This is a genomic window from Paenibacillus cookii (assembly GCF_018333375.1).
Classification (GTDB): Bacteria; Bacillota; Bacilli; order Paenibacillales; family Paenibacillaceae; genus Paenibacillus_AQ; species Paenibacillus_AQ cookii.
Genome location: NZ_BORW01000024.1, coordinates 1 through 81,232 on the forward strand (window position 1 = coordinate 1; position 81,232 = coordinate 81,232).

General features: G+C 53.8%; 77 protein-coding genes and 4 pseudogenes. 16 read left to right on the forward strand and 65 right to left on the reverse strand.

The window, feature by feature from the left end; translation table 11 throughout:
• Positions 1–190: 190 nt before the first annotated feature.
• Complete coding sequence (locus KI367_RS18630) at positions 191–718, forward strand: YfiT family bacillithiol transferase (protein WP_036710278.1); 528 nt, start codon at positions 191–193, stop codon at positions 716–718.
• Between the two features lie 88 nt (positions 719–806).
• Positions 807–2,951, forward strand: a complete 2,145-nt coding sequence (locus tag KI367_RS18635) for a YhgE/Pip domain-containing protein (RefSeq protein WP_212951513.1) — start codon at positions 807–809, stop codon at positions 2,949–2,951.
• Between the two features lie 139 nt (positions 2,952–3,090).
• Here KI367_RS18635 and KI367_RS18640 read toward each other — a convergent pair whose 3' ends face one another.
• The 7 genes from KI367_RS18640 to KI367_RS18660 all read right to left on the reverse strand — a co-directional run bounded on the left by KI367_RS18640 (position 3,091) and on the right by KI367_RS18660 (position 11,270).
• Complete coding sequence (locus tag KI367_RS18640) at positions 3,091–5,370, reverse strand: glycoside hydrolase family 3 protein (protein ID WP_212951515.1); 2,280 nt, start codon at positions 5,368–5,370, stop codon at positions 3,091–3,093.
• A gap of 44 nt (positions 5,371–5,414) precedes the next feature.
• Complete coding sequence (locus KI367_RS27260) at positions 5,415–5,933, reverse strand: MFS transporter (protein ID WP_246537087.1); 519 nt, start codon at positions 5,931–5,933, stop codon at positions 5,415–5,417.
• Positions 5,921–6,133: a hypothetical protein gene (locus KI367_RS27265; RefSeq protein WP_246537089.1), complete on the reverse strand. Its 213-nt coding sequence runs from the start codon at positions 6,131–6,133 to the stop codon at positions 5,921–5,923. The genes KI367_RS27260 and KI367_RS27265 overlap by 13 nt, the downstream gene beginning before the upstream one ends.
• A gap of 3 nt (positions 6,134–6,136) precedes the next feature.
• Entirely contained in the window at positions 6,137–6,739 is a 603-nt protein-coding gene (locus KI367_RS27270) for an MFS transporter (RefSeq protein WP_246537091.1), read from the reverse strand.
• Between the two features lie 174 nt (positions 6,740–6,913).
• A complete protein-coding gene (locus tag KI367_RS18650) occupies positions 6,914–9,445 on the reverse strand; it encodes a GH39 family glycosyl hydrolase (RefSeq protein WP_212951517.1) in 2,532 nt (843 codons plus the stop codon).
• 381 nt (positions 9,446–9,826) lie between these two features.
• Positions 9,827–10,348: a PadR family transcriptional regulator gene (locus KI367_RS18655; protein WP_212951519.1), complete on the reverse strand. Its 522-nt coding sequence runs from the start codon at positions 10,346–10,348 to the stop codon at positions 9,827–9,829.
• Positions 10,349–10,505: 157 nt separating this feature from the next.
• Positions 10,506–11,270, reverse strand: coding sequence for a class I SAM-dependent methyltransferase (locus KI367_RS18660; RefSeq protein WP_212951520.1), 765 nt, complete (start codon positions 11,268–11,270; stop codon positions 10,506–10,508).
• 188 nt (positions 11,271–11,458) lie between these two features.
• Between KI367_RS18660 and KI367_RS18665 the strand changes: the two genes are divergently transcribed.
• A complete protein-coding gene (locus KI367_RS18665; protein WP_212951522.1) occupies positions 11,459–11,917 on the forward strand; it encodes an AraC family transcriptional regulator in 459 nt (152 codons plus the stop codon).
• A gap of 115 nt (positions 11,918–12,032) precedes the next feature.
• Here the strand turns inward: KI367_RS18665 and KI367_RS18670 are convergent, their stop codons facing one another.
• The 10 genes and pseudogenes from KI367_RS18670 to KI367_RS18715 form a co-directional block, all read right to left on the reverse strand.
• Positions 12,033–12,830, reverse strand: coding sequence for an ABC transporter ATP-binding protein (locus tag KI367_RS18670; RefSeq protein ID WP_036710386.1), 798 nt, complete (start codon positions 12,828–12,830; stop codon positions 12,033–12,035).
• Positions 12,823–13,743 (reverse strand): ABC transporter permease, encoded by a 921-nt coding sequence (locus KI367_RS18675; protein ID WP_212951524.1) that lies wholly within the window; start codon positions 13,741–13,743, stop codon positions 12,823–12,825. The genes KI367_RS18670 and KI367_RS18675 overlap by 8 nt, the downstream gene beginning before the upstream one ends.
• 134 nt (positions 13,744–13,877) lie before the next feature.
• Positions 13,878–14,918, reverse strand: a complete 1,041-nt coding sequence (locus tag KI367_RS18680) for an ABC transporter substrate-binding protein (RefSeq protein ID WP_036710384.1) — start codon at positions 14,916–14,918, stop codon at positions 13,878–13,880.
• A gap of 206 nt (positions 14,919–15,124) precedes the next feature.
• Positions 15,125–15,808 carry an HAD family hydrolase gene (locus KI367_RS18685; RefSeq protein WP_212951525.1) on the reverse strand — a complete coding sequence of 228 codons (684 nt, stop codon included), beginning with the start codon at positions 15,806–15,808 and terminating at the stop codon, positions 15,125–15,127.
• A gap of 248 nt (positions 15,809–16,056) precedes the next feature.
• A complete protein-coding gene (gene pfkB, locus KI367_RS18690) occupies positions 16,057–16,989 on the reverse strand; it encodes a 1-phosphofructokinase (protein ID WP_212951527.1) in 933 nt (310 codons plus the stop codon).
• 227 nt (positions 16,990–17,216) lie between these two features.
• Positions 17,217–18,140 (reverse strand): carbohydrate kinase family protein, encoded by a 924-nt coding sequence (locus tag KI367_RS18695; protein WP_212951528.1) that lies wholly within the window; start codon positions 18,138–18,140, stop codon positions 17,217–17,219.
• A 36-nt stretch (positions 18,141–18,176) separates the two neighbouring features.
• Positions 18,177–18,761 carry a histidine phosphatase family protein gene (locus KI367_RS18700; protein WP_036710258.1) on the reverse strand — a complete coding sequence of 195 codons (585 nt, stop codon included), beginning with the start codon at positions 18,759–18,761 and terminating at the stop codon, positions 18,177–18,179.
• A gap of 15 nt (positions 18,762–18,776) precedes the next feature.
• Complete coding sequence (fosB, locus tag KI367_RS18705) at positions 18,777–19,199, reverse strand: metallothiol transferase FosB (protein ID WP_036710254.1); 423 nt, start codon at positions 19,197–19,199, stop codon at positions 18,777–18,779.
• Between the two features lie 40 nt (positions 19,200–19,239).
• Positions 19,240–19,735 (reverse strand): annotated as a pseudogene (locus tag KI367_RS18710) (tetratricopeptide repeat protein).
• A gap of 27 nt (positions 19,736–19,762) precedes the next feature.
• Positions 19,763–20,794: a LacI family DNA-binding transcriptional regulator gene (locus KI367_RS18715; protein WP_212951530.1), complete on the reverse strand. Its 1,032-nt coding sequence runs from the start codon at positions 20,792–20,794 to the stop codon at positions 19,763–19,765.
• A gap of 294 nt (positions 20,795–21,088) precedes the next feature.
• On the opposite strand from KI367_RS18715, the gene KI367_RS18720 reads away from it, so the two are divergent.
• Together KI367_RS18720 and KI367_RS18725 are read left to right on the forward strand one after the other, a co-directional pair.
• Entirely contained in the window at positions 21,089–22,138 is a 1,050-nt protein-coding gene (locus KI367_RS18720) for a 2,3-butanediol dehydrogenase (protein ID WP_212951532.1), read from the forward strand.
• A 256-nt stretch (positions 22,139–22,394) separates the two neighbouring features.
• Positions 22,395–23,156 (forward strand): MBL fold metallo-hydrolase, encoded by a 762-nt coding sequence (locus KI367_RS18725; protein WP_246537092.1) that lies wholly within the window; start codon positions 22,395–22,397, stop codon positions 23,154–23,156.
• 213 nt (positions 23,157–23,369) lie between these two features.
• Here the strand turns inward: KI367_RS18725 and murI are convergent, their stop codons facing one another.
• The 6 genes from murI to KI367_RS18755 all read right to left on the reverse strand — a co-directional run bounded on the left by murI (position 23,370) and on the right by KI367_RS18755 (position 33,381).
• Positions 23,370–24,179: a glutamate racemase gene (murI, locus tag KI367_RS18730; RefSeq protein WP_212951533.1), complete on the reverse strand. Its 810-nt coding sequence runs from the start codon at positions 24,177–24,179 to the stop codon at positions 23,370–23,372.
• 51 nt (positions 24,180–24,230) lie between these two features.
• A complete protein-coding gene (locus KI367_RS18735; protein ID WP_212951535.1) occupies positions 24,231–24,833 on the reverse strand; it encodes a GNAT family N-acetyltransferase in 603 nt (200 codons plus the stop codon).
• 25 nt (positions 24,834–24,858) lie between these two features.
• Entirely contained in the window at positions 24,859–25,359 is a 501-nt protein-coding gene (locus KI367_RS18740; RefSeq protein WP_246537093.1) for a DinB family protein, read from the reverse strand.
• A gap of 257 nt (positions 25,360–25,616) precedes the next feature.
• Complete coding sequence (locus KI367_RS18745; RefSeq protein WP_212951538.1) at positions 25,617–31,727, reverse strand: S-layer homology domain-containing protein; 6,111 nt, start codon at positions 31,725–31,727, stop codon at positions 25,617–25,619.
• Positions 31,728–31,859: 132 nt separating this feature from the next.
• A complete protein-coding gene (locus tag KI367_RS18750; protein WP_036710245.1) occupies positions 31,860–32,489 on the reverse strand; it encodes a pyridoxamine 5'-phosphate oxidase family protein in 630 nt (209 codons plus the stop codon).
• Between the two features lie 154 nt (positions 32,490–32,643).
• Positions 32,644–33,381: a MerR family transcriptional regulator gene (locus tag KI367_RS18755; protein ID WP_212951540.1), complete on the reverse strand. Its 738-nt coding sequence runs from the start codon at positions 33,379–33,381 to the stop codon at positions 32,644–32,646.
• Positions 33,382–33,577: 196 nt separating this feature from the next.
• On the opposite strand from KI367_RS18755, the gene pepT reads away from it, so the two are divergent.
• Both pepT and KI367_RS18765 read left to right on the forward strand, forming a co-directional pair.
• Positions 33,578–34,813: a peptidase T gene (gene pepT / locus KI367_RS18760; protein WP_212951542.1), complete on the forward strand. Its 1,236-nt coding sequence runs from the start codon at positions 33,578–33,580 to the stop codon at positions 34,811–34,813.
• A complete protein-coding gene (locus tag KI367_RS18765; RefSeq protein WP_373316244.1) occupies positions 34,810–35,649 on the forward strand; it encodes a class I SAM-dependent methyltransferase in 840 nt (279 codons plus the stop codon). The genes pepT and KI367_RS18765 overlap by 4 nt, the downstream gene beginning before the upstream one ends.
• Before the next feature lie 186 nt (positions 35,650–35,835).
• Here the strand turns inward: KI367_RS18765 and KI367_RS18770 are convergent, their stop codons facing one another.
• From KI367_RS18770 to KI367_RS18815, 10 genes are all read right to left on the reverse strand, one after another.
• On the reverse strand, positions 35,836–36,987 hold the full coding sequence (locus KI367_RS18770; RefSeq protein ID WP_212951544.1) for a glycerate kinase: 1,152 nt from the start codon (positions 36,985–36,987) through the stop codon (positions 35,836–35,838).
• 84 nt (positions 36,988–37,071) lie between these two features.
• Positions 37,072–37,515 (reverse strand): threonine/serine exporter family protein, encoded by a 444-nt coding sequence (locus KI367_RS18775; protein WP_036710239.1) that lies wholly within the window; start codon positions 37,513–37,515, stop codon positions 37,072–37,074.
• 9 nt (positions 37,516–37,524) lie between these two features.
• Positions 37,525–38,283 carry a threonine/serine exporter family protein gene (locus KI367_RS18780; protein ID WP_246537094.1) on the reverse strand — a complete coding sequence of 253 codons (759 nt, stop codon included), beginning with the start codon at positions 38,281–38,283 and terminating at the stop codon, positions 37,525–37,527.
• A 345-nt stretch (positions 38,284–38,628) separates the two neighbouring features.
• Positions 38,629–40,791 (reverse strand): glycosyl hydrolase family 18 protein, encoded by a 2,163-nt coding sequence (locus tag KI367_RS18785; RefSeq protein ID WP_212951557.1) that lies wholly within the window; start codon positions 40,789–40,791, stop codon positions 38,629–38,631.
• 439 nt (positions 40,792–41,230) lie between these two features.
• Entirely contained in the window at positions 41,231–41,752 is a 522-nt protein-coding gene (locus KI367_RS18790) for a GNAT family N-acetyltransferase (protein ID WP_212951564.1), read from the reverse strand.
• Between the two features lie 784 nt (positions 41,753–42,536).
• A complete protein-coding gene (locus tag KI367_RS18795; RefSeq protein ID WP_036713677.1) occupies positions 42,537–43,028 on the reverse strand; it encodes an 8-oxo-dGTP diphosphatase in 492 nt (163 codons plus the stop codon).
• Positions 43,029–43,137: 109 nt separating this feature from the next.
• Entirely contained in the window at positions 43,138–43,647 is a 510-nt protein-coding gene (locus KI367_RS18800; protein ID WP_212951566.1) for a hypothetical protein, read from the reverse strand.
• A 375-nt stretch (positions 43,648–44,022) separates the two neighbouring features.
• Positions 44,023–44,232: a hypothetical protein gene (locus KI367_RS18805; RefSeq protein WP_212951568.1), complete on the reverse strand. Its 210-nt coding sequence runs from the start codon at positions 44,230–44,232 to the stop codon at positions 44,023–44,025.
• A 2-nt stretch (positions 44,233–44,234) separates the two neighbouring features.
• Complete coding sequence (locus KI367_RS18810; protein WP_212951569.1) at positions 44,235–44,756, reverse strand: DUF4241 domain-containing protein; 522 nt, start codon at positions 44,754–44,756, stop codon at positions 44,235–44,237.
• A 128-nt stretch (positions 44,757–44,884) separates the two neighbouring features.
• Positions 44,885–45,388 carry a GNAT family N-acetyltransferase gene (locus KI367_RS18815; protein WP_212951634.1) on the reverse strand — a complete coding sequence of 168 codons (504 nt, stop codon included), beginning with the start codon at positions 45,386–45,388 and terminating at the stop codon, positions 44,885–44,887.
• Between the two features lie 229 nt (positions 45,389–45,617).
• Between KI367_RS18815 and KI367_RS18820 the strand changes: the two genes are divergently transcribed.
• On the forward strand, positions 45,618–46,886 hold the full coding sequence (locus KI367_RS18820; RefSeq protein ID WP_212951571.1) for an MFS transporter: 1,269 nt from the start codon (positions 45,618–45,620) through the stop codon (positions 46,884–46,886).
• 139 nt (positions 46,887–47,025) lie between these two features.
• On the opposite strand, the pseudogene KI367_RS18825 reads toward KI367_RS18820, so the two are convergent.
• From KI367_RS18825 to KI367_RS18835, 3 genes and pseudogenes are all read right to left on the reverse strand, one after another.
• A pseudogene (locus tag KI367_RS18825) lies at positions 47,026–47,331 on the reverse strand (BsuPI-related putative proteinase inhibitor); the annotation flags it as partial.
• A gap of 63 nt (positions 47,332–47,394) precedes the next feature.
• Positions 47,395–48,057, reverse strand: coding sequence for an HAD family hydrolase (locus KI367_RS18830; RefSeq protein ID WP_212951573.1), 663 nt, complete (start codon positions 48,055–48,057; stop codon positions 47,395–47,397).
• A gap of 99 nt (positions 48,058–48,156) precedes the next feature.
• Positions 48,157–49,155: an oxidoreductase gene (locus KI367_RS18835; protein WP_212951580.1), complete on the reverse strand. Its 999-nt coding sequence runs from the start codon at positions 49,153–49,155 to the stop codon at positions 48,157–48,159.
• Positions 49,156–49,425: 270 nt separating this feature from the next.
• Here KI367_RS18835 and KI367_RS18840 point away from each other — a divergent pair, with 270 nt between their 5' ends.
• Entirely contained in the window at positions 49,426–49,857 is a 432-nt protein-coding gene (locus KI367_RS18840; protein WP_212951586.1) for an Lrp/AsnC family transcriptional regulator, read from the forward strand.
• Positions 49,858–49,951: 94 nt separating this feature from the next.
• Here the strand turns inward: KI367_RS18840 and KI367_RS18845 are convergent, their stop codons facing one another.
• Entirely contained in the window at positions 49,952–51,133 is a 1,182-nt protein-coding gene (locus KI367_RS18845; RefSeq protein ID WP_212951588.1) for a YhgE/Pip domain-containing protein, read from the reverse strand.
• A gap of 154 nt (positions 51,134–51,287) precedes the next feature.
• Positions 51,288–52,121, reverse strand: a complete 834-nt coding sequence (locus KI367_RS18850; protein ID WP_246537096.1) for a nuclear transport factor 2 family protein — start codon at positions 52,119–52,121, stop codon at positions 51,288–51,290.
• A gap of 142 nt (positions 52,122–52,263) precedes the next feature.
• Between KI367_RS18850 and KI367_RS18855 the strand changes: the two genes are divergently transcribed.
• The 3 genes and pseudogenes from KI367_RS18855 (at position 52,264) to KI367_RS18865 (ending at position 54,991) form a co-directional block, all read left to right on the forward strand.
• On the forward strand, positions 52,264–52,869 hold the full coding sequence (locus KI367_RS18855) for a TetR/AcrR family transcriptional regulator (RefSeq protein WP_036713651.1): 606 nt from the start codon (positions 52,264–52,266) through the stop codon (positions 52,867–52,869).
• 57 nt (positions 52,870–52,926) lie between these two features.
• A complete protein-coding gene (locus tag KI367_RS18860; RefSeq protein WP_212951590.1) occupies positions 52,927–53,394 on the forward strand; it encodes a MarR family transcriptional regulator in 468 nt (155 codons plus the stop codon).
• Positions 53,395–53,561: 167 nt separating this feature from the next.
• Positions 53,562–54,991, forward strand: a pseudogene (locus tag KI367_RS18865) (MDR family MFS transporter).
• Positions 54,992–55,076: 85 nt separating this feature from the next.
• On the opposite strand, the gene KI367_RS18870 reads toward KI367_RS18865, so the two are convergent.
• From KI367_RS18870 to KI367_RS18915, 10 genes are all read right to left on the reverse strand, one after another.
• Positions 55,077–55,949, reverse strand: coding sequence for a sugar phosphate isomerase/epimerase family protein (locus KI367_RS18870; protein WP_212951591.1), 873 nt, complete (start codon positions 55,947–55,949; stop codon positions 55,077–55,079).
• Positions 55,950–56,006: 57 nt separating this feature from the next.
• Positions 56,007–57,290, reverse strand: a complete 1,284-nt coding sequence (locus KI367_RS18875) for an alpha-L-fucosidase (protein WP_212951593.1) — start codon at positions 57,288–57,290, stop codon at positions 56,007–56,009.
• A 28-nt stretch (positions 57,291–57,318) separates the two neighbouring features.
• Positions 57,319–58,995 carry an ABC transporter substrate-binding protein gene (locus KI367_RS18880; RefSeq protein WP_212951595.1) on the reverse strand — a complete coding sequence of 559 codons (1,677 nt, stop codon included), beginning with the start codon at positions 58,993–58,995 and terminating at the stop codon, positions 57,319–57,321.
• Between the two features lie 36 nt (positions 58,996–59,031).
• A complete protein-coding gene (locus KI367_RS18885) occupies positions 59,032–59,928 on the reverse strand; it encodes a carbohydrate ABC transporter permease (RefSeq protein WP_212951596.1) in 897 nt (298 codons plus the stop codon).
• A 15-nt stretch (positions 59,929–59,943) separates the two neighbouring features.
• Entirely contained in the window at positions 59,944–60,816 is an 873-nt protein-coding gene (locus KI367_RS18890) for an ABC transporter permease (RefSeq protein WP_036713692.1), read from the reverse strand.
• 222 nt (positions 60,817–61,038) lie between these two features.
• Positions 61,039–63,360 carry an AraC family transcriptional regulator gene (locus KI367_RS18895; protein ID WP_212951598.1) on the reverse strand — a complete coding sequence of 774 codons (2,322 nt, stop codon included), beginning with the start codon at positions 63,358–63,360 and terminating at the stop codon, positions 61,039–61,041.
• A gap of 150 nt (positions 63,361–63,510) precedes the next feature.
• The gene (locus KI367_RS18900) at positions 63,511–64,062 is read right to left on the reverse strand and encodes a DUF4269 domain-containing protein (RefSeq protein ID WP_197070035.1); all 552 of its coding nucleotides are present in this window, start codon (positions 64,060–64,062) and stop codon (positions 63,511–63,513) included.
• A 151-nt stretch (positions 64,063–64,213) separates the two neighbouring features.
• Positions 64,214–64,795, reverse strand: a complete 582-nt coding sequence (locus KI367_RS18905; protein ID WP_246537099.1) for a histidine phosphatase family protein — start codon at positions 64,793–64,795, stop codon at positions 64,214–64,216.
• A 12-nt stretch (positions 64,796–64,807) separates the two neighbouring features.
• Positions 64,808–65,308 carry a GNAT family N-acetyltransferase gene (locus KI367_RS18910; protein WP_036713631.1) on the reverse strand — a complete coding sequence of 167 codons (501 nt, stop codon included), beginning with the start codon at positions 65,306–65,308 and terminating at the stop codon, positions 64,808–64,810.
• Positions 65,309–65,312: 4 nt separating this feature from the next.
• Positions 65,313–66,248 carry an aminoglycoside phosphotransferase family protein gene (locus KI367_RS18915; protein WP_246537100.1) on the reverse strand — a complete coding sequence of 312 codons (936 nt, stop codon included), beginning with the start codon at positions 66,246–66,248 and terminating at the stop codon, positions 65,313–65,315.
• Positions 66,249–66,508: 260 nt separating this feature from the next.
• Here KI367_RS18915 and KI367_RS18920 point away from each other — a divergent pair, with 260 nt between their 5' ends.
• Positions 66,509–67,966 (forward strand): ATP-binding protein, encoded by a 1,458-nt coding sequence (locus KI367_RS18920; RefSeq protein ID WP_246537102.1) that lies wholly within the window; start codon positions 66,509–66,511, stop codon positions 67,964–67,966.
• Between the two features lie 79 nt (positions 67,967–68,045).
• On the opposite strand, the gene lepB is transcribed toward KI367_RS18920, so the two are convergent.
• The 6 genes from lepB to KI367_RS18950 all read right to left on the reverse strand — a co-directional run bounded on the left by lepB (position 68,046) and on the right by KI367_RS18950 (position 72,265).
• Complete coding sequence (lepB, locus tag KI367_RS18925) at positions 68,046–68,717, reverse strand: signal peptidase I (protein WP_212951601.1); 672 nt, start codon at positions 68,715–68,717, stop codon at positions 68,046–68,048.
• Between the two features lie 53 nt (positions 68,718–68,770).
• Entirely contained in the window at positions 68,771–69,046 is a 276-nt protein-coding gene (locus KI367_RS18930) for a YjcN family protein (RefSeq protein WP_212951603.1), read from the reverse strand.
• A gap of 333 nt (positions 69,047–69,379) precedes the next feature.
• Positions 69,380–69,787 (reverse strand): GNAT family N-acetyltransferase, encoded by a 408-nt coding sequence (locus tag KI367_RS18935; RefSeq protein ID WP_246537104.1) that lies wholly within the window; start codon positions 69,785–69,787, stop codon positions 69,380–69,382.
• Between the two features lie 92 nt (positions 69,788–69,879).
• Entirely contained in the window at positions 69,880–70,389 is a 510-nt protein-coding gene (locus KI367_RS18940; protein WP_212951607.1) for a nucleotidyltransferase domain-containing protein, read from the reverse strand.
• 228 nt (positions 70,390–70,617) lie between these two features.
• Positions 70,618–71,622 (reverse strand): serine hydrolase domain-containing protein, encoded by a 1,005-nt coding sequence (locus KI367_RS18945; RefSeq protein WP_212951609.1) that lies wholly within the window; start codon positions 71,620–71,622, stop codon positions 70,618–70,620.
• 91 nt (positions 71,623–71,713) lie between these two features.
• Entirely contained in the window at positions 71,714–72,265 is a 552-nt protein-coding gene (locus KI367_RS18950) for a GNAT family N-acetyltransferase (protein WP_212951611.1), read from the reverse strand.
• 113 nt (positions 72,266–72,378) lie between these two features.
• Between KI367_RS18950 and KI367_RS18955 the strand changes: the two genes are divergently transcribed.
• Positions 72,379–73,017, forward strand: a complete 639-nt coding sequence (locus KI367_RS18955) for an FUSC family protein (protein WP_212951613.1) — start codon at positions 72,379–72,381, stop codon at positions 73,015–73,017.
• Positions 73,018–73,072: 55 nt separating this feature from the next.
• Here the strand turns inward: KI367_RS18955 and KI367_RS27475 are convergent.
• The 10 genes and pseudogenes from KI367_RS27475 to KI367_RS19005 all read right to left on the reverse strand — a co-directional run.
• Positions 73,073–73,432 (reverse strand): annotated as a pseudogene (locus KI367_RS27475) (xanthine dehydrogenase family protein molybdopterin-binding subunit); the annotation flags it as partial.
• Positions 73,433–73,562: 130 nt separating this feature from the next.
• The gene (locus KI367_RS18965; protein WP_036713617.1) at positions 73,563–73,997 is read right to left on the reverse strand and encodes a GNAT family N-acetyltransferase; all 435 of its coding nucleotides are present in this window, start codon (positions 73,995–73,997) and stop codon (positions 73,563–73,565) included.
• Entirely contained in the window at positions 73,994–74,413 is a 420-nt protein-coding gene (locus tag KI367_RS18970) for a 2'-5' RNA ligase family protein (RefSeq protein WP_212951615.1), read from the reverse strand. The genes KI367_RS18965 and KI367_RS18970 overlap by 4 nt, the downstream gene beginning before the upstream one ends.
• Before the next feature lie 24 nt (positions 74,414–74,437).
• Entirely contained in the window at positions 74,438–74,839 is a 402-nt protein-coding gene (locus KI367_RS18975; protein WP_212951617.1) for a DUF6508 domain-containing protein, read from the reverse strand.
• Positions 74,829–75,230, reverse strand: a complete 402-nt coding sequence (locus tag KI367_RS18980; protein ID WP_212951624.1) for a hypothetical protein — start codon at positions 75,228–75,230, stop codon at positions 74,829–74,831. Before KI367_RS18980 ends, KI367_RS18975 begins: the two co-directional genes overlap by 11 nt.
• A 46-nt stretch (positions 75,231–75,276) precedes the next feature.
• Positions 75,277–75,573, reverse strand: a complete 297-nt coding sequence (locus KI367_RS18985; protein WP_036713611.1) for a hypothetical protein — start codon at positions 75,571–75,573, stop codon at positions 75,277–75,279.
• Positions 75,570–76,166 (reverse strand): GNAT family N-acetyltransferase, encoded by a 597-nt coding sequence (locus tag KI367_RS18990; protein WP_212951626.1) that lies wholly within the window; start codon positions 76,164–76,166, stop codon positions 75,570–75,572. The genes KI367_RS18985 and KI367_RS18990 overlap by 4 nt, the downstream gene beginning before the upstream one ends.
• Before the next feature lie 13 nt (positions 76,167–76,179).
• A complete protein-coding gene (locus tag KI367_RS18995; RefSeq protein WP_246537106.1) occupies positions 76,180–76,863 on the reverse strand; it encodes an HAD family hydrolase in 684 nt (227 codons plus the stop codon).
• Between the two features lie 36 nt (positions 76,864–76,899).
• Positions 76,900–77,295, reverse strand: coding sequence for a glyoxalase superfamily protein (locus KI367_RS19000; RefSeq protein WP_212951627.1), 396 nt, complete (start codon positions 77,293–77,295; stop codon positions 76,900–76,902).
• Positions 77,296–77,487: 192 nt separating this feature from the next.
• Positions 77,488–78,627, reverse strand: a complete 1,140-nt coding sequence (locus tag KI367_RS19005; protein WP_246537108.1) for an MFS transporter — start codon at positions 78,625–78,627, stop codon at positions 77,488–77,490.
• A gap of 368 nt (positions 78,628–78,995) precedes the next feature.
• Here KI367_RS19005 and KI367_RS19010 point away from each other — a divergent pair, with 368 nt between their 5' ends.
• Together KI367_RS19010 and KI367_RS19015 are read left to right on the forward strand one after the other, a co-directional pair.
• Positions 78,996–79,577, forward strand: a complete 582-nt coding sequence (locus tag KI367_RS19010) for a TetR/AcrR family transcriptional regulator (RefSeq protein WP_036713607.1) — start codon at positions 78,996–78,998, stop codon at positions 79,575–79,577.
• A 156-nt stretch (positions 79,578–79,733) separates the two neighbouring features.
• Positions 79,734–80,651 carry an aldo/keto reductase gene (locus tag KI367_RS19015; protein ID WP_212951629.1) on the forward strand — a complete coding sequence of 306 codons (918 nt, stop codon included), beginning with the start codon at positions 79,734–79,736 and terminating at the stop codon, positions 80,649–80,651.
• A 187-nt stretch (positions 80,652–80,838) separates the two neighbouring features.
• Here the strand turns inward: KI367_RS19015 and KI367_RS27650 are convergent, their stop codons facing one another.
• The gene (locus KI367_RS27650) at positions 80,839–80,994 is read right to left on the reverse strand and encodes a DUF4180 domain-containing protein (protein WP_156124683.1); all 156 of its coding nucleotides are present in this window, start codon (positions 80,992–80,994) and stop codon (positions 80,839–80,841) included.
• Between the last annotated feature and the right edge of the window lie 238 nt (positions 80,995–81,232).

Consider the following 81,232-nt stretch of genomic DNA (forward strand, 5'->3'; position numbering starts at 1 on the left):
GACTTCCTCCATCCTTGAGGTTTTTGGGTTTGGTCACTTGAAAACTTCTCCAAGTTGGGGTGAAGTCCCTTTTTTATGTCCGAAAATCCTTACGGCTCAAGGCCTCAGATTACTGCAAAACGCTCATAATAAATATAGAGGGGCTTCAGGTGTAAAAAGATGAGACATTCCAATTGGGGAGGTACATGTTATGAATTCCGATTTACGTTATCCTATCGGGGAATTTGCCCCGTCCGAGACGATCAGTCCCGCCGAACGCAGCTATTGGATCGACCAGCTTCGGGCGCTTCCGGGCCAGGTCAGGGATGCCGTGGCCGGGCTTACGGATGAGCAGCTGGATACGCCTTATCGCCCGGGAGGCTGGACCGTTCGCCAGGTGGTGCATCATTTGGCCGACAGCCACATGAACGCGATGCTGCGGATCAAGCTGGCGCTTACCGAAGATGCGCCGACGGTTAAACCGTACGAGGAAAATCTTTGGGCCGAACTAGTGGATTCCACCGCTCCGGCGCCGGAGGTTTCGCTTAGAATATTGGAGGGCGTTCACGCCCGCATGGTCCTCATTCTCAAAAACATGAAGGAAGACGATTGGCAGCGCTCGTACATACACCCGGTGAACGGTAGCACGACGCTGGACCGCCATCTCGGCTTGTATGCCTGGCATGGACGCCATCATCTCGCCCACATCACCTCGCTGATCCGCAGAATGGATTGGTAATGTTTTCATTTTTGCCTTGAGCGGTTAACATAGGATAAAGCGACAAATACTAACAAAAAACCGTTCCATAGGCGAGGGATGCGAATTCATGAAAAACATTGCACTTATTTTTGGCAGGGATATCCGAAATATCGTCACCAACTGGGCGGCATTGGTCATCATTGTTGGATTGGCCATGCTGCCGTCTTTGTATGCATGGTTTAACATTAAAGCCTCGTGGGATCCTTACGGCAACACCGGCGATATCGCCATCGCCGTCGCGAACAACGACAAAGGCACCACCCTCAGGGGCAAACCCATCAACCTCGGCAACGAGGTCATCTCCTCCTTGAAAGACAACCACAAGCTGGGCTGGCGTTTCGTTAGCGAAGCCGATGCCATGAGGGGCGTCAAACACGGGGACTATTATGCGAGCATCATCATTCCCGACAACTTTTCGGCGACGATCGCCACCGTTCTCTCCGATCAACCCACCAAAGCCGAAATTTTATATTACGTCAACGAAAAAATAAACGCCGTATCCCCGAAAATTGCCACCTCGGGAGCCAGCGGCATCATTCAGGAAGTCAGCAAAAACTTCGTCCAAACGGCCAACGGCACCATTTTTAAAATATTTAACGAGCTCGGCATCGAGCTGCAGGAGCAGCTGCCGACCATCGAAAGGGTACGGACGTTGATTTTCAGGCTGGAAAAAGATTTTCCGGAGATCAACCGCGTCGTGAATACCGCCATGAATGACGTGCAAACCACCGACAAACTCGTCAAAAAGGCCCAAAGCAGTCTCCCTGTCGTGACCGAAATCGCGGAAAAAGGGCAGCGCTTTGCGTCCGGTTTGGACACTTTTTTGACCGAAGCATCGGGGGCCGCCAAAGAGATCGCTCCGAACGTCAAACAAGACCTGCTTTTGCTGCAGCAAACCGCCATTTCGACGCAGCAGCTGGCCTCCGCCCTGAAGGATCCGAACGTGGACCCGTCGGTCGTAACGGGCATGCTGGACCATGCCGCTTCCAGGCTCGAGATCGGGCTCAAGGTGCAGTCCCGGCTCATCGAGTGGTTTAATCAGCTGAACAAGGTGACCGGCAACAAACTCGGTTTCGTCAGCTCGCGGCTAAAACAGGTGCAGGATAAAATGAAGGAGCAGCAGACGCTCGTCAGCAGCATCAGCAGCGCCGTGAAAAAAGGCGAAAAACCCGCTTCCGATCTGGTCGACCGGCTGGGCAAGGTGTCCGGGGACGCCTCGGAGCTGCTCGGCAACATCCTGGACAGATACGACAGCGAAATCCAGCCGGCCATTCTCGGCGGGGTGAACCAGGCGCGGCAAACGGCGGAAAAAACCCGCGACACGCTCAGCGACGCGCTGAAAAGCGTGCCTGACGTGAAAAAGATTTTAAGCGACGCATCCAAAGGCCTGGCGATCGGCACCCAAGGTCTGGCCCAGATCAAAAAGGATTTGCCGACGGTCGAAAAAAAGATTACCGAGCTGGCCAACAAAATGAGGGAATTCGAAAGCAAAGGCAATCTGCAGGAGGTCATCGGCCTCCTCAAAAACAATTTCCAGCTGGAAAGCCAGGTTTTTGCCGAACCGGTCGTCCTGAAGGAAAACAAACTGTACCCGATTCCGAATTACGGATCGGCGATGTCCCCGTTTTTTAGCACCCTTGCGCTATGGGTCGGAGCTACGCTGCTTGTTTCCCTCGTGACGACGGAAGTGCACGGGGATCATCCCTACCGAAACTATGAAGTGTATTTTGGCCGGTTTTTGACCTTCCTGACGATCGCGCTGCTGCAATCCGTACTGGTCACGGCCGGCGATATGTACATCCTCGGAACCTACGTCGTGGACAAACCGTGGTTTATCGTGTTTGGCATGGTGAACAGCGCCGTGTTTATGCTCATGGTTTATACGCTGGTATCCGTATTCGGCAACGTGGGCAAAGCGCTGGCGATCGTCCTGCTCGTGCTACAGCTTGCCGGTTCCGGCGGCACCTTTCCGATTCAGACGACCCCGGCTTTTTTCCGGGCCATCCATCCCTTCCTGCCGTTTACGTACGGCATCAGCATGATGCGCGAAGCGGTCGGCGGAATCATTTGGCCCATTGTGCGGAACGACCTGCTGATCATGTGCATTTATGCCGCCGTCACGCTGGTGGTCGGCCTGGCGCTGAAAGGCATCATTAACCAGCTCTCGGCCGGACTCGTCAAAAAAGCCAAGGAGAGCAAGCTGATTCATTAACGCCCCGTACGCCGCTCCAACCCGCGTGGCAAACGTCATGGCAGCTTCCCGTGCCAGAAAAAGCCCTGTCCGAAAGCGACATGAATCGCTTGCGGAACAGGGCCTTTTTTCATGGGAATGAACGAAACAAAATGCCTAGTCAGCTTCTACGGTATTTCTTGGTTCGCTCATCCTCGATCACGCCGCCCCAGTTCATCCCGAAGGCAAAGTCATATACATGCTTTTCCGAATCGACATGGCATTCCATATCGTGCGCGACATCTTCCAGCTGCTCTTCGACGGTGCGCATATGGGCGGGCATTTGCATCGGCAGCAGCCCGGACGGCTCCGCCGCCCCCGTCAATACATCCATGATCGCCTGATCCTGAACGCCGAAGTTCGCCACGATGGCATCCACTTCCGCTTCAAACTCCGAAACGACCGTGGGATTGCTCAGCAACATGGAGACGATGACGGGTTTGCCTTTCATTTTTTCCTTCGTCTCCAGCACCATGTTTAAATCCGTCGTATTGTGCGGAATGACGGTTTTTCCTTTATAAGAACGGTTTCGCGGTTCGTTCCCGTGTTCATCGCCGGCCAGGCTGACTTCCCGGGCATATTCCGCCGTATACGGCTTGTATTGCAGGCTGATCGGCACATAACCGTTCCCGCCCCGCTCCTCGTCCTCTTGGCTGTAGCCTGTGCCGGACTTCGGGGATGCGATAAAGACAAGGCCGAATTCCGCTTCATCCGGTTGATCCGTAACTTCGAAATATTTCGAGACAACCTCCAGGTTGACCGGATAATCATAGCTCTCCGGCGTCGGATGGCCGAACCAGTCTTTTCCCGGCGGGAGAAAACGTTTGGGGATGTAAACTTTGCTTTTCGCGCGAAGCGGGAGCACCCCGTTTTTGTTTTTGAGCATGACGATCGATTTTAGCTGTGCTTCGTAACCTTCCCGCATAAATTCGGGGTTCCCGACCAGCTTGGCGCTTTCCTGTGGATCGAGGTACGGATTTTCAAACAAGCCGAGGCGGAACATATTTTTCAGCAGCCGGACGGCCGATTGCTCGAAGCGTTCCCGCATATAGGCTTCGCCGTGTTCTCGAACCCCGATCTTGTAAGCCTCCAACACCGGCTCGATCTCATTGTTGCCGCCGAATTGGTCAACGCCCGCCATCAGCAGCTTGTAATGGCGCTCGGCCACGGTCAAATCCTCCACGCCCCATGGTTTTCCGCTCAGAAAAGAATCCTTGGGACCGGAGACGTCGGCCGTGATCATCCAGTCCGTGCATACGACGCCGTCATACCCGTATTTCCCGCGCAGCAAATCCTTAATCAGGTACGAGTTATAGGAGTTGCCGACATTTTCGCCGTTTACGGTGTCCTGGCCGAAGGAGATCGTGTAATACGGCATGACGGCCGACGCCTTCCCTGTTTTGCCGTCCAGCTTGAATGCCCCGTCAACAAAAGGCACCAGATGTTCGTCAAAGTTGTTGCCCGGATACACCGCATACTTCCCGCAGCTGTAGTGGGCGTCCCTTCCGGCTTCGCCCGATCCGCCTCCCGGCCAATGCTTCACCATCGCATTGACGCTGTCATAACCCCAACCGTCCGCGATATCCCGTTCGCCTTCGGAAGTCTGGAAGCCGTCGACATAAGCCCGGGCCAGATCGGCGGCGAGCTTCGAATCTTCGCCGAACGTGCCGTTAAACCGGAACCAGCGCGGCTCTGTAGCAATGTCGATTTGCGGAGACAGGGCGGTTGCCAGCCCTAACGCGCGATATTCCCGGGAAGCGATCATCCCGAACTTCTTCGTGATCTCGGGATCAAAAGTAGCTGCTAGGCCGAGCGTCTCGGGCCACATGGAGATATGGCCGCCCGCACCCGCGTTGAATTCGGAGCTTGAATCCGAAGCGTGGCGGGGATCGGAGCTGTTGTTCACCGGAATGCCAAGCCCGGTGCCTTCGGCAAACGCCTGGATTTTATTGTTCCAGCGTGCCGCAACTTCCGGACTTTCCACCGTGGTTACGAGCACATGCCGCACATGGTCCTTGGTCAAAAATGCGATCTGCTCATCGGTCAGTTCCCAAGGCTTCGCTCCGCTCTCTTCATACGTTTTCCCGCTGTACGTGCCTGCAAACCAGCCGGTACTGAGGGCGGGGATCGACTGATGACGGCTGTACAGCATCAGACCGGCAATCTGCTCGACCGTCATTTTCGAGGCCAGATCTTTCGCCCGCTCCTCCGGCGACAGCCGCCAGTCCTCGTATTTGTCCAGCTTGCCGTCACGGCTTAAATCCTTGAAGAACAAGCCGTCCTGCTCGATGATGCCCACGCCCGATTCCTCGCTGTAGCCCAGCGTGGGGCCGCCGGGATTTTTTACGTATCGAACGGTTTCTACTGTCTTATTGATCGTGTCTGAAGTATGGTTTCTCATGTTCGCTCTCCCCGATTCTCTTTGTTTTTATCCGAGTGTTACGTTCAGTTTATGTTGCCTGCCGCAAGGTTGATGCCCGCCGTTTCTGCTCCGTTCTCCGTGGCTACGGGTTCGCCTACTTCCGGCAGCGGCTTGATGGAGATCATGCCGATTGCCGTGAATATGGCAAGAACGAGGTAGAAGAACGTCCAGCCGCCAATTCCAATCGACGTGCCTGCGCTTAACAGAAGCGGCGCAATCGCCGGAACGATCGATTGCGGCAAGGCGTTTGCCACGTTCATGATGCCGAAGTCCTTCGCCGAATCTTCTTTGCGCGGCAGAATGCGCGCCACCAAAGCCATATCGACGGCGGAGAAACAGCCGAAGCCGAGGCCAAGCACCGCCGATGCGACGACATAAGCCGTGTAATGCGGAACAAACGCGAATACCAGCACGGCAATCACCATAATGAATGCAGACAAATACAAGAACGGTTTTTGCTTGCGGAATTTATCCGACAACATCCCGCCGAAGATACTGGTCAGCGCCATGGCAATCGTGGAAATAATGTTCACGGTAGCCATGGTGTCGCCTGCGCTTCCGTGTAACCCATCCGGTTGACGAGCATCACCGTGAGGTAAAGGCTGCTGCAGTATCCCATCATCATCAGAAATATCGAAGCGACCGCCCAGGAAAACACCGGGAATCGCCGCGGGCTAGGGTAAATTTTGCTCAGCTTTTCGCCGAGCGGCACGGCCGTGTTATGCTCGCGGATAATTTCCACTTTTCATTCTTGAATCAGGAACAGGCTGATCACCGGGCCTACGATGCCGATTGCGGCGATCAGCGTCCATTTCGCGGCCGAGGAGACATCAGGCAACAAGGTCATCAAGACCATCCCGACTACGATGCCGAGCGGTAAGGACATGCCGAGCAGACCGGAAATCGTGCCTTGTTTTTCTTCTTTCACCTGATCGGGAATGAGCGCCGTGTACGCCGCCATCCCGAAGTTGAAGAACAGCTGCGCAATTGCCCACCCGACGATGATGAGCCATAACGAGGATGTCCAGCCAATCATCAGAAGCGCGGCGCTGCCGACCAAGGGGCCGAGCAAAATCCAGGTGCGCCGGCGTCCGAATCGATTGATCGTCCGATCGCTGATCGCACCGCCCAAAGGGTTTCCGATCAAGGCGAAGAAAGCGCCGATGCCGGCCACGAGTCCATAAGACGACGTATATCCATTCGGATCGATCTCGATCATCTTGAATGTCAACAACAGTGTCGCCGGCGTCATGAGTGCGACCATCATCAGGCCGTAGCCCAACATCACGCCGAAGGTCAATCGGCCAAAAGGGGTTTTGACCTGTCCTTTTACTTTAGCTCCAGCCATTTATATAACCTCCCATTGTCTTGAAAACGATTACATTCAAATTATAAAAGAAACCGCCTTCATGAAGACAGGCGGTTGTTTACAGACTTATGGGGCGATTTTTAATCTCATTATGAAAGCGTTTAAATCCCCCTTTCCGATCGGCTTAAAAATTGACACAGATTGCGCTGCCGCTCATACCATAGGCGTTAATTCAATCAGCTGCACCTCATGCGGTTTCAAGGTGGAGCCAACCACCGTCCCGTTCTCCACGTTCAAGACTTGAACCTCTCTTAATGGGGAGGAACTCTGCTTCAGATAAGCGATATCCTCAGCCGTCAATGATTCCGGTGCCCCCATTTCCACCCATTTGTCGTAGCTGCTGCCGTGTTTGCGGGTGATCGTTAGGGTAACCATGCGGTACGCGCCTTGAGGCAACCCGCTAAGCGCGATGTCGATTTTTAAGATTTTCTCTTCCTTGAATCCGTTATACCTGTGTGTTTCATCTATAAACGAAGTGTCGCCGAGAGCATATAGATCATCATAATGACAGTAATTATACGTCATGATTTGAAAGGTATCTCCGCGGGCAGCCACGATATATCCGTCCCCGCGGGCGATCAGCGTCTCCCCCAGCTTGCCGAGCAGCCTGTACGCATGCATGGCGGGCTTCGGGATCCCGTATTGGGCGATCAGCCCAAGTCCTCCATGAAACAAACGCGGTGACGGGAACGTTTCCTCGATGTTGTCGCTCAGCACCCAGTAACCGAAACCGTCGATGCTATCAAGATTATCGAGGATGTTTTTGGCGATATAGGCAGCCTTGTATAAGGTATCGTTCGTCAATTCACGGTGATAGGCTGTCGAATTCCATTCCGTCATATAAACCTCGCGGCCGGATAACCCCTGGTCGGCGAGCAGCTGCAGCTCGATCGCAAGTCTTTCCCTAAGAAAATCGGGATTCGGCGAAATCCCTCCGAATTTCTCCAGCAGCCTCCGGTACAGATCTTCATCCTGCTCGAGTTCCGCTTCCTCCTGTTGTATTCGTTTTTCGATTTCTTCATGCGGATAAAAATGCAGCGGAATGAAGTCGGGAAGACAATCGTGCTTGCGGCAAAACGCGAAAAAATTCGTCGCCGTTTCCGGCGAAGTCACAGTGATGATCCGTCCGGGCGCGCCGATCTTCAGTCCTGCGGATAACCGTTTGACGATTCTGTAGGTGGCCAGGTACAGCTCATGGTATTCCTGAACGGATCCGGGCCAAAATACGTTTAATTCCGGCTCGTTCCAGAACTCGAATCTCCAGCTCTCGACCTCCGCCGCGCCGTAACGGTTCATGCAGTGGCGAAGGAAGTTGTCGATAAGTCCGCACCATTTATCCAGCGACTTCGGCGGGCTCGTAAAGCTGGCTCTGTAGAACACCGTCTTCCCGGGATCGGATGCCAGCGCGGAGGGCATAAATCCCAGCTCCACGAACGGCTTCAAGCCAATCGACAGCATAAAATCGAACAGCTGGTCCACCAGCCTGAAATTGTAGCGCGGCCGCCCTTCCTCGTCTTCATCGTATACCATCATCCCGTCGTCAAAGATCCCGTGGAAGCGCAAATACCGGAACGGACAATTTTGCTGGACATAGATCAGCTGTTGTTGTACGTCGGCATGCAGCCCTTCCTGCGCTTTCCCGATCGTGATGAGGTTTTTCCATGTATGCTTCATCTTTCTTCCCGGAGCGGACGCGTTCACCTCGTAGGTCTTCGTTTCGATGGCCTGGATCGTTTCAACCTCCAACGATTCGGTACGCCGCAAATACTGACGGATGATCCCCAGTGCGCTGGATTGGTTAAACTGAAGATAATTCGAAGAGATGTCTTGCTTTTTGGCTTCCGTTTCCCGGTCAGGCCGATATTGTTTACGGTATTCGTGAGGGGTCATGCGGTATTTGTTTTTGAACGCCGTGTAAAACGATTTGGCATTGGGAAATCCGTGGCTTAACGCCAGATCGGCAATCGGGAGGTCTTCATGACGAAGCAGCTCCTCCACCGCGTTTTTTAACCGGATGCTGGTCAAATAGGCTTGGAAATTAAGTCCGATGTTTTCGCTGAAAAATTTGGACAGATACGGCACGGACAGAAATTCCTTCTTGGCGATCGATTGCAGGGTGATCGGTTCATTGTAGTGCTCATCGATGTAATTGATGATTCGGAGCATGCGCTCCATGTATTTCTCGTTGATCGCGCCGCCGTTTTCGGAGGATTTGAACTGCTTAATGAGCATGGAAAATACGGCCAGCATGCGGATGCCCATATCCAGCTCGTACGCCTCTCCTTTTTTCTGCTTCAGCTCGACCATCTCTGCCAGCATCTGGCGGATTCGGTCCAAACCGCTTTTCTGTTCCGGCCGGACCGCGGAAGAATTGCACTCGAACTGTATGTCCTCAATGCCTTTAATGTTTTCCTTCAAAAATACCATTGGGATCAGAAACGTGGCGATAATGTTCATATCGAGCCCAATGACCTCATGGACATGGCTGGAATTGATCACAAATACGTCGCCTTCGGTTATCGTGTGCCGCTCGGTTCCGACGGTGACTTCCAGATTGCCGGACAGCACGAATATGATCTCCACGCTGTTATGCCAATGGCTCGGCACGTAATTTACCCGGTGCAGCGATACGTCAAACGGCAGATCGTCCGCTGTCTCCACCAACTCAAAGATGGACGTTTTCAAAGATGTCCCCCCAGACAAAGATTGTGTCTCTATTTTGTACTATCGTCCATTATACAAAATAGTATGCTTTAATATCTAAGCGCATTGTAGAAATGCGGCATTATCCCAATCTCCAACCCTCCCAACAAAACAAAATGACCCTAATCGAAGTCTAAAGACCGCGATCAGGGCATTTTGTGGTATTGGATGTAGGCTTTAACTCCATTCGCATGCAAACGAAACGAAACTAAATAACCAGCCGCCGATGGATCACAGGCGACTGGCTGCTTTACTTGAAAGGTGTTTGGATTAGGTCCATTTTTTATAGCTTTGCATATGAGCCCTACTTCTTAGCGGAGCAAAAAAATAATGAACGACGTGGAATTTCGGCGTTCATGCTCATCATCCTTGCTTCGCTTCCAGCTCTTGCAGCGTTTGGATCAGAAAATGCTTGTTGCACTCAAGCAGAGCCATGCGGTGGCGGAAAGACAAATTCACGCCGATGCCCTCGCCGTGCGGCGGAATTTTCGAACATGCCCCGATCAGTTGCTGCACTCTCTCCAGCTTGATCTTAAGCAGTTCTATGGCATCCTCCCGCGACAAATGATCGATAAACATCAGTCCGATATTCCCGTCCGGCGTCGTATTTTCGGCATGGACCAGGGAAGCTCGGAGCAATTGAAAAAAACGTTTTTTGCCTTCTTCCGTGATCGAATAAATCTGGCGCGGCGGCCGGTTGCCTTCCTGCTCGACCGTCACGTTTACGCAGCCCTGCTTGTCGAGCCGCTTCAAAATGGCATACGCCGTCGCTTTTTTCATATCGGATACTTGACCCAAATTGCGCTCAATGAAATCGTTGATTCGATACCCGTGCTGGCTTTGGGTCATCAGCAATCCCAAAACGAGCAGTTCGCGTTCATCCATCGTTAAGACTCCTTCAATGCTGTTGCTACTTCTAGTATAGTCATTCTTGACTAGCAGGTCAAAAAATGGTTTGGCGCGAGGCTGTTATGAAATCATGGCAGAAGATCGCCTAACATCCCAGGTACCGCGTCCGGGGGAAAGCCGCGCAGGCAGATCGTTACCATTTCTTTCGGGCCGCGATGATAAAACGGTGACAGCTCGTATCCAAATATCCTTGCTGCTCCAACGTACGATGAAGTTCCCGAAGCTGCCGGTCATACCGCTCCACCGAAAAGTCGGGGATTTGCCAGGGAATGACGCTTAAATAATAGACGACGGCTCCCAGGTCATAAAATCTGGAACGCGTTACCTCTTCGTCTCGGCCTTCAATATCGAAATACGGCTCCAGCTTCCGCACGGCGTAATCCAAATTCCAATGCGCAAATTCGTCGTTCGGCGCAGCCAGCCATTCGTTCAGCTCCTGGTCGTTCGTCCCCCCAACCTGCTGGGTGATGAACAAGCCGCCCGGTTTCAAAATCCGGTGAACCTCCTTGGGGCAGTACGATTCATGGCGGTTGATCACCAGATCGAATTCCTCGTCCGCAAACGGAATCTGCTCATCCTTTTCAATGTAGGAAACCCGGACGCCCAGCGGTTCAAGCCTCCGGCGGGCTACCTCCACATTCGGCTTATACCCTTCCGTAGCGCAAGTATGCGCGGGAAGCCGGCTGAGCCTGGACAAGAACTCGCCGCCGCCAGTCCCCATATCCAGCATGCTTTCCGATTGGGATATGGCTTGTTCCACCAGATTGTAATAATTCCAGCGCAGCGGAAATTCCTGCAGCCTTCCCGTGTTCCCCAGATAAGAAAAATCCCAGCCGCTAAACGTCATGTCCGTCGATTGAACGACTTCCTCATAGGACAGGTCCGTCAAATGCTTCATGTTCCCACACCCTTTCGTTTCTCTCTGTCGTCCTGAACATATCATTTCTATGAAAACGGCCAAAAAACCTTTTTCCGGAGGAGGGATGTTCTTCTGCCCCTTTTTCGAAAAAAATGAATGAATATATTTTTATACCATGATAGCATCCAAAGTGAATTCACTCATATGACCAGAAAAGGAGCTTAACGATGAACATGAAGATCGAAAACATTCCGAATTACCGTTTGGCCTATGTGCGGCAGGTCGGCCCGTACGGCCCGGCCAATGCCCAAGCCATGGAAACACTGAAACGATGGGCCGCAGACAGACATTTGCTGACCGAATCGGCCATTCTGCTCGGAATCCCGCAGGATCGCCCCGAAACGACGCTTCCCGAAAACTGCAGGTATGACGCCTGCATCGTGATTTCGGAAAATGTTGCGTTGGATGATACCGTGGAGGAGGGCGAATTTACCGGCGGCGAGTATGCGGTTTGCACGGTGAAGCACACCACGGAAGAAGTACAACAGGCATGGGCCGCCGTTTTCCCGGCTTTGCGGCAAAGCGGATATCAACCGGACAACAAGCCTGCCTTGGAACGATATACCGGGAAAATGATCGCCGATGGATATTGCGAAATATGCATCCCTGTGATGAGAACGGTCTAGAAAATAAGCAAAAAGAAGAACAAGCGGCTGCCGATCGCGACAGCTCCTTGTTCTTCCTTATACGCATGATTTATGGCACGATGATGAGCTTATTGCACGATGTCATTTGAATCGCTTATCCGCCCAATACGACCCGATCGTCCGACAGCTTGTGGCCGCTGATCCGTTCGAATTCGCCGAGCAGCTTTTCGATCGTAAGATCCTTTTTCGTCCGTTCATCGATATCGAGAATGATTTTCCCCTTGTCCATCATGATCAGCCGATTTCCCAGCCGAATGGCCTGCTCCATGTTATGGGTGACCATCAGCGTCGTCAGCTGCATCTCGCGCACAATCGTATCCGTCAATCTCGTAATCAACTCCGCGCGGGCGGGATCAAGCGCTGCGGTATGTTCGTCAAGGAGCAAAATCTGCGGCTTGGTAAAGGTGGCCATCAGCAGGCTGAGCGCCTGCCGCTCCCCTCCGGACAACAGTCCGACTTTGGCGCGAAGCCTGTTTTCAAGGCCGATGCCCAAACGTTCGAGCGATTCGCGGAACATGCTGCGGCGGCTTGCGTTGATGCTGACTGAAAGTCCCCGCCGGGCCCCGCGCCGGTAAGCCATCGCCAAATTTTCCTCGATCGTCATTCGCGGCGCCGTTCCGGCCATCGGATCCTGGAATACGCGGCCGATCCATCGGCTGCGGCGGTATTCGGGAAGGCCGCTGATCTCCTGGCCGTCGATCCGCACCGCGCCGGCGTCCGGTTTCATCACGCCCGAAATGATGTTCATCAAGGTCGATTTGCCTGCGCCGTTGCTTCCGATGATCGTGACGAAGTCGCCGGGATTCAGCTTCAGGTTGATGTGCTGCAAAGCGATTTTTTCGTCCGGCGTTCCCGGATTAAACAGCTTGGAAACATGGGATAATTCAAGCACGGAGATCACCTCCCTTAAACTCCTTCGATAAGGCCCCCGTGATTTCTTCGGTACGCTTTTTGGCCATTTTTTTCTGCTTCATCGCCCGGCTGGCCGTCGGGAAGACGAGCGCTATGATGACGATGACCGCCGTGATGACCTTCATGTCCGAAGCATCGAGCCATTCCACCCGCAGCGCCAAGGCAACGACGATCCGGTAGACGATCGCGCCGAGCACGACCGATATCGTGGCATGAATGATGTTGCGGGCCCCGAATACGGCTTCGCCGATGATCACCGATGCAAGTCCAACGACAATCATGCCGACCCCCATCGTAATGTCCGCAAATCCGGATTGCTGCGCGATCAGGGCCCCGGACAGCGCCACAAGGCCGTTGGAGAGGCTGACGCCGATGATTTTGGTCGTGTCCGTGTTTGCCCCGAAACTGCGGATCATCCGGTCGTTGTCGCCGGTTGCGCGCAGCGCCAGGCCGACGTCCGTCCGGAAAAACCAATTCATGAGCAGCAGCACGATGATCAGCATGCTCCCCAGCACGATCCACGGGTTGACGGAGGTAAGCACGGTATCGGCATCGATGATCGCGATGTTCGGTTTGCCCATAATCCGCAAGTTGATGGAATGCAGCGCAATCATCATTAATATCCCGGACAACAGCCCGTTGATTTTTCCTTTGGTATGGAGCAACCCCGTGCATAACCCTGCCGCGATGCCGCCGGCAAAGGCCACGATGCAGCTCAGCCATGCGTTATATCCGTGGGAAATCATGACTGCGGCAATGCCGCCCCCTGTCGTAAAACTGCCGTCAACGGTCAAGTCCGGAAAATCGAGAATCCGGTACGTAATATAGACGCCAAGCGCCAACAAAGCATAAAGCAGTCCCAGTTCGACCGCGCCTATCAGCGAACTGATCATAATGACGTTCCTCCTTCGGGTAATTTCCGCACCGACCGGGCGGAAGAGTCCATAGATGCCGCAAATCCGGCCCGTATGCAATGAAGGGAGTGGACGAAGGACGTCGCCACTCCCTATCACACCAATCCGTGCCGTTACTTATTGATGATGTAGTTCTCCTTGTCCTGCACTTCGTTCTTCATTTCTTCCGTTACCGTAACCCCTTGCGCCTCGGCAGCCTTCAAATTGAGAACGACGTCCAGCTTCTCCTGCATTTTCACCGGAATCTCTCCCGGATTTTTACCGTTTTTCAAAATGTCCGCCGCAAGTTTGCCGACCTCGTATCCGTGATCGAAATATTTGAAGCCGACGGTCGCGAACGCGCCTTTTTCAACCGTGTCGTAGTCGCTCGAGAAAAACGGAATATGATTTTCGTTGGCCACTTGGATGATCGTATCCGCTCCGCTGACCACGGTATTGTCCAGCGTAATGAAAAGCGCGTCGGCGCGGCCGACCAATGACTGCGCGGCTTGCTTGACTTCGGACGTGTTGGTCACGGCCGCTTTGACCAGCTTGATGTTATGCTTGGCCAGCGCTTCTTCGGCATTTTTGGCCATGACGACCGCATTCTGCTCCCCTTCGTTGATGATCAGACCTACCGATTTGATGTTCGGAAAATGCTTGGCGATAAAATCCATCAGCCGTTGAACCGCCTCGGGATTCGTGTCGGAAACGCCGGTCACGTTGCCGCCCGGCTTCTCCAGGCTGGAAACGATCTTGGCATCGACCGGATCGGTCACGGAGGCGAACAGGACCGGTTTGTCCTTGACCTCCTTCACGACGGCCTGCGCCGAGCTGGTGGCGATGGCAAGCACGAGGTCTTCCTTGCCCGAAGCAAACTTTTGCGCGATGGACAGGTTGGTCGCCGGATCATTTTGGGCGTTTTTATAATCCACTTCCAGATTGTCGCCTTCGGACAACCCCGCATCCTTAAGCGCTGCCATGAAGCCTTCCCGCGTCGCGTCAAGCGACGGGTGCTCGACGATTTGGGAAATGGCGATTTTATACGTTTTTTTGTCCGCTTGGTTTCCGGAGCCGCCGGCTTCCGTTTTCTTGCCGTCAGAACTGCCGCAACCTGCAAGCGCTGCCGCCAAAAGCGCCGACATGACGACAGGCAGCCATTTTTTCTTCAACATCATTAGACCCCTCCAACATTTTCCTCTACACTGCTTTTGTGTTCGAAAGCATTAAAGCAATCGGGTAAAAAAAAGAGTGCCGATCGTATAAAATTTTCCATTCCATACAATCCGTTGATTATTCATAATCATAAAGGGGCACTCCGGCATCCGTCAATCGGTATCATGTAAAAAAATGAATTTTTTTATCGGATTTTAAAGGATGATTATTCCAATTCGCCTACCCGGTTTTGCTTCTCCAGCCGTTCGATCAGCTCGTTTAACGGCATCGCTTCCATGTCGGGGATTTTCAGGTCGTAACCTTCGAACGAAAAGGTCGTCGTCATCTCGTTCGGCACGATCACGGTACGGACTCCGGCTTGTTTCGCCGCGATAAACCCGTTCAAGGAATCTTCGAAAGAGACCGCTTCCTCCGGCCGGATCTCCAGCTTTTGCAGCGATAATTGATAAAGCTCGGGGTCCGGCTTCACCTTCTTGACCAAATCGGCCGTATTGAAGAATTCGAAATAATCGTGCAGGCTGAATTTGTCCAGGTACGGCTCGATCCAGTTGTAATAGGAGCTCGAGGCGATGCAAACCCGCAGCCCCAGCCTTTTGGCTTCCTGCAGATAGCTGACGACGCCGGGCCTCGGCTGCACGTCCTTCAGCAACTCCCGGTAGCAAACGTCGACCTGCTTGCGGATCCGTTCGGCATCCCCGGCCTGTTCAAGCAATTCGGCGAGGTATGTATATGGGTTGAAAAATTCGAAGGAAGTCCCCACGCACCGGGCATACATTTCGAGCGGGAGCTCCTTGCCGTATTCCTTGTATATTTTGCAAAAGGCGTGGTAGGCCGGCGTTTCCGTATCCACGATCAATCCGTCGAAATCAAAAATAAGCGCTTTAATCATGTAAATCCCCTTTTCGTCCTCGTATTCTTTTCTTTGCTCCGTAGCCGATCCCCATTTTCCCAGCCGTTCGGTCAGAACCCGCCCTTTCCCCGGGAAAATAAACAGCCGCTTGCTTCACGCTTGCTCTGAAATAGGACTCGGTTTATACTATAAAATTCTTCGCCGGCGCGGCACATTCCTCTTTTTTCGGGAAGCGGCGAAAGACCGGACGCCAACGCGCCCGGCCATACAAATGATACTCCCGCAAGTTATAATGCCGTGATCCGTACCTGCCCGCGCAGCCGTTCCACCTCTTCCGGTTCGATCAGCCCCGCTTCGTCCGTCATGGCGTTGGAAGTGCCTGCCGCCGAAGCCAGAGCCAGCCCTTCTTCGAGAGACAGCCCTGTGGCCAGCGAGACCGCCATTCCGGCGACGTACGAATCCCCGCAGCCGACCGTGTTCACGACGTCGACCTTCGGCGTTTCCACGCGGAAAGTTCCCGCTTGGGACGCCACCATGGAGCCTGCGCCGCCGAGCGAGACGCTGATCCGGTCCATGCCGTATTTTTGCAGGAGCGTTTCGACCGCCTTTTGGAGCGCGGCCTCGTCCTGAACGCGGATGCCGAGAAGCCCCTCGACTTCCTCTTCGTTCGGTTTGATCATATCCGGCCCGGCTTCCAGGCCGAAGCGCAGCGCGTCCCCGCTGGCATCCAAAATGACGTAGGCTCCGGCTTCTTTGGCGATTGACACGAGCTTCACGTAAAAATCCTTCGGAACCCCGGCCGGCAGGCTGCCGCTAAAGCAAACGATGCGGGATTTGGCGGCGTGCTCGCGGATTTTCTCTTCCATCTGCGCCAAAGCCTGCGGGTCGACGGTCGGCCCCGGCTCCAAAAGCTCGGTGGAAATACCGTTTTCCTCGTCCAAAATGTTCAGGCAAACCCGCGACTCCCCTTGAACGGAGACAAAATCATGCCCGATGCCCATCCGGTCCAATAGCTGTTTGATCATTTCGCCGTTAAATCCGCCGACGAAACCGGTTGCGGTCACCGGCACGCCGAGCTGGGCCACGACCTTCGCCACGTTGATTCCTTTGCCGCCCGGCGCGGCGCGGTACCGCTGTACCCTTGAAACCTTGCCCAGCGGAAACGTCGGAAGAAAATACGTCTTATCGATGGCTGCATTCAATGTTACGGTCGTAATCATAAATACCCTGTCATCCCATCCTAGCCGTGAACGTGAGCGCCTTATCCGTCATGACCCGGCCCGGGGAAAGCCGTCCTTCGCTGCCTGCTCACCGTTTGCTATCCGTCTCGATGCCCCCTGAAGCCCTTGCGCTCATGGGCAAAAAAGCCCATGCCGCCGGGCACATCGGCAATATCCAAAGTATACCTGCATGCCTCAAATTGCACAACGTTACATTCCGAAGCTTCTCACGCCTCTTCCAGCATCGCGTTTACTTTTTCCAGCGTCGGCAGGGAGCCCGTCCCCCCGATCCCCAGCGTCGAAATCGCCCCGCTCGCGTTGGCGAACCTCACCAGCTCCCGTCCGCGCAAACCGCTGCGGTAAGCATAGATCAAACCGGCATTAAAAGCGTCCCCTGCACCGGTCGTATCGACCGGCGCGACTTGGAAGGAGGAGACCAGTTCCGGTGCCTGCTCTCGCGTGAACAGCATCGCTCCCCTTTTGCCGTATTTGACGACCACGGTATGTACGCCTGCCGGAAGCCCTCTGGCCGCTTCTTTTACGCTTTCGGCCCCGTAAATGTGCATCATTTCCTCTTCGCTCGGAATAAACAGGTCCGTGTGCGGCAGCAGTCGGTCGATTTGTTCGCGGTACCACAATCCGCGGACGTCCCAGCCGGTGTCAAAGGAGGTCGTCGCCCCCTCGGCCCGAAGGCCCGCAAACAACGTTTCCCAATGCGGCCGCATGCCGTCCTGAAGAAAATAAGAACCGGAATGCACATGGTCCGCTTCCGCAAGCAGCCCCGCAGGGAGGTGCTCCGGCGCAAGCAGCGGAATGCTGCCCGGGTACGTGAGCAGTCCGCGGTCCCGCGGCGTCGAAAATGACAAGGTGACCCCGGTTTTAAGATCCGCCTTCCGGAGGACATGTTCGGTATTCACCTGCATCCGATCCAGCTCGCGCAAGCAAAAACGCCCGAAGTCGTCTTCCCCCACCACGCTTACGAAATGAACTTCGGCGCCAAGCGATGCCAGCGCGCATGCGGTAATCGCCGAAGACGAACCCAGCACGACGTCAAAGGAATCGATCAGCTTTTCCCTGTTCCACTCCGGCATCACGTCGGTGCCGGCCAAAATAACGTCCACGTTCAACTCGCCTACGACAACGATTTTCACGGCATTTTCCCCTTTGCAATTGGTCTTATGCCCGCATTACAAATTGACGGCGTCCAAATGACGGCGGCAGTTGTACAAATCGCATACCCACTGTTCATCCAGCTTGCGGATCAACGTGACCGACGTGTTGTGAAGATGCTGGCGTTCCCCCATGTTCGCAACGAGCGCCGGAAGCAGCGTCGAGATCAAGGCGCCATGGCTGACGAGGAGCACGCGCTGCCCGGGATGCCGCTGGCAAACCTCCTTCACGAGTTCCGTTCCGCGCGCAATCATCGACTCTTCGGTCTCGATGCCAAGCTCAAACTCCCGCCAGTCCTCGCCCCACATGCGGATCCGGTCTTCCTCCGTCGTGCCTTCGATTTTACCGCAGCCTTTCTCACGCAAACGCTCATCGATATAGAGCGGAATGCCAAGCGCTTTGGCAATCGTTTCCGCCGTTTCCTTCGCCCGCGACAAATCGCTTGCGTACACGGCATCCCATGTCTCGTTCCGGAACCGTTCCGCCAGCGCCCGGGCTTGCGCCCGGCCCGTATCATTAAGCGGAATATCCGTTTGTCCCTGCGCCTTTTTCGCCACGTTCCAGTCGGTAATGCCGTGTCTGACCCATCCAATCGTCGTCATCCTATGTTCCCCCTGTTATTCGTCGTAAAATGTCATATGGCCTTTTTCCGCCCGGTAATAATCGAGGCGGTCCTGCAGCGTGCCCGTGTGAAGCTCGAAGCGGTGTCCGTCCGGGTCCAGGAAATAGACCGATCGCTTATCCTTTTCATCGCGTTCCCGTCCGGGCAGGATTGTGACATCAAGTTCCCTCAGGCGGCGGGGCCATAAGTCGAACTCTTCTTCCGCCACCGAAAAGGCGATATGGGTATACGTCCGCGGCATCGCTTCTCGCTTTGCATCCTCTTCGTTCAGGGCAATCCACAGCCCTTCCAAATCGAAGTAGGCAAGCTTTCTCCCTTTGACGAGCCGTTTTGCTCCAAATACGTTTTCATAGAAGGCCGTCGAGGCGTCGAGATTCGAAACGGAGAAACAAATATGATTGATTCCCTGCAATTTCATGCGGCCGCTCCTTTCCTTGAAACTCCCGGATCGGCTTCGCTCACTGCCATACTTCATCCAGCTTATCGGCATAAAAGCGGATCGCCCTAGCGTAACCCCGAATCCCGTCATCCCCGGACGTATCGGCGATTTCGGCAAGCAGCAGTTCCATCGCCTTCGGGTGTCTGCCTAAATTATACAACACCATCGCATAAAACACGCGGAATTCTCTTCGCTTACGGAAACGCGCCCATTCCCCGTTCAAGCACCTCCGCCGCCCGGCCGTATTCCCCGAGCGACCTGAAGGTGCTGCCAAGACCGAGCAGCGCGCCTGCCAGCGATTCTTCGGCGAGCCCTAACCGGATGGCTTCTTCATAATACGGCACCGCCTCCCTTTCGAGACCGAGGACATCGTGGGTCCATGCCGTCTGGTACCAAATTTCCGCATTGCCCGGCTCCTCTTCCAGCAGCGACAGCCATAACTTCCTGGCCTGTTCGGCATCGCCCGATTCCCGCAGCGATATCGCCTGACGAATCTTTTGTTCCGTATCCGGCATGTTTCCTCCCCTTCCTTTCCAAGCCCGTTAGTCCAGGTAGACCGTGCTCCGCTTCATCTTCACGCTGGACTCGCGAACGATCAGCCTTGGTTCGAATTGCACCCTCTCGTAAGCGCCTTTGGACGGTTCGCGGATCCGTTTCAGCAGCAGCTCCGTCGCCAGGCGGGACACTTCCGCCCCCATGATGGATACCGAGCTGATCTGCGGGGAAGTGAGCGTCGTCCAAATGTTGTTGTCGATGCCGACCACGGCCACGTCCTCCGGTACCCTGACCCCAAGCTCTTTAAAACGGTTGATCAGCCCGATGGCGACCATGTCGTTCCCGGCGTAAACCGCGTCCGGCATATGTTTCAGGCTTTTGAAATAATCGGCGGCTTTCGCCCCCGTGCTAAGCGAGAAGTCCTCGCCGAAATAAACCAGCGACAAATCGACGTGCGCCAGCGAATTGACATAAGCGTTGTAGCGTTCCTCGATGATATCCTTCGGCGCTCCGGCGTAACCGATCCTCGTGCGGCCGATGCTGAGCAAATGCTCCATCGCAAGGCGCCCTTCCTGCTGCGACATGCAAACCACGTCCGCTTTAATGTCGGGCCCCAGCTTTTTCCCGTAGTTGATGACCGAGATCGGCACCGGCGATTTGTTGACGAGCTCGACGAAGTTTTTCGGATACGCCAGCGGCAAAATGATGAGGCCGTCCACGTGCAGCTTTTTGACGTCGCGGATCGTCTCCAGCTCGATCTGCCCGATGCCGGACGTGTTGATGTTGACGACGCGGTAGCCGTGATGTTTGGCGGCCTGCTCCACGGACCAGGCGATTTCGGGCATGAACGCGTTGCGGATATCGGGCACGGCAAGCGCAATCTGATAGGTGCTGCGCACCTTCAGGCTTTGCGCCGCAATGCTCGGGATGAAACCAAGTTCTTCGATCGCTTGAAGCACCTTCGCTTTCGTTTTTTCGCTGATGCCCCCGGAATTGTTGATGGCCCTGGATACCGTCGCGATCCCGACGCCGGCTTTTTTGGCGACATCTTCGATGGTGACTTTCGAGTTTTTTGACAAGCCGACACGGCCCTCCTTCGTTCGGAATCGTTTCCTATTTCCGCTCCATATTTTCATCCACTATTTCTATTATACCATGAAAGTTTTGGCGGTTAAATCACGCGGAGAACCAGGTGAAACGCCCCAGCTTAAAAGCCTTTTTTTCAAGAAAAAAACTGTGCCCCCCGTTTCGAAACCGGTTTGACAATCCTGTGAAGTTGTGACATATTAGTTTTCGGAAACGTTTCCGATATGCGAGCAACCAAGCTCATCTGAACCTATTCAGAACCTAAGATCGAAATGGAGATGTCAAGCATGAAAGCATTAAGATGGCATGGCCAAAAAGACCTGCGTCTGGACACCATCGAAGAACCTGTCGCAACGGGCGGCAAAGTCAAAATCAAAGTGGAATGGTGCGGCATTTGCGGCAGCGACCTGCATGAATACACGGCCGGACCGATCTTTATTCCCGAGTCAGCCCCTCATCCGCTGACCGGCGAAAAAGCCCCGATCGTGATGGGACATGAATTCTCCGGGCAAATCGTCGAAATCGGCGAAGGCGTGACAAAATTCGGCGTCGGCGACCGGGTCGTCGTCGAGCCGATTTTCGCGTGCGGCAAATGCGAAGCCTGCAAGCAAGGCAAATACAACCTGTGCTCCGACATGGGCTTTCTTGGACTTGCCGGCGGGGGCGGCGGATTTTCCGGTTACGTCGCGGCGGATGAAGCCATGGTCCATAAAATTCCGGATTCCGTGTCCTTCGAGCAGGGCGCGCTTGTCGAACCGTCTGCGGTCGCTCTGCATGCGGTCCGTTCCAGCAAGCTGAAAGTCGGCGATAAAGCGGCCGTATTCGGCATGGGACCGATCGGCCTGCTCGTGATCGAGGCATTAAAAGCTTCCGGCGCATCCGAGATTTACGCGGTCGAGCTGTCTCCGGAACGCAAACAAAAAGCGGCGGAGCTCGGCGCGATCGTCATCGATCCGAAGGAATTCGACGCCGTGAAGGAAATCCATAAACGCACGCAGGGCGGCGTGGACGTCGCCTATGAAGTTACCGGCGTTCCCCCTGTGCTCACGCAGGCGCTGGAATCCACCAAAATGGGCGGCGAGCTGATGATCGTCAGCATCTTCGAAAAAGAGGCGCCAATCCACCCGAACAACGTCGTCTTGATGGAACGGACCGTCAAAGGCATCATCGGGTACCGCGACGTCTTCCCTGCGGTCCTCAGCCTGATGGAGCAGGGGTATTTCCCTGCGGAGAAACTCGTGACCAAGCGGATTTCGCTCGGCGACGTGCTCTCCGAAGGCTTCGAAACGCTGCTGAAGGAAAAAAACCAGGTTAAAATTCTCGTGAAACCGGAATAACCGATCCGGGATCGTTCTCTTCTTTTGATCAATCCAACTTCCAACCACCTATTGCAAAGCCGGATTCTCGTCCTGAGAAATCCGGCTCTTTTTTTATCCGCCATGTCGAAGCGGATCGAGACAAAATGAGTCGATAATTTTTATATTGACAAATTCTCTATTTTATGTTATGATTAAATATTTTGGTTTGATTATAATTTTTGTGGCGCTATCATAGTACCTGCCTTACATTTTTCAGAACCTTTGGAGGTGCGGCATGAACCCAGCCACGCAAAATTATCGTATTCATATGCTTGACATCGCAGCCGTCGTTTTGGGGAAAGAGGACATCATTCATCCCGTGCTGATCCATGATGAGGGGCACGCGGTGTTGGTCGACGCCGGATATCCCGGCCAGCTCGGCAAATTCGCCGAAGCGCTAAGCCCTTACGGACTTCGCATGCAGGACGTGACGCAGGTCATCTTGACCCACCAGGACATCGACCATATCGGAAGCCTTCCGGCAATCCTCGAAGAGGCGGGGCATGACGTCGAGGTGATGGCCAGCGCGGAAGAAAAACCTTTTATCGAAGGCGAAAAGATGTTATTAAAAATAACGCCCGAAGCGCTTGCCGCAGCGGAAGCCATGATTCCCCCCACCGTTCCGGACGCGTGGAAGCAGGCCTTCCTCTCCACATTAAAAAATCCGCCCAAATCCCCCGTGCACAGGGTCATTCATGACGGACAAAGGCTGGACATCTGCGGCGGCATCGAAGTGATAGCAACGCCGGGACATACTCCGGGACACATCAGCCTATACCATGTTCCTACCAAAACGCTGATCGCCGCCGATGCGCTCCGGGTCGTCGACGGACGTTTATACGGACCGGATCCGGACCAGACGCTGGACATGGGAAGGGCGATGGAATCGGTCGGAAAGCTTGCCGGCTGCGAGATCGAAACGATCATCTGCTACCATGGCGGCATGTACAAAGACGAAAACCTTTCCCGAACCTTGCGGGAACTGGCCGGCCTCTAAGGGAGCCGTCAAATATGCATTGCGTCTGATCAATATAACAGAAGTTTCTTGCTCCCGGTCGTCGACAGGCCGCTTGATTCCCGGACGACTTAAAAAGACGTCGGCAACGCCGGCGGCACGAAACGGCAAAAAATCCGCCACAAATCCCCGCGATTCCCGGTTGATTCGTGACGGATAAGCTTAGCGCTCGGACGGATGGCGCCCGATGCGGCTCTAACCCGTTACTTTTACAGCTCTGCCCGTGTTTGCCGTTCCGCGGCTGTGGTAGAGCTCGAAGGCCTGCTGCATTTTCCGCAAGTAATCCGGTTCCCGGCCGGAGCAAGCAAAACGAATTTCCCCCTTGCCGCCCGAGCCCAGTAGTTTTTGCTCCGCCAAAACGCTCCGGAGCCTGCGGACCGTGCCGCGGCTGCCGTCGATAATCTCCATATGCGCCGGCAAAATCCGGCTGAGCAGCGGCTTATAAAATGGAAAATGGGTGCATCCCAATACAAGCGTTCCATAATCGTTCAAATCGTACGGCGCAAATTTTTCTTCAAAATAAGCCGTCATCACGCCGGGATCAAACTGCATGGCTTCGCAATACGCAACCAGTTCGGGCAGAGGGAGCGAATCCACGATGCTGTGGTCGTCCACGCGGGAGACAAGCTGGGCGTATTTCGATTGGTGAAGCGTCAGCGGCGTCGCGGCGACCAATACTCTTTTTCCGGTGTTGCGGTTCATTTCGACGGCCGGCTTCACCGCAGGTTCCATCCCGATGATCGGAAAGCGGTATTCCTGGCGTAGTTCCTCCGCCGCCGCGCTGGTTGCGGTATTGCAGGCGATGACCAGCGCCTTGATGTCTTCCCGCAAAATTTGATCCAGCGACTCACGCACAAAGTCCTGCACCTGCTCCTTGGTTTTCGTGCCGTAGGGCGCATGAAGGGTATCGGCAAAAAACAAAAAATCCTCTTCGGGCAGCTGCTTCACGGCTTCAGAAAGGACGGTCAATCCGCCTAACCCTGAATCAAAAAGCGCAATTCGCATGTTGTTCACCTGATTTTTTCATAGATTCGTTTCACATGGTTCTTTGGTTCCCTATATGATGAAAACCAAATTATGGCCAAAAGTCAAGGATAACCGCCGTGGAAAAATCATACATTGCCGTGAATCGCCGCGGTTTGAAGCCGTCACGAACCCGGCCCCGGCCAAGTTAAACCCGCCCGCGGACCATGCAAATAAACGGGTTTCCCGGCCGTGTACGGGGGAAGACAAGACGCCCGCCCGCTCGAACCCCGCCTTCCCGTAAGCGCGGATCGCCCGCTCGTTAAAAGCGGCGACGACCAGCCGGATCCCTTTTCCCGGAAACGTACGCTGCACGTACCCGATGCCCTCCTCGACAAAGCGGCGGCCATGCCCCTGTCCCGTCAGCTCGGGCTTCATCCCGAGGCCAAAGTCCACCAAAGAATCATCTTCATAGATTCCCGCGGCATAACCGCCGGGGACTCGGGCCGAAATGCCCGTGCAATAAAATCCGATGACGCGTCCTTCGGCATCCTTGACGGATACGTAATCGCCGTTCATCAGCTCGGCGGCATCCTCTTGGCTCCCGTCCATGCTGTACAGCTCATAGGGAGGCGGATATTGCCACAATGCGATGACCGCCGCGTCCTCCGCGTTCATGCTGCTGATTCGATACACTGCTTAGCACAACCTTTGCCTGATTTTAAAATAAGGTTCTTGCGGATGGTTCTTGAAGAAGGGTTTCTCCAAGCCCGCGGCCGATGACATTCGCCGATACGCGTTTGATGCCAAGCTCCTTGGCCCAAACCGAAAGCTGGCCGACGTGGTGAATTTCGTGGGCGATGACGTGCCGCAGCACTTCGCCGTACACAAGCGGCTCCGCGTGCCATGGAACGCGCACCACGGTTCTCTCTTTTTCCGCGTTTACCTTCGATAAAATATCCTTGATTTGGCCGCGGCAATCCTCCGACAGCATCCTGATTTTCTCCAGCGATGCGTAATCCTCGAAACGAGGCTCCCAATCCTCCATTCCTTCGATCGCCCGGATCCAGCTCAGTTCCACGTCAACGATATGGAACAGCGTCCGAAGTATCGATCCGACGCCCCCCGTCCGTTCCTTGGCGAGTTCGCCGGCGGGCAACCCGCCGAACACCTCAAACCACTCATCTCTCACCTGCCAGTTATACTCAAACCAGGTCTTCAAGCTGCCGCTCCCTTCCATCCCCTTACCATCTTCGTTTTATCCTATGCCGCAAAGGGTCTGCATTCCCTCCGCGGCTGCTATTTTTCATAGCGTTTAGGGATCGTTTTTCAAAAGTTAAACACAGTATACCACGGATCGATTCCGGCTGCCGCAATCAGAGCCCGCAAACGATAATCCCGAGAAAACACGACAAAACCGGGTGGTCTTCCACCCGGTTTTGTTCCATCCGTTCATGCCTGTTATGAAAGGCGTACGTGTCAGTGGTTCAACAGCATATATACCATTTTGGCCATTTCCGCCCGGGTCACGTTCCCTTTCGGATCAAAGCGGAGATTACCTTTGCCTGTCATCAAACCAAGCTCGTTCACCCGTTCGACGGCTTCTTGGGCCCAGGTCGACACCTGATCAAGATCCGCAAAATTCGCTTTTGCTGATCCGCCCTGCATTTTGCCGTACAGCCCGCTTGCCTTCGCCAGAATAACGGCGGCTTCCTCGCGGCTGATCGGAGCCTGAGGCCGGAAATTCCCTCCGCTTCCTTGAACGATGCCCAGCTTGGACGCCTGGGCGATCGCGGCGGCATAATACGCGTCCGCAGGCACATCCGTAAACGATGGCTGCGTATCGGACGCATGTTGGCCCGCTCCGCGCATGACGAGGGTGATGAAATCCGCCCGGCTCACCTGCCGGCCCGGCTGGTAGTGATTCGCATCCACGCCCTGGACCAGATGTTTGGCCGCCAATTTCGCAACGTATTCCTCCGCCCAATAACCTTTAACGTCCTCAAACTGCTTGCGGTATTCCAAAACCGCATACGCGCCTGGCGCATCGGCCGCAAACGAGACGGTGCCGCCGCGGAAGCTGCCGCCTTTATACACGGGCTCCCTGCCAAGCAGGTACACGCCCGCGTAATCGCTTTGAAGCTGTTTTTGCTGCTCGGCCGTCAAACTTCTTTCGATCGTGATCGGACCGCCGAAAACGGCAATTTCCGTTTCGGTTTGTCCTTTGACCAGGATCAGGCGCAGTGAATAAACGAGGCCGGCATGCACGTAATCCTTGGAAGCATTCAAGCTTGCTCCCAGCTTTTGCTTGATGCCGTCGTTCATCGCGGTATCCAGGCGAAGCACCAGTTGGTCGGCTGCTTCGAGCCGTTCCGGAATCGAGGCGGCAGGCATCGTTACCGTGAATCCCGGCGCGGAAACGATGATCGACAGCCCGCCGTCTTTGGCTTTTTTCACCGGCCCTGCAGGGAGGTACAAGGCGGATTCCCCGTCCCCATCGGCGCTTCCGTTCAATTCTACGATGACCTTTCCGTTGTCGGCCGTGGCGACCGCTTTTTCCAGCGCCTGCTCATCGGCCCGGTACGCTCCGTCCGAAGACGGTTTTATCGCGAGATGTCCGCGTCCGGTTTCGGCAACCGGCGGTTTTGCCGGGCCGGAACCTCCCGGATGGGTTCCTTGGTTTCCGCCGGCGTTTCCTGGTCCGCCGCTGTTTCCTCCGCCTCCCGGCGGATGCGGTACGCCGGTGGCTGCTCCTGTATCGAAGCCCCAAATATCCGACAGCACGCTGCCGCTATGCCCGTCTTCCGCTTTGGCGTACCATTGCTGATAGCTGTTCGAAGGCAAGCCTTTCCAGGATACCGATGTTTCGGTACCGCTTGGAACGTTCGGTTGGGCGCCGATTTGCTGGTCGGTGTAAACTTTTACGCCGAAGTAGTCCGTAGCCACCCGTTTGGCGGCCGGCTCAAGCCCGAGATCCAGGCTGAATTCGTCTTTGCCCTTATCCGTTTCCGGATCGTAGTAATTATAATCGTCCAAATAAGGGGAATACGTCTTGATATGCAGCTTGTTGTTTTTCATGTCGAACTGCATGAGACGGATATACCCGAGTCCGCCTTCGGGCGCCCCTTGATAATCGGCAAGCATCTGGTACACGCTGCGATCCGGAATGCCGTCGCCGTTATCGTCCAGCTGATCGACCTTCAGTTCCGCATCGTGATAGTGGCCGGACAACGCCGCGATCACGTTTTTGTTGGGCTTCACGACCTTTTCGAAAATCTGGTCGGCGATCGGTGCCCGGTTGTTCGACACGAGAAGGTATTCATGCAGGCACAAAATCGCTTTGCGTTCCGGATATTTGGAGACGACCTCGTTCATCCATTCGATCTCCTTGTCGCCGAGTCCCCAGCCCATATACACGATGATGAAGTCGTTCCCGTTCGAAGACACCAAATCGTAGTGGCCGCGGTTGTTGTCGTACGATCCGCCGAACACCTGGTTGTCTTTAAAGCGGTCTTCGCCGAAATATTGCTTGAACTTCGTATAATCGTTGTTTTGGTGATCGACGTCATGGTTCCCTGCCAGCACGCCGTACGGAATGCGGGCGTCTTCAAGCACCTTCATGTCTTTGTCCGCTTCGATCCACTGATATTCCTGATACGATTTATCGACCACATCGCCCGTATGGATCACGTATTTGATGTTCATTTTGTCCTTTTGGTCGACGATCCAGTTGACGATTTTTTGGTAAATCTGCGGATAGCTTTGGGAGTAATACTGGGTATCGGACATCCAGACGAACGAAAAATCGTACGGATCCTGGGATTCCGGCTCCGGCTTGCTGCCGCCGGCTGCGGCCTGAACGGCGATTTCATCCTGCACCAATACGTCGATGGCCTGGCCGTTGGCGTATTCGCCGGCTTGCACGACCGCATTCAGCTCGAAATCATCCTTGCCGGCTATAACCTGATCCAGCTGAACCCATTTCCCTTGCGTCGGGCTCCAAGCATATAAGCTTACCTTACGGCCTGCGAGCGATTTCCCTTTCCAGTTGATTTCTACGCGGTCGGTGCCTTTGACCGAAGGATCCAGCTTCACCTCAAAGCGCTGGTAAGGAAACTGTTCCACAGAATCGTTCACGAGATATTTTCCGTCCAATGCGCCGATTTTTTCGTAATCCTCCGCGTTCATGGCTTTTTCCCCGGCAGGGGCCATCTCTTTGGGAGGTTCGGTTACGGACGCGTTCATGTACCCGGTGAATCCTTCCACGCGGCTGCCGTCATATTTGAACCCCTTATAAAACGTCACGTTCATTGGATCCTGGTTCGGATCCTGCACCTTGACGGTCAGGTTGGCTTCGGCGCCGACGTCGGTTTGCCCCTGCTTAGGGCTGACGAGCTGCGGCGGAAGCGGATTTTCGTCCGGCACGTTAAAGTTGACGGTCTTTTCGGAAATGTTTCCGGCTTTGTCCGCCGCCTGAATGGACAGCGTATGGGTTCCGCCCTTCATCGCTCCCGAAGAGGTGCGGTACGGAAGCTCGACCGGTTTGCCGTCCAGATTTACCGTCACCTTGTCCACGCCTGCCAGGGCGTCTTTGATCTCGGCGTCGATGACGAATTCCCCGCGGTACTCCTTGCCTTCTTCCACCGTCGGCCGGATGGTCGGAGCGGTATTGTCCACGATGACGTTCGACGTGATTTGTTCCTTGCCGTCCGAAACGGTCACCCGGTGAGCGCCGTCCGGCACGGTCGACGTATCCCAAGCGTATGCCTTGGCTTTCAGATGTTCCGGCTTCAGGTCGAAGTGAAACCCGATCGATTCGCTTTTGCCTGCGGAATCCCCCATCTTGATCTGCTTTTCCTTTTCGGCATAGGCAGGATCCCAAATTTCGGTGCCGTCGGCCAGCAGCAGCCGGACGTTTTTGATTTCGAAATCGTCTTTGTTTTCTTCCGGACGTTTATCGAACGGCGATGTTTTGGAGCCGGCCCGGATGTAGATGACGTTATCGCCCGCCGCCAAACGGTCCGCGCTGATCGGGAAAGACAGCGTCGTATAAGACGTGATCGGATCCATGAAGGTATACAGGATCGACTTGTCTTCCAGCTCCGGCGGCCCCATCGTCACCGCGTTTTTGAAATAATAATCGACGTTGACGGCATCGAAAACGAAATAAGCGTCATGCTCAAGCCCGCCAAACGTGCTGCCGTCGGGCACTTTGGTCCCGTCGATGCTTAACTCGACGTCTGCGGCTTTACCGGCTTCCGCGGTTCCTTTGATCGTACGGACGCCTTTCAAAATTTCCTGGTCCTTCACGTTCAAGCGGAGCGGGGCATCGCTTACGCCTCCGGCAACGTCCACTTTCGCGATCGCCGATTTCGTTTCGTTCACCCCGTCGGACGCGACGAAATAATATTCGATGTATTTCCGTCCGATCAATTCGGCCGAACTCAGCTTATAGCGGTAAAGCATATCGTTAAAATCTTCCGTCAGGCGATGCCCCGTAAAATTCGGCTGCTTGTCCGAACGAACAAACACTTCGAACGAGGTCACCTCATGATCGTCCTTGACGTCTGCTTTGATCTCAAGCCCTTTGGACTGATCTGCCTCCGTTACGCCCGTGACGTCCGTTACCGTCGGCGGGACCGTGTCGGCTTCGACATGAACCGGCTCGGCGGGAACCTGCGCTGCCGTCACGGAACCGGGCGAAGGCGCGTCCTGGCCCGATGCGGCTTTGATCATGACCGCGCTGCCGTTCACCGGGTAGCCGAAAACAATCGCCTTGTTTTCTTTCGTTTCATCGCCTTTCGTCCCGCCTTCATACATCAGATCCGCGTCGTAATAGGCGGCTGAAACTTCCTTGCCGGTATTCGTTTTGATCACGACCGCCCGTCTGCCGGAGTTAGCCATCCCGTCGCTTTGGATCGTCTGCAGCGTTTCCCCCGGAATCAGGTTCGTTTTGTAAAATTGATTAAAATCATGTTCCGTGTATGCCGTATTGGCGCTGTTTTTGATCCAAAAAACGACGGACTGCTGCGGTTGAATCTTAAAATCCGGATTTACGGACGACCACTCCACGTCGGCTCCCGGTCCTTTGTCCGGATACCGGTAATATATTTTGTAATTTTTGAAATTTACCGGCTGATCGGAGTTGTTGTACACCTCGATGTATTCGTACGCGTCCGTCGAAGTGCCCGGTACGTTGGCCGTGTTCGGCACCAGCTCGGTCACGAGCAGCACGGGCGCCTTGGCCGGATGAAAAGGCTCCATGCGGACTTGGGTCGCGTAAGGTTTGTCGAGCTGGCCCGCTTGAATGCGGTACTGCAGCGTCGGCTCGGCCAGCGCGGCCGCAGGAATCGTCGCCGTGTAATCCCCCGTATTGCCGGAGTCAGTCATCGTCGTCACGGTGTATCTCGCCTGGGACGGCGTTTTGTAAAGCAGCTTTACGGCAGCTTTGGAACCATCCGCATTCGTGCCCGGGTTTTGCACGCGGGCTTTGACTTCGTAATCCGCGGCATCCACAACGTCGGCCGGTACATGAGTGATTACCGTTTGTTTTCCTTCTTCAATAACCGGAGGCACCGCTTGCGAAGGATCGATCGTCCCCGGCGTAGCCGCCGTTTTCCCCGATTCCTCCGTTACGGTCATCAGCGTGCTGCCGGCAACCGGATGTTTGAAAAAGATCCCCATATTGGGCTGGACATGCTGCGCTTCGTAAGCAGCCGATACGATCGTGTCGCCGCTGCTGCTTTTGATCGCCAGCGTTCTGGCGTCTTTGTTCGCCATCCCGCCGCCGCCCTGAATTCGGAACAGGTTGACGCCTTCAACCAGGTTCGTTCCGAAATTGGCGTTGAACTGATCCGCCGTTTCCTGGGCGTTTTTGCCGTTCATGATCCAAAACACGACCGGCTGGCGGGCCGGGATGATGATGTCGGTTCCCGGATCGGGCGTCCATGGCTCGCTATTATTGTAAAAAAACGAATAATCCTTGAAGTTCACGTCCTGATCCGTGTTGTTGTATACCTCCACGAATTCGTAAGCGTCCGTGCTCGTTCCCGGCAGGTTGGCCGTATCCGGCACCATTTCCGTGATCAGCAGCGCCGGCGCAGCGGCCGATGCCGCGAGCTCCTTCGGCTGAGCGGCTTGAATGGCCGCGGAATACGAAACCGTCCGAATCACATTTGCCCCGGAGTCCAAAATGTTGATCGAATAGTCCAATCGGCGCCCGATCAGCGCCTCGCCCGGAATGTCTCCGATGTATGTATCCGGCTGCTGCCCCGCCGGTTTCAGTTCGACCGGAGCAAAGGGTTGGCCGTCCACCGCATAACGGATTTGCCCGCTCCATGGTTGATCTGCGCCGTAGACGACGGCGGTCACCGTATAATTCGTCTTCTCCGGCACCGATGCCGCCGGCGTATGCTCCAGACGAATCCCGCCCGGTTGTTCAGCCTGACTCTGTTGTCCCTCCTGCACGGCCGGGATCGGCTCGGCATGCGCAGCGGCGGTCGTCAAAATCCCGGGCGTTCCGGTCGTCAGCATCATTCCGCTTAGCACGGCGATCGAAACGCTCCGTCCAAGCTTCTTTTTCCTGTTCAATGCAGCCTGCAACTCCTTCATCAACGTATTTGACCCAACAAGTCCATTGTATGAAGGTTGTGTTAGCCGGATATTACGGCAGCGTAAAGCGGTGGTTAATCTGGTTAAACAAACGTTAACACAGGAATATATCTAATAAAGCCGTTTTTCGTAGCTTTCGGCCAACGATGCCCGTACCTCTTCCGTGGACAACCTCAGCTTGCCGGCGTGGGCGGCGATGATGGCCGCCGGATCGGGAAGCGATTCCGCCTCGGGCCAAGCATCCGTTTGCCACAGCCGGGATCTTTTGAACGCTTTCGCGCAATGGATGTAGCACTCTTCCACTTCGACCGCGATGCCTGCGGCGGGAGTTTTGCCGTGCGCGGACATCCGCTCCATCAAATCCGGATCGCGGACGATGCAGGCCTTGCCGTTGACGCGCAGCGTCTCCTCCAAGCCGGGGATGACGAAAATGAGCCCGATGCGCGGATTTTCCAACAGATTGCGGAGCGAGTCGTATCTTCGGTTGCCCGGACGTTCCGGCAGAATCAAATGATGTTCGTCCAGGATGTATGCAAAACCGGGAGCATCGCCCCGCGGCGAACAGTCGCATGAACCGTCCGCGCCGCTGGTGGCGACAAAAACGAGCGGAGACAACGAAATGAAATGCCTGCAGTGGCGGTCAAGCGAAGCGACGATCTTTTGGTTAACGAGTTCCCGGGGTTTGCCCGCAAGCTGTTCGAGCTCCTCTACGGAGCGAATGACATGCTGAAACTTTTCCAATGTAAACACACCTCCGGATTTATTATAAAGCAGCGGGTGCCGCTCATTGACTAAAAAGAAAAAACAGGTGCTTTACGAAAATGCATCCGATATAAAAAACGCCCGGCGAACGGCAAAAAAACCGGAGAAAGCTCCGGCTTTTGTTTGGGTGCCTCTATTTTCGACGATCCGCGTATTCGCTCATGGCGTCCCGCATGAAGGCGGCAAGCCCTTCGCCGAACCGGTCGATGTTTCGCGTAAAACGTTCATCGTCTACGTACATTTGTCCAAGCCCTTTGAACGCTTCCAGCGAATAGCTGCCCATCCGGTTCAGGAACTTGTACCATTCGCCGATCGCCTCCTGCGCTTCATCGGATGCCGGGGACGTATGCCGCAGATCCGCAAGCTTGCGGTAGATGGCGTTCATGCCCTCTTTCAGCTGTTTTTGTTCATCCCCGGAAAGGCTGCCGAGCTTGGCCTTGGATGCATCCACCGCCTGATCCCCCCAGCGTTTTCTCGCTTCTTGTTCATACGGGTTGGTGCTGAAGTCAAACCCCGCAAATTTTTCCCGATTCGACATGTCGATCTCTCCCTTTTCGTGTTTCATCGTTTTCTCCAGGGTTTCGATCATCCGCTCCAGCCGGGACCGCTTTTCCAGCAGGAGCTTGTGGTGAAGCTCCATCGCCTCCATCCGGTTAAAATCCGGGCGGCTCACAATCTCGCGGATTTCCTTCAGCGGGAAGCCCAGCTCCCGAAAGAACAAAATTTGTTGAAGCTTCGCCAAATCCTCGTCGGTATATACCCGGTAACCGGCTTCCGTCGTTCGGCTCGGATGCAGCAATCCGATTTCGTCATAGTGGTGAAGGGTGCGTACGCTGATCCCTGCCAGTTCGGCGACTTCCTTAACCATCATGGATGTTCTCCTCCTTTTTGTTCACTATAAAGAATAACGTAACGTGAGGGTCAACAAACAAAACGTCCGCTCCGCCTCTCTGTGATTTTATGGCCTGTCCATGATATCATAGAAAGGAATCGCACCATACATATGATGTTTCATTCGACGGAGGAGTTTCCAAGCATCCCCGACAATAAAAAAGGAGCTGACGAATGTGAAACAGGAAATCATGGAACGTTTTATTTCCTATGCCAAAGTGGAAACGCAATCGAACGAGGAAAGTCCGACTTGTCCTTCCACGCCGGGTCAATTGAACCTCGCCCGCATGCTGGTCGATGAGCTGAAAAGCATCGGGATGCAGGAGGTGACCATGGACGACAACGGTTACGTCATGGCGACGCTGCCTTCCAATACGGACCGCGACGTGCCGACGATCGGTTTTTTGGCGCATGTCGACACCGCTACCGACTTCACGGGGGCCGGCGTGAACCCGCAAACGATCGAAAATTACGACGGCGGCGACATCGTCCTGAATTCCGAGCTGAACGTCGTGCTGTCGCCGAAGCAATTTCCCGAGCTGCCCGCCTATAAGGGACATACATTAATTACGACGGACGGAACCACCCTCCTCGGGGCCGACGACAAAGCAGGCATTGCCGAAATCATGACCGCCATGGCTTACCTGATCCAACATCCCGAGATCAAACACGGCAAAATCAGGGTGGCGTTCACGCCTGACGAGGAAATCGGCAGGGGTCCCGAAAAATTCGACGTCAAAGCGTTTGGGGCGGATTTTGCCTACACCATGGACGGCGGCCCGCTCGGCGAGCTGGAATACGAAAGCTTCAACGCCGCCAAAGCGAGCATTACGATCAAAGGCACCAACGTCCATCCCGGCACGGCCAAAAACAAAATGGTCAACTCGATCAAAATCGCCATGGAGCTGAACGGCATGCTTCCGGCCGAGCAAGCTCCCGAGCATACGGAAGGATATGAAGGCTTCTATCACCTGCTGAGCCAAAACGGCGATACCGAGCGCACGAAAATGGAATATATCATCCGCGATTTTGACCGCACGGAATTCGAAAACAAAAAGGAAAACCTGAAGCGGATCGTGAAGCAGCTGCAGGAGAAATACGGCGAAGAACGGATCGTGCTGGAGATGCGCGACCAGTATTACAACATGAAAGAAAAAATCGAACCCGTCAAAGAAATCGTCGACGTCGCTTATGAAGCCATGGAAAGCCTGGGCATCAAACCGATCGTGAAACCGATCCGCGGCGGCACGGACGGCTCGCAGCTGTCCTACATGGGGCTGCCGACGCCGAACATTTTTACGGGCGGCGAAAACTACCACGGGAAATTCGAATACATTTCGGTGGACAACATGCTCAAAGCGGTTCGCGTGATCGTGGAAATCGTTCAACGCTTTGAACGTCGCGGCGCATGATGCAGATCCCCGAAGGCAACCGTCAAAGCAATGTCGACCGTTTCTCCGGCTACAAGGATTTGTATGACCAGCACCGGCCTCGCGCGCCGCGCGAAGCCGTCCGGATCCTGACGGGATATTTGCGGCATAAGCCCCGCCTCGTTCTCGATGTCGGCTGCGGCACCGGGCTGTCCACTTTCGCATGGAAAAACGATGCGGAAACGATCGTCGGCATCGAGCCGAACGACGATATGCGCAGCAAGGCGGAAGAAAAGCTGCGCGCGCTGCAGGCCGAAGACGCTGACGCAGGCAGGATCCGATTCTTGAGCGGGTACTCCAACAAGCTGGAATTTCCGGACGATTCCGCGGATTTGATCACCTGCTCCCAATCCTTCCATTGGATGGAGCCCGTCAGCACGCTTGCGGAAGCAGCCAGGGTGCTGAAGCCGGGCGGCATTTTTGCCGCTTACGATTGCGACTGGCCGCCTTCCGCTTCCTGGGAGGCGGAACAAGCGTACATGGAACTTTTGAACAAAGCCGACCAACTGCTGAAGGAACGCCAGAATAAGCAGGACCAGGCGTATAAACGGGACAAGGAATCGCATCTGGCCTGCATTCAGCAAAGCGGCCATTTCCGTTACGCGCGGGAAATCGTGTTCCATAACCGCGAAACATGCGACAGCAAGCGGTACATCGGCCTTGCACTGAGCCAAGGAGGGCTTCAAACCGTCATCAAGCTAGGTTTTACCGATTTGGATGACGAGTTGGAGCGTTTCCAAGCGCTCGTGAAGGAATATTTCCAGGATCGTACGCTGGAGACGCTGTTCAGCTACAGAATGAGAATCGGCATAAAATAGTCGGGGGCGGGCCGGTTTCGCCCATCGGGCAATGACAAAAAGGCGAAAAACAAGATCCTTGCATCTTGCTTTCGCCTTTTTTGCATGAGCGGGAACTGGAACGGAGCTGCTTCAAGCGGAGCACTTTAGGCGTAATGCGCGACGTTCGCCTGTGAGGCGGCTGCCCGGCACGCCGCCCCGCACCGGCTACACCTGCCTCTGCAGCATGATGAGCCGCATGACGTTTTCAGCCGCGCGCTCCAAATTGTCCTCTCCCTGGCGCAGCGCCGCCTGAAGATCACACGCGCCGGAAAGTATGCCGAATACGGCTCCGATTCCTTGTTCGTACAGTCCGTCGATGCCTTCGCCGATCCGGCCGGCAAACGCGATGACGGGTTTATGATGTTTTGCGGCCACTTTCGCCACGCCGGCGGGCGTTTTGCCGAACCGGGTCTGGCCGTCGATGCTGCCTTCCCCCGTCCAGACCATGTCCGCCATTTTGACTTTCTCCTCGAGTCCCGTCAGCCGGGCGACCAGTTCAATGCCTTTTTCCAGCTTTCCGTTCAAAAACACCATCAGTCCGGCGCCCAAGCCGCCCGCGGCCCCCGCGCCGGGCACATCCGCGATATCTTGGCCCAGCTCCCGGCGGATGACGTCGGCATAATGCCTCAAATTCCCATCCAGCATGGCTGCCGCCTCGGGCGTCGCACCTTTTTGCGGACCAAACACATGGGACGCGCCTTCCGGGCCGCACAGCGGATTCGTCACGTCGCAAGCCACCCGGATCTTCACCTTCCCGATTCTTGGATCGAGTCCGCTTAGATCGATGCGGGCCAGCTTATGCAGCTCCCCTCCTCCGGGCCCAAGCGGCAGCCCGGCTTCGTCGAGCAGCCTGCCGCCGAGCGCTTGAAGCATCCCCGCTCCGCCGTCATTGGTTGCGCTGCCTCCGATTCCGATCAGCAGGTTGTCGATCCCATGATCCAGCGCAGCTTGAATGAGCTGTCCGGTCCCATAGGTCGTCGTCAGCAGCGGATTTCTCTCCGATTCATGAATCAGGCCGATGCCGCTGGCGCTCGCCATCTCCAGCACGCCGGTTTTCCCGTCGCCGGAAATCCCGTAATAGGCCTCCACTTCACGGCCTAACGGTCCTTGGACCTGGAGCGGATACAGCGTCCCTCCCGTCGCATCCACGATGGACTGCGTGGTACCTTCCCCGCCGTCGGCCATGGGGACATGAAAACAGCGCACGCCCGGGTTCACGCGCCGGATTCCGCGCTCCATCGCCGCGCAAGCCTGCTTGGCAGTCATGCTTTCCTTAAAAGAATCCGGCGCAAGCACGATCGCCTTCACATCGTTCATTTGGCGTCCTCCTCCCGTTTCTAACTCATATGGCATCGAGCATGCCATGCCCAAAGCCTCTCCAGAACAAGATCTTCCGCGGTTTCATGACGATTTGTTAGCACGGATCTTCCGGATGACCTGGTTGGTCACCTCGGACAGCAGCAGGCCAAGCGCAATCGCGCCGGACATCATGAATGCGACCGCTCCCGACTGCACCGCCTGGTCGTATTGGTTTTCGACCGCGCTTCGCATCGCGTCATACGCCAATCCGCCGGGAACGAGCGGAATAATGCCCGACACGCTGAAAACGATGATCGGTTTCCGGTATTTTTTCGCAAAAAAGTAGCTGATCATCGTGACGCAGTAAGCGGCGACGACCGTTGCCGCAAGTTTTTGGATGCCGATATCCTGGAGCCATATGTACAGCACCCACCCCACCATGCCCGCCAGCCCGCACTGCCAAAGCGCTTTTCTGGGGGCGTTAAAAATCATGCCGAATGCGGCGGATGCGATGAAGCTCGTGACGGTTTGTTCGATATAATACATCATGACCCCCTACTGAAACGACAGCATAAACGCGATTCCCGCGCCGATGGCAAAGGATGTAATGAACGCTTCGGCGCCTTTGGACAAGCCCGAAACGAGATGGCCCGCCATCAAATCCCGGATCGCGTTCGTAATCAACAGACCGGGAACGAGCGGCATGACGGAGCTGATCACGATGATGTCCCGCGCCTGCCCGAATCCGTATTTGACGAAAAGCACCGCGCATAACCCGATCATCGACGCGCCCGAAAACTCGGCGAAAAACTTGACCGGGATCAACCGGTGCAGCAGCACCGAGCAGTAGTATCCGATGCCCCCGGCCAACATGGCGGGGATGAAATCGGACCACGTGCCCTGGAACATGATCAGGAAACAGCCGCTGGCCAAGGCGGCCATGAGCACGTTCAGCCATAACGGGTAAATGGCCCGCGTGCGGTCGATTTCCTGCAGTTCCCGGTAGGCTTCGCCGATGGTCATCCCTCCTTGGCTGATCTTGCGGGACAACGTGTTGACCCGGTCGATTTTATACAGATTGGTTGTCCGCTCCGTGATCCGGTTCAGCCGCGTCATCGGCTGCGGGTCTTCCAGCGAAAAAATGATGCCTGTCGGCGTCATATAACTGTGCGTATGGTCGATCCCGTAAGATGAGGCGATCCGCATCATCGTGTCTTCGACCCGGTACGTTTCCGCTCCGCTTTGCAGCATGATCTGCCCGGCAAGCAGGCAAACTTTCATGATTTCGCGTTCTTCGCGCAATGAATCCTCCAAAGCTTGCTCCTTTCGCGTCCTGTAAATGGAATTGAAGAATTTACCTACAGTATAATGCCTTTTTCGAATAAAAGCATGGGGATTCCGGCGTTTCCGGCCTGCTTTTCATGAATATTCGGCATTTTGGAGAAATTCGGTACCGCCCACCTTCGGGCGAGGAGCGATAAAACGGCAATCAGCATATCGTTTTAATCATCCATGGAATGCCGGAAAGCCGGTCCGTCGGAAAGATCTTCCGAATGAACCGGCTGTTCGTTTTTCGCTCCGTTACCCCGTTAGGCCATTCCTAACAACAAAACTTTATGTTTTTAGGCTTGCAGCCTCCATAATGCCGGAACGTTTGTTTTATTTTTTCAGCCATAACGCAGGCACGTTCGGCGGTTCCCATCCTGGAAGCGAGGTATGCGCAATCCGGCATTGATAGACCGTCCCGCCGTAGCTCACCTCGGCGCCGACGTTATACGCCGTATTCGGCGACCATACGGGGACCGTTCCGGGGGCGGAAGCATCCGTGGTCACGCGAACGGCATTGCTGGCAGGTGAAAGGTTTCCGGCTGCATCCCTGGCTTTTACCGAAAAGGTATATTCGGTTTCAGGCGTCAGGCCGTTGACGGTATAGCTGTTGGAAGACGCGGGTACCGTGTCTGCGAGCGCATCCCCTTGATAGATTTTGTATGCGGTAACGGCAGCGTGATCGGCAGACGGCTCCCACTGAAGCGACACGGTCGTATCCGAATGTGCCGTTACCCTCAGATTGGCCGGAGCTGCCGGAGGCCGGGGATCGGTCCCTTGAGCAAGCGTGGATACGGTAAGCGGGCTGCTCGGGTTCGATACGTTGCCTGCTGCATCCGCAGCTCTTACCGTAAAGGTATAGGACGTTTGCGGCTCAAGTCCCGAAACCGTATAAGCCGTTCCCGAGACGCGTGCTAACAGAGTCTGGTCCCGGTAAACGTCATACCCGACGACGCCAACGTCGTCAATTGAAGCATCCCATTGCAGGGAAATGGAGTTGGCCGTTTGTGAAGGTGATTTCAAATGCGAAGGAGTCGTAGGCGCGGTCGTATCGGGCCGAGTCGAATCCGATCGTAAATCCGAGGAGAGCTGATCGAGCAGTTTCGTGCCTGTGCAGGCGAATTTTGGGCTTGTCCGGCAGTCTTCGCTTAACTCCCAAATCATCGCGCCGCCCAAAGAACGGTTTTTGATATAGGCGGCTTTTGCGGCAATCGACTGCGGATCTTCGTAGCTGATAAAAATCTTGGAGGAAGGATTGTAAAGGTACGGCACTTGACTGGTCTGGCTCCAATACCGGGTAAAGCCGTTTTTGTTCACGTACGCGGCTGCCAAGTCGCCGTAATCGAACATCCCCGTCGGTCCGGACTCGTAATTGTCCCAGGTCCCATTGGGAACGACGCTGCCGTTATAATCCGGCGTGCAAGCTTGGTAGAGTCCGTCGCCACGGGGACCGGGCGCGCAATTTTTCCATCCCCGCCCGTACAACGGAATACCCATGACGATTTTGGAAGCCGGCACTCCGGCATTTAAATAAGCGTTTATGGCCATGTCCGCGCTGAACTTATTGGCAGTATCCGGATCGTTCGGGTCAGAATAAAGGCTGGCGTTGTGATTCGTGGTTTGTTCCCAGTCGCCATGGAAATCGTAGGTCATGATATTGATCCAATCCAGTATTTCCGCGATGGCGTCCAACTCGGTCGTCGAAGCGTAAGACGGATTGGCGTGGCCCGCGATCGTCAGCAAATAGCTGCGTCCGTCCTGGGCTCCCGCGGCTGTCAGCTTTTCCCGCGTTTCCTGCAGCAGCAGCGTAAAATTATGCTTGTCCTCCGGAAGGGTGCTGTTGTCCGGCAAACCGCCTTCCACCGGGTATTCCCAGTCAATGTCGATCCCGTCGAATCCGTAGGCACGGATGACTTGAACCGCCGAATTGGCGAAATTGGAGCGTGCAGCGGGATCGGCAGCCACGTCCGAAAAATGGTTGGACCAGGTCCAACCTCCGACCGATAGAAGGGTTTTCAGGTTGGGATTCGACTGCTTCAGCTTGTTTAGCTTATAAAAATTGCCGCATTTGCCTTTTTCGCAGTCCTCCCATTCCAAAGGCACGCCTTCGTTATGATTGACGTCCGCCCATGGATCGCCCAACACGATGGCGCCGTTAGGCACGTTCCCCGTTTGGGTCGGAACGCCGGCATCCCTGCAATTCCACGTTGTTTGGTTCGGATTTCCGGGATCGTTTGACGGGTTGCCGTGTTTGCCGTTCCAGCATAAGTCCGCAAAAGCGTAATTCAGGTGGGTAAGCTTCGACGCATCGATATGCTCCACTTGAAAATTGGGGTCATACATGCTCCAGTTGGTAAAATAACCGACAACCTTGTAGGCCTGATCGGCGGGTGCCGCCTGCACTAAGCCCGCTCCGCCCGGTCCCCATCCGGTCAAGGCAAGCAGCAGGCTGAACCAAACGGCAAGCGCCACTTTTCCCCATTGCCTTTTTGCCATTTCTCATCCTTCCTTCGCTTCAATTTCCGCTCCCCACGCCAGGTTCCGGATTTGGGCATGCGGCCGGAATGCACGCGTTCGCTTTAGAAGTGGAAACTGCTCTTTTCACCTCCTTTCATGGATGAGACGATGGTTGTTGCCGAATCAAAACCAAAATTAATACGCTTTCATTTTCAAGCTTTCAAAAAGGACAGCTGTTGAAGTTGTCCTTTGTCTCCTGTAACCAATTCGTTTACTTTTGTGTTTTCATTTTAATACCAATTTTTGTAAGTAACAAGCTTTAATTTAGTATTTATAGTCATTTTTTAAATAAAATACCATGTCCAAGCAAACAGACGCATCATGAAGGATCGAGATCCTGCGTTTTGGAAATCTCAAACAGTTATCCGTACGATAGACCCCATGGCATGCCTTTTCAAACTCCGTTGGGAACGACCCGTCAGTTCGATTCCAGATCATCCCAAGCCAGGCACAGCTCCGGCACGTATTCTCCGCCGATCTGCAGCTGTTTCTTCATGAGAAACCGCCCGCCCATTTTTTCGTAAAACTTCACGCTCGGATTTTCTTCCAGCACCCAGACCAGCATCGAGCGATATCCCTTATCTCGAAAATAACCGATCATACGCGTCATCAGTTCCCGGCCGTATCCGCGTCCTTGCGCTTCCTGAAGCAGGTAAAGGGAATAGACTTCCGCTTCGATATCCAGATCTTTTTCCCGGCTTGGTCCCCCGTTGATAAAACCGGCTATCCGGCCGGACGGGCTCTCCAGCACCAACGTAGCCGACCCGTTGTCCGAGGCGAAGACTCGCGTCCATAATTCGATCCTCGAGTCGAGATTCAGGCTGTCGAGGTAATGATCCGGCACGATCCCGCGATAGGTCGAGAGCCAGCTGTTCAAATGCACGTCCGCTAAGCCGGGAATGTCCTTCGGGGCGGCGTTTCTAATGATCCAGGAATTCATGCTTCCACCTTCCTCTTTTCAAGATGAGTTTATGAATAATGGTTAAGTTCGAATATAGTTTGCGAGGGGAGGAAAATCAAGTGAATATGTACCGTTTGAACTCAAATGCCCATCAAATAGAAAAACTGCCGATTCACGATGAATCGGCAGTTCCAGCATGAAGCTCTGCACCCGGAATTCAGGGCAGCAGCCGGGGAGATGCTGAATCCCCAAAGATTACGATACTTTGCCCGAAGCATTACCGGCTGCGATTGCCACGGGAGCCGCGAGTGCGTCCTCTTGTCCGGTCGCCGCGCGTGCCGCGGGTACGGTCGCCTCTAGTGCCGCGAGTACGGTCGCCACGCGTGCCGCGGGTGCGGTCGCCTCTAGTGCCGCGGGTACGGTCGCCACGCGTGCCGCGAGTGCGGTCGCCTCTAGTGCCGCGGGTACGGTCGCCACGCGTGCCGCGAGTGCGGTCGCCTCTAGTGCCTTCGCCGCGAGTACCCTCGCCGCGCGTGCCTTCTCCTAAAATCTCATCCAACATATGATCAACTCCTTCTCATAGGATTGATATATGTTATGAAGAGAATCTATCATTTGTTATAGCCACTCGCGCATTTCATGCTAGAGCATCCGATTTGAGCAAATTGCCGCGGAGCTAGATGCCATGCCTGATTCAAGCCGCTCCCGATTCTAACTTTGATATGAATGGCAAGGCTCAAATCTTGATATCTGATAGATTGGCGTCTTAGCCCTTATAGGAGGGAAATCGCAAACTCGTAGGAAAAGCATGTAAATAAAACTTTCAAAGCTTTTTCACGCTTTCCTTCAGCGTCTTTTTGTTTTCCATGTCATAGACTTCGTATATTTCGAAAGTGCCTTCCTCGAAAAAAAGCGGGAAACGCCGCTTAAACCAATCCTGCATCGGCAGCGAAGTGGCTTCCTGGATCGGAACCCAGAGCAGTTCGCCTTCCGGCGGATTCTCGAGCAGTTCCCCCTCGAACGAAGTCGCCAAATAATTAAAAACCATGTACCTGTAGTTCGTCGCGGGATCGACGAATTCGTCCAGCCCTTTATAGACCAGGTCTTTGACGATCAATCCCGTCTCTTCGCGCACTTCGCGGATGGCGCCTTCCGTCAAGCTTTCGGGAAACTCCACTTTGCCTCCGGGGCCGATATAGCCCGGAAATCCCCGTTTGCTCGGGCGGTTCAGCAGCAGCACTTTGTCGCCGTCCTGGACGAGACACATCGTATACAAAGCCACCTCGACCGCCGGAGCGGATGTGATCTGCGTCATGATGATTCCTCCGGTTCGTTTAACATGATCGAATCTGTATGTCCATTCTAGCATATTTTTGGGAGAACTTTAGGTTGAAAGTTCCACCTAGCCACTCCAGGCATCCGAATTATGGCTTCGAACCGACGACATTTGCGCCCTCTGTTCCGGTCCCCAGCAGCAGCTCCTTGTCGCGCCGAATTTCTTTCAAAGTCGTAAAGTCGGCAATGGAGCGGTTTAAGGTGACATCCAGCACGACCTTTCCGTTTTTCGTGAAAACGAGCTTATTCAGCGAATCGTCATCCAGGGGATAAGCGCCGAGGAATGTCCGGTCCAGCAAATACCCGATAAAAGAGCTGCTTGTCGTCCATGAAGTTCCAACGATTCGTTCCATTTCGCTCTTCGTCGTGTACGGGTGAAAAATATAGGCATGATCCCAATCAACCGGCGTCAGCTCCGATAATTTAAAAGCCGCGCTGCCCTTCATGACGGCCTGCAGACGGCTGACAAATTCGTCCGCTCCTTGGTTGGCCGTTTGCTTCGACTGGAAGGAAGCGTAACTGAATCCAAAAGGGATCAACAGAATGATTAACAGCAGCAAAAGGGGGATGGCCCGTTTCTTTTTGTTCATTTTGTTCATCTCAGGGTCTCCATCGACATATATTCATAAACCCGATTCCTAAATAATTCACAGTATATTCATAGGATATATAAGAATTTCCTATATCATACCTTTTAGCGGCGGCCATTTCCAGCTTTTTTTGAAAAAAAGGGCCGATTTCGGACATGGCAGCCGGGGCCCAAGAGGCCCCGGATATTCGGCACAAAAAAAGGAAGGCGCGATGGCCTTCCCCTTCATCCTTCGGTATGGGTCCTTCGAATTGGGGTCCGCAAACTGGGACCACATCGTAATTTCGATCTTTTCCTTGCCCGCTGCCGCCGATGTCCCTTGGTTCTCCGAATCGCCGCTTTTTCCGCAAGCCGCGGTCGTCAGAACCTTGGGAACCCGTTCCTTTCATGGAACATGGAATATCATTGCTTTTTCATTGAAAATGATGACAGTAGGGAACGAAGGGACAGGTGCCCTCGCACCCTGACTATTGGCGGTTTGCTTTTTGATTTCCTTAAAGAAAAAGAAGACCGGAATCTTCGCTGACTTTTCATTATTTTCTTCTTTCGGAATCGGAACCGGACGATCGGGCAGGAACTGGGCTGTGCCTTTCAACCTTAAAGGTCCGCTTCTTTGATAAAGACGATTTTCACGCCGATAATCCGGCCTTCGCCATCGGCAGCGGCATACGCTGCATAGCCTCCGTCGCCAAAGCCGGAATGCGAAACCACGCCCCCGTCCAGCACGCCGGCCTCTGTTTCGCTTCCCGTTATATCGCAGCAGGCAAGATACCATTCACTGTCGGTCGTATCCGGCTCCGGCGCTTCCGGATCGGGAATGCGGTACTTGCTTGCGTCGAATATGCCTGCCTGCCCGCTGTCCACGCCGACGATGAAATTGCATTTCACCCATTCCAGCCGATCTTGCTGATCCGTATATGCGCTATGGCAAGCGACCAGCTTGGCGCAGGCTTCACCCCAATCCCTCACCTCGGCTTTGTGGACGAAAGCGTCCCAGGCGCCGTTTAACGGGCGGTCCAACACGCCCATAATGATCGTGTCCGGGTCCAGGTCGTAACACGGATCGGCTACGACCATTTTGCCGGATGTGATTTCAAATTGTCCCAATGGAATCATCATGTTTTGTATCCCCTCTCTGTCCCTATCGATGGCGGTATGCTGGTATGTACCATAAAAACATCGCTGTATTATTGAGATTAGCATTCGAAGGGTACAGATTTCAAACTGTTTAGAACAAGCCGGACCGGTTATAACGATATTTCTTTGTAGTAAATAACGGTGCTGTCCAAGCTTCCATCCGCCGCACGGGCAAAATGCGGAATTCTGCCGGCCTCGATGAATCCGAGCGACCGGTACAACGTATTCGATGGGTCGCCCTCCCTCGTATCCAGAACAAGCAGCGTCCTGTTCTCTTGGCGTGCCGCCTCTTCCGCCGTCTCCATCAGCATCCGGGCGATGCCGCGTCTCCGGGCTTCCGGGGATACCATGAGCTTTGCGACTTCCGCGCGGTGTGCGGCATTGGGTTTCATTGCAAGGTGAAGCTGCACTGTCCCTGCCGCTCGGCCATCCTTCTCCGCAATCCATAAACGGACTCCCGGCGACATCACCTGCTCCCAATACTTCTTCGCCTCCTGCTTTGAAAGCGGCGGCAAAAATCCAATCGATGCCCCGTCCCCGACGACGGCGATGAGGACCTCCGACAGCTGCTCCAACAGATCCGCATCAATCGCCGTGACCTCCAAGATATTCATTCGTTCATTCACCGAGTACCCTCCCCTTCCTGGATGAACCTGATCTAATGACGATGCAAGATAACCGTATGTTTCCTTTGATCATAGCCGATCCGGACGGAAAACGGTAGATCAAAGATAAACTGTCTCTTCCCCACGGACATCTTCCATTTTCTGCTTCCCACCGGGAGATCCTCCTGCTACAATGGGGATGACCATACAACGATGACAATGACGGGGGATCGGCAAAATGCATGTACTGCATGCGGTTACATCAGGATGGAAACTTCTCGGCCGCAATATCCGGCTTTTTTTTCTGGCGAATGTGCTGTACCAAATCGGGACGGGCATGTTCTCGGTGCTTTACAACTTGTATATTCAAGCATTAGGGTATGAAGACACGATGAACGGGACGATCGTCAGCGTGCAGTCCTTGGCGACGGCGCTCGTATTTATACCGATCGGGCTGATCGCCGACAGGGCCAGCCATAAGCTGCTGCTTTCGCTTGGCGCGATGCTTACGGGACTAAGCTTTATGGGAAGGGCTTTTGCGAGCGGGGAATCGGGACTGGTGCTGCTGGCGGTGGCCGCCGGCTTGTTTGCCGCCTTTTTTCAGGTGATCGCCGTCCCTTTCCTCGCGGAAAATACGGATAAACAGCAGCGGCTGAAAATATTCAGCTACCACTTCTCCCTCGTGCTTGCGGCGCAGGTGCTCGGCAGCAGCGGGGGCGGCGTTTTGGCGGATCTGCTGCAGCAGGCGGGAATGGAAAAAATCCATAGTCTGCAAACGGTGCTGTTCATCGGGGGCGCGGCAAGCTTGCTGGCGTTTATTCCGCTTTTGTTCGTCCAAAAAACGGCGAAGGAACACGTGCCGGTCGAAACCGTCGTTCCGGAGGCGACAGCCAAACCAGCGGTTCCGGCCAAGGATGACTGGATAGCCATCTGCAAATTCACGCTCGCCCAATTGATCGTCGGAACGGGCTCCGGGCTTGTCGTGCCTTATTTGAACCTTTATTTTACGAACCGTTTTGCCGTTTCGTTATCGGCCGTCGGGATTTTGATTTCGCTCGGCCAGGTGATGACCATCGTATCGATGCTGATCGGACCCACGCTGGCGAACCGGGTTGGCCCCGTAAAAGCGGTCGTGCTGTTCCAAATGATGTCGTTGCCGTTCCTGCTGCTGACCGGTTTCACGAACCTGTTCGTCATCGCGTCGATCACGTTCCTGTTCCGGCAGGCGCTCATGAATGCGGCCAATCCCATCCAGTCCTCCATCATGGTAGACCGGGTATCGGACGCGCGCCGGGGCATCGCCAATTCCATGACCCAAACCGCTTTTATGCTCGGCTGGGCGACGATGGGACCGGTGCAGTCGTTCCTTCTGACCGCCTACGGAACCTATTGGGGATATGCGATCACCTTCAGCATGACCGGGGTTTTGTACATCACCGCGTCGGCGATGTATTATTTTATGTTCAAAGAAGGAAAAACCGCAGCTTCCGAAGCGGCGGCGATGTAACTTCTATTCATTTCTTCTTATTTACAAAGTCGTTTCTGTCAGGCGGAAGGCGATGCCTTCCGCCATTACTATAGAAAAAAAGAAGAGCTAATGGCAAATTTTTTGACCGTTGGCTCTTCGAATTAAAATTTAGATAGTTTTATAAAACTTCAACCACTGTAGCAGCGGTCAGATCTTCCGTAGATAAGCTTCCATTTTCGGTATCGATACGAATCAACATAACGACCTTTATTTTATAACGGCCTTTGGAAACATGACGGCCCTTTAGATCTTTAAAATCCCATGTTTCTTTGTAACTTAGTACCTCCTCATTCTTTAATTCCCGTTGTATTGATTTCACGGGAAATACTCTATTTGTAGACCACCTGTAAACTTCTTCATTTCCCTCATTCATTATAAATATCTCGTATTTTTGAGATCCATAGTGAATTAGTTGGTCTTTCCCTGATTGTAAGTTTTTTCATGCAATTCACCTCAAGTAACTAACGAGGTAAATATAGGGAATGTTTCAAAAAAACTCCGAGTGCCCTTCAAAAAGCGCCCTCAATTCCTCCACGGTTTGCACATGATACGTCGGCCGAATCGCGGTCAGCTCCTCCTCGCTTCCGTATCCGAAACCCACCGCTACCGAATCGATGCCGTTTTTTTGCGCCCCGATGATGTCATGCTTGCGGTCCCCGATCATGATGGATTCTTCCTTGCGTAAGCTAAACTTCTCGATCACCTTGGCGATGATCTCCGCTTTGTCGGACAACGTTCCATCCAAATGGCTGCCGCAGACGTATTCGAAATAAGCATCGATGCCAAAATGCTTCAGCACCTCCACCGCAAACACGGTAGGCTTCGAAGTGGCCACGAATAACCTCCGGCCCTGTCCCTTTAGCGCTTCAAGCAATTCATGGATGCCGTCGTACAACTCGTTTTCATAGATGCCCCGATCCTGGTAATATTCGCGGTATTTCTCCACCGCCAGCACCGAATCCCGCTCCGAAAAGGAGTGGATCTCCCGAAAGGAACTTGCAAGCGGCGGACCGATATACGGTATGAGCGTATCCGGATCCGCCACCTCAATGCCCCAATGGGTTAATGCGTATTGCACCGACTTCGTGATTCCGGCCTTCGGGTCCGTTAACGTGCCGTCGAGGTCAAACAGGACGTTTGGATATTGCATAGCTTCTCCCCCTTTTAAAATCCCCCGGCACCATCCTGCCGATCAAATGCCGGTTTCTCTTACTATATAAAGATTTTGCAAAAAGGGATAGAGAAGTTTTTAATGCTGCGGAACCATTCCCGTCGCCAAAAAAGTATTCCGGACATAATCCGGGTCCTGAAGGAGCGGTCTGCCCACCGCGATAAAATCGGACAGGTTTTCCGATACGATGAATTCCGCAAGCGACGGGTCATAGATTTTTCCGACGGCGATCACCGGAATGCCCACGTATTGTTTTATAATGGAAGCATACGGGACCTGGTATCCATCGGGCGTTGCGAGCGGATTGACCGGCAGCAGACCGCCGGAGGACACGTCCACCGCATCGATGTAGGCTTCCAGCCCTTTGAGGATCTTCCCGACTTCGGCGGGAGTCAATCCTCCTTCGGCAAAATCGGATGCGGATACCCGGACGATCACGGGATAGTCTCTTCCCGTCTCCGAACGCACGGCTTCCAGGATTTCTTGCAAGAAACGGCTGCGGTTTTCGAGCGATCCGCCGTATTCGTCGGTCCGCCGGTTGGACAGCGGGGACAGGAACTGATGCACCAAATGCCCGTGGGCCGCATGCACCTCGATGCCGTCGAATCCCGCCTGCAGGCTTCTTCGGGCTGCGAGGCGGAAATTCTCCACTTCTGCGCGGATGTCCGCGACGCTCATCTGCTCCGGAACGCCGTATTCATCGTCATAAGCGATGGCACTTGGGGCCAGCAGCCGCGATGCGCCGTTTCGCCAAGATTTTCTGCCGCCATGCGTCAATTGAATGAATACCGGCGTATCCTTGGCGTGAACGGCATCGACGACCGGTTTCAAAAATGCGGTATGGGCGTCTGTAAAAATGCCGATGTCATTGTGAAAAAGCCGCCCATTCGGGGAAACGCCGGTCGATTCGATGATCAACAGCCCTGCCCCGGATGCCAATTTCGCGTAATGCTGCACGTGGTAATCGGTCGCAAACGATTCGGGCGTCCCCTGCCACTGCTGCATCGGGGATACGATCAGGCGATTTTTCAAAGTCAATTTTCCTATATTTTTTTCGCTTAAAATGGTTGTGTTCATCCGCTAAACCCTCCTGAATGTTGAACTTGTGTACTGCTTCTTTTTTAATTACAGTTTATCGGGCGGAGGGCTGGCGTGCCATGCCAATAACAAGTTTTCCTTCCCGTTTTACTATGGATTTGAAGGACTATTTCCCCTTATACTTAAAAAATGAAAGCAGCCGTTGCATGGCGGTGCGATGCCGATAATCGCGCATGCCTTGAAGGCGCCAGGAATAAATCCTATTTCGTAAGATCATATGCTACATGCCGCCAAAGGAGGATGCCCCTAATGGATCAAACCGACTTGAAAATATTGAATATACTGCAGGACAACGCCCGGATTACCATTTCCGAATTGGGCCGGATGATCAACATGACCGGGCCGGCGGTCACGGAACGGGTACGGAGGCTGGAGGAAAAAGGAGTGATCCGTTCGTATCGGGCCATGCTTTCTCCCGAAAAACTCGGAAAAGCCATTACCGCGTTTGTGGCCATCCAGGCGAACCGCTGCGACCTGTTCACCGATTTTTGCCGGCGGTCGCCGGACGTCGCGGAAATTCATCAGATCAGCGGCCAATTCAACTTCCTCATCAAGGTCGTCACCGAATCGATGCAGTCGCTTGACCGATTCCGGAAGGAATGCAGCGAATACGGATTTACGCAGACGATGACCGTGCTCTCGACCCCGTTCGATCCCAAAGGCGTGCCTCTTGACGTTTAAAAGGCTGGCCGCCCGGATGTTTCGTAGGGTGGAACGTTCGTTTCCACCCGCCCCAACACCGGCAATGCAACGCTGACGGCCCTCGTATCTCATGTTATCCGCCCGCAACGGAGGTCGACACCGCATCTGAAGCATGATTCGCCTTCCATCCCGAAGCCAGCAGCAGTGCCAAAAATCCCCCGGCGATGCCGCACAACACGAAGACGTTCGAAGAGGCCGCGCCCAACGCGCCAAAGTACATCGCTTCCCGCAGTCCTTCTGCCCCAAACCGAAGCGGCGTCCACGAATAAATCCATTCACGCGTCGCCTGTGACAGAAACTCCGGGACGGCGTTCAGCAGCGGCACGGAGAAAAACATCAGCAGGACGAGCAGCGGCATCGCAGGGAATCCGATCCAATTCAGCAAGGAAGATTGCAGCAAAAAAAACGCCGATCCGGCCAACCATAGGAACAACCAAATTTCACCCGCGTTCACCAGCTCCATGCCGTACCACGACGAAGCCATCCATAGGGTGAAACCCGACGTTATGCCGGCGATCACAAGTCCCGCGATCGCTTGCAGCGCGCTGACCGTCCATCTTCCGGAACCCGCCGCGACCGCTTTCCGGCTGGCCAGGAACATGACGACTCCGGTCACCAGGCTGCCGATCCACATGATCTGAATCAATAACCCCGGCGCGTTCCCCGACGCATGGTTCGCCCCCGGCGGATGCACGACTTCCTCCTGAACGCTCACCGGCGCTATAAAAGCTGCGGCCGTCTCCACCGGAATTTGTACCGTTTGCTGCCCGATCTGACCAAGCAGCTGCTGCGCCAGCTTCCCGCTGATCATCTCCATCGCTTGCCCCAAAACCTGTCTTACGACCGTCGAGGCTTGAGCGTTCATCCCCTCGTTGACGATGATCTTCACCTTAGGGTGAATCGGCGAGGGAGTGGCTAACGAGAGCATTCCGCTGCTCAGATCCGCCGGAAGCACCAATGCTCCGTAATATTTGCGTTTATCCAGTCCTTCCCGGGCTTTTTCCTCGGAATCCACGACATGCCAGGCGAAAGGCAGCGCCTGGTTCGACAACATTTGTTCCCGAATCGTTTCCCCGACCGCCAACGTTCCTCCATTCGGCAGCTCCGCAGGCCGGTCAAGCACAACAAGGGCCACCGGAAGCTCCTTGGGCTTCGATCCAAGCACCGATCCCATCATCGCCGCCCCGAATACGACCAACGCGACCAGGACGATCGCCACTCCCAGCCACGTCATTTTTTGTTTCAGCATGTTCATGATCCTTTACTCCTCGTCTCTATACAATGAACAAAAATAGCGCTGCTGCGGCAACGCGGCCGTACCCATTGGGCACCCCCATGTATTTGTGATTCGAAAGACATCGCCCTGTAGAAAACGGCGATGTCTTTTTTGGTATTCAGCTGCGCCAACCTTAAAATCTGCTGTTCGAGTTTTTGCGTTTTTCCGGCGGCAGAATCGCCTCGACGACGTCCCAATGCTCGGCAATCTTATCATTCTCTACGCGGAACAAATCGTAAAAAGCCGTAGGTCGGCCGTCGAAGAGCCCTTCACTCACGGTAAGAACAAAATCGCCTTGTCCGATCACCTGATGAAGATGAGTGTATTCGAATGTAACATTTTTTTCCGCCAGTGCCTGCAATGCGGCATGAAGACCCGAAAGCCCGTCCGCAATATGCGGTCTATGCTGAATGTATCGATCCCCGTCAAAGTATGAGGCAAGCAGGTCAGGGTTCTTCCCGAACAAAATGTTCTCGACATAGCTTTTGACAAGCGTTTTGTTCGCGTCCGTCTTGTCGATATCCTGAATCGTGACCGGTCCGTCAATCATCGTATGGTTGCTTGGGGTCTTCTCCGCCATCGCTTGCAAATTGTCCCAATGTTCGACGATCAGTCCATTTTCAAAACGGAAAATATCAATAGCGATTTTGGGGCCGAAAAAATCGTATACGGAATGAAGCACCACATAATCACCGTCGACAAAAGCGCGTTTAATGCTTACCTTAGTTCCAGCTTCCTTCAAATGCGCAAGTGCGCCAAGCATAGCTTCACGGCCATCGAGTAAAGCCTGGTTGTGCTGAATGTATTTTTCCGGATGAACGTAGGCCTTTATCGCTTCGGGATTGCCGCTCTCCAAACTTTCCAGCACGGCGACGGCCTTATTAACAAGCTCATTTTGATGGTTAAACGTCATATGAATACCCTCCTGATTGAATTGATAGACACCAAGATAAATAATGAACTTCATGTTGTTTATTTATCTGTTGCTCATTATAATGAAGGTGAATATGACGCTCAATATTCAATATTTTTAGTTTTGAAGGATAACATACAAATTCTCATCGCTATGTCGCTTAACGATCGAAATTTTATTTAGGGGAACGAAAACCATGGACAAAAAAACCGATTTAAGAGTGCTGCGCACGAAACAATCGATTCGAAAAGCGTTTTTTGAACTGATTCAGGAAAAAGGATATGAAGCGATCACGATCCAGGATATTGCCGATCGGGCCATGATCAATCGGAATACGTTTTATCTTCACTACCAAAATAAACCTGATTTATTGGATATTTGTATGGAGGAGCTGCTAAGCGAATTAAAGAAAGCCATCGTCCTATGTCCGATCCACATGAATCCTTTCAGCATTTCCAGGCTCGAAACCGTGATGCAAGCGATATTGGATCATATTTCAGGCAATATCTCTTTTTATTACGCCATGCTGATTGATGAGAATAGAATCTACCCGTTTCGAGCGAAAATGGAGAAGATCATGAAAGACAAATTAAATGAGGGATGGAATCCTGCGCAGGGAGATCCCCCTTTGGCGATATCCAAGGATTTGCTGCTCGAGTATCTCGTGTCGTCTTTCATGGGAGTTATCGTTTGGTGGATTAAAAACGAGATGCCTCTGCCTGCGGGTGAAGTTGCATCTCAATTCAGCAACATCGTCGCCTACGGGCACTGGAAAGCTGCCGGTATCGCCATAGAGGAATAAAATTAGCACAGGCTTTAATATCATGTTGCAATGCAGCGACGGGCGGGAGGACAAGCCATGAACAAACAAGAACAGATCATCATGGAATTCAGGGACTTATTTAACAAGATGGGGTGGCTTAATAAAAATAAGATGGAACACCGTCTTAAGGGTTATAAACCTTCTGAAGTACATTGCATCGAATCCATTGGAAAAAATACGGAACCCAACGTGACCAAACTTGCCCAGTCTCTTTATATGACTAGAGGCGCCATAAGTAAATTAACGAAGAAACTCATGGAAAAAGGCCTCATCGACAGCTACCAAAAGCCGGATAACAAGAAAGAAATCTACTTCAAGCTTACGGAGCAAGGCAAAGTCATTTATAACATCCATGAGGAACTGCACAAAGAATTTCAAGAGCGGGATCAAGCCGTATTTGAGCAGATCACCGAGGAACAATTTGACGGCATGCTTCACTTCATTGAAGCGTATAGCAGGCATTTGGATGCAGAAATAAAGAAACAGGGAATAGACATTCATTAAGCCGGAGCGCTTTTGAACCATGAAAATGAAACCGCAGGCAGCCGGGCTCTCTTGAGCATGGGTTGCTTTTTTGCACCCTTGTTTTTGTTGACACGGAAACAAATTTGCGATATTGTTGACGAGGAAACAAACAATGCCAGTAACAACATCGGAGAGGAGAAATAACAATGGCAAAAGACAAAGCAAAGGAACCCGGATTAACCCGGGGAAGCCTCTTGGCTGCCTGGGCGATTGCACTTGGAGCCATTGCCCCCATGCTGGACTCAACGATGGTGAACATCGCCATCGATACATTATCGAAGGATTTCCACACGACATTGGATACCATCCAATGGGCCATTACAGGTTATGTGTTAGCCCTTGCGATTGCGGTTCCCGTATCCGGCTGGCTGATGAACAGATTTAACGGAAAGAAAATCTTTATCGGAGCGGTCATTGCCTTCGGTCTCATTTCCGTTTTGGCAGGCATTAGCCGGGATATTTCCAGCTTCATCTTCTTTCGTTTGCTTCAGGGATTCAGTGCGGGGATCATTACCACGCTCATGTCAACCCTATTGGTTCAAACGGCTGGTCCGGAAAATGTAGGGAAAGTGATGGCCATCGTCAGCACGCCTATGATTCTCGGACCGATCTTAGGGCCGGTCATCGGGGGATTCATCGTTCAAGGCGCATCATGGCACTGGATATTCTTCATCAACGTGTTTATTGTTCTGATTGCTGCACCCCTGATGATCAAAAAAATCCCGGACTTTGAACCGTTCGACAAAGACAGTACGCTCGATGTTTTTGGAATTATTGATTTGTCCTTTATGAGCGCTGCCTTGATATACGGCATTACGAAAGCAGCGGACCATGCGTCCTTTAACAATCGCGAAACCATCCTATGGGTGGGCATTGGTCTGGCTTTAGCCGTCATTTACTTCGTATATAACCGGATCCGGAAGAATCAAACCGTGCTTCCAATGAATTTATTTGCACGCAAGAGCTTCGCGGCTTCGAGTATCGGTTTGTTCTTGGCGAATATATCCGTCATGGGCCCGATGCTGATCCTGCCGCTATACTTCCAAAACTTCCGTCATTTCACGGGATCGAAGCAGCGCTTGCGTTAATTCCCCAAGGCGTCGGGATGCTCGTTACCCGGCCGATGATCGGAAAAATGATTGATAAGATCGGTGCGAAATACGTGGTCATGGTCAGCCTCGTTCTTTCGCTGATCGGATCGATTCCGCTAATCTTTGTTACCGATCAAACAAGCATGATCTGGATTTCCATCGTATTGTTCATCCGGGGGACCAGTTTCGGAGGAATCATGCTTCCGCTCACGAGTGACGCTTATACAGGACTTGACGGCAAACTGCTTCCGAAAGCAGGCGTCGGCATAAATATGATTGAAAACCTTGGCTCCAGCTTTGGCTCGGCTGTGATGGCAACCGTCGTCGCAACGGCCCAGCAAGGGATGCAGCCGTCGATTGCCAACGGATTAAAAGGTTATCATGCCGGATTCTTGGTATCCGTCGTTGTCCTTGCGGCAATCTTCATTCCGGGTCTATTCCTCACCCATAAAAAGAAGGCGAAGAGCTTTGGTTCGTCTGTATAACCCGGAGACGGTCGAAATCCGGAGTTACTAAAAAAGCGCTGCCGGCGAAATGACCGCCGACAGCGCTTGGAACATCCGTTTCGGATTATACCTCATCCCATATCCGTCTTAAATTTTCAAGGCCCAGCCTCGTGCCTTCGCGGCACTCCTCCATGCCTTCGAATTCCAGCGTGACGAATCCGTCGTAGCCGGACGCCTTGATCATCCGCAGCACCCGCCTCACGTCGATGTCTCCTTGCCCGAAGATCGATCCCCGCAGGTAGTTTCCATGGGACGTCCGGAACCAGGCTCCGCCCCCCGGGTTCTGATCCGCCGGACGGATGTAGAAATCCTTGACGTGAATCAGCGAAGCAAACGGCAGGTTCCGCTTCACGCCGACGAGCGGCTGCTCATCGACGCAGAGAAAATTGCCGATGTCGAGCGTCGTTTTGAAGTTCGGACGGTCCACGGCCCGAAGCACCCGCTGCACCCGGTCGCTGGCCTGCACGCTGACGCCGTGGTTTTCGATCGTGGTCGTGATGCCGTATTGCGCCGCATAATCCGCGATGCGCCGGCAGCCCTCCACGATTTGCGCCAGATTGTCCTCCAGGTAGTCGATGCCCCATTTTTCGGGCGGGAGCGTAAAAGCCGTCACGTCGTGGCGCATATGCTTCATCCCTAGGCGATGGACCGCATCCACATGCCGCTTGACCCTTTCCATTTCGGCTTCGAACGCTTCCTGTGTTTCCTGCACGAAATTCGCGGGCATCGAATAGTTGGACAATGCGATGCCTTTTGCGGCTGCCCGCTCGCGGACGGCATCCGCGAGTTCCGGCTGGTCCTCCAGGGTGAAGCCGTAAGGAACGATCTCCATATGCTCGCCGCCCTGCTCCGCGATCCAGTCGATGACGTCCAAGACCGTCATCTCCCCCGCTTTGATCGCTTGGAGCAGACTATAGGTGCTGACTCCAGGTTTCATTCCGTTCATCCTCCCTTTCGGTATCGATATCAACAGCTCATTTGGACGATCAAACGCTTACAATTCCTCCGTCAGTTCAAGCTCAATGACCGTATCCAGTTCATCCGGCAAGTCTCCTCCGGGGATGTGAATGAAAGCGCCGCTTTCCGTATCCGAATATTGGTCCGCCATCCAAGGCGTATGCACATGGAGTTCGCTGCCGTCCGCAAGCAGGCGGGCTTTTTTGATTTTGCCCTTCAGCCCCTGGAAGTAAATCGGCCCGATGCCCCGGTCGAAGACGTGCGCGTACAGCTTGTTGCCGCGCTGGGTGTAGCGGCCCCACTCCGGCTTCGGCAGCTTGGCGATGCCGCAGCCGTAAATGCTGTCGCCGTTGCGGCGCAGCCACTCGCCGACCGTCTCCAAAATTTCAAGCGATTCCTTCGGAATTTCCCCCTTTGCGTCTGGACCGACGTTCAGAAGCAGATTGCCGTTTTTGCTGACGCATTCGACGAGCGCGCGGATCACCTGGCGCGGGGATTTGTAATTCCGGTCGGTCGCGTGGTATCCCCAGTGGTCGTTCAGCGTAATGCACGCTTCCCATGGAATCGGCTCGCCCGCCGAATTGACGATGCCCTGGGGCGGAATGATCTGCTCCGGCGAGAAGAAATCCCCGGCGTACACTTCAGGCTCCGCCGCCATGATGTTGCCGCCGAGCCGGTTATCGATCACGATATCCGGCTGCAGGGAACGGATCATTTGGATGAGTTCGGTCGCGCGCCACTTTTCGCCCGTCATATCGTCATAGGAAAAATCGAACCACATGATATCGATTTTGCCGTAGTTGGTCAGCAGCTCCCGGACCTGGCCGTGCATATAGTCGAGGTAACGGTCAAAATCGATCTTTTTGTCCTTGTAAGCCTCGTTGTCGCGCATCGGGTGCTGACGGTCGCCATAAGCCGGATAATCGTCATGATACCAGTCGATCAAGGAATAATAGAAACCGACCTTCAGCCCCTCCTCGCGGAAAGCGTCCACGTATTCGCGAACGAGGTCGCGCCCCGCCGGCGTATTCGTCGCCTTGTAATCGGTCAGCTGGCTGTCGAACAAGCAAAAACCGTCGTGATGTTTCGTCGTAAGCACCGCATATCGCTGTCCGGCGGCTTTGGCCGCTTTGGCCCAGCTCTTCGGATCGTAAAGCACCGGATTAAATTCTTCGAAATAAGGCTGGTATTGTTCGTTGGTGATCCGCTCCTGGCTTCGCACCCATTCCCCCCGGGCTGGAATCGCATACAATCCCCAGTGGATAAAAAGGCCGAAACGGTCGTTCATCAGCGGCAGCGTTCGTTCGAAACGCGGATTCATGTCGTATTACCTCCGTTTGCTAGGTTTATTATTTGTTCTTTTCGTCGTAAGCCGTCTGGTAAATCTCCAGATATCGCTTCAGGTTCATCGCGTCGAGCTGGCTGACGTAGCTGTCCCAATCCGCATCCAGGCTGGCGTCGCCAATGACGAAGCGGGCGATCATTTCATCCACGTAGTCATTGATCGTTTTCGCCAGGTCGGCGATTTCGGACGCCTGCTCGTTCGTCAGGAACAGCGGCGGCACCGTGCTGACATCCTTCGGTTTATACGGCTCATATTTATTCTTCGTCTCGTTGTACAGAATTACCTCTAAATCGTCGTCACCTTTTGCGACGGCAGACAATCTGAAATCGTTCGTACGCAGCGCCGGGCCGGTTTGCGCCCAGTTGACGTTTTGTACCGTGCCGTAGGATTTAAGCTCCGACCACACCGCAGGTTTGCCGTTGATGCCGATTTCGCCTTCCTTGGCGTCGCGCCATTCTTGATCCGGACGGCCGTACACGCTCCGCAGCGTCATTTCTTTTTCGTACAGCCCGTCGGCCCAGCGGAGCGCCAGCTCCGGATTTTTGGCTTTTTTCGTGATGATGAAGGCGCCCGGCGTCAAAGCCGTCGTGTCGACGGCGGCATACTGCACGCCTCCCGGTCCTTTTAACGGCGGAACCGCTTTGTATTCCTTCCAGCGTCCGCTGTCTCCCATGAGCTGCGTGAATACGCCTTCATGTCCGCCCGTGGATGCCCCCAAGATGACGGTACCCGGATTTTCCCCTTGCTGAATCAGCTGGTTTTCGTCCTGGGTGAACGATTCCGGCGCAATCAGGCCTTCCTTGTAGAGTTTGTTCAGGTACCGCAAGCCCTCGCGCCATTCCGGCTTATTGAAGGCCACGTCCAGTTTGCCGTCCTTAATGAACATATGCTTGCTGCTTGATCCGTACACCGGATTGTAGATAAAAGAGTTCATCAGAAACGCGTCGATGGTCGAACGCCATGATTTTTGCGTGATGGACAGCGGGATTTCGTCCTTTTTCCCGTTGCCGTTCGGGTCGTTTTCCTTAAAAGCCTTCAGCACGTTGTAGAGGTCGTCGGTCGTTTTCGGCATCTCGAGCCCCAATTTCTTGAGCCACGGCTCATAGATCCACATTTTTTGGCTCATCGAGCAGTGGTAGCAATCGTTGACCTCGGGAAGCGCATAAATGTTGCCGTCGATCGCCGTGACCGTTTCTTTGATTTCCGGGTTGTCCGCGAACATTTTTTTCGTCTGGGTGCCCTGCTTTTCGATCAAATCGTTCAAAGGAAGGAACGCCCCTTGGGAGCCGTAAATCATCTGCTGGGTCGGCGAGACGTTCAGGCCCATGATGACGTCGGGATAATCTTCGCTCGCCAGCACGAGATTCAGCTTTTCCTGCATGCTTTGTTCCGGAACGACCTCCCATTCGATATGGACGTTCGTTTTTTCCTCATACCATTTGGTGAACTCGTTCGTTTCGAAATTTTCCACCAGCGGGTTGCCGCGGACCATGATTTTCAGCGTTGTTTTTTCTTTAACGAGCGGATAAGTCCCCGGCGGCGTCAGCTCCACAGTGCCCGCAGCGGGCGGGTTGCTTCCTATCGTATCCGCGCCCTCCTCTTTCGCGCCCCCGGAGCAGCCTGCGAGCAGCATGCCGGCGGCCATGACGATCCCCGCGATTTTATTCAGCTTTTTATACATAACGCCCCTCCATCGATTTCAATTTTGGCTTCCGTCTTATCCTTTTAATGAACCGATCATGACGCCTTTCACGAAAAACTTCTGCACGAACGGGTACACCACCAGAAGCGGCACCGATGTGACGACGATCAGCGAATATTTGAGCAGCTCCCGCAGTCCCTGCCGCGCAGCGGCCGTTTTGGCGTCCCCGAGCATATCGATATTGATCTCGTTTTGGACGAGAATGTCCCGAAGGATCAATTGCAGCGGATATAGCTCCGCCCTTTTGAGAAAGATCATCGCGTTAAAATACTGGTTCCAATGCCCCACGGCATAAAACAAAGCGATGACCGCCAGAATCGGCCCCGAAAGCGGTAGCACGATCCGGAGCAAAAAACGAAAGTCAGAACAGCCGTCCAGCTGGGAGGCCTCCAGCAATTCGCCGGGGATCGTCGTTTGGAAATAGGTGCGCATGATGATGACGTTCCAGACGGACAGCGCCCCCGGGATCAGCATGGACCACACGGTGTCGATCATGCCCAAATCTTTGACGAGCAGGTACGTCGGGATCAGCCCCCCGCTGAACATCATCGTAAACACGAACAGCAGCATGAACATGTTCCGCCCGCGAAAATCGCCCCTGGACAGCGGATACGCCGCCAAAACTGTAAACAGCAAATTGATGCCCGTTCCCGCCACCGTATAAAAAATCGTGTTCATGAAGCCGCGCACGACCATCGTGTTTTTGAACACGGCCCGGTAGCCATCCAGCGTCGGTTCGACCGGCCATAACCATACCCGTCCCGACAACACGGCGCTGCTCGAGCTGAATGAAGCGCTTACAACATACGCAAGCGGGTACAGCACGATCAGCATGACAAGCGTCAACACGCAAAAATTCACGATCGTAAACAGACGGTCAGCGCCGGCTTCCTTTATTTTCATTGCATGCATAGTTCCGCCGCCTTTCTACCATAAGCTTTCCTGCTTCAATTGCTTCGCCGTCTGATTGACGATGATCAGCAGGATGAATCCGATCACCGCTTTGAACAGGCCGATGGCCGTCGCATAAGAGAAATTCATCGCCTGCGAGACAAGCCCGACCTTATAGACGTATGTGTCGATCACTTCCGAGGTGCGCAGATTGAGCGGGTTTTGCATCAGCAAAATTTTCTCGAAGCCGGTCTCCAGCATTTGCCCCGTGTTCAAGATGAGCAAAATGACGGCGATCGGAAGAATGCCGGGCAAATCGATATGACGCATCCGCTGAACCTTGGTCGCTCCGTCCATGACGGCCGCTTCATGCAGCGCCGGGTCGATGCCGGACAGCGCCGCCAAATAAATGATGCAGGCAAACCCCGTGTTTTGCCATACATGCGACCAGACGTAAATCGATTTGAACCACGACGCCTGCGCCATAAAATGGTACGGACCAAGCCCGAACCAACCGAGCAGCGTATTGACGAGCCCCGTCCGCGGATCGAGGAACTGCAGCAGAAGGCCCACCAGCACGACCAGCGAGATAAAATACGGCGCGTACGTGATCATTTGGACCGACTTTTTGAAGCGTTCGTTTTTGACGTAATTGAGACCGAGCGCCAGGATGATCGGGAACGGAAAACTTGCGACCAGCGCGTAAAAGCTGACCACGAGCGTGTTCCGCAGCAGCCTCCAAAATTCATGCGAGTGGAAAAAACGCTCGAACTGCGCGAATCCGACCCACGGGCTGCCGGTGATGCCTTTCGTCACGTTAAAATCCTTAAACGCGATTTGCGCTCCGTACATAGGCACGTATTTAAATACGATGATGTAAATCAGCGGCAAGGCAAACAAAGCGTACAGCTGCCATTTGCGCGTGATGTCTTTCCAAAGATTCAGCTTGGTCACCCCCCTTTGGTTTGGATGGAAAAATCCGGCCGGTGATCACAGCTTGCTTGAAAGCGCTTCATTGCGTAAATCTGCATGTTTTGGCGGTTATGCCGGGCTTTAGAAAAGGCATTATTCCGTTTTCCCGGCGGTATTCGTTTTTTAAGAAAAGGCTGCGTGCGGCCGCCGTATAGGCCCTTACGCTTCACGAGGCCGGGAAATTTTGCGGTATTCGGTGGCGCTTACGCCGTTGGCCCGTTTGAACGCCCTGCTGAACGAGTTCAGCGACAAATACCCGGTCCGGACCGCAATTTCGCTGACGGGAAGGGCGCTGCCGACGAGCAGCCGTTTGGCCTCTTCCATGCGGACATGCTCCAAATAATCGGAAAAGTTCATTCCGGTCTGCTCTTTGAAAAAATAAGACACGTACGCTTCCGAATTCCGGGCTTCCCTCGCGAGTACCGCAAGGCTTAAATCCGGATCCGGGAAATGGCTGTCGATATATTCCATCAGCTTGGCCGCCAGCGTATCGTTATGGCTCCGTTTTTGTTCCTCATGCTTGCGGCACAGCTGCATCAGGGCTTGAAAAAGCTTTTGGACGGCTTCGTCAGGCGACCATGCGGGATCGGAAACTTCCAGCACCACCTTCATCTCGTCGGTCAACGCATCCCGGTTTGCGAAGGAAGGCTCGCAGCATTTCATCAGCGTTCCGCTCAGCTCCTGGGCCAGCAGCTTGTGGGCGACGACGGGCAGCGGACCGCTGCCTTCGTTTTTCTCCCGGATTTCCCCGATCAGCCGGGCCGTCTCCGGCTCGTTGCCCGACCGCACCAGCTGGATCAACCGCTGTTCCACGTCGGAAGGGTAAAAATAAACGGGCGGCGGCACTTCCGCTTCCTCATAAAACAAAATCGGCTGCCGATCGCTCCAGGCCGCGTTCACTAGAAGAAACTCCGCTTCGCCGAGGGAACGATAAACTTCGGTCAATCTCGTCTGGCACGTGCCCACGGCAATCCAAAGCCCGGAATGGCTGGTTTGCTTCACATGATCATGCAATTGCGCCACCAGCCGTTGGACCCCTTGCATAAAATCGTCCGGCGTTTCGCCTTCCCCGTGAACGAGCAAAACCAGTTTGTTTTCGCCCAAATCATGCGCCTGAGCCGAGATCTGCACCCCCGGCCCGATCGGTGGGATGGCGTCCCGGATGTTCAGTTTCACAATGTCCAGCTCCGTCAGCATCTCCTCGTTGTACGGAGCATGGTAGCCCCGAATTTGGATGGCGGACACGGCGAAATATCCGCTCCTCAGCTCCATCCGGGCATGCTCCATGGCGGCTTCGACCTCGCCCACGGACGTATACCCGCCCTGAAGCAGACGATCAAAAAACACGCTGCGAAGCAAAGGGACTTGCGCCTCGAGCCTGCTGCTCAGCTCGCCATGGCTTTCGACCAGCGCGGAAACGGAGCTGCGGATGTCGTCCATCAGGTTGCCGAACGGGCGGTTTTTGCGGCCCCCGGGTTTCAGCGGCAGCAGCTGCAGCAGTTTAAACACGGGCCTGCTGCTCCGGTAGGCCAGCAAAGCCGCAACGGCGAGCCCTGCGCCCAACGCCAGCATAAATACGGTTAACGTCAGCTCTTTGATGTAATTGGCCTTGGCAAGCACGACCGTCTCCGGTTGGGCGGATACGTAGGTCCACCCGTTGTACTGGGAAGTCGTTTGCGTGATCAGCATCTTTTTCCCGTTCCAATCAAATAAGGAAAAACCTTCTTTAACAGGAAGCGCTTTCATGTTTGCGGTCGACGGATCCATGCCCACGTAACTGATCAGGTTGCCGTTTTGGTCCGCAACATAAGCAAACCCTCCCTGCTCGGCATCGATATGCCGCAGCATCTCTTGAATTTGCTTGTTGTCGATCAGCACGGCAATGACGCCTCCGCCGTCTTTCGTGCCGAAGGACTGCATATAGCTCACGACCGAATACGGTTTTCCTTCATACCAAACCTGCCTGCCAGGCTTATAGGTTTTGTAATAATACCGCCCGAAAAGCTCGTCGCGCCACTCCTCGTAGGATTTGCCGTCATAACGCAGCTGCAGGCCGTAGAACTGCTTGGCGTCGTACACCTTGCGGGGCGAAATGAACATGCCGCTGTTTTTGTACGCGATAAAATAATCGATGATAAAATGGTTGGTTATCCGGTAATCGAACAAGCTTTTTTCCAGGTCCCAGAGCCGGAAAGGATTCGTTTGCTCGAACGGGGCTTTGACGAACTGAAAGGACTGGATTTTGGACTCGCTGGCCATCTGCTGCGCAATCGTCTCCACTTCGGCAAAACGGCCGTCAAGCGCCTCGCGGATTTGGCCGAGCGCCGCCGCATTGCTTTTCATCGTTTCGGATTCCACGAGCGACGACGTTTTATGGTAGGCGAACCACCCCGCAAGCAGAGACCCGAGCAATATAAGCACATATGGAACAAAAAATCGAAGGATCAACGTCGCGCGTTCACTGGAAGCATTCACAGGCATATCCCACCTTTGGATCTGTTTTACGGATCATGCCGGCCGCAAGCAGCGGCCGTTTACCTTAACGATTATAGAATGCGGCAGATCATTTGAAAACGCATTCATCAAAAAAAGAAGCCGGCCGGACTGTAAGTTTTCCGGCACGGCTTCTCCCTATGCGGGTTCGAACCCTTGTTGAACAAGGAACAGCCCCAGCTTTTCCTCGTCCCAATCATGCATGTCAAGCAGGCGCTGATACGGATCTCCTTCGAGGCCCAGCAGCCTCGCAAAGGCGGGTTCGGTTTTGACGCCGCTGCTTTTTAATTTTCTGACGTTGTCGCGAAATACGGGTCCTAGCCGCTTCAATATCCGGTCTTCGACGACCATATGTTTATAGGCGTTCTGCTGCGTCACCTGCCGGTTTTGGGCAAATATCTCGACGGGCCACGGACCGAACCGGAAGTTGCACACGATGACCCTGTCGCCATGCATGCGTTCCCGGCTTAACGCAAAACGCTCCAGCGCGCCGTATGCCGGGATCAAAACCTGCTCCAGCGCCTCCGGTTCCCGCATCTCGCAAATGATATCCAAATCGCTGTCTTCGACATCGATATCGATCGGAACGGTTCCGGCGAGGACCGGGCTGAATGCCGCCAATGTTCTGAAAATGCCCAGCCGGTCGAGCGCCGCAAAGGCCTCCCGCTGCTTCGCGTTTCCTGTTTTCAAGTATGAAATGTCCATAAAAGGTTGACTATTCCGGGTATCGATCGCGATCCTTCCTTTCCGCCTTCCGTTGCCGGTCCCGATCCAGCGCTTCCTGCACGTAATCCCGCTTCAAGACGTTCATCCAAGTCCTCCTTCGATCCGGGCGTGCGGATCAGTCCGGCCAACATCTCGTCACGGCTTGGAGCGCCCGGTCTTCAAACACCAGTTTATAGACGTCCGGCATCGAAATCGATCTCCAAAATGCATAACCGAATTTCGGGTCAAAAAAGTTCAAGATCAGCGTCATGATGTCCCCGTGCGTGCCTAACGCCAATTTCTTGCCGGGATGCCGCCGAAGAAGCTGCATAAAGGCTTCCGTACCTCTGCGCTGCGCTTCTTCGCTCGATTCCCCTCCCGGAAACGCATGCCGGAAGTCATTGTACAACCGCTTTTTAAAATCGGCAAACTGTTCGCTGGGGATTTGCACATGATCCGCCGCAAGCGTACGTTCTCTCAGCTCGTCGATGATCGCGATTTCTTTTCCGGCCGCCCGTGCAGCAGGCTCCAAGGTTTGGACCGCCCGCTGATACGGACTCGAAAAAAACGCGTCGATCCCTTCCGGCAGCAGCAGATCTTTTACCTTTACCGCATCCTGCCTGCCTTTTTCCGATATTCCCCTGGCCTTTTCCTGGCCCGGTATATACTGCGATTCCGCATGCCTGACCATAAAGATGACCGTCTGAATGGGTGCCACCCCCTATGAATTTTACCGTTTGGCCGCAACAAACACTTGAATCGGACCGTCCCAGCCCTCTTCCCTGATCTCCTCAAACTGCCCGTCTGTGTACTGTTCGATGACTTTGCGCCAGAACCGCTGCGCAGGTACGTTCGTTTCCATTTCGGCAACCTTCCATTTCCCGGGCAATCGATCGAACAATTCAAATGCCGCCTGCTGCCCCGCGCCCGAGCGGCGATATTTTTTCAAAATAAAAAATTCGGCCATTTCGTAAACGGGAAACTCATTCTGCATATCCAGCCGACGAACCAAAGCAAATCCCGCCAGTTTCCCGCCAACGCGGAACAAAAAAGGATGCCTTCCTTCCTCGGTCCAATAATGATCCAGATACATGTACTCATACAGGCCGTTTTCGTTCAGGTCGTCCTCCGGATCGAACTCGCTGAAATCATACTTGTACAGCTCCAGCAGGTTTCGGAGCGTCGATTTATCGGCATACGCCGCTTCATGAACCGTTATCATCTGATCCATATGCCTACTTTCTTGTATAGTTTGCGTACCAAGCGGGAACCGTCGTTTCAAAATAACGATGATCCTCCAAAACCCGATCGATCCTCGCCAGCATATCGCCGAGCCCCTCCGGGTAGACCTTCAGCGTCCATGCCACCGAACCTGCCAGATTCATCGCCAAATAAAAGGAGTACAGCCGCCAAAATTCGGCGTCCGGCTCCCGGCCCTGGTGATATCCGTGGATTTGCCCGACGGCAAAGGCAGCGCTGATGTCCGCGGAGAAAAAACCGATTTTCAAAAAATCATGGATCGGATCTCCCCAATCGCAGCGGTTAAAATCAATCACGCCCGATAAATGCCCGTCCTTGACGACCAGGTTTGCCAGATGGAAGTCGTCGTGCTGGAACCGGTTCGGACGGTCTTTCATGGCATCCAGATGTTCTTCGACAAACGCCAGCAGCCGTTCATCCCCCCGAAATCGCATGCCGCTGTTCAGATACTGCTCTTTATTCCGCCCATGTTTCTTCGTTTGCCGTTCATGCCAAGGCCCAACCGTGTCCGGCGCCTCATATCGATGGATTTTGAGCAGTTCGGCTCCCGCCTCCAAACCGATCGTATATTGGATTTCGTCCGGAAAGGCTTGAATTGCTTCCGCTGCCTCTTCGCCCTCGATATACGTTAGTATCATGTATCCCTGCTGCGCTTCTTCCCAGCGCCCCAGTTCCAAAGGCCTTGAACAGAGCACGTTTTCCTGCTTCATTCGCTCCAGCGCCCTGAACTCCATTTCCTTGCGCGGATATCGGTCCAGTTCAAAAACCCGCAGCAGAAAAGTTTCGTCCCCCTTCGTGACGGCATATTTCCGATCTTCGGAAAAGCCTTTGGCAATGAGTTTCGGCTCGCCGCCTGCAAGCAGCGGAATCCGTTCGATTCGCGCCCGCAATTCTGTCGCCTCGTCTGCCAAGTTATCCCCCTCCTTAACGGCACCGGTTGATGCCCCTCGAAATGCCGCTAGCGGTTCATTCCGTTTTGCGAACCCCCGTTGTCCTGCTTCATTCGACGATGGCCCTTAGAATCCTCTCTTAACCTATGACAAAACTTAACCTCGATAAATTCTACAATTCTTAGCAATTTTTGAATCTTCCATTGAAGACCGTTCCGGATCATGCTTATAATATGGTTACAATCCGACAAAAAACTGGAAAAAAAGAGAGGAGATTTGTAGTGCTACGTGATCATGTCCAAAATGATGATCTCATCTTTCGGCACGCTGCTCTTGGAATGGCTCTCATATCGCTTCACGGAACCTTCATCATGGTCAATCCCGCGTTATGCGATCTATTGGGACATCCGCAGCACGACATCGATTCCACCGCTCCCCTGGACCATACCTACAAAGATCTTTTGGCTGACATCCGACGCTTCGGCGAATCGCTTGCAAACGAACGGAACATTTCAGGCCGGTTCGAGCGCCCGCTCGACCAAGTCTCCGGCCGACGGTTAACGGTCACCATCCATGTCTCGCTCATCCGCGACAAAGATGCGCTTCCGCTCCACTATTTGGTCCAGTTTGAAAACCGAACCCCGCTGCTTGAAATCGAAGAGAAACTGAAATCCACGGAATTCGCGCTGACGGATATCCACAATTCTTACCACGAACTGCTGGAAAAAATGCCGCTTGCCGTTTTGATCACCAAAAAAGGGATCATTCAATACGCCAATCCCGCTGCCCTCCGGCTGGTGCACGCCCAAGACCGAAGCGAAGCGCTCGGCTTATCGACCAACATGGTCGTCGATGCGACCTATCACACGGCGCTTGAAGAACGGCGGAAGATCTATGATGTAAAAAAAGCGCTAAACCCCATTGTTTATCTCATCAATTGCATGGATGGGCGTCAAAAATACGTGGAAGGGTTCACGCTTATCATCAATTATGAAGGGGAACATGCCGCCGTCAACGTATTTAAGGACATCACGGATCAAAAACAGCGGGAAGAATATATGATGCAGTCCGAAAAACTGACGATGGCCGGGCAGTTGGCTGCGGGCATCGCCCATGAAATCCGGAACCCGCTGACGTCGATCAACGGCTTCATGAAGCTGATCCGATCCTCCAAGCGCAGCCCCGAAACGTATTATGAGATTATCGAGTCGGAACTGAAGCGGATCGAACTGATCGTCAACGAGCTGCTCGTTTTATCCAAACCTCAAGGGAAACATGTCAGCAAGCCGATCAACGTTCTGCCGATGTTGGAGCAAGTGATTACGTTAATGAATGTTCAGGCGGCGTTAAAAAACATCGAAATCACGCTTGAACGCGCCGATGTACCGCAGTGGATCGTCGGGGAGACCAATCAGCTCAAACAGGTGTTCATCAATTTGCTCAAAAACGGCATGGATGCCATGGACTCCAGCGGAACCATTCTCGTGTCCGTCGATTCCACGGAGCAAGAGGTGTGGATCCGCGTCCAGGATGAGGGCAGCGGCATGACGCCGGAGCAGGTTCAGAAGCTTGGGCAGCCTTTTTTTACCACGAAGGACACGGGAACGGGACTCGGTTTTATGATTACGCAAAACATTATACATAACCACGGCGGCTCCATTCAGATCGAAAGCGAACCCGGACAAGGGACGGCCTTTACGGTGAAGCTGCCAAAAACGATGAAACCGGAACATACATAGCTTGCAATACGATCAGGATAAGCAGTCCTTGCTGAAATAAGGACTGCTTATTCGTTATATCGAAAGTCAGGCACGAAGCTTATTTTGCCGGCGGATCAGCCGGGTACCCAAGCACCTTCCCTTGGATCGAACCGATCGGCAAAGGGCCGAAATGCCGGCTGTCGAAGCTTCGGAACCAATCGTCGCCAATCACGAATACATGCCCATCCGGAACGCGCAAGGCGTCCAGCTGATTCGACGCCAGATCCTTGATCGCATGTTCGAGATTTTGCCTCATTGGATCATCCGGATTTTGTTCCAGCGCCTTTTTCAACCCTTCAATATCGGAGCCCAGCCGGTGGGCTCTTCCGTAAAAGGACTCGAGACTGCGCTGGTCGATGTATATTTGCCCCGATTTGATTTCGACCGTTTCTCCCGGCAGGGCCACGATTCGCGAAATGCTCCATGTTTCAAGCGTAACCCGCGGGTATTTGGCATGATCGAAGTCCGGGGGTTGAAAGTATACGATCTCTCCCCTTTTGTAAGGATGCTGCTCGTAATAATTGGGATCGATGACGGTCCGCGCCTCGAAATCATGATGGCCGCGGTCCATGTTATCATAACGATGGTGATAGATGATATATCCGTCCTTCATCTCTGCCGCGGGAATATCGGGAACGGCGGCTTCGTCCTTGAGGGGCGGGCCTTCCTCGTCTTGGCATCCTGCGAGCAGCAGGATGAACAGCGCGGCATATCGTACCGCTTTTTTCATGGGTCACCTCGCCCGTAAGTTCGGATCAAACGCAGTTTGACGCCCGCTTGGATTTACGGCCCCGTTCCGGCCGATGAAACTCTCCAGCCCAACGCGGATTTTTTGACGTATACGAAAGGCCTGGATGACGCATCCACGAGGTAAAGATCGCCGTATCGGGGATCGTTTTTGATGTTTCCCTCTTGGATCGGCTCCAAACAGGCCATCATGGGATGAAACGATAACAGCAAATGCTTGCGGACGGCGAGTTCGGGCGAAGGGGACGGGAAAAAGACAATGTAGAGCACGGCAACCGCGATGATCGCGATCCACCATTTCTTTTTCTTCATGATGGGGTGGGCCTCCTTTTTTAGGGGTGTACGGGCATTGTTTATCGCTTTCCGCTCCCGCTTGTATCGCAATTCGCATAATCTTCGATTCACGAATAGGAAAGGCACTTCTTCCTGTTCAATAAAAACGCCGCAAGCTCTGCCGGGGTCGGTGACCCGTTCGATGTCCGGCTCGATCGGCACGGATTCGTGTCGCACCAGTTCCCCGTTGCGATACTCGCAGATATGCTCGTAGCAGCGGTCATCGTACAAGATTTTTTCGATGCTTTCCGGTATATTGCAGGCGACGCCGCGGTTTTCCGGACGCAATATCCATGCAAATATTGTAAGCGATCATAAAAACGCCTCGGGGTATATGAGCTCTCCCTGGATCCGGCCGAGCGCGCCGTCCTGCAGCTCACAAACCATAAAGACATCATCGGGAACGTCAAATTGCTTTAATTCGAGACCGAAGGGGCGAGCCGGCTTAAAGCCGAATTTCGGATAATACGCCGGATGGCCGATTAACAGCACGAGCTCATAGCCCATCTGCCGGCAGCGTTCCACACCTTCCTGGATCAAAAGCCCGCCGATTCCTTGTTTCTGATGTTTCGGGTCGACGGCGAGCGGAGCCAGCGCAATCACGCCGGTCTGTTGGTCCCCGTTGACAACCTTTGCCTTGCTTAATAAAATATGGCCGACGATCTCACCGTTTTGCTCGGCATCCGCCCGCGTTTCCGTTCGAACAGTTACGGTTGGCATCCCTATGTTTCTCCTTCTCTTTTTGCGCGCTATCATTTCAGAAAATAAAACGGCCCGGCCTGGATCCATCTCCCTCCGACCGGGTCTCGTAGTCACTCCATGCTGCCGATCAACTCGCGCAACACCGTTTTGCTTTCCTCGTCCTTCGGGCGCGGCATTCTGCCGATCTCCCGATACACTTCTTTTTCTTCGAGAAGCTGCCGGGGATGAAGGACGCGTGCCGAGATGCCGCCAAGGCTGAACGTCTCGGTCTGCAGCGCATCCGTCCGCCATACCCATTCGGGGAGTCCGTTCAAGATGATATGGCCGTCCTCCGTATAGGTCACGTAACAAATCTGGACATCGGTTTCATTTTTCCGAAAATCCGTCTGTCTTCCGCTGATCGGGAATTTTTCATAACCGGCATCGGCAAGTCTCTGCTCCAGCAGATCCCGGCATTCAACGAAAGCCACTAGGTCAAGATCCTCATGGGGACGCGTAATGCTGCCCAGCAAAAAGTCGATGGCCCAACCTCCGCGAAGCCAAAACGGCCGGTCCAAAGCACAAAAGATGGCGGCGATCTCGCGCAAAATTTCCAGCTGGGCTTTTGATTTATCGTCCATTTTCCCGCTTGGGTCAAAAGCCGAACCGCTATGTTCATGTATTAACGGCAGAAGGACCGCCCCCTTTCTTTCTTACCTAATATTATACTTGGTGTACGCTGGGGGATAAAGACACTTTCACAAGATGCTTCCATGCGGTTCATTTGGGAAACGCAGCCTTCAGGCCGGCTATGAAAATGCCCGTGCGAAATATCTGAAACGCGTTCATACGCGACGTTTTTGATGGCCTTACGGCTTCACGATCGACAATGCCGCCTCATGCAAAATCGGCCGCAGATGCCTCAATTCGTTATGCTCCCTGCCCAAATGCACCCCGTTCGTCAAAAATACGACGGTCATCTCGTCTACCGGATTGATCCACATGCTCGTCCCCGTAAATCCCGTATGCCCAAAGCTGCCTTCCGGCCAATTCGGGCCGCATGACAGCCCTTCATCCGAGGCGCCCTGCACCTGCCACCCCAGCCCTCGTCCCTGAAAAACAGGCTTCAAGCATGCATCCACCGTCTCTTTGGAAAGCAGGGAATACCGTTCGGGGTAAAGCCATATTTTCGCATACCGGGCCAAATCCTCCGCCGTCGAAAACAAGCCCGCGCTGCCGGCGACGCCCCCGAGGCGGTAGCAGGTTTCGTCATGCACTTCCCCGAGGATGTACTTTTGGCCGTCCCACTCGGTTGGGGCGATCCGGTCCCGTAAGGTTTCCGGCGGGTTAAAATAACTGTCTTTCATGCCAAGCGGTTCAAAAACATGCTCCCTGGCCCATTCGTCCAGCGGCTGCTGCGTCAACCGGGAAACGATCCAACCGATCAAAATCATGCCGATATCACTGTAATTCACACGCTCGCCGGGGCGGGATTCAAGCTCCAGCTCGAAAATTTGCCGGATGTCCAATGGTTTGTAACGATCTTTGAAATCCGGAACGCCGGAAGGCAATCCCGAAACATGTTTTAGACAGTGCTCGATGGTCACATCCGGATGGCGAAACTCCGGGATATACGTTTGGATCGGGTCCTGAAGCGAAACCCGCCCCGACTGGACCAGCGTCATGATCGCCGGCAGCGTCGCCGCCACCTTCGTTAGCGAGGCCACGTCAAAAATCGTATCCCGCGAGGCTGTTCCGTAAGCGGCTTGCCATTGAAGCTTGTCTTTGACCTGAATGTCAATGACCGCGCCGGGTATTTTGTTCTCCGCCACCCAACCTTCGATGAATTGATGCACGTTCTCGATTCCTTTCATATCGCCACCGTCTTCCATTCGAGATTCGAATCTTTTTGATCATGTCCATAAGCCGTGCATTCGGGGTATTCAGAACCCCTCTTACATATCATTAGGAACGCGCCCGAAATTCCTCTTCCAAAAGCGCCATCAAAATCATGTCATGAAACCGGCCATCAAGATAAAGCGCATCCCGCTTCACGCCTTCCCGGCTAAAACCCAGCTTCTCATACACATGAACGGCCCTCGGATTAAACGCATACACTCCGAGCTCGATCCGGTGCAGGTTCAAATCTTCAAAACCGTGCCTGAGCATCAACCGCATCGCTTCCGAACCGTACCCTCGATCGCTGTGGCGCCCGGAAACCATGATGCGTATGTTGGCGCAGCGATTGACCGGATCGATTTCGTTCAGAACGACCTCCCCGATCAATTCATCCGTTTCCTTTAAGGCGATCATCAAATCGACGCGATCCTCGTGAACGCGGCCGATCTTTTGCAGCCATGCCGACGTGGATTCCTTGGTGAAACGCTCCTGCGTTCCGGTCAATCTCATCGCCTCAGGCTCCTGCAATAGCCCGAAATAAGCATCCAATTCGTTTTCCCGTACGGGTCGAAGCAGGATACGTTCCCCGGTCAATCGGGTTTCAAGCAGCCCTTCCATCCCTTATCCCCTCCAGCTTGCAAAATGTTCTTCAAAAGAACGATGCCGGCGAATGATCGGTTTCCATCTGCGGCAACAATAACCTAAACAATTATAAAACGGAGTCCAGCCTAGTGAAAAGCAAATTAACGGATATCATTAAAAATAATGGCACGGTATGGAAAATGCCGTTAGCTGCGGCGCTGTCATGGGAAGCCGCCGAATGGGCCGGGTCCAACCATCCTTACTTGGCCCCGCTGACGGCTATCTTATGTTTTCAAATTACGGTCAGCCAATCCCTGCGATTTGCCTGGCAGCGTATCATCGGAACGATCGCTGGCGTTGCGGCGACCGCATGCATCACGCCTTATGTCGGCTTAAGCGGATGGAGCATCGGGCTGTTGGTGCTGCTTGGGGCCGCCATCGTCAAGAGGCTGAACAGGGATCATGCCTTGACGGTCCAAATTGCGCTCAGCATTTTGCTGGTATTGTATTTTCAAAGCAAAATGCCGAGCTATCCCTTTTACCGCGTGCGCGATACCGTGGTGGGTGCCGTCGTTGCGGTTCTTATTCACGCGCTGTTGTTTCCTCCCGATTCCATCCCGACGGCCAAACAAAAAATGACGCGTTTTGCGGAGCGTTTAACCCGCCAATTTTATCAAACGGCCGACTGGGTACGGCATGGCTGCCCGGCAAGCCAAGGAAAAACGGTGGAAGCCAAGCTGCAGACCATGTTTCAATTCCAGGGTAAGTTGCGAGACGTTCGTGGATAAGCGGGGCGTCTTTGGGGTAGGCTTGGCTCGGGGAATGTACGATGGGCAGAGGTTCATATTCGGCTTGAATCCGCAAAGCGGCCATTTGGGCGACATATTCCGAGTCGGCGACGACCAAAGCCACCGGCTCGCCGTAATATCTGACTTTGTCGATGGCGAGCGGCGGCCGGTCTTCGAGCGGAGACCCGGTCAACACCGGAAAATGCCGCCCTGTCACGACCGCTCGTACGCCGGGAATGCTTAAGGCCTGCGAGGTATCGATCGAGTTGATTTTGGCATGGGCATGGGGACTGACCGCGAGTTTCGCATACAACATCCCCGGTCTTGCGATATCGTTCACATAACGGGCCGTTCCGGTCGCTTTTTGCCATGATTCCTTTCTCGGAACGGTTTTTCCGATTGCTGAACCGCTCATGGCTCCCCTCCTTGGACCTTGAATGGGCGTATAAATTCATTTTCCACAGCTATGTATATGGGAAACGAGTGGCCGATATATCTGAATGATTGGGGGATGTTCCTTTCCGGACGCGGTGCCGGCAGGAGTTCTACAGCAGTTTCCTGAATCCTTCGACCTGTTCGTCGCGGTAACCGAGCTTCTCGTAAAACCGGTGCGCTTCCTTGCGCTGTTCGCCCGACACGAAAATGATATAACCGCAATCATGGTCCCTCGCGATTTGCTCGATGGCTTCCATCAGCTTCTTTCCGATGCCCTGCCTGCGAATGCGGCTTGAAACGATGACGTTTTCGATGACCATAAACGGTTTGCAGCTTCCGACAAAGTCGAGGCATATGATCCCCATCAGCGATCCGGCGAGCTCCCCTTCATGGAACGCGCCCAAAATATGATAGTTTCCGCTGCTTTCGGCGCTTCGGAAAACCTGAAGCATCCTGTCCCCGTTCGTCGGAATTCCCATCAGTTCTTCGTAGAGCCGGGCAAGCGCCGGAAGATCGGATTCGGCAATGTGTCTAATGTCTGTCATGATGTCTTCCCTGCTTTCTGTCTTTTGTTTTCGTAAAATCTTGCTTGTCTTCTTCCTACATGAAGATTCATATCAACGGCTTCGTCCGCATACCGGCTAAAATACCGATGATGTTCGGCGTGAAATTTCAGCAGCTCGGCGGCCGGATTGGGGGCCAGAAAAAGCGTCCCCGACCCGATAAACGTACCCAGCATGCCGAAGTTTAACGAAAAGCCCGCCCTTGCGTTGTAAAAACGATCAAACATGTCCATGAACTCGGCCTCATCCAGATTCGAATAATCCGCAAGCGTCAAATGCGGCCGCCGGTTCGGGACCTCATCCACGTATCCCGAGATGCCCCGATCACGCATTTCTTCCCAGATCCGTTTCAGCGCTTGTTCCGTCTGTTGATCGAAGCGGAGAACGACGGCATACATATCGGATTCGCACCTTTCCCTGGCTTACTCCTGCATCTCTTCCCGAAGCATTTTCAGCCTTTTTAGAATTTGCGTCATTTTGCCGTTTTCAAGGACTCGTATCCATACCCCTTCCGTAAATCGGTCCCCGCGCACGTAACTTGTGACAAGTTTTCTTAGCGTCTCCAGATCCGCCTGCATCAAATGGTCTTCGATGTCCCGGTCGATATCTCGATAGATTTCATGCTCCGCGACCCACGAACTCCAATCGAATACCATCATGAAACCCGTGTTGGACAGCTCTTGCACAAAATTCCGGACAACCTCCGTTTCAAAGCGGTAACGTCCGGACACAGCAGACAACGGCTGGTTCGGATCTTGAAGAACATTCAAAAAAGGAAGCAGCCGATCCAGCTCCCCGGACGTGATCGTTGCATCATAGGGCATAACATTTCCTCCAGTCTAAGTCATCGTTTGGAAGCACGACATTTACTGATTCCATACGGTGTACATCAACCAGGCTACAAGCAGGTACACCGGGACCGACAGCATAACCGAAAGCCATCTTCGCTTCCTTTGGATCAAAATGGCCGAACCTGCGAATAAAAGCGGAAAAGCGAGTCCCCACAAATGAAACCGCGGCGTCGCAGCCAAATATAAAGCTAATGGAAGCACCAGCACCGCGGCCAGGTAAAGCAAAACACTTTTCCGAAAAATAAGACCGGTCACCGAAAGGATAACCGCAGCGAAGATTATCATCCAATAAAAGTTGAAAAAGACCACTGGCTTGCGCTCCATTCTTAACGGAAATTACCTTTCTGCTCAGCTTGCCTGCCATTCTATCCCATGTGCATCCGCGTTGCCATCGTTATAAGGCTTATGGCTTAATCCCTGTTTGATTTTTTGCTCCGGAAAATGGAAATGCCGCCGAATCCGCTAATCACCGCAATATAGAATCCGACATCATACCACCAACCCGAATTATAAATTTCATATACCCTAATATGGGGTTTAAACAATCCTATAATTAATGAAATAGGCGCGATCCACCCATGCCAGATTCCCCAGAAAAAACCTGCGGCATGCTGGGGCGTATTCGTGCCGTCTCCGGGGACGCAACCTGTTAAAAGCGAAATCGCGGCAAACACCAACAAAAGCGCGAATACGTATTTCTTTTTCATTTCCATCCCCCTTCGTGAGCCCTGGCGTTCGCTTCATGAATGACGGCATAAAGTTTCAAATCTTCGAATTGGCCTTTTACGAGTATATTTTTTCGTAAGACACCCTCGAATTCCATTCCGCATTTTTCCATCACCCGGCTGGAGCCAATGTTAGACAGATGACACCGGGCTTCGATCCGCACCAATTGCATCGCCTCGAATCCGAAGCGGATGATTCTTCCCGCTGCTTCGCTCATCAACCCTTTGTTCCAATGCGCCCTGGAAAGCGCATATGCCAATTCGGCCTTTGCATGCTTGGGATGCCAATACACAAAACCGACCGTGCCGATGACGGCTCCGGTTTCCTTGTCTTCGATCCCCCATGGCGCGATATCGTTTTGTTCGTACAACCCGAGAACACGATCGACGTACTGCACGGAATCCTCGATCGTCTGATGCGAATACCAGGTGGTGTATTTCGAAATTTCTTCGTCGGAACAGTAGGCGAACACGTCGCCGGCGTCGTTTGCCGTCAATTTCCTTAATATCAGCCGCTCGGTTTCCAATACCGGGTTGCCGGGGTTTTGCGGTTGCGGGTGCGGTTGCGGGTGCATGCTCATCACCTTTCTACGCTTTGTCGATCAACGCGATGATTTCATCCAAGCTGTCGATCCGATGCTCAGGTTCGTCCAGATCGCGATGCCAATCCATAAATCCTCTCAGCCAAACGGCCTTTAACCCGGCGCTGGTTGCGCCGAAAACATCGTTCCGCGGATGGTCGCCGACATACCAGCTATTCTCCGGTTTGGCTTCCAACCGGCTTAAGGCCAGCTCAAATAGGCGTTTATCCGGTTTATGGAACCCCGCTTCGCCCGATACGATCACGACGTCGAAATATTCCCGGATTTGCGCCTTGTCGATTTTGGCATGCTGCGCATGCGGCGAACCGTTGGTGATCAGGCCGAGTTTAATGTTTTTCCGTTTCAGTCGCTCCAAAACGTCCAAGGTTCCGTCCATCAGAACGGTATAATTGTAAAATTCGGCGAACCAATGGTCGAGCAGCTCTTCGGCGGTCGTTTCCGGATTTTTCAGCGGGAAAGCGGCCAGGCATTCCAGAGCCATTTCCCGTTTGTCGCGGTAGCTGTCCCGATCCGACACCCGCATGAATTCGACGAATTCTTCTTTTTGCCGGGCATCCCGGACGGATGCGAACCGGTCGATAAAATGCTCCGAATAAGCGCGAAAAGCAAGCTTCCGGTTAATCAACGTGTTGTCGAGGTCGAAAATAACGGCTTCCGTTTTCATGGGCATGTTCCTTTCCCTCTTCAAATGGCTGCGTTCAAGCGCCTACGAGGGCTCCTGAATACCGGCAATCCTCGGCTCCGCAGGCTCGTAAAACGCGATTTTATTGCCGAACGGATCGATCACGCAGCACTCCAGGGTCTGCCACGGCGTTTTCTCCAAACCGGGCCTGGAGTATCGATACTGCTTGCCGATCAGCTGCCGCTGGAAGGCTTCGATGCCTTTCATTTCGACGCGGATGGCGGCTCCCGGGCTGCAATCCCCGTAATGCTCGCTAAGATGGATGGTTGCTTGATGCAAGGAGATTTGCGCATACAGCGGCAGGTTCGGTTCGAACCGGTGCCCCCAATCCAGCTTGAAACCGAGGTAATCGATATAAAATTCTTTTGCTTTCCTTTCGTCGAATATGCGTAAAATCGGAATGATTCCTTGGGCTTGCACGCCAACCGCCTCCTAAATCTTTCGATCTGCAAATCACTCTATGTCATCATTGGTTGAATTTATTCTACCAACAAACCACAATTTTCTAAATATCTCAAATTAAATCGGTGGTTGCGAAGTTCATTTTGTCTCTTCCATGAAAAATCCCCGCCGGTCCAAATGAATCATTCACGGCGGGGACTGCTTACGCGCTTAGTCCCGGCGTGTGCAAGCCCAAAACAACAGCGCCAGCGCGCTTACGGACGCACCCAGCGTGCAAACCCCGGTCCATCCAAAATAGGAGTACACCGCCGTGGATGCAATGGATCCGAAGGCGCTGCCGATCGAATAAAAAATCATATATCCGGCGGTCAACCGGCTTCTTGCTTCGGGGCGCACGTTAAAAATCAAGCTTTGGTTCGTGACGTGCACCGCCTGAACGGCCATGTCCAGAAGAAGGATGCCAAACACCAACAAAAGCAGGGAACGATGGAGCAATCCGATCGGCAGCCACGACAGCAGCAGGAGACCAAGCGCGATGCCCGTCGTTTTTTGGCCAAACCCCATGTCGGCCCAGCGGCCTGCCCTTGCCGCAGCAAGCGCCCCTGCGGCCCCTGCGAGCCCGAACGAGCCGATGGCCGAATGGGAAAGGGACAGCGGCGGACGGCTAAGCGGCAGGACGAGCGAAGTCCACAGAATGCTGAACGAAGCAAAAATAAGCAGCGCCAATATCGCGCGAATGCGCAAAATCCTCTCCTGCATAAACAAGGCGAGCACCGATTGCAGCAGCTGCACGTAGTTTAACCGCGGTTGATCCCGATGTTCGCGGGGCAGCGAGCGCAGCAGAATGCAGGCCACGAAGAACAGCATCGCGGCGGAAGACAGGTAAACGGAGCGCCAGCCGGCAATATCGGTTAACGCCCCGGCGAAGGTACGGGCGAGCAAAATGCCGATGACCACGCCGCTCGTCACCAAACCGACGATTTGTCCGCGTTCGGAAGGTGCCGCCAAACTCGAAGCATACGCAACCAGCGTTTGCGTCACGACGGCAAGCAGCCCGACCACGGCCAACCCGGCGAACAAAACGGCGGTGCTGCCGGCCGTACCGGCCACGATCAAAGCGATCACGGATAACAGCATCATGCCCGGGATGAGTTTTCGCCGATTCTGCAGGTCCCCCAGCGGGACAAGCAGAAACAATCCGAGCGCGTAACAAAGCTGGGTTACCGTGATGACGATGCCGACGGAAGAATTCGGAAGTCCGAATTCGCGGGCCAAAGCATCCAGCAGCGGCTGGGCGTAATAAATGTTGGCGACGGATAACCCGCAGGCCACGGCAAACAGCAAAGCCATCCGGCGCGAGAACGAAAATGCAGGCTTCTTTCCTCCCTCACCTTCCCCGCCATGTTCGCGGGATGGCGCGGCTGGGGCTTCCATTGGTTTTTCAAAAACCTCCGTGTTCATCAAATGCCTCCTTTTATTTCATACCGAAAAGTATATTATACCGATCAGTATATTATGATGAGCTTACAATAACCTCCTTTGAAGCAAACTGTCAAGAGAAGGAGAACCAAAAATGGACGGATGAAATCGGGAAAAGCAGTTCTATAGAAGGTTATTAGCGCTTTTCGACGCTGTCTGTACGGGCAAGTCTTTTGACATTTCAGCATCAGATCGGCTACAATCATTTTATACTGAACGATATGAAATGGGGTGCCATTATGGTCCGGCAGCGGGAATTTGATGTGGACAAGGCATTGGACGCGGCCATGCAGCTGTTTTGGGAAAAGGGGTACGAAGCGACCTCGTTAAGCGATTTGACTTCGGCCATGGGAATCCAGCGGCCAAGCATCTACTCCACGTTCGGGGATAAAAAGGAGCTTTTCGAAGCGGCTTTGCGGAGGTATACTTCAGCCCACGCCGCCGGCATCCGCGCGAAGCTGCAGCATCATCCGTCGGTGAAGGAAGCGTTCCGCGTTTTTTTTGAAGGATTGGTGGAAGAAGAATATGCGGGGACGGGGAACCGGGGCTGTTTCTGCATCAATACGATGGTCGAGCTGGCGCCGCATGACGCCAAGTTCGAAATTCTTACCAGGGAGCACGAAATGTATCTGGCGGCGATGTTTCAGGAGACGATTGAAAAGGGGCTTCGTTCAGGCGAACTTCAAGCCGGGCTCGATGCCAAAGCTTTGGCCCAAACGCTGGTCGTTTCGTTGATTGGGCTGACGGTCATCATGAAGGCCCGCCCGGAGCGCGCTTTTGTCGAACATTCCGTCGAAACGATGCTCTCGCTCATAAAATAAACTTGAATCCTTTCCGGGTCCGTGCAAAAATGAATTGGAGACTGTCTGCTTTGCTTATCCATCAAGCGTAAACGCATACAAGACCGCAAACTCCCGGCGGCAGCGCCGCCGCGGGGCAGAAACATCATTCCATTATGAGTCTGGAGGACAGCATTCATGAAAACGATTAAGCTTGGAAGCAGCACGCTGGAAGTCCCTGTCGTTGCCGTCGGCTGCATGCGCATCAATTCCCTCGACAAAACCGGCGCGGAGCGTTTCGTGCAAACGGCGCTGGAATTGGGCGCGAATTTCTTCGACCATGCCGACATTTACGGCGGCGGCGCCTGCGAGGAAATTTTTGCGGACGCCATACATATGAACAGCGACATCCGCGAAAATATCATTTTGCAATCCAAATGCGGCATCCGTCCAGGGATGTTCGATTTTTCCAAAGAGCATATTTTAGATTCGGTCGACGGCATTTTGAAACGGCTGAAAACCGATTATTTGGATGTTTTGCTGCTGCACCGCCCGGATGCGCTCGTGGAACCTGAAGAGGTCGCCGAGGCGTTCGATCAGCTGGAAAGCTCCGGCAAAGTGCGCCACTTCGGCGTATCGAACCAAAATCCGATGCAGATCCAGCTGCTGAAAAAAGCGGTGAAACAGCCGATCGTCGCCAACCAATTGCAGCTCAGCATCACGAATGCGACGATGATCTCCAGCGGCATCAACGTCAACATGGAAAACGAATCGGCCGTCAACCGCGACGGAAGCGTTCTCGACTTCTGCCGTTTGCACGACATTACGATTCAGCCTTGGTCTCCGTTCCAATACGGATTTTTCGAAGGGGTATTCCTTGGCAATGACAAATTCCCTGAGCTGAACCAAAAAATCGATGAAATCGCCGCCAAATACGGCGTCAACAACACCACGATCGCCATCGCCTGGCTGCTGCGCCATCCGGCCAACATGCAGCCGGTCATCGGCACGATGAACATTGAACGTCTGAAAGACTGCGTGAACGCAAGCGAAATCACGTTGTCTCGCGAAGAGTGGTATGAAATTTACCGCGCGGCCGGAAATATTCTGCCGTAAACCGCGAAAGGGCATCCGCCAGCGATGTTCCATACCAAAAAAGGGCCCGGGCCGTTTGAACGACCGGCGCCCCTTTCTATTTGCTGAGCCAAAGCTCCGCTTCTTCCCTCGTTTCAAAAACCCGAAACGCGTTGCCGCCGTTTCATTCGCGCCTCCATTCCTTAAACCTGCCCTGGTTAGACGGGACTCACGTAAAACCAGCAGCCGTTTTGACGCGATAGGTCACCCATTTTTGAACGAAACTGCCCGCTACGCCGGTACCCAGCTCAAAAAAGGATTCCGATAAAGCATCCTTCGCCGTATCTTTTTTTCCGAAAGCTCCTTCCGCATGCCCTGAATCCATCGCAGTTCGTTTTCATATGAGGACAGCAGATTCTCGGAAATTTTGTTCCATAAAAAAACTTCGCATGGATTGCGGCGCAAGGACCTATGTTAAAGGTAACACAGTTAGAAGTAATCCTGAATTTCGAAAGTACTGCTCTTTGAAAATATGAAAAAGTGCTCAAATCTTTGGTAGAATGGTGTTTGTCGAGAACACATCACCCAAAGAGAGGAGCACCCTTAAGGTGAAGTCTACCACA

Coding starts and splice junctions, on each gene's coding strand:
- KI367_RS18995 (WP_246537106.1), bottom strand. CDS start 76,863: ATGCCCATGAAAACGGAAGCCGTTATTTTCGACCTCGACAACACGTTG.
- KI367_RS19005 (WP_246537108.1), bottom strand. CDS start 78,627: ATGGCTTTGCTGTTTGCCGTGGCCTGCGGGTTATCCGTCGCCAACATT.
- KI367_RS19015 (WP_212951629.1), top strand. CDS start 79,734: ATGAAAACGATTAAGCTTGGAAGCAGCACGCTGGAAGTCCCTGTCGTT.
- KI367_RS18980 (WP_212951624.1), bottom strand. CDS start 75,230: ATGGCAGGCAAGCTGAGCAGAAAGGTAATTTCCGTTAAGAATGGAGCG.
- KI367_RS18850 (WP_246537096.1), bottom strand. CDS start 52,121: ATGAAGTTCATTATTTATCTTGGTGTCTATCAATTCAATCAGGAGGGT.
- KI367_RS18895 (WP_212951598.1), bottom strand. CDS start 63,360: ATGCCTGTGAATGCTTCCAGTGAACGCGCGACGTTGATCCTTCGATTT.
- KI367_RS18935 (WP_246537104.1), bottom strand. CDS start 69,787: ATGCCAACCGTAACTGTTCGAACGGAAACGCGGGCGGATGCCGAGCAA.
- KI367_RS18770 (WP_212951544.1), bottom strand. CDS start 36,987: ATGAACGATGTGAAGGCGATCGTGCTTGCGCCGGATTCTTTTAAGGAA.
- KI367_RS27650 (WP_156124683.1), bottom strand. CDS start 80,994: ATGGATTCAGGGCATGCGGAAGGAGCTTTCGGAAAAAAAGATACGGCG.
- KI367_RS18830 (WP_212951573.1), bottom strand. CDS start 48,057: ATGCAATATCCAAACGTCCTGTTTGACCTCGACGGCACGTTAACGGAC.
- KI367_RS18860 (WP_212951590.1), top strand. CDS start 52,927: ATGAACAAACAAGAACAGATCATCATGGAATTCAGGGACTTATTTAAC.
- lepB (WP_212951601.1), bottom strand. CDS start 68,717: ATGAAAAAAGCGGTACGATATGCCGCGCTGTTCATCCTGCTGCTCGCA.
- KI367_RS18840 (WP_212951586.1), top strand. CDS start 49,426: ATGGATCAAACCGACTTGAAAATATTGAATATACTGCAGGACAACGCC.
- KI367_RS18835 (WP_212951580.1), bottom strand. CDS start 49,155: ATGAACACAACCATTTTAAGCGAAAAAAATATAGGAAAATTGACTTTG.
- KI367_RS18685 (WP_212951525.1), bottom strand. CDS start 15,808: ATGATTAAAGCGCTTATTTTTGATTTCGACGGATTGATCGTGGATACG.
- KI367_RS18725 (WP_246537092.1), top strand. CDS start 22,395: ATGAACCCAGCCACGCAAAATTATCGTATTCATATGCTTGACATCGCA.
- KI367_RS18660 (WP_212951520.1), bottom strand. CDS start 11,270: ATGAAGCATTTGACGGACCTGTCCTATGAGGAAGTCGTTCAATCGACG.
- KI367_RS18630 (WP_036710278.1), top strand. CDS start 191: ATGAATTCCGATTTACGTTATCCTATCGGGGAATTTGCCCCGTCCGAG.
- KI367_RS18910 (WP_036713631.1), bottom strand. CDS start 65,308: ATGGATCAGATGATAACGGTTCATGAAGCGGCGTATGCCGATAAATCG.
- KI367_RS18990 (WP_212951626.1), bottom strand. CDS start 76,166: ATGCACCCGCAACCGCACCCGCAACCGCAAAACCCCGGCAACCCGGTA.
- KI367_RS18845 (WP_212951588.1), bottom strand. CDS start 51,133: ATGAACATGCTGAAACAAAAAATGACGTGGCTGGGAGTGGCGATCGTC.
- KI367_RS18635 (WP_212951513.1), top strand. CDS start 807: ATGAAAAACATTGCACTTATTTTTGGCAGGGATATCCGAAATATCGTC.
- KI367_RS18965 (WP_036713617.1), bottom strand. CDS start 73,997: ATGACAGACATTAGACACATTGCCGAATCCGATCTTCCGGCGCTTGCC.
- KI367_RS18885 (WP_212951596.1), bottom strand. CDS start 59,928: ATGCATGCAATGAAAATAAAGGAAGCCGGCGCTGACCGTCTGTTTACG.
- KI367_RS18950 (WP_212951611.1), bottom strand. CDS start 72,265: ATGGAAGGGCTGCTTGAAACCCGATTGACCGGGGAACGTATCCTGCTT.
- KI367_RS18875 (WP_212951593.1), bottom strand. CDS start 57,290: ATGAATCCGCGTTTCGAACGAACGCTGCCGCTGATGAACGACCGTTTC.
- KI367_RS18940 (WP_212951607.1), bottom strand. CDS start 70,389: ATGGACGATAAATCAAAAGCCCAGCTGGAAATTTTGCGCGAGATCGCC.
- pfkB (WP_212951527.1), bottom strand. CDS start 16,989: ATGATTACGACCGTAACATTGAATGCAGCCATCGATAAGACGTATTTT.
- KI367_RS18765 (WP_373316244.1), top strand. CDS start 34,810: ATGATGCAGATCCCCGAAGGCAACCGTCAAAGCAATGTCGACCGTTTC.
- KI367_RS18945 (WP_212951609.1), bottom strand. CDS start 71,622: ATGAAAGGAATCGAGAACGTGCATCAATTCATCGAAGGTTGGGTGGCG.
- KI367_RS18880 (WP_212951595.1), bottom strand. CDS start 58,995: ATGTATAAAAAGCTGAATAAAATCGCGGGGATCGTCATGGCCGCCGGC.
- KI367_RS18720 (WP_212951532.1), top strand. CDS start 21,089: ATGAAAGCATTAAGATGGCATGGCCAAAAAGACCTGCGTCTGGACACC.
- fosB (WP_036710254.1), bottom strand. CDS start 19,199: ATGAAATTGCAGGGAATCAATCATATTTGTTTCTCCGTTTCGAATCTC.
- KI367_RS19010 (WP_036713607.1), top strand. CDS start 78,996: ATGGTCCGGCAGCGGGAATTTGATGTGGACAAGGCATTGGACGCGGCC.
- KI367_RS18855 (WP_036713651.1), top strand. CDS start 52,264: ATGGACAAAAAAACCGATTTAAGAGTGCTGCGCACGAAACAATCGATT.
- KI367_RS18700 (WP_036710258.1), bottom strand. CDS start 18,761: ATGACGACGATTGGATGGGTCAGACACGGCATTACCGACTGGAACGTG.
- KI367_RS18790 (WP_212951564.1), bottom strand. CDS start 41,752: ATGAATTCCTGGATCATTAGAAACGCCGCCCCGAAGGACATTCCCGGC.
- KI367_RS27260 (WP_246537087.1), bottom strand. CDS start 5,933: ATGGCTACCGTGAACATTATTTCCACGATTGCCATGGCGCTGACCAGT.
- KI367_RS18930 (WP_212951603.1), bottom strand. CDS start 69,046: ATGAAGAAAAAGAAATGGTGGATCGCGATCATCGCGGTTGCCGTGCTC.
- KI367_RS18755 (WP_212951540.1), bottom strand. CDS start 33,381: ATGATGGTTAAGGAAGTCGCCGAACTGGCAGGGATCAGCGTACGCACC.
- KI367_RS18655 (WP_212951519.1), bottom strand. CDS start 10,348: ATGGATGAACGCGAACTGCTCGTTTTGGGATTGCTGATGACCCAAAGC.
- KI367_RS18820 (WP_212951571.1), top strand. CDS start 45,618: ATGCATGTACTGCATGCGGTTACATCAGGATGGAAACTTCTCGGCCGC.
- KI367_RS18970 (WP_212951615.1), bottom strand. CDS start 74,413: ATGTATGCCGTCGTTCTCCGCTTCGATCAACAGACGGAACAAGCGCTG.
- KI367_RS27270 (WP_246537091.1), bottom strand. CDS start 6,739: ATGGCTGGAGCTAAAGTAAAAGGACAGGTCAAAACCCCTTTTGGCCGA.
- KI367_RS18665 (WP_212951522.1), top strand. CDS start 11,459: ATGAACATGAAGATCGAAAACATTCCGAATTACCGTTTGGCCTATGTG.
- KI367_RS18810 (WP_212951569.1), bottom strand. CDS start 44,756: ATGATGATTCCATTGGGACAATTTGAAATCACATCCGGCAAAATGGTC.
- KI367_RS18675 (WP_212951524.1), bottom strand. CDS start 13,743: ATGATCAGTTCGCTGATAGGCGCGGTCGAACTGGGACTGCTTTATGCT.
- KI367_RS18785 (WP_212951557.1), bottom strand. CDS start 40,791: ATGGCAAAAAGGCAATGGGGAAAAGTGGCGCTTGCCGTTTGGTTCAGC.
- KI367_RS18870 (WP_212951591.1), bottom strand. CDS start 55,949: ATGAAACCTGGAGTCAGCACCTATAGTCTGCTCCAAGCGATCAAAGCG.
- murI (WP_212951533.1), bottom strand. CDS start 24,179: ATGCGAATTGCGCTTTTTGATTCAGGGTTAGGCGGATTGACCGTCCTT.
- KI367_RS18985 (WP_036713611.1), bottom strand. CDS start 75,573: ATGAAAAAGAAATACGTATTCGCGCTTTTGTTGGTGTTTGCCGCGATT.
- KI367_RS18975 (WP_212951617.1), bottom strand. CDS start 74,839: ATGCCCTATGATGCAACGATCACGTCCGGGGAGCTGGATCGGCTGCTT.
- KI367_RS18815 (WP_212951634.1), bottom strand. CDS start 45,388: ATGAATATCTTGGAGGTCACGGCGATTGATGCGGATCTGTTGGAGCAG.
- KI367_RS18800 (WP_212951566.1), bottom strand. CDS start 43,647: ATGAACAAAATGAACAAAAAGAAACGGGCCATCCCCCTTTTGCTGCTG.
- KI367_RS18640 (WP_212951515.1), bottom strand. CDS start 5,370: ATGAGAAACCATACTTCAGACACGATCAATAAGACAGTAGAAACCGTT.
- KI367_RS18775 (WP_036710239.1), bottom strand. CDS start 37,515: ATGTATTATATCGAACAAACCGTCACGAGCTTCATCGCATCCGCCGCA.
- KI367_RS18795 (WP_036713677.1), bottom strand. CDS start 43,028: ATGACGCAGATCACATCCGCTCCGGCGGTCGAGGTGGCTTTGTATACG.
- KI367_RS18680 (WP_036710384.1), bottom strand. CDS start 14,918: ATGTTGAAGAAAAAATGGCTGCCTGTCGTCATGTCGGCGCTTTTGGCG.